This window comes from Streptomyces galbus, from assembly GCF_005280195.1.
Lineage (GTDB): Bacteria > Actinomycetota > Actinomycetes > Streptomycetales > Streptomycetaceae > Streptomyces > Streptomyces galbus.
Genome location: NZ_SZPR01000012.1, coordinates 113,435 through 227,070, shown reverse-complemented (window position 1 = coordinate 227,070; position 113,636 = coordinate 113,435). Strand labels below are relative to the sequence as shown.

Annotated in this window: 102 protein-coding genes, 2 tRNA genes, 2 pseudogenes and 2 riboswitches (1 of these 108 cut by a window edge); of the genes and pseudogenes, 39 read left to right on the top strand and 67 right to left on the bottom strand. The window is 73.8% G+C overall.

The features are described from left to right. Positions 1-45: 45 nt before the first annotated feature. Entirely contained in the window at positions 46-1,476 is a 1,431-nt protein-coding gene (locus E4U92_RS14020) for a S8/S53 family peptidase (protein WP_137300705.1), read from the bottom strand. Between the two features lie 258 nt (positions 1,477-1,734). On the opposite strand from E4U92_RS14020, the gene E4U92_RS14015 reads away from it, so the two are divergent. Further along, positions 1,735-4,338 carry a CHAT domain-containing protein gene (locus tag E4U92_RS14015; protein ID WP_137300704.1) on the top strand — a complete coding sequence of 868 codons (2,604 nt, stop codon included), beginning with the start codon at positions 1,735-1,737 and terminating at the stop codon, positions 4,336-4,338. A gap of 129 nt (positions 4,339-4,467) precedes the next feature. Next, entirely contained in the window at positions 4,468-5,553 is a 1,086-nt protein-coding gene (gene absR1, locus E4U92_RS14010) for a beta-glucuronidase AbsR1 (RefSeq protein WP_137300703.1), read from the top strand. A 99-nt stretch (positions 5,554-5,652) separates the two neighbouring features. Here the strand turns inward: absR1 and E4U92_RS14005 are convergent, their stop codons facing one another. The 8 genes from E4U92_RS14005 to E4U92_RS37025 form a co-directional block, all read right to left on the bottom strand. Beyond that, complete coding sequence (locus E4U92_RS14005; RefSeq protein ID WP_137300702.1) at positions 5,653-7,026, bottom strand: NtaA/DmoA family FMN-dependent monooxygenase; 1,374 nt, start codon at positions 7,024-7,026, stop codon at positions 5,653-5,655. A gap of 22 nt (positions 7,027-7,048) precedes the next feature. Continuing rightward, on the bottom strand, positions 7,049-8,278 hold the full coding sequence (locus tag E4U92_RS14000; protein WP_137300701.1) for an LLM class flavin-dependent oxidoreductase: 1,230 nt from the start codon (positions 8,276-8,278) through the stop codon (positions 7,049-7,051). A 164-nt stretch (positions 8,279-8,442) separates the two neighbouring features. Further along, positions 8,443-9,258, bottom strand: a complete 816-nt coding sequence (locus E4U92_RS13995) for a GNAT family N-acetyltransferase (RefSeq protein ID WP_137300700.1) — start codon at positions 9,256-9,258, stop codon at positions 8,443-8,445. A gap of 45 nt (positions 9,259-9,303) precedes the next feature. Beyond that, positions 9,304-10,323 carry a transporter substrate-binding domain-containing protein gene (locus E4U92_RS13990; RefSeq protein WP_137300699.1) on the bottom strand — a complete coding sequence of 340 codons (1,020 nt, stop codon included), beginning with the start codon at positions 10,321-10,323 and terminating at the stop codon, positions 9,304-9,306. Positions 10,324-10,422: 99 nt separating this feature from the next. After that, positions 10,423-11,208, bottom strand: a complete 786-nt coding sequence (locus E4U92_RS13985) for an amino acid ABC transporter ATP-binding protein (protein ID WP_137300698.1) — start codon at positions 11,206-11,208, stop codon at positions 10,423-10,425. Next, the gene (locus E4U92_RS13980; protein ID WP_137300697.1) at positions 11,205-12,182 is read right to left on the bottom strand and encodes an amino acid ABC transporter permease; all 978 of its coding nucleotides are present in this window, start codon (positions 12,180-12,182) and stop codon (positions 11,205-11,207) included. Before E4U92_RS13980 ends, E4U92_RS13985 begins: the two co-directional genes overlap by 4 nt. Before the next feature lie 416 nt (positions 12,183-12,598). Next, positions 12,599-12,709, bottom strand: a riboswitch (SAM riboswitch). Between the two features lie 67 nt (positions 12,710-12,776). Then, positions 12,777-13,676 carry a glutathione S-transferase C-terminal domain-containing protein gene (locus E4U92_RS13975; protein WP_137300696.1) on the bottom strand — a complete coding sequence of 300 codons (900 nt, stop codon included), beginning with the start codon at positions 13,674-13,676 and terminating at the stop codon, positions 12,777-12,779. Between the two features lie 409 nt (positions 13,677-14,085). After that, positions 14,086-14,220, bottom strand: coding sequence for a putative leader peptide (locus E4U92_RS37025; protein WP_268253512.1), 135 nt, complete (start codon positions 14,218-14,220; stop codon positions 14,086-14,088). A gap of 207 nt (positions 14,221-14,427) precedes the next feature. Here E4U92_RS37025 and E4U92_RS13970 point away from each other — a divergent pair, with 207 nt between their 5' ends. Beyond that, the gene (locus tag E4U92_RS13970; protein ID WP_137300695.1) at positions 14,428-15,138 is read left to right on the top strand and encodes an SDR family oxidoreductase; all 711 of its coding nucleotides are present in this window, start codon (positions 14,428-14,430) and stop codon (positions 15,136-15,138) included. A 52-nt stretch (positions 15,139-15,190) separates the two neighbouring features. Here E4U92_RS13970 and E4U92_RS13965 read toward each other — a convergent pair whose 3' ends face one another. After that, entirely contained in the window at positions 15,191-16,648 is a 1,458-nt protein-coding gene (locus tag E4U92_RS13965) for an MFS transporter (protein WP_229862017.1), read from the bottom strand. Positions 16,649-17,347: 699 nt separating this feature from the next. On the opposite strand from E4U92_RS13965, the gene E4U92_RS13960 reads away from it, so the two are divergent. The 5 genes from E4U92_RS13960 (at position 17,348) to E4U92_RS13940 (ending at position 23,197) form a co-directional block, all read left to right on the top strand. Next, complete coding sequence (locus E4U92_RS13960; protein WP_137300694.1) at positions 17,348-18,424, top strand: LLM class flavin-dependent oxidoreductase; 1,077 nt, start codon at positions 17,348-17,350, stop codon at positions 18,422-18,424. A gap of 398 nt (positions 18,425-18,822) precedes the next feature. Then, complete coding sequence (locus E4U92_RS13955) at positions 18,823-19,923, top strand: LLM class flavin-dependent oxidoreductase (RefSeq protein WP_137300693.1); 1,101 nt, start codon at positions 18,823-18,825, stop codon at positions 19,921-19,923. Further along, complete coding sequence (locus E4U92_RS13950) at positions 19,920-21,320, top strand: NtaA/DmoA family FMN-dependent monooxygenase (protein ID WP_137300692.1); 1,401 nt, start codon at positions 19,920-19,922, stop codon at positions 21,318-21,320. Before E4U92_RS13955 ends, E4U92_RS13950 begins: the two co-directional genes overlap by 4 nt. A gap of 5 nt (positions 21,321-21,325) precedes the next feature. Further along, positions 21,326-22,252 (top strand): LLM class F420-dependent oxidoreductase, encoded by a 927-nt coding sequence (locus E4U92_RS13945; RefSeq protein WP_137300691.1) that lies wholly within the window; start codon positions 21,326-21,328, stop codon positions 22,250-22,252. A 120-nt stretch (positions 22,253-22,372) separates the two neighbouring features. Further along, positions 22,373-23,197: a DUF1684 domain-containing protein gene (locus tag E4U92_RS13940; RefSeq protein WP_137300690.1), complete on the top strand. Its 825-nt coding sequence runs from the start codon at positions 22,373-22,375 to the stop codon at positions 23,195-23,197. A 155-nt stretch (positions 23,198-23,352) separates the two neighbouring features. On the opposite strand, the gene E4U92_RS13935 is transcribed toward E4U92_RS13940, so the two are convergent. Further along, a complete protein-coding gene (locus tag E4U92_RS13935) occupies positions 23,353-24,849 on the bottom strand; it encodes an MFS transporter (RefSeq protein WP_229862015.1) in 1,497 nt (498 codons plus the stop codon). Between the two features lie 200 nt (positions 24,850-25,049). On the opposite strand from E4U92_RS13935, the gene E4U92_RS13930 reads away from it, so the two are divergent. Further along, positions 25,050-25,628: a TetR/AcrR family transcriptional regulator gene (locus tag E4U92_RS13930; RefSeq protein ID WP_137300689.1), complete on the top strand. Its 579-nt coding sequence runs from the start codon at positions 25,050-25,052 to the stop codon at positions 25,626-25,628. Positions 25,629-25,659: 31 nt separating this feature from the next. Here E4U92_RS13930 and E4U92_RS13925 read toward each other — a convergent pair whose 3' ends face one another. Continuing rightward, entirely contained in the window at positions 25,660-26,691 is a 1,032-nt protein-coding gene (locus E4U92_RS13925; protein ID WP_137300688.1) for a LacI family DNA-binding transcriptional regulator, read from the bottom strand. Positions 26,692-26,882: 191 nt separating this feature from the next. Between E4U92_RS13925 and E4U92_RS13920 the strand changes: the two genes are divergently transcribed. The 3 genes from E4U92_RS13920 (at position 26,883) to E4U92_RS13910 (ending at position 29,978) form a co-directional block, all read left to right on the top strand. Further along, positions 26,883-28,049 carry a phytanoyl-CoA dioxygenase family protein gene (locus tag E4U92_RS13920; RefSeq protein WP_137300687.1) on the top strand — a complete coding sequence of 389 codons (1,167 nt, stop codon included), beginning with the start codon at positions 26,883-26,885 and terminating at the stop codon, positions 28,047-28,049. 68 nt (positions 28,050-28,117) lie between these two features. Further along, positions 28,118-28,894, top strand: coding sequence for an SDR family oxidoreductase (locus E4U92_RS13915; protein WP_137300686.1), 777 nt, complete (start codon positions 28,118-28,120; stop codon positions 28,892-28,894). Between the two features lie 79 nt (positions 28,895-28,973). Then, complete coding sequence (locus tag E4U92_RS13910; protein ID WP_137300685.1) at positions 28,974-29,978, top strand: Gfo/Idh/MocA family protein; 1,005 nt, start codon at positions 28,974-28,976, stop codon at positions 29,976-29,978. A gap of 33 nt (positions 29,979-30,011) precedes the next feature. On the opposite strand, the gene E4U92_RS13905 is transcribed toward E4U92_RS13910, so the two are convergent. From E4U92_RS13905 to E4U92_RS13890, 4 genes are all read right to left on the bottom strand, one after another. Beyond that, positions 30,012-31,268, bottom strand: coding sequence for a serine hydrolase domain-containing protein (locus E4U92_RS13905; RefSeq protein ID WP_137300684.1), 1,257 nt, complete (start codon positions 31,266-31,268; stop codon positions 30,012-30,014). Positions 31,269-31,490: 222 nt separating this feature from the next. Then, the gene (locus E4U92_RS13900; protein WP_137300683.1) at positions 31,491-32,402 is read right to left on the bottom strand and encodes an ATP-binding cassette domain-containing protein; all 912 of its coding nucleotides are present in this window, start codon (positions 32,400-32,402) and stop codon (positions 31,491-31,493) included. A gap of 5 nt (positions 32,403-32,407) precedes the next feature. Beyond that, positions 32,408-33,484 carry an ABC transporter permease gene (locus tag E4U92_RS13895; protein WP_137300682.1) on the bottom strand — a complete coding sequence of 359 codons (1,077 nt, stop codon included), beginning with the start codon at positions 33,482-33,484 and terminating at the stop codon, positions 32,408-32,410. Further along, on the bottom strand, positions 33,484-34,503 hold the full coding sequence (locus tag E4U92_RS13890) for a sugar ABC transporter substrate-binding protein (protein ID WP_137300681.1): 1,020 nt from the start codon (positions 34,501-34,503) through the stop codon (positions 33,484-33,486). The genes E4U92_RS13895 and E4U92_RS13890 overlap by 1 nt, the downstream gene beginning before the upstream one ends. A gap of 299 nt (positions 34,504-34,802) precedes the next feature. On the opposite strand from E4U92_RS13890, the pseudogene E4U92_RS13885 reads away from it, so the two are divergent. Beyond that, a pseudogene (locus E4U92_RS13885) lies at positions 34,803-35,299 on the top strand (UTRA domain-containing protein). Here E4U92_RS13885 and E4U92_RS13880 read toward each other — a convergent pair. From E4U92_RS13880 to E4U92_RS37240, 6 genes and pseudogenes are all read right to left on the bottom strand, one after another. Continuing rightward, positions 35,296-36,057, bottom strand: a complete 762-nt coding sequence (locus E4U92_RS13880; protein WP_137301101.1) for an SDR family NAD(P)-dependent oxidoreductase — start codon at positions 36,055-36,057, stop codon at positions 35,296-35,298. The pseudogene E4U92_RS13885 and the gene E4U92_RS13880 overlap by 4 nt on opposite strands. Before the next feature lie 2 nt (positions 36,058-36,059). After that, positions 36,060-37,238 carry an acyl-CoA dehydrogenase family protein gene (locus E4U92_RS13875; protein WP_137300680.1) on the bottom strand — a complete coding sequence of 393 codons (1,179 nt, stop codon included), beginning with the start codon at positions 37,236-37,238 and terminating at the stop codon, positions 36,060-36,062. A gap of 99 nt (positions 37,239-37,337) precedes the next feature. After that, on the bottom strand, positions 37,338-37,910 hold the full coding sequence (locus E4U92_RS13870) for a TetR/AcrR family transcriptional regulator (protein WP_137300679.1): 573 nt from the start codon (positions 37,908-37,910) through the stop codon (positions 37,338-37,340). 620 nt (positions 37,911-38,530) lie between these two features. Continuing rightward, positions 38,531-39,169 (bottom strand): annotated as a pseudogene (locus E4U92_RS13865) (aminoglycoside phosphotransferase family protein). 58 nt (positions 39,170-39,227) lie between these two features. Further along, positions 39,228-39,560, bottom strand: a complete 333-nt coding sequence (locus E4U92_RS13860) for a MerR family transcriptional regulator (RefSeq protein ID WP_137300678.1) — start codon at positions 39,558-39,560, stop codon at positions 39,228-39,230. 865 nt (positions 39,561-40,425) lie between these two features. After that, a complete protein-coding gene (locus tag E4U92_RS37240) occupies positions 40,426-40,635 on the bottom strand; it encodes an STAS domain-containing protein (protein ID WP_373311463.1) in 210 nt (69 codons plus the stop codon). A 142-nt stretch (positions 40,636-40,777) separates the two neighbouring features. On the opposite strand from E4U92_RS37240, the gene E4U92_RS13850 reads away from it, so the two are divergent. Then, positions 40,778-41,218 carry an ATP-binding protein gene (locus E4U92_RS13850; RefSeq protein ID WP_168725110.1) on the top strand — a complete coding sequence of 147 codons (441 nt, stop codon included), beginning with the start codon at positions 40,778-40,780 and terminating at the stop codon, positions 41,216-41,218. Between the two features lie 245 nt (positions 41,219-41,463). Here E4U92_RS13850 and E4U92_RS13840 read toward each other — a convergent pair whose 3' ends face one another. Beyond that, the gene (locus E4U92_RS13840; protein ID WP_137300675.1) at positions 41,464-42,216 is read right to left on the bottom strand and encodes a helix-turn-helix transcriptional regulator; all 753 of its coding nucleotides are present in this window, start codon (positions 42,214-42,216) and stop codon (positions 41,464-41,466) included. 130 nt (positions 42,217-42,346) lie between these two features. Between E4U92_RS13840 and E4U92_RS13835 the strand changes: the two genes are divergently transcribed. The 3 genes from E4U92_RS13835 to folE all read left to right on the top strand — a co-directional run bounded on the left by E4U92_RS13835 (position 42,347) and on the right by folE (position 44,111). Continuing rightward, complete coding sequence (locus tag E4U92_RS13835) at positions 42,347-42,925, top strand: DUF2231 domain-containing protein (protein WP_137300674.1); 579 nt, start codon at positions 42,347-42,349, stop codon at positions 42,923-42,925. 72 nt (positions 42,926-42,997) lie between these two features. Next, on the top strand, positions 42,998-43,453 hold the full coding sequence (locus tag E4U92_RS13830; RefSeq protein WP_137300673.1) for a hypothetical protein: 456 nt from the start codon (positions 42,998-43,000) through the stop codon (positions 43,451-43,453). Between the two features lies 1 nt (position 43,454). Beyond that, positions 43,455-44,111, top strand: a complete 657-nt coding sequence (gene folE, locus E4U92_RS13825; protein ID WP_137300672.1) for a GTP cyclohydrolase I FolE — start codon at positions 43,455-43,457, stop codon at positions 44,109-44,111. A 210-nt stretch (positions 44,112-44,321) separates the two neighbouring features. Here the strand turns inward: folE and E4U92_RS13820 are convergent, their stop codons facing one another. Further along, positions 44,322-45,527: a PP2C family protein-serine/threonine phosphatase gene (locus E4U92_RS13820; protein WP_229862012.1), complete on the bottom strand. Its 1,206-nt coding sequence runs from the start codon at positions 45,525-45,527 to the stop codon at positions 44,322-44,324. A 239-nt stretch (positions 45,528-45,766) separates the two neighbouring features. On the opposite strand from E4U92_RS13820, the gene E4U92_RS35885 reads away from it, so the two are divergent. Beyond that, on the top strand, positions 45,767-45,931 hold the full coding sequence (locus E4U92_RS35885; RefSeq protein WP_168725109.1) for an isochorismatase family protein: 165 nt from the start codon (positions 45,767-45,769) through the stop codon (positions 45,929-45,931). 323 nt (positions 45,932-46,254) lie between these two features. On the opposite strand, the gene E4U92_RS13810 is transcribed toward E4U92_RS35885, so the two are convergent. Continuing rightward, complete coding sequence (locus E4U92_RS13810; protein ID WP_174863846.1) at positions 46,255-47,766, bottom strand: glycoside hydrolase family 43 protein; 1,512 nt, start codon at positions 47,764-47,766, stop codon at positions 46,255-46,257. Positions 47,767-47,944: 178 nt separating this feature from the next. On the opposite strand from E4U92_RS13810, the gene E4U92_RS13805 reads away from it, so the two are divergent. Both E4U92_RS13805 and E4U92_RS13800 read left to right on the top strand, forming a co-directional pair. Beyond that, complete coding sequence (locus E4U92_RS13805; protein WP_137300670.1) at positions 47,945-50,560, top strand: SpoIIE family protein phosphatase; 2,616 nt, start codon at positions 47,945-47,947, stop codon at positions 50,558-50,560. A gap of 68 nt (positions 50,561-50,628) precedes the next feature. Next, the gene (locus tag E4U92_RS13800; protein ID WP_137300669.1) at positions 50,629-51,339 is read left to right on the top strand and encodes an SDR family NAD(P)-dependent oxidoreductase; all 711 of its coding nucleotides are present in this window, start codon (positions 50,629-50,631) and stop codon (positions 51,337-51,339) included. A gap of 79 nt (positions 51,340-51,418) precedes the next feature. On the opposite strand, the gene E4U92_RS13795 is transcribed toward E4U92_RS13800, so the two are convergent. Further along, positions 51,419-51,492, bottom strand: a tRNA-Pro gene (locus E4U92_RS13795). A gap of 99 nt (positions 51,493-51,591) precedes the next feature. On the opposite strand from E4U92_RS13795, the gene E4U92_RS13790 reads away from it, so the two are divergent. Both E4U92_RS13790 and cobF read left to right on the top strand, forming a co-directional pair. Next, positions 51,592-52,101 (top strand): DUF309 domain-containing protein, encoded by a 510-nt coding sequence (locus E4U92_RS13790; protein ID WP_137300668.1) that lies wholly within the window; start codon positions 51,592-51,594, stop codon positions 52,099-52,101. Positions 52,102-52,188: 87 nt separating this feature from the next. Further along, positions 52,189-52,962, top strand: coding sequence for a precorrin-6A synthase (deacetylating) (cobF, locus tag E4U92_RS13785; RefSeq protein WP_137300667.1), 774 nt, complete (start codon positions 52,189-52,191; stop codon positions 52,960-52,962). Between the two features lie 24 nt (positions 52,963-52,986). Here cobF and E4U92_RS13780 read toward each other — a convergent pair whose 3' ends face one another. Then, a complete protein-coding gene (locus E4U92_RS13780) occupies positions 52,987-53,733 on the bottom strand; it encodes a cobalt-precorrin-6A reductase (protein WP_137300666.1) in 747 nt (248 codons plus the stop codon). Between the two features lie 182 nt (positions 53,734-53,915). Between E4U92_RS13780 and E4U92_RS13775 the strand changes: the two genes are divergently transcribed. Both E4U92_RS13775 and E4U92_RS13770 read left to right on the top strand, forming a co-directional pair. Then, positions 53,916-54,812, top strand: a complete 897-nt coding sequence (locus tag E4U92_RS13775; protein ID WP_137300665.1) for a methylenetetrahydrofolate reductase — start codon at positions 53,916-53,918, stop codon at positions 54,810-54,812. Positions 54,813-54,847: 35 nt separating this feature from the next. Next, entirely contained in the window at positions 54,848-55,678 is an 831-nt protein-coding gene (locus tag E4U92_RS13770) for a phosphotransferase (RefSeq protein WP_137300664.1), read from the top strand. A 14-nt stretch (positions 55,679-55,692) separates the two neighbouring features. On the opposite strand, the gene E4U92_RS13765 is transcribed toward E4U92_RS13770, so the two are convergent. Beyond that, positions 55,693-56,466, bottom strand: a complete 774-nt coding sequence (locus tag E4U92_RS13765; RefSeq protein WP_137300663.1) for a sulfite exporter TauE/SafE family protein — start codon at positions 56,464-56,466, stop codon at positions 55,693-55,695. A 137-nt stretch (positions 56,467-56,603) separates the two neighbouring features. Next, entirely contained in the window at positions 56,604-57,791 is a 1,188-nt protein-coding gene (locus E4U92_RS13760; protein ID WP_137300662.1) for a thiolase family protein, read from the bottom strand. A 184-nt stretch (positions 57,792-57,975) separates the two neighbouring features. Here E4U92_RS13760 and E4U92_RS13755 point away from each other — a divergent pair, with 184 nt between their 5' ends. Beyond that, complete coding sequence (locus E4U92_RS13755) at positions 57,976-58,245, top strand: WhiB family transcriptional regulator (RefSeq protein WP_137300661.1); 270 nt, start codon at positions 57,976-57,978, stop codon at positions 58,243-58,245. A gap of 39 nt (positions 58,246-58,284) precedes the next feature. On the opposite strand, the gene E4U92_RS13750 is transcribed toward E4U92_RS13755, so the two are convergent. Next, the gene (locus tag E4U92_RS13750) at positions 58,285-58,482 is read right to left on the bottom strand and encodes a hypothetical protein (protein ID WP_137300660.1); all 198 of its coding nucleotides are present in this window, start codon (positions 58,480-58,482) and stop codon (positions 58,285-58,287) included. Then, a complete protein-coding gene (locus E4U92_RS13745) occupies positions 58,479-59,372 on the bottom strand; it encodes a Cof-type HAD-IIB family hydrolase (protein ID WP_137300659.1) in 894 nt (297 codons plus the stop codon). The genes E4U92_RS13750 and E4U92_RS13745 overlap by 4 nt, the downstream gene beginning before the upstream one ends. 253 nt (positions 59,373-59,625) lie before the next feature. Here E4U92_RS13745 and E4U92_RS13740 point away from each other — a divergent pair, with 253 nt between their 5' ends. The 7 genes from E4U92_RS13740 to E4U92_RS13710 all read left to right on the top strand — a co-directional run bounded on the left by E4U92_RS13740 (position 59,626) and on the right by E4U92_RS13710 (position 70,518). Further along, positions 59,626-61,029 (top strand): type I glutamate--ammonia ligase, encoded by a 1,404-nt coding sequence (locus E4U92_RS13740; protein ID WP_137300658.1) that lies wholly within the window; start codon positions 59,626-59,628, stop codon positions 61,027-61,029. A 1-nt stretch (position 61,030) separates the two neighbouring features. After that, complete coding sequence (locus E4U92_RS13735) at positions 61,031-62,170, top strand: amidohydrolase family protein (protein ID WP_137300657.1); 1,140 nt, start codon at positions 61,031-61,033, stop codon at positions 62,168-62,170. Positions 62,171-62,194: 24 nt separating this feature from the next. Further along, positions 62,195-62,719 carry an NUDIX hydrolase family protein gene (locus E4U92_RS13730; RefSeq protein WP_137301097.1) on the top strand — a complete coding sequence of 175 codons (525 nt, stop codon included), beginning with the start codon at positions 62,195-62,197 and terminating at the stop codon, positions 62,717-62,719. 230 nt (positions 62,720-62,949) lie between these two features. After that, entirely contained in the window at positions 62,950-63,873 is a 924-nt protein-coding gene (locus tag E4U92_RS13725; protein WP_137300656.1) for an AraC-like ligand-binding domain-containing protein, read from the top strand. 130 nt (positions 63,874-64,003) lie between these two features. Beyond that, on the top strand, positions 64,004-64,951 hold the full coding sequence (locus tag E4U92_RS13720; RefSeq protein WP_137300655.1) for an AEC family transporter: 948 nt from the start codon (positions 64,004-64,006) through the stop codon (positions 64,949-64,951). A gap of 343 nt (positions 64,952-65,294) precedes the next feature. After that, on the top strand, positions 65,295-68,147 hold the full coding sequence (locus E4U92_RS13715) for a lectin (protein ID WP_137300654.1): 2,853 nt from the start codon (positions 65,295-65,297) through the stop codon (positions 68,145-68,147). Positions 68,148-68,349: 202 nt separating this feature from the next. Next, on the top strand, positions 68,350-70,518 hold the full coding sequence (locus E4U92_RS13710) for a SpoIIE family protein phosphatase (protein WP_137300653.1): 2,169 nt from the start codon (positions 68,350-68,352) through the stop codon (positions 70,516-70,518). A gap of 15 nt (positions 70,519-70,533) precedes the next feature. Here E4U92_RS13710 and E4U92_RS13705 read toward each other — a convergent pair whose 3' ends face one another. Further along, positions 70,534-71,721 (bottom strand): beta-ketoacyl-[acyl-carrier-protein] synthase family protein, encoded by a 1,188-nt coding sequence (locus E4U92_RS13705; RefSeq protein ID WP_137300652.1) that lies wholly within the window; start codon positions 71,719-71,721, stop codon positions 70,534-70,536. Positions 71,722-72,197: 476 nt separating this feature from the next. Here E4U92_RS13705 and E4U92_RS13700 point away from each other — a divergent pair, with 476 nt between their 5' ends. Beyond that, positions 72,198-72,680, top strand: coding sequence for a nuclear transport factor 2 family protein (locus E4U92_RS13700; protein WP_137300651.1), 483 nt, complete (start codon positions 72,198-72,200; stop codon positions 72,678-72,680). 48 nt (positions 72,681-72,728) lie between these two features. Here the strand turns inward: E4U92_RS13700 and E4U92_RS13695 are convergent, their stop codons facing one another. Then, positions 72,729-73,463 carry an SDR family oxidoreductase gene (locus E4U92_RS13695; RefSeq protein WP_137300650.1) on the bottom strand — a complete coding sequence of 245 codons (735 nt, stop codon included), beginning with the start codon at positions 73,461-73,463 and terminating at the stop codon, positions 72,729-72,731. 150 nt (positions 73,464-73,613) lie between these two features. Between E4U92_RS13695 and E4U92_RS13690 the strand changes: the two genes are divergently transcribed. Continuing rightward, the gene (locus tag E4U92_RS13690; RefSeq protein ID WP_137300649.1) at positions 73,614-74,468 is read left to right on the top strand and encodes a helix-turn-helix transcriptional regulator; all 855 of its coding nucleotides are present in this window, start codon (positions 73,614-73,616) and stop codon (positions 74,466-74,468) included. A 93-nt stretch (positions 74,469-74,561) separates the two neighbouring features. Here E4U92_RS13690 and E4U92_RS13685 read toward each other — a convergent pair. Further along, a tRNA-Pro gene (locus E4U92_RS13685) sits at positions 74,562-74,635 on the bottom strand. 134 nt (positions 74,636-74,769) lie between these two features. Here E4U92_RS13685 and E4U92_RS13680 point away from each other — a divergent pair. Both E4U92_RS13680 and E4U92_RS13675 read left to right on the top strand, forming a co-directional pair. After that, positions 74,770-75,477: a thiamine pyrophosphate-dependent enzyme gene (locus tag E4U92_RS13680; RefSeq protein WP_137300648.1), complete on the top strand. Its 708-nt coding sequence runs from the start codon at positions 74,770-74,772 to the stop codon at positions 75,475-75,477. An 80-nt stretch (positions 75,478-75,557) separates the two neighbouring features. Then, positions 75,558-76,490, top strand: a complete 933-nt coding sequence (locus E4U92_RS13675; protein WP_137300647.1) for a transketolase family protein — start codon at positions 75,558-75,560, stop codon at positions 76,488-76,490. Positions 76,491-76,596: 106 nt separating this feature from the next. On the opposite strand, the gene E4U92_RS13670 is transcribed toward E4U92_RS13675, so the two are convergent. The 12 genes from E4U92_RS13670 to E4U92_RS13615 all read right to left on the bottom strand — a co-directional run bounded on the left by E4U92_RS13670 (position 76,597) and on the right by E4U92_RS13615 (position 87,253). Continuing rightward, positions 76,597-76,956 (bottom strand): MmcQ/YjbR family DNA-binding protein, encoded by a 360-nt coding sequence (locus E4U92_RS13670; RefSeq protein WP_168725108.1) that lies wholly within the window; start codon positions 76,954-76,956, stop codon positions 76,597-76,599. 30 nt (positions 76,957-76,986) lie between these two features. Further along, on the bottom strand, positions 76,987-77,514 hold the full coding sequence (locus E4U92_RS13665) for a GNAT family N-acetyltransferase (protein WP_137300645.1): 528 nt from the start codon (positions 77,512-77,514) through the stop codon (positions 76,987-76,989). Continuing rightward, positions 77,511-78,128: a helix-turn-helix domain-containing protein gene (locus tag E4U92_RS13660; RefSeq protein WP_137300644.1), complete on the bottom strand. Its 618-nt coding sequence runs from the start codon at positions 78,126-78,128 to the stop codon at positions 77,511-77,513. Before E4U92_RS13660 ends, E4U92_RS13665 begins: the two co-directional genes overlap by 4 nt. 35 nt (positions 78,129-78,163) lie before the next feature. Beyond that, complete coding sequence (locus tag E4U92_RS13655) at positions 78,164-79,087, bottom strand: LysR family transcriptional regulator (protein ID WP_137300643.1); 924 nt, start codon at positions 79,085-79,087, stop codon at positions 78,164-78,166. A 37-nt stretch (positions 79,088-79,124) separates the two neighbouring features. Then, entirely contained in the window at positions 79,125-80,318 is a 1,194-nt protein-coding gene (locus E4U92_RS13650; RefSeq protein ID WP_137300642.1) for a glycine C-acetyltransferase, read from the bottom strand. 69 nt (positions 80,319-80,387) lie between these two features. Continuing rightward, a complete protein-coding gene (gene tdh, locus E4U92_RS13645; RefSeq protein WP_137300641.1) occupies positions 80,388-81,416 on the bottom strand; it encodes an L-threonine 3-dehydrogenase in 1,029 nt (342 codons plus the stop codon). A 240-nt stretch (positions 81,417-81,656) separates the two neighbouring features. Then, positions 81,657-82,220, bottom strand: a complete 564-nt coding sequence (locus E4U92_RS13640) for a GAF domain-containing protein (protein WP_137300640.1) — start codon at positions 82,218-82,220, stop codon at positions 81,657-81,659. Positions 82,221-82,280: 60 nt separating this feature from the next. Continuing rightward, entirely contained in the window at positions 82,281-82,907 is a 627-nt protein-coding gene (locus tag E4U92_RS13635; RefSeq protein ID WP_137300639.1) for a GTP-binding protein, read from the bottom strand. Further along, positions 82,885-83,256: a DUF742 domain-containing protein gene (locus tag E4U92_RS13630; protein WP_137300638.1), complete on the bottom strand. Its 372-nt coding sequence runs from the start codon at positions 83,254-83,256 to the stop codon at positions 82,885-82,887. The genes E4U92_RS13635 and E4U92_RS13630 overlap by 23 nt, the downstream gene beginning before the upstream one ends. Positions 83,257-83,258: 2 nt before the next feature. Further along, the gene (locus E4U92_RS13625) at positions 83,259-83,693 is read right to left on the bottom strand and encodes a roadblock/LC7 domain-containing protein (RefSeq protein WP_137300637.1); all 435 of its coding nucleotides are present in this window, start codon (positions 83,691-83,693) and stop codon (positions 83,259-83,261) included. A gap of 56 nt (positions 83,694-83,749) precedes the next feature. Further along, a complete protein-coding gene (locus E4U92_RS13620) occupies positions 83,750-85,702 on the bottom strand; it encodes a sensor histidine kinase (protein WP_137300636.1) in 1,953 nt (650 codons plus the stop codon). A gap of 360 nt (positions 85,703-86,062) precedes the next feature. After that, a complete protein-coding gene (locus E4U92_RS13615) occupies positions 86,063-87,253 on the bottom strand; it encodes an MBL fold metallo-hydrolase (RefSeq protein ID WP_137300635.1) in 1,191 nt (396 codons plus the stop codon). Positions 87,254-87,434: 181 nt separating this feature from the next. Between E4U92_RS13615 and E4U92_RS13610 the strand changes: the two genes are divergently transcribed. After that, positions 87,435-88,613 (top strand): Glu/Leu/Phe/Val dehydrogenase dimerization domain-containing protein, encoded by a 1,179-nt coding sequence (locus E4U92_RS13610; RefSeq protein WP_137300634.1) that lies wholly within the window; start codon positions 87,435-87,437, stop codon positions 88,611-88,613. 62 nt (positions 88,614-88,675) lie between these two features. Further along, a complete protein-coding gene (locus E4U92_RS13605) occupies positions 88,676-89,296 on the top strand; it encodes a TetR/AcrR family transcriptional regulator (RefSeq protein ID WP_137300633.1) in 621 nt (206 codons plus the stop codon). Positions 89,297-89,364: 68 nt separating this feature from the next. On the opposite strand, the gene E4U92_RS13600 is transcribed toward E4U92_RS13605, so the two are convergent. The 3 genes from E4U92_RS13600 to E4U92_RS13590 form a co-directional block, all read right to left on the bottom strand. Continuing rightward, positions 89,365-90,150, bottom strand: a complete 786-nt coding sequence (locus E4U92_RS13600) for an SGNH/GDSL hydrolase family protein (RefSeq protein ID WP_137301096.1) — start codon at positions 90,148-90,150, stop codon at positions 89,365-89,367. Between the two features lie 243 nt (positions 90,151-90,393). Continuing rightward, on the bottom strand, positions 90,394-91,296 hold the full coding sequence (locus E4U92_RS13595) for a M23 family metallopeptidase (protein ID WP_137300632.1): 903 nt from the start codon (positions 91,294-91,296) through the stop codon (positions 90,394-90,396). Between the two features lie 4 nt (positions 91,297-91,300). Further along, positions 91,301-91,459, bottom strand: a riboswitch (cyclic di-AMP (ydaO/yuaA leader). Positions 91,460-91,764: 305 nt separating this feature from the next. Beyond that, the gene (locus tag E4U92_RS13590; protein WP_137300631.1) at positions 91,765-93,849 is read right to left on the bottom strand and encodes an alpha-galactosidase; all 2,085 of its coding nucleotides are present in this window, start codon (positions 93,847-93,849) and stop codon (positions 91,765-91,767) included. Positions 93,850-94,049: 200 nt separating this feature from the next. On the opposite strand from E4U92_RS13590, the gene E4U92_RS13585 reads away from it, so the two are divergent. Then, positions 94,050-94,847, top strand: a complete 798-nt coding sequence (locus E4U92_RS13585; protein ID WP_137300630.1) for a tyrosine-protein phosphatase — start codon at positions 94,050-94,052, stop codon at positions 94,845-94,847. Between the two features lie 32 nt (positions 94,848-94,879). On the opposite strand, the gene E4U92_RS13580 is transcribed toward E4U92_RS13585, so the two are convergent. The 18 genes from E4U92_RS13580 to E4U92_RS13495 form a co-directional block, all read right to left on the bottom strand. Beyond that, positions 94,880-95,014 (bottom strand): DUF6126 family protein, encoded by a 135-nt coding sequence (locus tag E4U92_RS13580; protein ID WP_137300629.1) that lies wholly within the window; start codon positions 95,012-95,014, stop codon positions 94,880-94,882. Further along, on the bottom strand, positions 95,011-95,625 hold the full coding sequence (locus E4U92_RS13575) for a helix-turn-helix domain-containing protein (protein WP_137300628.1): 615 nt from the start codon (positions 95,623-95,625) through the stop codon (positions 95,011-95,013). Before E4U92_RS13575 ends, E4U92_RS13580 begins: the two co-directional genes overlap by 4 nt. 69 nt (positions 95,626-95,694) lie before the next feature. Next, positions 95,695-97,128 (bottom strand): aspartate aminotransferase family protein, encoded by a 1,434-nt coding sequence (locus tag E4U92_RS13570; protein WP_137300627.1) that lies wholly within the window; start codon positions 97,126-97,128, stop codon positions 95,695-95,697. Next, positions 97,125-99,095 carry a 1-deoxy-D-xylulose-5-phosphate synthase gene (gene dxs, locus E4U92_RS13565; protein ID WP_137300626.1) on the bottom strand — a complete coding sequence of 657 codons (1,971 nt, stop codon included), beginning with the start codon at positions 99,093-99,095 and terminating at the stop codon, positions 97,125-97,127. The genes E4U92_RS13570 and dxs overlap by 4 nt, the downstream gene beginning before the upstream one ends. Before the next feature lie 210 nt (positions 99,096-99,305). Then, complete coding sequence (gene hpnH / locus E4U92_RS13560; RefSeq protein WP_137300625.1) at positions 99,306-100,328, bottom strand: adenosyl-hopene transferase HpnH; 1,023 nt, start codon at positions 100,326-100,328, stop codon at positions 99,306-99,308. Between the two features lie 5 nt (positions 100,329-100,333). Then, a complete protein-coding gene (locus E4U92_RS13555) occupies positions 100,334-100,978 on the bottom strand; it encodes a phosphorylase family protein (protein ID WP_137300624.1) in 645 nt (214 codons plus the stop codon). After that, positions 100,978-103,023, bottom strand: coding sequence for a squalene--hopene cyclase (gene shc, locus E4U92_RS13550; RefSeq protein ID WP_137300623.1), 2,046 nt, complete (start codon positions 103,021-103,023; stop codon positions 100,978-100,980). Before shc ends, E4U92_RS13555 begins: the two co-directional genes overlap by 1 nt. A 122-nt stretch (positions 103,024-103,145) precedes the next feature. Further along, on the bottom strand, positions 103,146-104,273 hold the full coding sequence (locus E4U92_RS13545) for a polyprenyl synthetase family protein (protein WP_137300622.1): 1,128 nt from the start codon (positions 104,271-104,273) through the stop codon (positions 103,146-103,148). Continuing rightward, the gene (gene hpnE / locus E4U92_RS13540; RefSeq protein WP_229862011.1) at positions 104,270-105,727 is read right to left on the bottom strand and encodes a hydroxysqualene dehydroxylase HpnE; all 1,458 of its coding nucleotides are present in this window, start codon (positions 105,725-105,727) and stop codon (positions 104,270-104,272) included. The genes E4U92_RS13545 and hpnE overlap by 4 nt, the downstream gene beginning before the upstream one ends. 148 nt (positions 105,728-105,875) lie before the next feature. Beyond that, positions 105,876-106,841 carry a presqualene diphosphate synthase HpnD gene (hpnD, locus tag E4U92_RS13535; RefSeq protein ID WP_137300621.1) on the bottom strand — a complete coding sequence of 322 codons (966 nt, stop codon included), beginning with the start codon at positions 106,839-106,841 and terminating at the stop codon, positions 105,876-105,878. Continuing rightward, positions 106,838-107,737 (bottom strand): squalene synthase HpnC, encoded by a 900-nt coding sequence (hpnC, locus tag E4U92_RS13530; protein WP_137300620.1) that lies wholly within the window; start codon positions 107,735-107,737, stop codon positions 106,838-106,840. The genes hpnD and hpnC overlap by 4 nt, the downstream gene beginning before the upstream one ends. A 370-nt stretch (positions 107,738-108,107) precedes the next feature. Continuing rightward, positions 108,108-108,869, bottom strand: coding sequence for an ABC transporter ATP-binding protein (locus E4U92_RS13525; protein ID WP_137301094.1), 762 nt, complete (start codon positions 108,867-108,869; stop codon positions 108,108-108,110). Between the two features lie 124 nt (positions 108,870-108,993). Then, positions 108,994-109,920, bottom strand: coding sequence for an ABC transporter permease (locus tag E4U92_RS13520; protein WP_137300619.1), 927 nt, complete (start codon positions 109,918-109,920; stop codon positions 108,994-108,996). Positions 109,921-109,965: 45 nt separating this feature from the next. Beyond that, positions 109,966-110,853, bottom strand: a complete 888-nt coding sequence (locus tag E4U92_RS13515; RefSeq protein WP_137300618.1) for a glycosyltransferase family 2 protein — start codon at positions 110,851-110,853, stop codon at positions 109,966-109,968. Positions 110,854-110,858: 5 nt separating this feature from the next. Further along, complete coding sequence (locus E4U92_RS13510; RefSeq protein ID WP_137300617.1) at positions 110,859-111,638, bottom strand: CDP-alcohol phosphatidyltransferase family protein; 780 nt, start codon at positions 111,636-111,638, stop codon at positions 110,859-110,861. Then, positions 111,616-112,677, bottom strand: a complete 1,062-nt coding sequence (locus tag E4U92_RS13505) for an iron-containing alcohol dehydrogenase family protein (protein ID WP_137300616.1) — start codon at positions 112,675-112,677, stop codon at positions 111,616-111,618. The genes E4U92_RS13510 and E4U92_RS13505 overlap by 23 nt, the downstream gene beginning before the upstream one ends. Next, on the bottom strand, positions 112,665-113,417 hold the full coding sequence (locus tag E4U92_RS13500; protein ID WP_137300615.1) for a phosphocholine cytidylyltransferase family protein: 753 nt from the start codon (positions 113,415-113,417) through the stop codon (positions 112,665-112,667). The genes E4U92_RS13505 and E4U92_RS13500 overlap by 13 nt, the downstream gene beginning before the upstream one ends. After that, positions 113,414-113,636, bottom strand: partial view of a DUF5941 domain-containing protein gene (locus E4U92_RS13495; protein ID WP_137300614.1) — the end only. Its footprint extends 1,622 nt past the window's final position; 223 of the gene's 1,845 nt are visible here — the last part of the coding sequence; its start codon lies beyond the right edge, outside the window — the gene reads right to left on this strand; its stop codon occupies positions 113,414-113,416. The genes E4U92_RS13500 and E4U92_RS13495 overlap by 4 nt, the downstream gene beginning before the upstream one ends.

Sequence of the window (113,636 nt, the reverse complement as noted above, 5' to 3'; positions counted from 1 at the left end):
TGTACGGCCTGTCATCGTACGCCGTGGGCGGGGCCACGTCGGTCCTCACAGGGTCTGCACGGGCCGCACGACCGGCACCGGACGCCACGTGGGCGGCCGCAGCGCCTGTACGTGCGCCCCGCGCACCTCGGCGAACTCGGCGCAGGACTTGAGCAGTTGACGGGCGGCCTCCCGGGGGTCGCGCTCCTTGTGCGCCGTCATCCAGGAGGCGACGAGGCCGGCGGCCACGGGCGTCGCGAAGGAGGTGCCGCTCCAGGAGGCGAAGCCGTCGAACGTCACCCGGTCCGGCTCGCCCGTGGTGTCGCCGTCGCTCAACGCGCCGGTGTGGCGCGGGGACTGGCAGGTGCAGGTGTACGTGAAGCCGTAGCGGCAGGCGTCGTACGTCGAGTGCTGGTAGACGTACGGCACGGGCGCGTCGAAGCCGGTGAGGGCGCTGACGAGGCGCTCCCCGGGGGCGTAGACGCGCACCCAGGGGCCGTGGTTGGAGAAGCAGGCGCCGAACTCGCCGTCGCCGCGCAGCGCGCCGACCGACAGGACGGCGTCGGCGTACTCGGGCAGAGCGGCGTACGCGGCGGGCCAGAACGGTGTGGCGCTGGCGTTGTTGCCGGCGGCGGCCACCAGCAGGGTGCCGCGGTCGTTGAGTTCGCGCATGAAGGCGTCCAGGCCCAGCAGGCCGTCCACGCGCCCGTTGGAGGTGCCGGCGGAGAGGCTGAGGATGTCCGGCCAGCCGCCCTGCTCGACGGCGTCGAAGAGCTTGTCGCCGAATTCCGACTCCAGGATCGCCCCGGCGTCGTTGAGGGTGCCGCGGACGGTGACGTCCGTGTCGGGGGCGACGGCGGTGACGATGCCGGCGATGAAGGTGCCGTGGCCGACGTACTGCTGGAGCACGCCGTCGTCGTCCCGCTCGCGGGCCTGGAGGTCGCCGTCGGTGTGGGCCAACAGCGGGTAGGAGCGGTAGTCGTGGGTCAGGCCGGTGTCGACCACCAGCACCTTCACCGCGCCGTCCGGGTCGTGGGCGCCCTCGGCGGCCGCGGGGTTGGGCCCCTCGGTGCGCGGGGCGGGCACGGGCTCGTCGCCCGGGCAGGCGTTGACCGCGATGGACACCACGTGGTTGCGGCTGACCAGGCGCCGGCCGGAGCGGCCCTCGGCCTGGCGCAGGGCGCGCAGCGCGCCCGCGACGGTGTGGTCGCCGCGCCGGTCGGTCTCGCCCGGGTCGCCGACCTGGATGCGGGTGATGCCGGAGCGGTTGGTCTCGGGGCCGGCGCGCCGCACGTGGTCGGCGACCAGCTCGGGGGCCTCGGTGAAGTGCGAGCGCACCGTGTCCTCCACCAGCGCGGCCTCCTCGCCGTCACGGGCGAGCACCACGCCCCGCTCGTAGATGAACTCGGCGGAGTCGTCCGGCCCCAGCGCCAGCGGGACACCCGGCAGCGCGCGCTGGATGTGGTCGAACTGCTCGTGGAATCGCTGTGGTGCCATCGCGTGGTCCTCCCCCTGAGGCGGCCGTCGACCAGTAGAGCCGCCGTCCCGCCGTTTGATACAGGTGGTGCGACGGTACGGCGGGGTGGTGCGGTTCCCGGCCCGCGCCCCGACCACCGTCCGGAACGCCCGCCGCGGGCCCGTGAGGTCGCACGAACCGGTGCGGATCGGGCCCGCACCGTGGAGATCCGGCACGAACCGGTAGAGATCCGGAGCGAACCGGTGTGACTGCCTCCGCAGGCCGATACCATCCGTGGAGTGACAGCGGGAAACGACCCGGTGGCCGAACTGCTGCCGATGGTGTTCGCCGCCCCCAACGAGGCTCTCGCGCGGGCGCGGACCCTGCTCGACTCCGCCCCGCCCCCGTCGCACGCCTCCGTGGCCCACCAGGTGATCGGGATCTGGCAGCGCGACTGGGGCGACCTGCGCCTGGCCCTGGAGCACCTGCGGCGGGCCCGCGACCTGGCGGCGCGGGCCGAGTCCGCCGAACGGGAGGCGGACGTCCTGGCCACCCTCGGCGTGGCCCTGGTGCACGCGGGCCGCACCCGGCAGGGCCTGGCCGCGTTCGAGCAGGGCGTGCGGCGCGGCAGCGGTCACACCCGCGCACGCGTGCTGTACCGGCGGGCCTACGTCTGGTGGGTGCTGGGCCACCACCGCGAAGCCCTGGAGGACGTGCGGCGCGCGATCCCCGTGCTGCGGCAGACCGGTGACGTCATCTGGACGGCGCGGGCCCTCACCCTGCGCGCCACGGTGCACCTGGCGCTCGGCGCGGTGGAGCGGGCCGACGCCGACTTCACCGCGGCCGAGGCGCTGTGGGACACCACCGGCCAGGAGCACGACAAGGCCGACGCGGTGGAGAGCCGGGGCCTGGCCGCGTTCCGCGCCGGGGACATCCCGGCGGCGCTGCGGCTGCTGGACGAGGCCGGGGAGCGGTACGCCAAGCTGGGCACGCCGACGTTCATGCTGAACATCCGGCGCTGCGAGGTGCTGATGGCCGCGGGCCTCGCGCCCGAGGCACTGGCCGAGGCGGACACGGCGATCGCCGTGCTCGACGGGATCGGCGGGCAGTCCACGCGCAAGGCGGAGCTGCTGCTGGCGGCCGCGCGGGCGGCCCGGCTGGCGGGCGACCCGGGCACCGCCATCGCGCGCGCGGCGGTGGCCGTCCGGCTGTTCTCGGGGCAGCGGCGCGGCTGGTGGGAGGCGCACGCCCGGCTGGTGCTCATCGAGGCGCGGTTCGCGTCCGGGCGGGGCTACGGGCGGCTGGTCGCGGACGCGGCCCGGGTCGCCGAGCGGCTGGAGTCGTCCGGGGCGCCGGCCGCGCCCGAGGCGTGGCTGCTGGCGGGGCGGATCGCCCTGCACCTGGACTGGACGGAGGACGCCGAGCGCTACCTGCGGGTGGCCGCGCGCAGCCGGCGCAGCGGGCCGCCGCTGGCCCGGATCACCGGCTGGGCCGCGCAGGCGCTGCGGGCCCGGGCCGCCGGGTCCGGGCGCGGTGTGCTCGAGGCGTGCCGGCGCGGCCTCGCCGTCCTGGACGACCACCGGATGACGCTCGGCGCCTCGGAGCTGCGCGCCCGGGCCACCGCGCAGGGCGCCGAACTGGCCGCGCTGGCCCAGGCGGTGAGCCTCGCCGGGGGCGGGCCGCGGCGGCTGCTGGAGTGGAGCGAGCGCTGGCGGGCGACCGTGCTGACGGCACCGCCGACCCGGCCGCCCGCCGACCCGGTGCTGCAGAGCGGGCTGACCGCCTTCCGTGAGATCGCCGCCCGCGCGGAGGAGGCCCGCCGCGACGGCCGGCCGGTCCCCGCGCTGGAGCGCGAACAGCGGCGCCTGGAGCGGGAGGTCCGCTCGCGGACCCTGCACATGCGCGGCGACGCGCCGGGCGGCGGGTACCGCTTCGACGTCGCCGGGCTGCTGGAACGGCTCGGCGACGGGCGGCTGGTGGCGCTCGCCGTGCTGGACGGGCGGGTGCAGGTGCTGCTGTGCGGCGGCGGACGGGTGCGCCGGTTCGCGGGCGGGCAGGTGGACCGCGCGGAGCGGGAGGCCGAGCACGTGCAGGCCACGCTGCGGCGGCTCGCCCACCCCCGGGCGGAGAACCGGCTGCCGCTGGTAGAGGCGATGGGCCGCCGTCTGGAGGAGGTGCTGCTGGGCCCGGCGGCCCGCCACCTCGGTTCCGGGCCGGTCGTGGTGGTGCCGCCGGCCCGGCTGCACAGCGTGCCCTGGTCGCTGCTGCCGTCGCTGCGCGAGCGGGTCGTCAGCGTGTCGCCGTCCGCCGGCAGTTGGCTGCGCGCGCGGGAGACCGAGCCGCCGGCCGGCGGACGGCACGTCCTGGTGCGCGGGCCCGGCCTGGCGACCGGCGGCGCGGAGGTCCCGGAGGTCGCCGACCGGTACGGCCGGGCCACGGTGCTGGAGGACGCCGACGCGCGCGTGCCGCGCGTGCTGGAGGAACTCGACGGCGCGGCCCTGGCGCACATCGCCGCGCACGGCGACTTCCGGGCCGACAGCCCGCTGTTCTCCTCGCTGCGCATGGTGGACGGCCCGCTGATCGTGCACGACTTCGAGCGCCTGGCCCGCAGCCCGTACCGGATCATCCTGTCCAGCTGCGACACCGCCCGGCTCGCCTCGGTCGGCGCGGACGAACTCCTCGGCCTGGTCACCGCGCTGCTGCCGCTCGGCACGGCGGGCGTCGTCGCCAGCAGCGCCCCGGTGAACGACGAGGCGGTGGTCCCGCTCATGCTCGCCCTGCACAAGGGACTCGGCGACGGGCTGTCGCTCGCGGAGGCCCTGCGCGACGCGCGCGCGGCGGTGCCGTCGGACGCCACGCACCAGGCGACCGGGTGGGCGTTCACGGCGTTCGGCGCGGCGTGAGCGGAGCCGGGCAGGCGCACTCGGGACGTCACGTGGTCCTGTATCAGACAGGGGCCGGCGGACTCTCCCTGTCGTGACGACTTACGCACCCGTCCCGAAGAGCCCTCTCGAGCGGCCGGGGCCGGCCGCATGACCGCCCGCTACTGCTCCCTCGCCCAGGTGCCCGGCCCGGCCGTCGCGCCGGGGCTGGCCGCCGAACGGCTGGGCGCGTTCCTCGGCGGGCGCCGGATGTGGGTCAACGGCACGGTCCTGCACTACTGCTTCTTCGACGGGGACGACGACGGATCGGTCATCGCGGTGCCGGGCTCCGGGCGGACCCGGTGGGTGTCGTGGGTGGGCGGCGAGGAGCAGCGGGACGTGGTGCGCGACGCCTTCCGCGAGTGGCGGGAGCTGGGCATCGGGCTGGAGTTCCGCGAGGTCGCCGACCGGTCGGAGGCGGAGCTGCGCATCGGCTTCCAGCAGGGGGGCGGGTCCTGGTCGGCGATCGGCCGGGACGCGCTGCCGGCCGGCCGGGGCGAGCGCACCATGAACTTCGGCTGGGACCTCACGGCACCCGGCGAGCGGGCCACGGCCCTGCACGAGATCGGGCACGTGCTGGGCATGCGCCACGAGCACCAGAGCCCCTACGCCGGGATCCACTGGGACGACGAGGCGGTGTACGCGGATCTCGCGGGCCCGCCGAACCACTGGAGCCGGGAGCGCACCGACGCCAACGTCCTGCGCAAGCTGGACGCGGCCGAGGTCAACGGGTCGGTGTGGGACCCGCAGTCGGTGATGCAGTTCCCCTTCGACCCGGGGCTGATCCTGGAGCCGGAGCAGTTCCGCGGGGGTGTGCGTCCGCCGGGCGGACTGTCGCCGCTGGACAAGGAGTTCGTGCTGCGCTGGTACCCGCCGCTGCCGCCGGGGGAACCGCCGGCGCTGGTGCCGTTCCGTTCGGTGCCGCTGTCCCTGGGGCCGGGCGAGCAGGCGGACTTCACCGTGGAGCCGCCCGAGACGCGCGCGTACACCGTCGGCACGTTCGGGGAGGGCGACTGCGTCGTCGTGGTCTTCGAGGAGCGGGACGGGGAGCCCCGGTTCCTCGCCGGCCACGACGACGCGGGCACCCCGGACAACGCCACGCTCCGGATGCGGCTCGTCAAGGGCCGCCGCTATGTCGTCCGCGTGCGCCTGTACTCCGGCTGGGGTTCGGGCGAGACCGCCGTCATGTGCTGGTGACGGCCCGCGCGACCGGGACCACTGTCCGGGGGGTAGGGGCCGGGGTCTGTCGCCTTCGGGGGAGGGGACAGGCCCCGGCCCGCGCCGTGTGCGGGGCCGCTAGGAGGCGGCGCGGTGCTCGCGGGTCTCGTCGGGGTGGGCGAGGCCGAGGTGGTCGCGCAGGGTGGTGCCCTCGTAGTCGGTGCGGAAGACGCCCTGTTCCTGCAGGAGCGGCACGACCTTGTCGGCGAACTCGTCCAGGCCGGTCGGGGTGATGTGCGGGACCAGGATGAAGCCGTCGGAGGCGTCGGCCTGCACGTACTCGTTGAGGGTCTTGGCGATCGTGGACGGGGAGCCGACGAAGTTCTGCCGGTTGCCGGTGTGGATGACCAGGTCGCGGATGGACCAGTTGTTCGCCGCGGCCAGCTCGCGCCACTCGCGGGCGGTGGCCAGCGGGTCGCGGTACATCCGCACCTGGGCCCGGCCGCGGGCGATGTGGTCGGTGTCGACGTCCGGGTCGACGTCGGGCAGCGGGCCCTCGGGGTCGTAGCCGGACAGGTCACGGTTCCAGACGAACTCCAGGTGCTTGAGCGCGGTGGCTCCGCTAACCTGCTGGCGGCGCACCTCGCGGGCCAGCTCCTCCGCCTCGGCGTCGGTGTCGGCGAGGGCGAAGGTGGCCGCGGGCAGGATGAGCAACTGGTCCGGGCGGCGGCCGTACTTGGCGAGGCGGGACTTGACGTCCGTGTAGAACGCCTGGCCCGCCTCCAGGGTGCCGTAGCGGCTGAAGATGGCGTCGGCCTCGGCGGCGGCGAACTCGCGGCCCTCGTCGGAGTCGCCGGCCTGGAAGATGACCGGGCGGCCCTGGGGCGAGCGGGGCACGTTGAACCGGCCGTGGATGTCGAAGTGCTTGCCGTGGTGGACGAAGGCGCCGGCCTGCGCGTCGCGCAGGAAGGTGCCGGTGGCCTGGTCGGCGACGATCTCGTCGCCCTGCCAGGAGTCGAACAGCTCGTGGGCGGTGGCCAGGAACTCCTTGGCCCGGGAGTAGCGCTCGTCCTGCGGCAGGAAGCCGCCGCGGCGGAAGTTCTCGCCGGTGAACGCGTCCCAGGAGGTGACGACGTTCCAGGCGGAGCGGCCGTCGGAGAGGTGGTCGAGGCTGGCGAACTGGCGGGCCACCTCGTAGGGCTCGTTGAAGGTGGAGTTGATGGTGCCGGTCAGGCCGAGGCGGTCGGTGACGGCGGCGAGTGCGGCGAGGACGGTGAAGGTGTCGGGGCGGCCGACCACGTCCAGGTCGTAGATCCGGCCGCCCTGTTCGCGCAGGCGCAGGCCCTCGGCGAGGAACAGGAAGTCGAACTTGGCGCGTTCGGCGGTCCGCGCGAAGTGCACGAAGGAGTCGAACGCGATGTGGCTCCCGGCGCGCGGGTCGCTCCAGACGGTGGTGTTGTTGACGCCGGGGAAGTGGGCGGCCAGGTGGATCTGCTTCAGCGGCTTGCTCATGGTCCGTGGTCCTCCGGCCGGTTCAGGCTGCGGCGTAGCGGTTGGCGGGGCGGGCGAGGCCGAGCAGGCCGCGCAGGGTGTCGGCCTCGTAGGCGCGGCGGAAGGCGCCGCGGCGCTGGAGTTCGGGCACCAGGCCGCGGGTGATCGCGGGCAGGTCGTGCCCGGCGACGGCGGGGCGCAGCCGGAAGCCGGTGAGACCGGCCGACTGCAACTCCTGCAGCTGGTCAGCGAGTTGTGCCGGGGTGCCGGTGAAGACCAGGGCGTCGCTGGTGTACGGCTCCCCGGCGAGCGCGTCGAGGCGCTCGCGGCGGGCGCGGGCGGCGCCGGGGTCGTCGTCGAGGAAGACCACCAGGTCGCCGAAGACGTGCAGCGGCTCGGCGGAGCGGCCGGCGGCGTCCTGCTCGGCGCGGATCTCGGCGACGATCGCGCGGGCCTGGCCGGCGTCGTGCGGGGTGACGTAGCCGACGTCGGCGGCGCGGGCCACCAGCCGGTACGGGACCGTGGCGTGGGCGAGGGCGGTGACCAGAGGCTGGCCCTGCGGCGGGCGGGGCGTGATGGAGGGGCCCTTGACGCTGAAGTGGCGGCCCTGGAAGTCGATGTAGTGCAGCTTGTCGCGGTCGATGAACCGGCCGGTGGCCACGTCGCGGATCTCCGCGTCGTCCTCCCAGCTGTCCCACAGGCGGCGCACGACCTCGACGTGGTCGGCGGCCTCGTCGAAGAGCTCGCTCACCACCGGGGGGAGCGGGGGGTCGTAGGAGTCGATGCGCTCGAGGGTGCGGCGGCCGAAGTGCGCGGCCTCGTTGGGCCGGGCGGTGATCTGCACGCGCAGGCCGGCGCGGCCGGTGCTCACGTAGTCGAGCGTGGCGATGGCCTTGGAGATGTGGAAGGGCTCGGTGTGGGTGGCCACCACGGTCGGCACCAGGCCGATGTGGCGGGTGAGGGGGGCGACGCGGGAGGCGACGAGGACGGCGTCGAGCCGGCCGCGCACCTGGTCGGTGCGCTCGTCGGGGTCCAGGAAGTGGGAGGACTGGGGGCCGAGGCCGTCCTCCAGGGTGACGAAGTCGAGCAGTCCGTGCTCGGCCTCGGTGACGAGGTCGGCCCAGTAGCGGGCGGTGAACAGGTCACGGGGGCGGGCGACCGGCTCGCGCCAGGAGGCGGGGTGCCAGCCGGTGCCGTCGAGGGCGACGGCGAGGTGCAGGGCGGAGGCGGGACGCTCGGAAGCGGTCGCGGGGTTCGCGGAGGAGGGGGACACGTCAGTGCCTTCCTGGAGGTCCGTACGGGGTCGCCGGGCCGCGTGCGGGCTCGGGGCGGCGGCGGGCGACGGGGCGGGGGAAGTCGAGTGCGGTCAGGGGCGACAGCGGGCGCCGGGGGCGCGGTGCGGCCGGGTGGGCGGGGGCACGGTGTGCGGGACGGCGGTCATGCCGTCACCTCCGTCCTCGGGGCGCCGGGACCGTCCGGCGCGGCCTCGCCGGTCGCGTCGTAGGGTGCAACAGCCGTGCGGACGGCGGGTGTTCCCGGGGTGCGCAGGACGACGATCCGCGAGCCGCGGCGCAGCGCGAAGCCGAGGGACCGGTAGAGGCGGATGGCCGGGGTGTTGTCGGCGGCGGCGTGCAGGAAGGGCACGTCGCCGCGGGCGCGGATGCCGGCGGCGACGGCGCGGATCAGCCGGGTGGTCAGGCCCCTCCCCCGGTGCTCGGGGTCGGTGCACACCGCGCTGATCTCCGTCCAGCCGGGCAGCCGCAGCCTCTCCCCGGCCAGGGCGACCAGCCGGCCGTGGTGCCGGATGCCGAGGTAGGTGCCGAGTTCCACGGTCCGGCGCAGGAACGGGCCGGGCCGGGTGCGGGCGACCAGGTCGAGGATGTCGGGGACGTCGGCGGGGCCGAGCCGTACCGCCTCGGGCGCGGGTTCGGCGCGCAGGGCGGTGCCGACGAGCTGGACGCCGCGGCCGGTGCCGACGACCTCCCAGCCGTCGGGCACGTCGTCGACGGGCTTGACCCGTACGGTGGTTCCCGGCCCGGCGAGCGCGTGCAGGTCGGCCCACGCGGCCGGGTCCGCGGGATCGGCGAGGGCGGCGAAGGCGTAGACGTCGGCCGGGTAGCGGGCGGCCCGGCCCAGGCGCTCGGCGAGGGAGGCGTGGGGGCCGGTGAGGGCCGCCCAGACGGCGTTGTCGAGGGGGTGCGGGCCGGTCACAGGGAGGGCTCCGCCTCCGCGGAGGTCGGTCGGCTGGTCCACGGGGGCGGAGTTCCTCTCTCGGCTCGGGTGGGTCGGGGATGCGGGTCAGGCGTTGTCGAGCGGCAGCCCGGGCGGGTTGACCTCCGACTTGGTGACCGCGTCGTTGGAGAGGTTCCAGGCGGTGAGCCACTTGGCGTACTGGCCGTTGTCGATCAGGTGGTTGATCGCGTCGGAGAGCGGCTTGGCGAGGCCGCTGCCCTTCTTGGCCGTCGCGGCGATCAGGCCCTGGAGCGTGGCGCCGGCGCCGGAGAACTGGCCCGCGAGGCGGGTCGGGCTGGGCGTGCTCGCGCTCTGGGTGACGTGGTAGGAGAGGTTGGGGCTGGGCCCGAAGTAGGCGTCGATCTTGCCGCTGTTGAGGGCCAGGTAGGTGCTGTTGGAGTCCTGGAAGTACTTGACGGTGAGCTTCTTGCCCTCCTTCTCCAGCTTGCCCTTCCACTCCAGCAGGATCCGCTCCTGGTTGGTGCCGGCGCCGACCGACACCGTCCGGCCGGCCAGGGCCCGGTAGTCGCCGTCGAACGTCCACGAGGACTTCTTCAGCGTCTCGAAGGCGAGGTCGTCCTTGCGGTAGGAGGCGAACTCGTACTTCTGCTTGCGCTCCTCGGTGTCGGTGATGTTGGAGAAACCGACGTCCACCTTGCCGCTGTCGATGCCGACGAAGAGGTTCTCCCAGGTGAAGCGCTTGACCTCGGGTTCGAGACCGAGGACGGCGGCGACCAGGCGGGCCAGGTCCACCTCGGAGCCGGTGAGGGTCTTCTGGTCGCTGCCGGTGAAGCCGAGCGGCGGGGCCCCGGCCGGGAGGGTGCCCGAGCCGATCACCAGCTTGCCGCTCCTGCGGACGTCGGCGGGCAGTTCGGCGCTGATGGACTTGACCTCGGAGACCTTCAGGGTGGCCTCCTTCGCGGCGCCGTTGGACAGTCTGCCCACGGTGACCGTGCCGGCGGCGCCGGTCGTGGTGGCGGCGTCGCTGTCACCACCGCAGGCGGCGAGCCCGGTGGCGAGGGTGGCGACCGCGGTCGCCGCGGTGATGCCGCGTATCAGGCTGCGTCGGGTGAAGTGGCGGGGCATGGCTGTTCCTTGTCGTTGCACGGTGCGAGGAGAGAGATACGGAAAGTGACGAGGGGCGAGGTGGAGGAGGTGGTGCGGGGGCGGGCGGCGGCAGGGGGGTCAGAGGACCTTGCTGAGGAAGTCCCTGGTCCGCTCGTGCCGGGGGTGGTCGAGGACCTCGGAGGGCGGCCCCTGCTCGACGATGCGGCCGCCGTCCATGAAGACGACCCGGTCGGCGACCTCGCGGGCGAAGCCGATCTCGTGCGTGACGATCAGCAGGGTGGTGCCGCTGGTCGCCAGGTCCTTGATGACCGCGAGGACCTCGCCGACGAGTTCGGGGTCGAGGGCGGAGGTCGGCTCGTCGAAGAGGATGACTCCCGGCCGCAGGGCGAGGGCGCGGGCGATGGCCACGCGCTGCTGCTGGCCGCCCGACAACTGGCGTGGGTAGGCGGCGGCCTTGTCGGCGAGCCCGACCCGGGCGAGGAGGTCGCGGGCCAGGGCGTCGGCCTCGGGCCGGCTCAGCCTGCCGGTCGCCACGGGCGCGGCGGCCACGTTGTCCAGGACCGTCAGGTGCGGGAAGAGGTTGAAGTTCTGGAAGACGAACCCGATCCGGCTGCGCTGGGCCAGGATGGCGCGCTCGCTCAGCTCCTTGAGCCGGTCGCCGTTGCGGCGGACGCCGATCGGCTCGCCGTCGAGGCTGACGTAGCCGACCTCGGGCTTCTCCAGGTGGTTGACGACCCGCAGCAGCGTGGACTTGCCGGAGCCGGACGGGCCGAGGATGACGGTGACCTCGCCCGGCCGTACGGTCAGGTCGATCCCGTTGAGCACCCGGTGGGCGCCGTACCACTTGTGCACGTCGTGCACCTCGACGGCCGCGGCCGTCCGGTCGAGGGTCCCGGTGGTCATACGGCGGCCTCCCTGCGGATGCGGTCCCGCACGTCGGTGAGGCCGGCGCGCAGCCTCTGCAGCGGGGTCGGCGGCAGGGTGCGCGTGGCGCCCCGGGCGTAGTACCGCTCGACGTAGAACTGGATGACGGAGACGACGCTGGTGAGGATCAGGTACCAGACGGTGACCACCAGCAGCAGCGGCACGATGTCGCCGGGGTAGGTGGAGCCCATCGACTGCGCCGTGCCGAACAGGTCGAGCAGCGACACGTAGAAGACCAGCGAGCTGCTCTTGATCAGGTTGATGAGCTGGTTGACGTAGTTCGGGGTGATGGAGCGCAGCGCCTGCGGGAAGACGATCCTGCGGAACTGGTAGCCCTTCGGCAGGCCGAGGGCGGCGGCCGCCTCGTGCTGGCCCTGGTCGACGGAGAGGATGCCGCCGCGGACGACCTCCGCTGCGTACGCCGACTCGTGCAGGCTCAGGCCGACGACGGCGATGGCCATGTCGGTGGCGAGCCGGGACTCGTCGAAGCGGACGAACGCGGGTCCGAAGGGGACGCCGATGCTCAACGTCTGGTACAGGGCGCTGAAGTTGTAGAGGAACAGCAGCACCACGATGAGCGGGACGGAGCGCAGCGCCCACACGTAGGTCCAGCTCACCGCGCGCAGCACCGGGCTGCCGGAGAGCCGGGCCAGGGCGAACACGATGCCGCCGAGCAGGCCGAGGACCGCGCTCCAGGCGGTGACCTCGAGGGTGATCAGCAGTCCGTCGAGGATGGTGGGGCGCAGGAACCAGTAGCCGAACCGGTCCCACTGGTAGAAGGGGTTGGTGACCAGGCCGTGCACGAACTGGGCGGCGAGGACGAGGACCACGGCGGTGGCGATCCAGCGCCCGGGGCGGCGCAGCGGCTGGACGCGCTGCGCGGACACGGGTCTTGACGGTGTGTCGGTGGGTGGCGCCGTGACGAGGGACACGGCGGCCGGGGATTCGCTCATGGAGGGGCTCCGGCGGGAGTCGGACACCCCGGTCGGGAGTTCACCGTGGACGGTCGGGGCGCGCCGGCCGTGCGGCGGGGACCGCTCGGACGGCGCGGCGGGGACGCGGCGCACGGTGGGGTGAGGCGACCGGGGCGGGGCGGACAACGGCACACCGCTCGGGCGGTGTTCGTCGGGTACGCGGCTCGGGGGTGGTGTCAGCCCCGACAGCGGGCGCGGCCCGGTGCGGTACACAGTGCGCTGCTGACCCGGAGCAGATCGACGGCGCGGTCGGCCACGAGCGGGGCGGGCTGGTCGGCGGACGGCCGTACGCAGCCCCGGGAGCGGCGGGGGGCCGTCCTGTCGGCTGCGTACATCGTGGTCACCGTCTCTGTTCCGGCCCCCCGGCGAGGGGGCTGTCCCGGCCCCGTGCGGGGCTCTCGCGCTTACCGAATCCGTCGTCCGGTCCGGTCGTCACCTGGGGCACCCCACCGCGGTGCGAGGGTTGCCGGTCAGCAAGCCAGGGCTTGTCGCTGACGCTCTTGACCGTTCTGGGCCGTAAGTTAAGACAGTCCCCGCCCGTGATGTCAACGCCGGTCCACGGGTTGGACCGGCTCAGGGGCGTTCGACCTGCGGCCGGGCGCGGTCGGCGTCCAGGGCGAGGGCCGCCCAGTCCAGGATCTGGACGGCGGCGCCGGCGGCCTCCAGGCCCCGGCAGCGGGCCTGGTGGCGGCGCGCGATGCCGTCGAGGTCGAGGTGCCGGCCGAAGGCAGGGTGCGCGGTGAGACGGCGCGCGTACGCCCACAGGGCGGGGTGCCCGGCGACGCGGCGCACGGCCGAGGCGTCCAGGTGGTGGCGGTGCACGGTGTCGAGCTGGACCAGGGTCACCCACAACTCGACGTCGGCCGCCGTGATCTGATCGCCGATCAGGTGCGGCTGCGCGGCGAGGCCGCGCTCCAGCACACCGAGCGTGTCGAGCAGGGTGTCCAGGGCTTCGGCTCGTTCCGCCGGGCCGGCGTCGGCCGATCCGGCGCGCTGCGCGGCCTGTTCGACGCCCTGGGCGCACATCCGCTGCACGGCCTCGATCTCGGACTCGGCGCCGCACGGGTACAGCGACGGCCGGCCGCCCCCGAAGTGCCGGGCCAGGTCCCGGGCGATGTCGGGGCCGTGGGTGGAGACGATCCGCCCGGACCAGTCGTCGCTGAGCACGGGGCCGAGGGCGGGCCCGGTGTAGTGGTGTGCGCTGGCCTCGTAGAGCGGGCGCAGCGCGGAGTGGCCGCCGTCGGGACAGTCGGGGACGGCGGGCAGGAACGTCACGGGACAGGCCCTGTCGAGGCCGAGCAGGCTGTGCGTGACGGCGATGCGCAGCCCGTCGGGGTCGGCGGGCGACAGGTGCAGGCGGTAGCGGCGCGGCACGGCGTAGTGGCCGCTGCGCGCGTCGCGGCCGATGCGCCCGCGGAAGGCGGGGCCGGGCCGGTCGGACGGGTGGTGGGCGGCCAGTGGCGTGACGGACATGTCTCTCCCCGGAGGCGGGCGCGACGCGAGGTGCGCGCGGTGGAGGCGGCTGCGGACGGCTACGGCGACTGCGGACGGCTTCGGCGGCAGGGCCGGCGGCCACGGGTGGCGGACGGCTGTCGGTGGCGGGACGGCACGTGGGCGGCGGGACGCCGACTCGGGACGGCCCCGGACGGCACTGGCGCGGGGCACGGACGCCCGGTTGGCGCGGCGGGTGGCGGGGGCGGCCGGGGAGGGCGGCCGGGGACCCGGGCGTGCGGCGCTCCGCGGGCGGGCCTGGGACGGTGCGCCGCGGGTGCGGTCCCCGGCCGGCGTCGTCGTCCGGACGCACGGCGGGCCTCACGGGCACGCGCCTCGGACCGCCGTCGGGCGGCACGGCCCGCTCAGGGCGCGGCCGGCCGGCCCCGGGTCAGTCCAGGGCGGCGCCGATGGCGCTGCACACGCGCTGCAGGTCGATGTGGCGGCGGGAGGTGAGCAGGGGTGACGACCACGTCGTGCGGCCGGTTCGGCTCGCCCGGGTGGTGTCCGGCTCCGCGTGGCCCATGTTTCCCTACCTGTTCACTAGGATTCCCGCCTTCGAGTGTCGATCCGCCTCCAGGCCCCGTCAAGGGGTCGTCCACCAGCTGGTTGTAGGGCACCTCTCCGCGCGGGCCGCGCCCACGCCTCCGCGCGGCCGGGCGTGCCTGGTCCTGTCACCCCCAGGAACAGGGGGGTACTGCCTGGGAACGCCGTCCGGCGCGAGGCTGGACGCATGACGACCACACTGATCACCGGAGCGAACAAGGGTCTCGGCTTCGAGACCGCCCGCCGGCTCGTCGCCGCGGGCCACACCGTCTACGTCGGCAGCCGGGACGCCGGGCGCGGCCGGGCCGCCGCCGAACGGCTGGGCGCGCGGGCCGTGCTGCTGGACGTCACCGACGACGCGTCGGTGGCCGCCGCCGCCAAGACCGTCGAGGCCGAGAGCGGCGGCCTGGACGTCCTCGTGAACAACGCCGGCATCGAGGAGCGGGGCGAGGGCCACGCGTTCGTCGGCCCGGCCGAGCTCACCCCCGACACCCTGCGGACCGTGCTGGAGACGAACGTCGTCGGCGTGGTCCGGGTGACCCGCGCCTTCCTGCCGCTGCTGCGCCGGTCCGCGGCGCCGGTCGTGGTGAACGTCAGCAGCGGTCTCGCCTCGCTGACCCGGGTCACCACCGAGGGCGACCCGGCGTTCGCCTACCCGGGCGTGGCCTACCCGGCGTCGAAGGCGGCGGTGAACATGATCACCGTCCAGTACGCGAAGGCGTTCCCCGAGCTGCGCGTCAACGCCGTGGAGCCGGGTTTCACCGCGACCGACCTCAACGGGCACGCGGGCACCCAGACCGTCGAGGAGGGCGCCGAGGTCATCGTCCGCATGGCCCTGCTGGGCCCGGACGGTCCGACCGGTACGTACGTCGACGTGAACGGCCCGCTGCCCTGGTGACGAACGGGATGAGCGGGACGGACCGGATGAAGGCGGCGAGCGCGCGCACGCGTCACGTCAGCTCCGTGGACCGGGGTGCCGGCGTCGCCGTCACCCCGGCCGGGGCGGGCGGGGCGGTCGTGCGGCGCAGCAGCGACAGCACCAGGGCCACGGCCAGCAGTCCCGCGCACAGGCACGAGGCGAGCGCGTAACCGGCCCGGGGGTGACCGGTTCCCGGGGGCCCCGAGGCCGCGTGCAGGTAGACGGCCGGGGCGGCGCTGAGGCAGACGGCCGCCGCGATGCGCTGGGCCATCTGGAGGATGCCGCCGCCCACCCCGGCGGCCTGCGGCGGGGCGTGCTGGAGCACCTGCGCCTGGTTGGGCGAGACGGTGAGCCCGCCGGCCACGCCCGACAGCAGCTGCGTCCCGGCCAGCGCCACGAGCAGCGCCGCCGTCGGCGCGCGCAGCGCGACCGCCGCCGCGGCCAGGGCGGCGCCGATGCCCAGGGTCAGGCCGACCGCCACCGTGCGGGGACCGATGCGCCGGACCAGCCGCCAGGCGAGGGCCGAGGACAGCCCCATGCCGACCGCGCCGGGCAGCGTCACCGCCGAGGTGAGCAGGGCGGACAGGCCCAGCCCGTCCTGGAGGAAGACGGTGAGCACGAGGAACCCGGCCAGGGAGGAGCCGAACTGGGCCATGGCGACGGCCGTGCCGAGCAGGTACGGCTTCGACGAGGTGAGCGCCGGGTGCACCAGGGGCCGGCGGCCCCGCCGTACCCGGGTGCGCTGCTGCACGGCGAACAGGGCCGCCAGCGCGCCCGCCCCGGCGCCCCAGGCCAGCGCCGCTCCCCCGCCGTCCGGGGTGCGGATGAAGGGCACCATGAGGGTGAGGGTGAGGGCGCACAGCAGGGCGAGGCCGAGGACGTCGAGCCGGGCGGTGCGTGCGGTGCGCCGGGGCGGGGGCAGCCTGCGGGCGGCGAGGGCGAGGGTGAGCGCCGCGCACGGCGCGCTCAGCAGCAGGCAGCAGCGCCAGCCCGCGCCGGGGCCGAGTCCGGCGACCAGCACGCCGCCGAGGGGCGGGCCCAGCGCCGTGACGACGCCGCCGGTCAGCGCGTAGAGGCCGAGCGCGCGACCGCGGGCCGGCCCGTGGAAGACGTCCTGGAGGGTGCCGATCACCTGGGCGTTGACGAGTCCGGCGGCGGCGCCCTGGACCAGCCGGGCCCCGATCACGGTCCCCGGTCCCGCGCCGGTCGCCGCCGTCACCCCGGCCAGCAGGAACGCCGCCATCCCGGCCAGGAACAGGTGCTTGCGCCCGTGCAGGTCGCCGAGGCTGCCCCCGGGCACGAGGGCCAGGCCGAAGGCGAGGGAGTACCCGGCCACGATCCACTGCACGTCCGCCCCGGACGCCCCGAGCGACGGGCGCATGCTAGGGACGGCGATGGTCAGGACGGCCTGGTCGAGCAGCGTGGTCGCCCCGGCGGCCAGGCACACCGGCAGCACGCGTCGGGCGGCGCCGTCCTCCCCGGGGAGCATCTACGGCCGCCGGTTGCGGGCGGGCGCGGGACCGACGGCGGCGGCGTGCGGGGCAGCGGGCAGGGGCGGCATGGAAAGTTCCTTCGGACCGGCGGATGGCTCGACGGCGCGCGCTGCGGGGCGTGTCGGCGAGGCCGGACAGCGTGCGGGAGAGGGGACGCGGGGAAACGGCGGGGAGCGGTGACGGGAGGAGCGCGGGCCGTCGGACGGGGTCAGCGACAGACCTGGTCGAACTGGTCGGCACGGCGGCTCACCCAGAACGGGTCGAGCGGCGCCGCGAGGGCCGGACCGGTGATCGCCATGGGCGGATCAAAGCACACCCGGGAAGGTGCGTCCACCACGCATCTCGGGGTGCGGGACCCGCGCGCCCCGCACGCCTCCCCCGCCGGGGGCGCGTTGACGCCCGCGACCGGCCGTGTTTGCATCGACCCATGCCGCGCCCGTCGCTGACCTGCCGACGCTGCGTCGACCTGGTCCGGGTCGCCGCCGCGCTCTGTCGCGCCACCGGTCACTGACCACCCCGCGACCCGCACAGGGGACCCGCGCGGCCGGCGCCGACACCTGACGCGCCGTCACGCTTCGTTCAGCGCACCCCCGTTGTGCCTCTTCCCCGCCCCCGGGGGCCATCCCCGACCCGGCGCGCCCGGTCCGCCGCCGGTCCGCGCGCCGGGGCCGCCACTCCGTGAGGACGAACGCCGTATGAGCACACCCCGGATCACCTCCCTGGCCTTCCTGACACCGGGCAACTTCGCCGACGACGACCCGTACACCGGCCTGGAGGAGACGCTCCGGCTGTTCGCGTACGGGGAGCGGCTCGGCTACGACGGTGCCTGGATCCGCCAGCGCCACCTGGAGCACGGCGTCGGCTCGGCCGCCGTGTTCCTCGCCGCGGCCGGTCAGCGCACCGCGCGGATCGAGCTGGGCACCGCGGTCATCCCCATCGGGTACGAGAACCCGTTCCGTCTGGCCGAGGACCTGGCCCTGGCCGACGTCCTGTCCCGCGGCCGGCTGCAGGCCGGGTTCAGCACCGGCATGCCGCACGCCGAGCTCCTCGGCGACGTCGTGCACGACGGCGACTGGCGCTCCCTGGACCTGTCGTACGGCAGGATCGCCCGCGTCGTCGACCACCTGCGCGGCGACTACCTCGGCGGCCCGGACACGGTGATCCACTCGCCCGGCAACGTCCAGCGGCCCCGGCTCCAGCCCCACGCCGAAGGGCTCGTGGACCGGGTCTGGCACGGCGCGAGCAGCCTGCGCTCGGCCCGCTGGGCCGGCGAGCACGGACTGAACCTGCTCACCGGCAACATCGTCGCCGGCGAGGACAGCGACGACTTCGCCACCGCCCAGGCGGCGCTGCTGGACACCTACCGGGGCGCGCTGGGCGACGGGCGGCCCCCGACCCGGGTGGCGCTGGGCCGGGTCATCGTGCCGACCGACGGCGCCGACGCCCCTACCCGGGCTCGCTACCGCGCCTACGCCGCGAGCCGCCACGAGCGCACCCTCGCGCCGCAGGGGCCGCGCCGCACGCTGTTCGCCCCGGACCTGGTGGGCACCGCCGAGCAGATCCTGGAGCGGCTGGCCGCGGACCCCGTGGTCGGCACGGTGTCCGAGCTGCGGCTGGAGCTGCCGTACGAGTTCCGGCAGGCCGACTACGAGCAGATCCTGCACGACGTGCGCCACCTGATCGCACCGGAACTCGGCTGGCGGCCCGCCGCGGAGGGCATGCCCGGACCCCGGGCGCCCTTGACATCCGCCGGGGCCGAGCACGTACGTTGAAGTACGTTGAAACCACAAGTTTCTGGCGGGTGGAGGCCCTCGATGGACGTACCTGGCGCGGCACCTCGGGGTGCGTGCACGGGTGCGCGGCTGATCACCCGGCGGCACGTCGACTACTGCCGCACCTCGTCCGCCGTCTGTCCTTCCGCCCGGGGCTGACCGCGTGCGCGTGACGCGCCACGCCCGGCCTGCCGCGTCCGCGTCCGGCACCTGACGCCTGACGCCTGTCGCACCGTCGCCTGAGGCCTGGCGCCTTCAGCTTCTCCCAGCTCCCCCCGTCACGTCCGTCCGCCGCCGGCCCGTCCCGTCGCCCCGGCCGGCCGGGCGTCCCGTCGTGGCCCCGTACCGCCGAGTCCCCGCCCGCACCGGCGTGACTCGTGTCCCCGGAAGGAACCGCCTTGTCCGGACCCGCCCTGCACCTCGCCGTCGAGCTCGACGGCGACGGCGCCCACCCCGCGGCCTGGCGCCGCGCCGCCCACTCGCCCGACCAGTTGCTCACCCCGCGCCGCGTGGCCCGCGTCGCCGCCGTCGCGGAGAACGCCGGGTTCACCCTGATCACCCTCGACGACGGCGTGCTGCCGCCCGGGAGTTCCCCGGACCCGGTGGGCCGGATCGGCGCGGTCGAACGCGCCGCGTTCGTCGCCGCGTCCACCAGCACCATCGGGATCGCGCCGGTCGTCCCGGTGACGTACGCCGAACCCTTCCACGTCTCCAGCCAGTTGGCGTCCCTGGACCACATCTCCGCCGGGCGCGCCGGGTGGGTCGTGACGGAGGAGGAACTGCTCGGGGCGGCGCGCGCCTGGGGGCGTGAGCCGGTCGACGGCGCCGAGGCGCGGGCCCGGGAGTCGCGCGACGGGGTCACGGTGGCGCGGGCCCTGTGGGACTCCTGGGAGGACGACGCGGTGGTGCGGTCGGTGGCCACCAGCCGCTACCTCGACCGGGACCGCCTGCACTACGTCGACTTCACCGGGGAGACCTACGCCGTGAAGGGCCCGGCGATCGTGCCGCGCCCGCCGCAGGGCCAGCTCGTCGTCCTGGGCCGCCCGGAGCGGGTGCCCGCCGGCCTGCTCGACGTCGCCCTCGTCGGGGGCCGCGACGTCGCCGGGGTCGCCACGGCCGCCGCGGGCGCGGGCACGCCCCGGGTCTTCGCCGAGGTCGAGGTGGCGCTGGACACGCCGGACGCGACCGGGGCCGAGCGGGTGGCGGACCTGGAGCGGCACGCGCCGTGGACCGACCGGGGCCGGCTGCGGCACGTCGGACCGGCCGAGCAACTCGTTTCCCTGCTGGCCGAGTTGAGCCGCCATGTCGACGGCGTACGGCTGCGGCCGCTGGTGCTCGACGAGGACCTGCCCGTGCTGTCCCGTCTCGTCCTGCCAGCCCTGTCCGAGCGGCGCCTCGTCGCCCGCCCGTTGCCCGGCACGTCCCTGCGCTCGACCCTCGGTCTGGAGCGCCCCGCCAACCGCTTCGCCGCCCCGGCCGCCCTGGAGGAAGCCCGATGACCCGCACCGACCCCCTCGACGTCCCCCGGCCGGACGCCCGGCTGCACTTCGGGGTGTTCTTCCAGGGCGTGAACCACTGGACGGTCTGGTCCGCCCCGGAGAGCGGCTCCCAGATCGACCCCGCCTCCTTCCGCCGTGTGGCGCAGACCGCCGAACGCGGCCTGTTCGACGCGTTCTTCCTCGGTGAGGGGCTGCGGCTGCGCGAGGTCGACGGCCGCATCCACGACCTCGACGTGGCCGGCCGCCCGGACGCCGTCACCCAGCTCGCCGCGCTGGCCGCGGTCACCCGGCGCATCGGGCTGGTCTCCACCTCCAACTCCACCTACAACGAGCCCGCCGACCTCGCCCGCCGCCTGTCCGGCCTCGACCTGCTCTCCGAGGGGCGCGCCGGGTGGAACGTGGTGACCACGGACAACGCCTGGACCGGTGCCAACTTCCGCCGCGGCGGCTACCTCGACCACGCCGACCGCTACCGGCGCGCCGAGGAGTTCCTGACGGTGGCCCGCGCGCTGTGGGACGGCTGGGAGGACGGCGCGGTCGCCGGTTCCGCGGGCGCGCCCGCCTGGTCGCGGCCGGGCGCCGTGCACCGGGTCCGCCACCGCGGCCCGCAGTTCGACGTCGACCTCGCCCCGACCCTGCCGCGCAGTCCCCAGGGGCACCCGGTGATCTTCCAGGCCGGCGACTCGGGTGACGGACGGGACTTCGCCGCCCGCAACGCGGACGTCATCTTCTCCGCCCACGGCGGCGACTTCGACGACGCGCTGGCGTTCGCCGAGGACATCCGGCGCCGGCTGCGGGCGGTCGGCAGACCCGAGGACGACCTGCGCATCCTCCCCGGCACCGAGATCATCATCGGTGCCACCGAGGAGGAGGCGGAGGAGAAGAAGCGCTGGGTGCGCCTGCAGCAGGTCACGCCTGCCACGGCGTTGGGCATCGCGGGGCTGCTGTGGGGTATCGACCTGTCCGACCGGGACGCCGACGGGCCGCTGCCGAAGGAGGACCCGGTCGTCACCGAGAACGACGGCTCGTTCGGCTCCCGGCGCGTCGCCGACCCGCGCCAGGTCGTGGACCGGTGGCGGGCCGAGGCGCAGGCGCACGGCTGGTCGCTGCGCGAGACGGTGATCGCCCTGGGCCCGCAGCGCGGACACGTGGGCACCCCCTCGGGGCTGGCCGACAAGTTCGCCCACTACGCGCGGCACGGCGCCGTCGACGGCTTCAACATCACGCCGTACCTCATCCCCGAGGGACTGGACGACATCGTCGACCTGCTCGTCCCGGAGCTGCAGGAACGCGGCGTGTACCGCACCGGGTACACCGGCACCACGCTGCGCGAGCACCTCGGCCTGCGCGAGCCCCTCACCCACCGGTCGGCGGCCGACCGGCGTCAGGCCGGGTGAGCGGCGTGACGGTGGGAGTGGCGCTCAACGCGGCCGACGCGCCCAACCAGGTCGACGCCACGGTGGAGTTGGCCAGGGAGGCGGCGGCCGCCGGACTGCGGTCGGCCTGGTTCGGCCAGACCTTCGGGGCGGACTCGCCCCAGCTGGCGGCCCTGGTGGGGCGCGAGGTGCCCGGGCTGCACGTGGGCACCTCCGCGATCCCGGTCTTCGGCCGTCATCCCCTGCTGGTCTCCAGCCAGGCGCAGACCGCGCAGGCGGCGACCCACGGCCGCTACCACCTCGGGCTGGCCCTGGGCACCAAGCCGCTCACGGAGACCGGCTTCGGCTTGCCCTACGAACGCCCCATCGCCCGGCTGCGCGAGTTCCTCACCGCCCTGCGGCAGTTGACCGAGCACGGCACGGCCGACTTCCAGGGCGAACTGCTCACCGCCCGCACCCCGCTGCCGGCGCGGGTGCCGGGGGCCGAGGGCGGGGTACCGCTGCTGGTCGCCGCGATGGGCCCGCAGGCGCTGCGGGCCAGCGGTGAACTGGCCGACGGCATCCTGCCGTACCTGGCGGGGCCGCGCGCCCTGGCCGACCACATCGTGCCCGCGCTGACCCGGGCGGCCGAGGCGGCGGGCCGCCCCGCGCCCCGGGTCGTGGCGCTGGTGTTCGGCGTGGTCACGGACGACGCGGACGCGGTGCGCGCCGAGGCCCTGGAACGCCTGGCGTTCTACGAGCAGTTCCCGTCCTACGCCCGGGTCATCGAGCTGTCGGGCGCACGCCGGGCCGCCGACGTCGCCGTGATCGGCGACGAGCGGACCGTCGAGGCCGAGGTACGGCGGTACCGCGACGCCGGTGCCACCGAGGTCGTGTTCGCGGGCACCGAGACCGCGGGCGACGCGGCCCGCCGGCGCACCTGGGACCTCCTGGGCGACCTGGCCGCCCGCTGACCACACCGGCCGGCCGCATGCCCGTCACGGCACGGACCGGGAAGCGGGGCGCGCCCTGAAGGGTGTCCCGCCCGACACACCTGGCGCGGGGCCGCGGCCCCGCCCGACGAAGGAGAACGCATGACCACCGAGGCGACCACGACCGACCTGCACGCCTTCACCGAGACCTGGCTGGAGTGGTACCGCGCCCAGGAGGCCCGGCTCGCCGCGCCGCACGGCTTCCTGGCGATCACCAGCCTGCACTGGCTGGACGAGCGCCCGCAGCGCTTCCCGGACGCGCCCGGTGCGTGGCACACCGGCCCCGAGGGGGTCGTCGTCCGGCTCGACGAGGGGGAGGAGCTGGTCGTCGACGGAACGCCCGTGCACGGCGAGCACCGCTTCGGTGTGCTGCCCGAGCGCGGCGGTGTCGACGCGGTCTGGGGCGACGCCGTCATCGAGGTCGCCCGGCGCGGCGGCAACGACATCGTGCGGCCCCGTCACCCGGACGCGCCGCTGCGCACGGCGTTCACCGGGACGCCCGCCTACGCCCCCGACCCGCGCTGGGTGGTGACGGGCCGCTACGTCCCGTTCGACACGCCCCGGCCCACCACGGTGGGCGCCGCGGTCGAGGGTCTGGAGCACGTGTACGAGGCCCCGGGGCGGGTCGAGTTCGAGTGGGAGGGGCGCCCGCTGTCCCTGACGGCGTTCCCGGGGCAGGGCGAGGGCCGGCTGTCGGTGCTGTTCACCGACGCGACCTCCGGGGTGACCACCTACGCGGCCAACCGGTCGCTGGCCCTCGACCCGCCCGCCGCCGACGGCACGGTGGTCCTGGACTTCAACCGCGCCGCGAACCTGCCGTGCGCGTACACGGACCTGGCCACCTGCCCGCTGCCCCCGGCGGAGAACCGCCTGCCGGTGGCGATCGAGGCCGGCCAGAAGATCCCGCGGGAGCGCGGCGGGGTCTGACCGCGCGGCGGGGCCTGATGCGGCAGGTCCCGACGTGGACGGCAGGGGGCTCCCCGTTCCTCACGCGTGGTGAGGGACGGGGAGCCCCCTTCGTGCACGGGCGGAACCTGCGGGCCGTACGGGCGCACGGCGGCCCGCCCGGTGGCGCGGCGGGGTCAGCCGCGGGGCGCGGGGCCCACCGGCGCACCGGGCTCCACCGGCTGCAACGACTGCACCGGCTCGGCCGGTCGGGGCGCGGCGGGCCCGGAGCCGGCACGCGGCGCCTTCCCGGCCGGGCCGCCGGCGGCCCGGCGCACCGGGACCAGCAGCGCGGCCAGCGCCGCGGCCAGGCACAGCACGGCGAGCAGGGTGAAGCCGTGGGTGTAGCCGGACTCGTACGGCAGGCCCGAGGGCTGGAGCCGGCCGGTGACCAGGACGCCGGTCACCGCGGCGCCGATGGAGCCGCCGATGGTGCGGATGTTGGCGTTCATGCCGGTCGCGGCGCCGGTCTGCTCGGCCGGGACGCTGCCCACGACGAGGTTGGCCATCGAGGCGAAGGCCAGGCCGATGCCGAAGCCGAACAGGCCCGCCACGACGGCGATCTGCCACTGCGTGTCGTGCCACAGGGCGAGGAAGGCGAGGGCGACCGCGCCGAACGCGGCGCCGGAGACCAGCAACGTCTTGGCGCCGAGCCGGGGTTCGAGGCGACCGCTGAGCACGCCGGAGACGAACATCGCGACGAGCATCGGCAGCATGAGCAGCCCGGAGGCGGTGACACTGGCGCCGAAGCCGTAGCCCGCGGCCGACGGCGTCTGCACGAAGCCCGGCAGGAACGACCAGATGGCGTACATGCCGGCGCCGAACAGCAGCGCGGCGAGGTTGGTGGTCCACACGGCGGGCAGCCGCATCACGCGCAGGTCGATCAGCGGGGTGCGCGAGCGGGCCTCGCCGGTCAGCCACAGCGCGAACAGGACGGCGGAGAGGGCGAACAGGCCGACGACACGGGCCGAGCCCCAGCCCCAGACGCCCGCCTGGCTCAGCGGCAGCAGCAGGGCGACCAGCCAGCCCGAGAGCAGCACGGCGCCGAGCCAGTTGACCCGGCCGCCGGTGCGGCGCGGGGACTCGGGGACGTAGCGGACGGCGATCAGGGTGGCGGCGGCCACGATGGCGACCGGTATCCAGAACAGCCAGCGGTAGTCGAGCGCGGACACGATGGGCCCGGCGGCCACCATGCCGACACCGCCGCCGGCGGCGATCACGGCGGACAGGTTGCTGATGCTGCCGGGGACGCGGGAGGGCGCGAACTCGTCCCGGATGATGCCGAAGGACAGCGGGAACAGGGCGCCGCCGATGCCCTGGACGACACGGGCGACGATGAGGACGCCGATGCTCGGCGCGAGCGCGGCGAGCAGACAGCCGGCCAGGACGGCGAGCAGCACCGCGACGAGGGTGCGCTTCTTGCCGATGAGGTCGCCGACCCGGCCGAGGATCGGGGTGAAGACCGAGGCGGACAGCAGGTAGGCCGTCATCACCCAGGTCGCGGTGGACTGCGAGGTGTGCAGGGCGTGCTGGACGGTCGGCAGGGCCGGCGCGATCAGCGACTGGAGCATGGAGAACACGCCGGCACCGGTCGCGAGGACCGCGAAGGTGAGGCGGGTGGAGGTGCGGGGCATGAGGGGCCTCTCCGGACGCGCGGGAGGCCGCGCAGGACGCGCCGGCCCTCCCGCACTGCTAAAGTGGAGGTACCCCTCCACTCTAGCGGAGGCACCCCTCCGGTTCAACTCGTATCGGAGGACCCCCTCCGTTTCGCCCGCAGATCGCCGCCCGTCCAGAGAACCCGTACCCTCCGTAGACCCCGCCCCTGGGAGGCACCGTGACGACCCCGTCGTTCCCCGTCAGCGCGATCGTCGCGGCGCAGCGCCCCCACCGCAAGGACGCCGCCCGCAACTTCGACGCGCTGCTCGCCGCCGCCCGCGAGGCGTTCGCGGAGAACGGCGCGGACGCCTCCCTGGAGGACATCGCCCGGCGCGCGGGCGTCGGCATCGGCACCCTGTACCGCAACTTCCCGACCCGCCGCGCCCTCTTCGAGAGCGTCTACGCCGACGAGGTCGACGCCCTGTGCCAGGCGGCCCTGGAGGTCGCCGACCGGGAGCCCTGGGAGGCCCTGACCGCCTGGCTCGACCGGTTCGCGGGCTACATGGTGACCAAGCGCGCGGTGCGCGAGGCCCTGGAGGGCGAGTCGGAGATCCTCGGCGTGTGCCGGGACTCGATGTACGCGGCGGGCGGCCCGCTCTTCGAGCGCGCCCAGCAGGCCGGGGAGGCGCGCCCCGACATGGACTTCGGTGACCTGCTGCGCATGGTCGCCGGCATCAGCGCCACCCACTTCACCGACGACGAGCAGCGCGACCGCGTCCTCGCCATCGCCCTGGACGGTGTCCGCACCCGGCGCTGAGCCCCGAGGCACGGCCGACCGCGCGGGCCGCTCAGGCGGGAGCCGCCGTCGGCATGTTGTACGGCGTGACCACCTGGATCGCGGAGGGCAGCGTCGGCCCGGCCGGCGGCAGCGCGCCGTGGGCGCGCATCACGAGGCGGCACGCCTGCCGCAGGTCCTGGCGCAGGTCGTGGTGGAGCACCGCGGACAGCCGGTGCTCGCGCAGCAGCCGGGTGTTGTCGTGGTCGAGGTCGTGCGCGACGAACACCGCGCACGCGCGGCCCACGTCCGCGAAGGCGCGCAGGGTGGCGATGTTGCCGCCGCCGATGGAGTAGACGGCGCGGATCTCCGGGTCGCGGGCGAGGGCGGCCCGTACGAGGTCGTACTGGGTGGCGTCCAGGCCCTGCCCCTCGGTGATCTCGACCAGGGCGCGCTCGGGGTGCCGCGCGCGCATCACCGCGCGGAAGCCCATCTCGCGCTCCTCCTCGTTGCGGAAGAAGCCGCTGCTGAGGCTGATCAGCACGTGGCCGGGCCGGTCGCCGAGCCACTGCCCCATGAGGTAGGCGGCGGTGGCCCCGGCGGCGCGGTCGTCGATCCCGACGTAGCCCACGCGGGCGCTCGCCGGCAGGTCGGTGACCAGCGTGACGACGGGGATGCCGGCCGCCGCCAGCCGGCCGACGGCGGCGGTCACCTCGGGCACGTCCGGGGCCTTGAGGATCACGCCCTGCGAGCCGCGCCGGGCGATCCGGTCCAGGATGCGCACCAGTTCCGCCGCCTGCGCGGTCTCGCGGAAGTGGAAGCGCGAGCGCAGCACCGCCGGGTGCAGCGACGGCAGTTCGGCCTCCAGGGCGGCGCGCACGGCGGTCGAGAACCGCTCCGGCGCCTGCATCACGATGTCGACCATGAACGTACGGCCCACCAGCCGCACCTGCGTGCGCTGCCGGTCGAGGTCGGCGATGGCCCGGTGCACCTCCTGGGCGGTGGAGGCGCGGACCCCTCCCCGGCCGTTGAGGACGCGGTCCACGGTGGCCTCGCTCAGACCCGCCTGACGTGCGATCTCGCGGAGGGGGAAGGGGTGACCCACGGCGGGCTCCTCGCAGGTGTGGTCCGTCGGCTTGAGGGGTTTTTGATGGACTGCTGACGGTTGTTCGAGGGGTTTGTACTGACAAGAATGACAGAGCCGCACGGCCCGTCACCGCGCCGCCCCCCGCGACGCGACCGCCGGCCGTGACCGCGGCCCTCCCCGTTCCGCCCCCCCCGACCGGAAGGACGACGATGTCCCGAGCCCCCGGCGCCCGGCTGTCCCGGCAGGACTGCTCCCTCGACGCCTTCCGCGCGCTGGTCGAGCGCACCACCGACCCCGCCGACTACCCGCACGCCGAGTCCGCCGAGCACGGCGTGCTCGTCTACGACAGCGGGCGGCTGCGGGCCGCCGGCCCCGGGGCGGTCTCCGCCGAGCTGGTGCGGGCGCTGTCCGACGGCCCCGGCGTCGTGGTCGTCCGGGGCGCCTTCCCCGACCCGGTCGTGGTGGACCGGATGTCGGCGGTCTTCGACGCGCTGATCGCGGACCAGCACGCCTCCGGCGCCACGGCCGGCGACCACTTCGCGAGGCCGGGCGCCAACGACCGCGTGTGGAACGCCCTGGAGAAGACGGCCCTGTACGACGCCGAGACGTTCGCCGACTACTACGCCAACGACGTCCTGGCGCTGGTCTGCACGGCCTGGCTCGGCCCGGGCTACCAGGTCACCTCACAGGTCAACGTCGTCAACCCGGGCGGTGCGGCCCAGACCGCCCACCGCGACTACCACCTGGGGTTCCTCTCGGACGAGGCCGCGGCCGCCTACCCGGCGCACGTGCACCGCCTCTCCCCCGTGCTGACCCTCCAGGGTGCGGTGGCCCACGGCGACATGCCGCCGGAGTCGGGCCCCACCCTGTACCTGCCCCACTCCCAGCGCTACGAGCCCGGTTACCTCGCCTGGCGGCTGCCCGAGTTCCAGGAGTACTTCGACGCGCACCGCGTCCAGCTCCCGCTGGCCAAGGGCGACGCCGCCTTCTTCAACCCGGCCGTCTTCCACGCCGCGGGCGGCAACGTCACCGCCGACGTACGGCGCACGGCCAACCTGCTCCAGGTGTCCTCGGCGTTCGGGCGGGCCATGGAGAGCGTCGACCGGGAGGCCGTCTGCAACGCCGTGTACCCGGTGCTGCTCAAGCGCGCCGACGAGGGCGCGGACCCGGCCTGGCTGGAGCGGGTCGTCGCCGCCTGCGCGGAGGGCTACCCCTTCCCCACCAACCTGGACAGCGACCCGCCCGTCGAGGGACTGGCCCCGCCGTCCCAGGCCGACACCGTACGGCGGGCCCTCGAGGAGCGCTGGACGCCCGACGTCCTGCGGGACGCGCTGCGCGCGGGAGCGCGGCGCCGCGAGAGCCGGCCGACGGGCTGAGGGCCGGGAACGCCGGGCCGGCACCGAGCGCACGGCCCGCACGGGACGCACAGGAGGCAGGGACACGGATGGGACTTCTCGACGACAAGGTCGTCCTGGTCAACGGCGGCAGCCAGGGCGTGGGGGCCGCGATCGCCCGGGCCGCGGTCCGCGAGGGCGCGGCCGTCGCCGTCAGCGGACGCCGGCCGGAGCCCGGCGAGGCGCTGGCGGCCGAGCTGACGGCGGCGGGCGGCAGGGCGATGTACGTACGGGCCGATCTCGCCGACGCCGGGCAGGCGAAGGCCGCCGTGGCCCGGGTGACCGGGGCCCACGGCCGGATCGACTGCCTGGTGAACTCGGCGGGGCTGACCGCACGGGGCACCCTGCTGGACACCACGCCCGAGCTGTTCGACCAGCACGTGGCGGTCAACCTCAAGGGGCCGTTCTTCGCGATGCAGGCGGCGGTGGCGGACATGGTCGCCCGCGGGGCCCCGGGCACGATCGTCAACATCATCACCTCGTCGGCGCACGGCGGCCAGCCCTTCCTCGCGCCGTACGTCGCCGCCAAGGCCGGGCTGGCCGGCCTGACCCGCAACGCCGCCCACGCCCACCGCTGGGACCGCGTGCGGATCAACGGCCTGAACATCGGCTGGACGGCGACCGAGGGCGAGGACGCCACCCAGCGGGCGTTCCACGGCGCGGGCGACGACTGGCGCGAGCGGGCCGCGGCCGGGCTGCCGATGGGCAGGCTGGGCCGGCCGGACGAGATCGCCGACTTCGTGGTGTTCCTGCTGTCCGACCGGTCGGGCGTGGTCACCGGTTCGGTGATCGACTGGGACCAGAACGTCCTGGGCGGCCTCGACTAGCGGCCTCGACCAGCCCGTCCCTGCCGGGCCGGGCCCCCCCTGCCGGACCCCGTTCACCCCGCACCCAGGAGCCGCACCCATGCGCATCGGAATCCTCGGCCTCGGCCGCATCGGCGCCTTCCACGCCGAGACCCTCTCCGGACTCGACGCCGTCGACTCGCTCGTCGTCGCCGACCCGTTCGCGGACGCCGCCAAGGCCGCCGCCGAACGGTTCGGCGCCGAGGTCGCGGACTCCCCCGAGGCCCTGCTGGCCGCCGGGGTGGACGGCATCGTCGTCGCGGCGGCCACGGACGCCCACCCGGCCCTGATCCGCGCCGGCGTCGAGGCCGGCGTCCCCGTCTTCTGCGAGAAGCCCGTCGCCCGGACCATGGGCGAGGGCGTCGAGGTGCTGCGGGCCGTGCGGGACGCGGACGTGCCGATCCAGATCGGCTACAACCGCCGCTTCGACGCGGGCTTCGTCGCCGCCCGGGCCGCCGTGCGCGGGGGTGAACTCGGCACGCTGCACACGGTGCGGTCCACCACGCTCGACCCGGCGCCGCCGCCCGCGGCCTACGTGGCCGCCTCGGGGGGCATCTTCCGGGACTGCTCGGTGCACGACTTCGACATCATCCGCTGGGTCACCGGCCGCGAGGTCACCGAGGTGTACGCCGTCGGCGGCAACCGGGGCGCGGACTTCATCCGGGAGGCGGGCGACGCCGACACCACCGGCGCGGTCCTCACCCTCGACGACGGCACCCTCGCGGTGGTGTCCAACTCCCGCCACAACGGCCGGGGCTACGACGTGCGCATGGAGATCCACGGCTTCCGGGACTCCATCGCGGTGGGCCTGGAGGACAAGCTGCCGCTGCGTTCGGTCGAGCCCGGCGTGACCTTCCCGGCGGGCACCCCGCACGACTTCTTCATGGACCGCTTCACCGCGGCGTACCGGGCCGAACTCACCGCGTTCACCGAGGTGGTGGCCGGCACCCGGCTCTCCCCGTGCACGATCGAGGACGCGCTGGAGGCGGGCTGGATCGCGGAGGCGTGCACGCTGTCGCTGCACGAGCACCGGCCGGTGACGCTCGCGGAGGTGCGCGGCGGCTGACGAGCCGGCAGCTGCGGTGGCCGGTACGGCCCGTCAATGGGCCGCCGGTTCCGCCGGCAGATCGAACACGTGGCCGGGCGAGATGATCCGGGTGATCGCGTCGCCGAACACGGTGCTGGGCTCCTGGTTCTTGTAGTTGATGTCGGTGTTCAGCATGACCACCAAGGTGGCCTGCGCCGACGGCAGGTAGATGGTCAGCGACTCGTAGCCGGGCAGTGAGCCGTTGTGGCCGATCCACCCCTGGACGTCGAAGATCCCGAGGCCGTACCCGGCGCCGGGGATGGACGTCGGGGGTGTGGTGAGCCGCTGCTTCTGCGTGGCGGCGCTGACCATCCGGTCACCGTCGGGGAGTTGGCCGGTGGCGACGGTGCGCGCCCACACCCGCAGGTCCTGGAGCTGGGAGATCATCGCGCCGGCCGCCCAGGCCCAGGAGGGGTTCCAGTCGGCGGTGTCCTCGACCTGGCCGGTCGCGGTCTGGTTCGTGTAGCCCTGCGCGTGCGGATCGGGGAACTCGGTGCCGACCGGGAAGGACGTGTGGTCCAGTCCGGCGGGCTGCAGGATGTGGTCGTGGATGTAGCCGGCGAGCTGCTGCCCGGACATCTTCTCGACCACCAGGCCGAGCAGGATCAGGTTGGTGTTGGAGTAGTAGAACTTCTGGCCCGGCGGGAAGAGCACCGGGTGCTTGAAGGCGTAGTCGAGCAGTTCCTGCGGGCTGAAGTGGCGTTGCGGGTCGGACGTGAGGGCCTTGAAGAAGGCTTCGTCCTGCGAGTAGTTGAACAGCCCGCTGCGCATCCCGGCGAGCTGGCGCAGGGTGATCTTGTCGCCGTTGGGGACGCCCTCGATGTACTTGCCGATGGTGTCGTCCAGGCCGACCTTGCCCTGGTCGACGAGTTGCAGCAGCGCCGTGACGGTGAACGTCTTGGTCTCGCTGCCGATGCGCAGGTACAGGTCGGGCGTCATCGGGCGGCCGGTGTTCTTGTCGGCGACCCCGAAGGACTTCACGTACTCGCCCTTGTCGGGGGTCCAGACGCCGACGGTGACGCCGGGGACGTCCGCCTCCTTCATCACCTGCTGGACCGCGTCGTCGAGCTGCCGCTGCACGGCGGGGGTCAGTTCGACGACGCCCCCGGACGGGGTCGGGGACGGGGAGGGTGAGGACCGGCCGGCCGCGGCGAGGGACGCCGGCGGGGACTGGGGCACCGCGGTGGCCTGGGCGAGGGGCACCACCAGCGCTCCCACCGCGGCGGCGACGACGATCCCCCTGCGCAGTCGTACGGACGCAGGCGACATGGGTGCACTCCCCTGGATGGACGCGTGAGGACCGGTCCCGCGTCGTCGTGGAGGGCGGCGGGACAGAAGGCGGCGAAGCGCCGGACGATTCCCGTACCGACCAGCATAGGAGCGCCCCCGCGCGCCGTCCTGTCGAGAGCGTGCCGGGGCCCGGGGGTGCTCTGCGCCGCCAGCCGTGGCCGCGGCCGGGGCGGTGCCCCGTACCGCGGCCCCCGGCTGCTGTCAGGCGGTCCTCCGGGAGGTGTTCGCCGCGGGCGCGCCGAGGTCCGCCTCCTCGGGGAGCCCTTCCACGTCGACGCCGCGGACCTGGGCCAACTCATGTTTGAGCGCGGCGAGTTCGGCGCCCCCGGCCATGTGGTTGGTCAGTTCCTCCAGGCTGACGTCGCTGCGCGCGGCGGACAGTTCCAGGGTGCCCAGGCGCAGGACGCTGAAGTGGTCGCCGACCATGTAGGCGTGGTGCGGGTTGTGGGTGATGAAGATGACGCCGAGGCCGCGGTCGCGGGCGGCGGCGATGTACTTCAGGACCACACCGGACTGCTTGACGCCGAGGGCGGCGGTGGGCTCGTCGAGGATGAGCACGCGGGCGCCGAAGTAGACGGCGCGGGCGATGGCGACGCTCTGCCGCTGGCCGCCGGAGAGGGTGCCGATGGGCTGTTCCAGGTCGTCGAGGACGATGCCCATGTTGCGCAGTTCCTCGTCGGCGGTCTGCTTCATCCGGGCGATGTCGAGGCGCCGTACGGGCCAGGGGCCCTTGGTCATCTCCGAGCCGAGGAAGAAGTTGCGCCACACCGGCATGAGCGGCACGGTCGCCAGGTCCTGGTAGACGGTGGCGATGCCGCGGTCGAGGGCCTCGCGCGGGGTGCTGAAGCGCACGGGCTCGCCGTCGACGAGGAACTCGCCCTCGGTGTGCTGGTGCAGCCCGGAAACGATCTTGATGAGCGTGGACTTGCCGGCGCCGTTGTCGCCGAGCACGCACGTCACCCGGCCCGGGTACACCGTCAGGTCGACGCCGTGCAGGGCGCGGATGTTGCCGTAGGACTTGCCCGCGCCGCGCAGTTCGACCAGGGCGCCGTCGGCGCTGCCGGGCACGCTGTCGTCGGCGAGGATCGCGCCGTGTGTGTCGTCGTTCGTCATCGCGGTCACCTCCGGGTCGCCGTGCGCTGGACCCACAGATTGATCAGGACGGCGCCGAGCAGCATCACGCCGAGGAACGCCTTGAACCAGTCGGGGTTCCAGCCGGCGAAGACGATGCCCTGGTTCACCATGCCGAACATGAAGGCGCCGAAGACCGGGCCGATGGCCGAGCCGGCGCCGCCGGTGAGCAGACAGCCGCCGATGACGGCCGCGGCGATGTAGATCAGCTCCTGGCCGACGCCCTCGCCGGACTGGACGGTGTTGAAGGAGAACAGGTTGTGCATGCCGACGAACCAGGCGCCGAAGCCCACGGTCATGAACAGCGTGATCTTGGTGAAGGTCACCGGGACGCCGACGGCGCGGGCGCTCTCCTTGTTGCCGCCGACCGCGAAGATCCAGTTGCCGTACTTGGTGCGCAGCAGCACCCACGTGGCGAGGGCGGCGAAGACGAGCCACCACACCACCGTGATCTTCACCTGGACCCCGCCGACGTCGAAGGAGGAGGCGAAGACCTTCCTGGCCTGGTCGAAGCCGTCCATGTCGCTGATGTCGTCGGTGGCGACGTTGCCGGTGACGAGCTTGGTCACCGCGAGGTTGACGCCCTGCAGGATCAGGAACGTGCCCAGGGTGACCAGGAAGCTCGGCAGTCCCGTCCTGATCACCATCCAGCCGTTGAACCAGCCGATGGCGAGGGACAGCAGGAGCGCCACGAGGACGCCGGTCCACACGTTCACCGTGAGCTGGAAGCTGAGCATGCTGGCGGTGAGCGCGGAGGTGATGACGGCGACGCCGGCCGAGAGGTCGAACTCGCCGCCGATCATCAGCAGGGCCACGGGCAGCGCCATGATGCCGATGGTGGACGACTGGTAGAGGACGGTGGCCATGGAGCTGCCCTGGCGCAGGGTCGGGGCAGCGATCAGGAAGAAGATCAGCACCGCCACGGCGCCCAGGAACACCCCGACCTCGGGGCGGGCCAACAGGCGCAGGGCGAGCGGGCGTCGTGCGGTCCGGCCGTCCTTCTCCCGGGGGCCGGGGGCCGGCGGTGTGCCCACCGCCGGCCCTGCCTGCTGGGTCATGCTCATCACCGGGTGCCCTTCGCGGCGAAGCCGGCGACCGAGTCGACGTTGGACTTGTCGACGAAGGCCGGGCCGGTCAGCACCGGCTGCTCACCGCCGCCCATGTAGTTGCCGTTGTTCTTGTAGAGCCACAGCGAGTCGATCGCCAGGTAGCCCTGGAGGTAGGGCTGCTGGTCGACGGCGAACTCGATGGTGCCCTTGGAGATCGCGCCGGTGAGGCTCTTGTTGAGGTCGAAGGTGGCGACCTTCGCCTTGCTGCCGGCGTCCGACACCGACTGCACCGCGGTCAGCGCGATGGGGGCGCCGAGCGCGATCACGTGGTCGAGGGAGGGGTTCTGCTTGAGCTTGGCGGTGATCGTCGACTTCACCGAGGGCATGTCGGTGCCGTTGACGTACAGGGTCTCCAGCGTGCCGGAGAAGGTCTTCTTCACGCCGTCGCAGCGCTGGGTCAGGCCGACGTTGCCCTGCTCCTGGATGACACAGACGGCCTTCTTGGCGCCCACCGAGTTCAGCTTGTTGCCGAGCGCCTCGCCGGCCACCGTCTCGTCCTGGCCGAAGAACTCCAGCAGGCCGAGCTTCTTCCAGTCGCTCACGCCGGAGTTCAGGCCGACGACCGGGATGCCCGCCGCCTTGGCCTTGCCGGCGACGCTCTTGAGGGCGTCCGGCTTGGCGAGCGTGACCGCGATGCCGTCGACCTTCTGGTCGATCGCGTTCTGCACGAGGTTGGCCTGGTTGCCGGCGTTGGGGTCGGCCGAGTAGACGAGCTTGATGTTGTCCTTGGCCGCTGCGGCCTCGGCGCCCTTGCGGACGATGTCCCAGAACGTGTCGCCGGGCGACTGGTGGGTCACCAGGGCCACGGTCATCCGGGGGGTGCCTGCCTTGCCCGCGGAGGCGTCGGCGTCTCCCTCCTCGGCCTTCTTGCCGCCGGAGCTGCTGGAGCAGCCGGCGAGGGTCAGGGCCACCGCCGCGGCCATGGCCACGACCGGGGCGGTTCTGCGGGAGCGGGAGGGAGAAGAGCGGTCCATCTTCCTGCACCTCACTGTGCGGTGGGGAAACTGCGGATTCGGGAGAGGATCGCGAGGATCCGGGACCCGGCGCGGTGCGCTGTTGGGACGGAATCCAATTCCCTGACGCGCCCCCTGTCAATACTTTGTTAAGACATCATTGCAGACCAAGGTCAGAATGTAAGTACAAACCATGGACAGTCCTGGTCGGCGGGGCCTACACCTGAGGGGCCGGGTCCCGCAGCCGCGACGCGCGGATGATCTCTACCCCCGGCGCACGCACGTACCCCTCACCACTCCCGTCCGAGGAGGTGCCACCGATGCCGAGGACCGGTGACCGCGCGCGTACCCTGCCGGGCTCCGCGGTCGACGCCCTGCGCTTCACCCTGGACCGCGGCAGCCCGGTCCCGCTCTGCCACCAGCTCGCCCGGCAGCTCGAGACGGCGATCGAGCACGGGGCGCTGACCCCGGGCGACCTCCTGGGCAACGAGATCGACCTGTCGGCACGGCCGGGCCTGGGTAGCTGGAGTCGACCGGCCTGTACCGCATGATGCGGGCCAGGGGCATCACCCTGCACAGCGCCCGGCAGACGATCGGGGCCCGCTCCGCCACGGGCGAGGAGGCCGCCCGCCTCGACGAGGCCGAGGGGGCGGCCCTGCTGACCATGCGGCGCACGGCGTACGACGACACCGGGCGGGCGGTCGAGTACGGCACGCACGTCTACCGCGCGTCCCGGTACGCCTTCGACTTCCGGCTGCTGGTCCGGCCGTTACGACGGGACCGGCAGCCGGCAGCCGGGGCGCCGGGCGATCCCTAGCGGGGCGCCATGCGCAGGGCGCCGTCCATGCGGACGGTCTCGCCGTTGAGGTAGTCGTGGCCGACGATCGCGAGGGCCAGCTCGGCGTACTCCTCGGGCCGGGCGAACCGGTGCGGGAAGGGCACGCCCTGGGCGAGCGAGGTGCGGAACTCCTCGGAGACCGTGGCCATCATCGGGGTGTCCACGATGCCCGGGGCGATGGTGCACACCCGGATGCCGTACTGCGCGAGGTCGCGCGCGGCCGGCAGGGTCAGGCCGACGACGCCGCCCTTGGAGGAGGCGTAGGCGGCCTGGCCGATCTGGCCGTCGTAGGCGGCGATGGAGGCGGTGTTGACGACGACGCCGCGCTGCCCGTGCTCGTCGACCGGCTCGGTCCGCGCGATGGCCTCGGCGGCGAGCGTCATGACGTTGAAGGTGCCGATCAGGTTGATCTGGATCACCTTCGCGTACAGCGCGAGGTCGTGCGGGCCCTTCTTGCCGAGGATGCGCATGGACGGGCCGATGCCCGCGCAGTTGACGACCGTGCGCAGCGGGACGCCCGCGCCGGCCGCGGCGGCGACGGCGGTGCGCACCTGCTCGGGGTCGGTGACGTCGGCGGCCAGGTAGGTGACGCCGGCCACCTCGGGGGCCCCGTCCACGGCGTCCTTCAGGTCCAGGGCGAAGACCCGCGCGCCGCGCTCGGCGAGGGCCTTCGCGGTGGCCGCGCCCAGGCCGGACGCACCGCCGGTGACGAGGGCGGCGGTGTTGTCGAGCTGCATCATCACTCCTTGCCGAGGACGGTGAGCACACCGCCCTCGCTCCGGTCCAGCGCACGAGAGATGATCATGCGCTGGATCTGGTTGGTTCCTTCGAAGATCTGCATGACCTTGGCCTCGCGCATGTAGCGCTCGACGGGGAAGTCGCGCGTGTAGCCGTACCCGCCGAGCACCTGCACCGCGTCCGTGGTCACCTTCATCGCGTTGTCGGTCGCCACGAGTTTGGCGATCGACGCCTCGCGCGTGAAGGGCAGCCCCTGGTCCTTCAGCCGTGCGGCGGCCAGCGCGATGGCGCGGCTGGACTCGACGGCGGCGCCCATGTCGGCGAGGACGAAGGCCAGGCCCTGGTGCTCGATGATCGGCTTGCCGAAGGTCTCGCGCTCGCGGGCGTAGCGCACGGCGTGGTCCAGGGCGCCCTGGGCGAGGCCGGTGGCCACGGCGGAGATGCCGAGCCGGCCGCAGTCCAGCGAGGCCAGCGCGATCTTCAGCCCCTCGCCCTCCTGGCCGATGCGCCGCTCCACGGGCACCCGGACGCCGTCCAGCCGCATGGTGGCGGTGGCGGAACCGGTCAGGCCCATCTTGCGCTCGGGCGGGTCGGCGCTCAGGCCGGGCGTGCCGGCCGGGACGAGGAAGCAGGACACGCCACGGGTGCGGTCCTCGGAGGTGCGGGCCATCACCGTGTAGAAGTCGGCGTGCCCGCCGTGCGTGGTCCACGCCTTGGCGCCGTCGAGGACGTAGTGGTCGCCGTCGCGCACCGCGCGCGTGCGCATCGCGGCCGGGTCGGAGCCGGCGTGCGGCTCGGACAGGCAGTAGGCGCCGAGGAGCTCGCCGCCCAGCATGTCGGGCAGCCACTGGGCCTGCTGCTCGGGGGTGCCGAAGCGGGACAGCGGGAAGCACGACAGCGCGTGCACCGAGACACCGACGGCGACGCTGGACCAGACCGCGGCGATCTCCTCCAGCACCTGGAGGTAGACCTCGTACGGCTGGCCCGCCCCGCCGTGCTCCTCGGCGAAGGGCAGACCGAGCAGCCCGCTGCGGCCGAGCGTGCGGAAGACGTCCCGGGGGAACGTCTCGTCGGCCTCCGCCTCGGCGACCCGGGGTGCGAGTTCCTTGGCGGCGAGGATGCGCGTGAGCTGGATGAGCTCGACGGCTTCCTCGGTCGGCAGGGCACGAGTGGCAGGCATGGTGACCTCCACGGAACGATACTGAAAGGAGTACGACAGTATCATTCAGCGTACGGCAAGGGGGCGTGACGCAGTAGCCCGCTCCAGCCGGATTCCAGGTCAGGACGAGACGGCGTGCACGATCAGCGAGGCGAGCTGCTCGTACGCCTCGGCGTCGCTCAGCCCGGTGCGCGCCTTCAGCTCGCCCTGCTGGATCTGCCGCATGGTGGCCGCGGCGACCTCGCCCACGAAGGCGGTGTGCACGTCCCGGAAGGCGCCGTCCGAGACGCCGTCGGCGATGAGCTGCCGCACCCGTTCGGCCGCCATCCGGGTGTTGGCCTCGTACACCTCGCGCGCGGGCGGGAAGTCCGCCACGTCGTCGAGGAAGCGGCGCGAGAGGGGCCGGAGCTGCTCGGCGACGGCGGTCAGGTAGGCCCGTACCCGGTCGGAGGGGTCGGCGGTCTGGGCGACCCGCTTCTCCACCGCCTCCGTGGCCCCCCGGAAGTAGTGCTTGACCGCCTCCACGACGAGGCCCTGCTTGCTGCGGGCGAGCTGGTACAGGGTCGTCTTGGAGCAGCGCAGCCGTTCGGCGAGGTCGTCGAGGGTGAGGTCGGAGAAGCCCTGGGCCGTCAGCAGCGCCACGAGTCGTTCCAGCAGGTCGGCCTGGCGGGCGGTACGGCGGGTGGGCGACATGCGCCCAGCCTATCCGCGCCCGGGCGCACCGCGGATCGTGGCCCCGGCGGCCCCTGGGGAGTTTCTTCCGGATCATCGGGACCCCTGGCTCGGCAAGTTGCCGCGCGTGATAGCAGCGTGGCCGGTGGGACCGACACCGTCAACGGCAACCTCGCCGGCCTCCCCCTCGGCTCCGATCGAGCCGTTGCTGCCGGACCCGGACCCTCGGCGGGGTGGGCGATGGCAGGCTGCGGAGGACGCTGCGGGAGGCGAGCGGTTCTCTGCCGGATACGGCGATGGATGCGGTGGCCCGTCACATCCCATGAAGGGATACGTGACATACCCCTGCCTCAGGTCAGGCTTGGACCGCCCGGAGAGCATTGACCCCCGGGCCGCCGGTGACTGGCATCCCCTCGACCCGGGAAACCGGTCGTCGTTCGATCGGACGAGCCGGGATCTGCCGACGCCTCTGGCCGGAGCAGTCCGGCGACCCGGCAGCAAGGGATCGAGGCACTGACGAGTCCGCCACTCTGCCAGCCCGCACCGCCTCCGCACGGACATCGGCATCGGGCAAGTGCCGCGGTTCGGTGAGCGTGGGACGGGGACGCAACCCCTCTGCTCAGGCGTCTGTTCCCAGCGACCTACGCGTAGCGCTCGAACAGAGCGTGGAGGTACTCCTCGAGTCTGCTGCTCAGAAGGGCGGGGTCCAGGTCAGCGCGGCCGAGTTCGCGCCAGGGTACGGCGACCTTCTCCGAGTCCGGGGCGAATGCCAGGGCATCGATGACCCGCCAGTACAGGTACGCCGCACACGGCTCGGCGAGGCGTCCGCCCGCGGCGAGGTACCGGTCCGCGAAGGTCATTCATAGCGAGACCCCGTGGAGCAGAGCCAGAGCCGTCGAGCAGTGGGCCACATCGAGGTCGGCCGGTCCCCACGAGGTCTCCACCCAGTCGACCACACCGCTGATACGGACGTCGTCCCCCTCGCCCTCGAAGAGGACGTTGCCCGGATGGAAGTCCCGGTGCAGGAAACAAGGCCGCAAAGCGGGCGGTTCGCGCCGGATGACGTCGACGGCCCGCTGCCACAGCTCGGGCCGCGCCGTGTTCTGCGGCGCGGCCGCAGCCCCCTCCACCCGGCCTTCCAGGCCGTTGGCGGCAGTCAGCCGGCCTGTTGTTACGGGAGGCGCATCGATCGCCGGGATACGCGAGGTTCGGGGCGGGTTGCCCGGCCCGGGCTGAGGCTTCTGCCCATGGAGCGGCGGCTCAGTGCCTTCGGCGATCATGCGCTCATGTTCTTGGAGGGCGGATGTGTGGGGGCGGCGCGGCATCGCGGACCGCGTGTCAGGTGGCGGCTGCGTGCGGGGCCGCTTTGCGGCGGTATTCGGCGTTGATGCGCTGGGCTTCCTCGAGCTGGTCCTCGAGGACGATGATGCGGCAGGCGGCCTCGATCGGGGTTCCCTGGTCGACGAGTTCCCGGGCGCGGGCGGCGATGCGCAGCTGGTAGCGGGAGTAGCGGCGGTGTCCGCCTGCGGATCGCAAGGGGGTGATGAGGCGGTGGTCGCCGAGGGCGCGCAGGAAGCCCTGCGTGGTGCCGAGCATGTCGGCGGCCCTGCCCATGGTGTAGGCGGGGTAGTCGTCGTCGTCGAGACGGCTGTACGAGTCGTCTGCTGTCATCGAACCTCTCTGAAACGCGTGGAGGGCCCTGGCGCCGTACGGCGCCAGGGCCCGAAGGAACTGCTACACCATCTGCCGGCCCTGTTGATGCGCCGGCCTTCTGTCACCGCACGCCCGGTCGAGATGCTGCCGGGAGTGCTGGGATCGCGGTTGCTCGACCGGAGACCACCTCACTATCGATGTCCTGCGGTACCCGGGCTCAGGACTTCCGCCCGGGCGATCCTGATGGCGCCCAATTCCTCCGTTCATTCCCTCAATTGCTGGTACTGCTGGTGATGCGACCTGCTCCGTGGCCTGTCACAGCGCCACTCTTCGGCAGCCGGTCCCGTAGCCCGTCCTGCGTCTGCGGCTCAGAACCCCACTGCCGAACCTCCCGGTGCGCGCGTCCGCAGCCGACGCCTTCACCGAGGTACCGCTCACTGACTGCACTGCTGCGTACTGCGAACTTCACTTGCGGGTACTGCCACTGCGGTACTGCTCACGGCGGCCCCTGATCACTGCGGGCCACCCGGTCCAGTCGTCAGTCCCGTCACCGTCCTACAACCCTGGCTCCGGAACTCCACCACCGCACCGCCCTGCGAACTGCAACTACGCACTGCTTCCTGGCAGTTCATGTCTGCCAGGCCCTTCTGTCTCTCTGAGCTACGAAAGAAACCGTAACCACTCCATTATCGAATGTCTACTTCAGCCAACACAGATTTTCTGTGTGCGGCGTGAAGTAGGCGACCTCGAGCAGTGACAGGGGGACAGATGGAGTCCGCCCAGCAGGGGAAGGCCGAGTGGGCCACCGGGAGACCGGACGGCGCACGCGTGAGGCGTCGCGGTCGCGTTGACCCGGGCGACCCCGACCAGTCCTTAAGGGATCTCATGGCTGTCCACCCCTGCAGGGACCCTGGGCTGTCACCGAAGTCGAAAGAGAGTCCGTGCCGGTGGTCCTCAACAGGCGCAGCACAGTGGCCCCGCGGCAGACCAGGCGGAGTGTGATCGATCGGTCCTCGGCTTCCAGACGGACACGCGGGAGGAGGTTCGGGCCGCTGGAGTCGCAGAACGTCAGACCGCTGGGGTCGAGGACCACCAGGCAGGGCAGCGGATCCACACGCAGCGCGCTGAACAGGGCGGATCCGAGTTCACCGCCCCCGGGTGACAGCCAGCCCTTGAGGGGTACACGTACTTGGCAGTGATCACACGTTCCGGACGAGATGGGTGAGGAGACGCCGGTGAGCGACTATCCCTTCATCGACGCTCCTCTGCCCGCCAGGCCGGATGTCGTGCTGCACCGGCGTGCCGACTACGACGACGTCCCCGACAGCATCGCGGTCGCCCGCGATCTGACCCATGACTTCCTGGCGGACATCTCCCGCCGCACCGGCATGCTGTCGGACCGGACCGCCGGCGACGTCATGCTTGTCGTCAGTGAGCTGATCACCAACGCCACACGTCACGACGACGGCCCCCGGCTGCTCGACCTCACCTGCACCAAGCATGAAGTGGAGGTGACCGTCTGGGACACCAGCGCTCAGCTCCCCACACGCCTGCCCCGCGACCCCCGCCGCATCGGCGGCCACGGCATCGAGATTGTGACAGCCCTGTGTTCACGGTTCCAAGCAGAACGTGTACCAGGCGGCAAACGCGTCCACGCCTGCATCCCCCTGGCATGACCCTGGTCGCACTAGCCGGTGTCGGTGCGCCCCGAACAGGCATCACCCCGTCGCGGACGGAGCAGGGACAAGGGTGTTCACGGGCGTCCAGCGCGACGGTGACGACAGCACGGCCAAGGTCATAGGGAGCGAGTACCTGCTGCTGGCCGAGGACCGGGAGGCGGTGACGGCGCGCCTGACCGACCCCCGCATACGGCTGGTGACGCCGGGCGAACGCACCCCCGTCCCTGCTGGCCGCTGTGGCGTCAGCGATCCGCCGGTGTCTGGTCGGCACGGCCGGGGTCGCTCGGGCAGAGCCGCACGCAGCATTCGCCGGACTCGGGGGCCAGAACGGCCTGAAGCCCGTTGGCGTTGAGGCCGGTGAGGCAGCCGCTCAGAAACGCCTGGTTCATGCCGCACACGAGCTCGGGGGCCTTCGCGGCCAGCGGGTGGAAGGGGCAGTTGCGCAGCCGGAGCAGGGTGGAGGTTTCCCGGACGGGCTCGTAGCCGTACTCCTCCAGCAGGCCCTCGCAGGCGGTCAGCCCGCGCTCGGGGCCCAGGCGTCCGGGGCGGGTTTCCTGCCGTGCGGCTTCGCCCAGCCGGCGGCCGCGTGCTTCGGCGGCCCGCAGGGCCGACTGTGTGGCGTTCTCGTCGGCCTCTTCGGTCAGGACGGCGTCAAGGAGAAGGTCCGCGAGGAGTTCGTGGCGCCGGTCGGGGATGCTCACGGTGATCTGAGCGTCGGTGGGCTCGTAGACCTTCGGCCGCCTGCCCACCTTGCGGATCCCGCCAGGCGTCTCGTAGCGGGCACGCAGCAGGCCCGCGTCGACGAGTTTGTCGAGGTGGAAGGCGGCGAGCTTGCTGGATATGCCGACGCTGGCGGCGGCCTCGTCGCGAGTCACGGCACGGCCCGCCCGGCGGATGAAGGCGAACATGCGCCGGCGCGAGTCCTCGCTCAGGACGCTGACGGAGTCTATGGCGCTGCCGGACCTGTCGGCCCGTGCTGTCTGATCGGAAGCCACCGGACCACAGTAACTCCCAACCTCATGGGCACAAAGACTTCACTCGAGCCGGTGACCTGTCCGTCTTGACGACACGCCCTCAATAAGACCAAGATTTATTGGTGAAACTAGAGAGAGGAGGAGACGTGTCATGACCGATGATTTCGCGACCCAGGCGAACAGCACCGGCGACCTACAGATGCAGGCGAAGCGACCGGTCAGCGCCTCACTTGCCGGCCCGTACGGCCACCCGTTCCACCCCATCCTGGTCACGGTGCCGATCGGCGCCTGGGTGACCAGCCTGGTGTTCGACATCGCGTCCCACGTGGTCGACCGGCCGGGGTTCCTGACCCAGGGCTCGCAGTGGCTGATCGCGGTCGGAGTGATCGGCGCCCTGCTGGCCGCCACGGTCGGCTTCCTCGACATGTTCGGGATCCCGACCAGAACCCCGGCCTTCCGTACCGCCCTGGTCCACATGACGCTGAACCTGCTGGTCACCGCCGCCTACGCCATCAACTTCCTGTGGCGCCACGGCACTTACACCGACGGCGGGAGTGTCGGCACGGGCAGGCTCGCCCTCTCCGCGGTCAGCCTCGCTGTCCTGGGCGTCTCAGGATTCCTCGGCGGCAAGCTCGCCTACCGCTACGGCGTCCGCGTCGCCGACGAGAACACCCAAGCCGAGGGATACACACCCGGCACCCGCGCACCGAGCGCCAGCCCCAGCGCCTGACCCCGCAAACCCTGTACTCGGCGCCGGCGCGGTCCGGCCGCCCTCGACCTGACGACATTCGGGAGTTTCCTCATGGACATCGCCGCACTGATCACTTGGGTGATCACCGCTCTGGGCGGGTTCTACATGCTCGGCACCTGGATCCAGCGCGGCGGAATCCGCCAGCAGCAGTCCGGCACCAGCCGCCTGCCCGCGCCCGTCATCTTCGGCCACTTCGCCCTGGCCGCGATCGGACTCGTGGTGTGGATCATCTACGTCATCGCCGACAAGGGCGCCCTGGCCTGGACCTCCTTCGGCCTGCTCCTGCCGGTCGCCCTGCTGGGATTCGTGATGCTGGCCCGCTGGATCCCCGTCTACCGCGACCGCGCCACCGCCGGAGCACCGGCCGCAGCAGCGGCCCCCGCAACCGACGCAGCCGTCCCCGCCGAACGTCACTTCCCCCTCGGCGTCGTCCTGGCCCACGGCCTGTTCGCCGTCGTCACCCTCGTCCTGGTCCTGCTCACCGCGCTCGGTGTCGGAGGCAGCTGACATGACCGAGCACCCGCACCAGGCCACCGCCCGAACAGACCTGCACGGTGACCGGGACACAGCACCGGCACGACCTGCCCTGCGAGTCGTCCACGAACCCGCAGGGATCGACCTCGCCGCGGCGGAAGCCGCGGCCGGCCAGTTCCTCACCGCGCTCGGCATCCCCACCACCTCCGAGAGCCTGCGCGGCACACCAGGCCGGATGGCCCGCGCGTACGCCGAACTGTTCAGCCCCCGCCCCTTCGACCTGACCACCTTCCCCAACGACGAGGGCTACGACGAACTCGTCCTGGCACGCCGCATACCCGTCCGGTCAGTGTGCGAGCACCACCTGCTGCCGTTCACCGGCACCGCCCACGTCGGCTACCTGCCCGGCGCCCGCATCCTGGGCCTGTCCAAACTCGCCCGCATCGTCGAACACTTCGCCTGCCGCCCCCAGGTCCAGGAACGCCTGACCAAGCAGATCGCCGACTGGCTGCAAACCCACCTGGAACCCAAAGGCGTCGGCGTGGTCATCGAAGCCGAACACGCCTGCATGAGCCTGCGCGGCGTCCAGGCCACCGGCTCCACCACCATGACCTCGACCCTCCTCGGCCTGCTCCGCTCCGACGCCCGGTCCCGCAGCGAGTTCCTCGCCCTGACCGGCGCCACCCCGTAACCCCGGGGGCCGGGCCGCGAACCGACCCCGGCGATGTCAGCCGCCATTGCACCGGGGCGTCGGGTTCACGTTCGTCACCAGGTTTCCAGCCGGGTGTTCTCCCGCTTCACCTGCGGACGCGTCCCCGCCACGTGCTGCACCTCGTCGGCGTCGACAGCCTCATCGCGGTCCGGCCCACCCTGAGCCCTCACGACACCGCGGAGAAGATGCTCATGCAGCACCGGCGTTCGCGCGGCGGCTTCCGCCGAGGGGGCCGTGCCAGTCCAGGCACAGGACGGTGGCGTCGTCTGCGGGCTGCCGGCCGTCGTAGGCGTCGGCGACCGCGCCGACCAGGGTACGCACGACTTCTCGGGGATGCTCGGCGGCGGTGTCGTGGAGGAGGGCGCGCAGGTCGACCGTCCGCGCTTCGCGTTCCTGCATGCCGTCGGTGTGGAGCAGGAGCCGGTCGCCCGGGCGCAGATCCAAGTCCTGAACCTGGTAGGCGCCCTGCCAGGCCACGCCGAAGGGCAGGTTCACCTCCAGGCGCAGTTCCTCGACCGTGCCGTCGCGCAGCCGCAGCGGCCACGGGTGGCCCGCGTTGACGAGCTGCGCGCTGCGGCCGTCCAGGGCGATGCGCACCAGCTGGCCGGTGGCGAAGGTCCGCTGTCCGTGTGCGACGAGGGCCTGGTGGGTCTGGCGGGCCTGTTCGGCGAGGTCCACCCCGGCGCGGCGGGCGCCGCGGGAGGCGTTGACCAGAAGGGTGGCCATGAGAGAGGCGTTCACGTCGTGGCCCATGGCGTCGGTGACGGACAGGTGCAGCGTGTGCTGGTCGAGGGAGTAGTCGTAGGTGTCGCCGGCGATGTCCGAGGCCGGGACCAGGGCGCCGGCGAGGTCGAACTCGGGCGCCTCGCACGCGGCAGCGGAGGGCAGGAGCTGGCGCTGGATCTCCGCGGCGAGGCTGACCGTGGTGGTGCGGTTGCCCCAGTGGTAGAGGTCGGTGAAGCGGCGGTCGGTGACGATGATGTACGCCAGTGCGTGCGCGGCCTCCTCGACCTGCTCCAGCACGTCGTCGGTGACGTCGGTCAGGAACAGCTCCAGCACCCCGATGGCGTCGCCCCGGTTGGTGACAGGGGCCAGGACCCGCAGCCCGCGCTCGGGACCGTCGTGCGGCGCCCTCACCAGTTGCTGGGTACGCAGGACCTCGTCGTAGACGCTGCTGTCGGTCAGAGGGACCTGATCGGCGCCGCGCTCGTCGCTGGTGGCCGCCTTGTCGCTGACCCGCAGCAGGCGCCGGCCGACGACGTCGACGAACAGGAACGACACGTACCGCGCTGCGAAGCGCTCGCGCAGGTTGCGCGCCACGATGTCCAGCGAGCGCACCGGCGCGGCCTCCTCCGCCGCCGCCAGCACATCCGCCAGACCGATCCGGTCCCGCACTCCGAGCCTCCGAACTGTGAACGTCGCTTCCACCGGCACGGCCTACACCGCCGTTACAGCCCCTGCCTCGCCGCTCGTGCGCGGACGCGAAGCGCCGGTCACGTCTCTTTACCCCGGACATGAGCCCGCATCCGTTCCCGGCACCCGCAGCGGGCAGACAGCAGCGGGTAGGCCGCTCGCCGGCCGTAGGCCAGCACTCGCCTGCCCAGCGTGCGGACCGCGCCGGACAGGCTCGCGGGATGCCGGACACCGCACTGCTCGTCATCGACATGCAGAGTGCCTTGTTGAGCGACGCCCATGACGTCGAGACCTGCCTGCGCAGGGTCGCCCACCTCACCGGGCAGGCTCGCTCCGCCGGCGTGCCGATCATCTACCTGCGACAACGTGCCGCGCCGTCGAGTTGAGCAACGTGCCCCGATGAGCGGGCGGGATCGCCGTCCGCGCCTCTCCGCCGGACAGGCCTAGTCGGCCGCCTGCGCTCTCCTCGGTACCGCCCGCCACAGGCGGCGCTCCCGTGACGCGAGTGGGCGCGCGGCGGATGCACCAGGTCGTGTGCGGTTCGGGCTGAACAGGTGAGTGCTGAACGACGGGGTGCCGAGTAGGGGCGGGATTCCTAGGTCGTGTCCGACTTTGCGGACACGACCTAGGGACCGGGTGCACAGGTGCGACCGGCTCCGCCGCTCGACCGCCCCCAGCATTGAGCCCTCTCCGGGCGTTGCCGCACCGGTCAGCCGTCGAGCGGCTCGTAGTCGAACCAGTCGACGTGCAGGGAGCCGGTCGCGGCGTACACGCCGAGGACGCGGCCGGTGAAGCCGCCGGCGACCTCCGTGGACAGGTAGCGGCCGTCGAGGGAGGCCAGTGCGGCGAAGGTGCCGTCGGGCTCCTCCACGCCGAGCGTGACGGTGTCGGGACCGGTGCGCGGGTCGGTGAGGTCGCGGGAGGCGGCCACCTCCACGCGCAGCACCACGGGTCCGGGCGGTACGGGCCGGGTGGCCACCACCGTGCCGAGCGGGCCGATGCGGGCCCGCACCCGCACCTCGCCGGACGTGGCCTCGACGGCGTAGTGGTGCCGTTCGTCGAGGCGTACGGCCAGGCCGCCGTCGCCCTCCGCGACGTCGACCAGCACGCGGGCCCGGCAGGACAGGTGCTGCTGGCGGCGGCCGACGAAGGTCACGTCGGTGGCGTCGAGCGAGGCCCCGCGGGCCCGCAGGGTGAGCCACCCGGGCCGTTCCCCGGTCGTACAGACCTCCGGTGGGCGGTGCCGCAGCGAGACCCAGTGCGGGGCCAGCACGTGCCCGTCGAAGTCGTCCCGGACGGGGAGGGCGGGGCCCGGCCGCAGGGGCCACGGGGGCGCGGGCGCCGCCGACGCCACCTCGCCGACGACCGGCCAGCCGTCCACCCAGTCGACGGGCGCCAGGAACGTCTCCCGGCCGAGGACGTGCCAGCCGGGGGTGCCGCCGCCCGGGCGCACCCCGAGCAGCACCATCCACCAGGAGCCGTCCGGTCCCTGCACCAGGTCGGCGTGGCCGGTGTTCTGGACGGGGTGGTCCGTGCCGCGGTGGGTGAGGACCGGGTTGGCCGGGCACGGCTCGAACGGGCCGTCGGGGGTGCGGGCGCGGGCCACGGAGACGCCGTGGCCGCGCTCGGTGCCGCCCTCCGCGATCAGCAGGTACCAGTGGTCGCCGATCCGGTACAGGTGCGGCGCCTCCGGGGCCTTGGCGCCGGGGCTGCCGGACCAGATGCGGCGGTGGGGTCCGAGCGTGCGGCCGGTGTGCGGGTCGAGGCGGACCTGTCCCACGCCGGCGACGGTGCACCAGCAGGTGCCGTCGTCGTCCCAGGCGAGGTCCGGATCGATGCCGGGAACACCGGGCAGCGGGACCGGGTCGGACCACGGGCCCGCCGGGTCGGTGGCGGTGACCAGCAGGTTGCCGCCACCGCTCACATTCGTCACGACCAGCCAGAAGCGCCCGTCGTGGTGGCGCAGCGTCGGCGCGTAGACGCCGCCGGAGGAGGGCGAGTCCAGCGGCAGCCGCAGTTGCCCGGGCCGGTCGAGGACGTTGCCGATCTGCGTCCAGTGCACCAGGTCCCGGCTGTGCAGGAGGGGCACGCCCGGGAAGTACTCGAAGCTGGAACAGGCGAGGTAGTAGTCCTCCCCGACCCGGCAGACGCTCGGATCGGGGAAGAAGCCGGGGATCACGGGGTTGGTGATGGTGGCGCCCGTCTCGGGCCTGCTCGACACCCTGATCGAGTCCTCTCGCTGGTCGGCACGCTCCCTGTCCGGCACCAGGGTCCGTGGGCGGCGCGGGCCTTGGCAAGATCGCGTCACCGGGTTTCGTCCCCCGGCCGGCCCTGCACCGGGCAGCCGGTCCCCGTACCGGCGAGTTAGATCCGCGCCGCACAGCGGGATGGATAGCGTCATGGATCGTTCCCGCCCGCCCGGTGTCCTCCTCGAGTGCTTCCCGCCGCACGCGCGCAGCGTGCCGCTGGCCCGCCGGTTCGTGCGGTCGGCGTTGCGCGGTGCCGCGCCGGAGGTGGTGGACACCGCCGAGCTGCTGACCAGCGAGCTGGTGACCAACGCGGTGCTGCACGCGCGTACCGAGGTCGAGGTGCGCGTCTGGTCGCACGAGGGACACGTACGGGTGCGCGTCGACGACAGCCGGCCGGACCGCCCGCTCGTGCCGCGGGAACCGCGGCCGTACGCCGGTGCCGGACGGGGTCTCGCCGTGGTCGAGGAACTGGCGTCCAGCCACGGCGCCCACCCCGGGGAGGACCGCAAGACGGTCTGGTTCGAGCTGTGGCCCCAGGCCCCGGCGCCGCCGACGTCCGGGTGGGACTCCGCGCCGGTGCAGGGCCGGACCGCGACCGTGAGGCTGGTCGACGTGCCCCGGGTGCTGTTCCGGGCGGCGCAGCAGCACGCGGACGAGATGCTGCGCGAGCTGACCCTCACCACCGACGCCGAGGACCGCACCGGGGTGTCGCCTGCCGAGCTGCTGGCGGCCGGCGACGTGGCCGGCGTGATCAACGCGTGCACGACGTTCGCGCTGGAGGAGACGGTGACCGGCGGCGCCACGGTGACCCTGGACGTGGCGTTCCCGTCGGACGTCGCACCGGCCGTGGAGACCCTGCGGCACGTGCTCGAACACGGTGACGCGGCCGCGCAGCTCGGGACCCTACTGACCCTCCCGGCCCCGCCGCACGTGCGGGGCCACCACCAGTGGGTGCTCGACGAACTGGTCACCCAGCTCGCCGGGGGCCCGCCCACCGCGTGGACCCTGCTGCCCGGTGTGCCGGACGCGGCCTCCGTCGAACTGGCGCCGTGGGACGCCGGCGAGGTGGAGGGCAGCGGTGTCCCGACGGTCGCCGCCGACGACGCCGGCCGCATCATCGCGGTGAGCGCCACTCTGGCCGACCTGCTCGGCTGGCGGACCGACGAGCTGATCGGCCGGCCGCTGACGGTGCTGATCCCCGAGCACCTGCGCGAACGCCATCGGGCCGGGTTCACCGCGCTCCAGCTCACCGGCCGTTCCCGGATCATGGGCCGCTCCATCCCGCTGCCGGCGCTGCACCGCGACGGCAGCCTGGTCCCCGTGCGCCTGCACGTGCAGAGCCAGGAAGCGGTGGACGGCCGCACGGTGCACGTCGGCCAGTTCATGCCCCGGGCCACGGCTCCCGGGGAGGAGCGGCCGGTGTCCCGTCCCTTGCCCGGGCCGCCGACGCGGCCCCCCACCGGCCTGGCCGCGGCGCCGCGGGCCGCCGGTGCGCAGGCGGAGCGGGACTGGGAGCGGCTGAGCCTGCTGGCCGACACCACCAGCGCGCTGTCGAGCACGCTCGACCTGCCCGAGGGGCTCCGCCGGGTGTGCCACGTCCTCACCCAGCGGATGGCCGACTGGTGCGTGGTCGACCTGCTCGACGAGTACGGGGACGCCGAACGGGTCTGCGTCGTCCACCGGGAGCCGCAGGCCCTCGGCGCCGGGGTGGACCTCGGCCGGCTGCCCCCGGTGTCCGAGAACGCCCGGGGGCCACTGGCCCGGGTGCTGAACGGCGCAGGTCCGCTTCTGATCACCGACGTCCCCCCGCCGGAGCAGGCGGAGAGCGCCCTGGACGCCCGGCAGCTCGAGCTGTTCCAGCAGCTCGGCGCCGGCAGCACGATCATGGCCCCGCTGCGCGGCCGCCGGGAGGTGCTGGGCGCCCTGATCGTCGTACGGACCGGCCACGACGACCCGTTCACCGAGCAGGACGCGCTCCTCGTCGCCGACCTCGTCCAGGGCATCTCGCTGAGCGTCGACAACGCCCGCCTGCACCAGCACACCCGCACCGCGGCCGAGCGCCTCCAGCGCTCCCTGCTGCCCCGCCTCCCGCACATCCCGTCGATGGAGATCACCGCCCGTTACGCCCCGTCCAGCACGACCGCCCAGGTCGGCGGCGACTGGTTCGACGCCTTCACGCTGCCGGACGGCGACACGGCCCTGGTCATCGGGGACGTGTCCGGGCACGACCTGAACGCCGCCGTGACGATGAGCCAGTTGCGCAACATGCTCCGCGGCATCGCCGTCGACCTCCAGGACCGGCCCGCGGAGGTGCTCGGCCGCCTCGACCTCGCCACCCTCACCCTCTACCCGCACTCCACCGCGACCTGCGCCTACGCCGTCGTCACGGGCCCCCGCGACGGCCCCTGGGAGGTGCACCACTCCTCCGCCGGACACCTCCCCCTGCTGCTGACCTGCCCGGACGGCGACACCCGCTACCTGGACACCGCCTCCGGGCTCCTCATCGGCGTGGACAGCGGCTTCCCGAGGCCCACCGCCCGCGACGTCCTGCCGGCCCACGCCACCCTCCTGATGTTCACGGACGGTCTGATCGAACGGCCGGGGGAATCCCTCAGCGACTCCATGACCCGGCTGCGCCGGCACACCGCGGCCCTCGCCCGGGCACCCCTCGACGTCTTCTGCGACGAGCTGATCCTCGGGCTCGGCGCCGGGAGCACCGACGACATCGCCCTCCTGGCCCTGCGTCCCACGCCCTCGGATCCCTGAGGCCCCGACGCAGGAACACCAGTACGCTGACGTCCCGCCCTCACCCGCGGGAGAACGGACCTGACGACATGGCGCTGATCCTGGTCACCGGAGCCTCGACCGGCCTCGGCCGCGACACGGCGGAGGCACTGGCGGGCGAGGGACACGACGTCGTCGTCCACGTCCGCAACCGGGCCCGGCTCGACGGCACGGACCCAGGCCGGTGGACGGGCGTGGTCGTCGGGGACCTCTCCGTGCCGGACGAGATCGAGGACGTCGCCCGCCAGGCCGCCGCGTTCGGCCGCTTCGACGCCGTCGTCCACAACGCCGGGGTGCTGAGCGGCCCCGAGACGGTCACCGTCAACACGGTCGCGCCGTACGTGCTGACCGCCCGGCTGGAGAAGCCCTCCCGGCTGATCCACCTCAGCAGCGGCATGCACCGCTCCGGCTCCACCGACCTGCGGGGGCTGACGACGGGGACGGCCTCCTACAGCGACACCAAGTTGTGGGTCACCGCCCTGTCGCAGGCGTGCGCGTCCCGCTGGCCGGGGACGGCCAGCCACGCGGTGGACCCCGGCTGGGTGCCCACCCGCATGGGCGGCGCGGGGGCACCGGACGACCTGGTGGCCGGGCACCGCACCCAGGTCCGGCTGGCCACCGACCCGGACGTGACCCCCGCGACCGGCGGCTACTGGTACCACGAGCGGACCCAGGCCCCCCATCCGGCGGCCCTCGACGGGGAGTTCCAGGAGCGCCTGCTCCGGGCGCTGGAGCAGCACACGGGCGTGCCGCTCGGCTGAGCCCGACGCGGCCCGGGAACCGGGCCGACATGCAGAAAGGGCCCCCACGGGCTGCTGCCCGCGAAGACCCTTCGCACCGTCGGGACGACAGGATTTGAACCTGCGACCCCTTGACCCCCAGTCAAGTGCGCTACCAAGCTGCGCCACGTCCCGGTGCGCTGCCGCGGCCGGAGCCGCGTGATCGCGCGTACAGAACTCTACCCCACACCGGGCGGTGCGCCGAAAAGGGCCGCCCGGCGGGACAATCGCCGTATGAGCGGCACGAGGGAGACGGACGGCGACGCGCGCGACCGGGACGAGGAGGGCCGGGCGCGCAACGCGCGGCCCCGGGACGGGCTGGGGCGGCCCCTGCCCTACGGCGCGCCCGGGGTGGCGCGGCAGCCGGAGGGGGTCGTGCGCACCCCGGACGAGACGGTGGCCGAGGCGCAGGAACTGCTGGCGGCGGGCAGGCCCTTCCACGCGCACGAGGTCTTCGAGGACGCCTGGAAGGCGGGCCCGCAGGAGGAGCGGGCCCTGTGGCGCGGCCTCGCGCAGCTCGCGGTGGGCCTCACGCACGCGGCCCGCGGCAACCGGACCGGCGGGGCCCGGCTGCTGCGCCGGGGTGCCGGGGCGGCCGAGGAGTGGGCGGCGAAGGGCGGGAAGACGCGTCCGCACGGGATCGACCTGCCCGGCGTGATCGCCTGGGCGCGGGCCCTGGCCGACGGGGTCGAACGCACCGACGCCCCCGTGGACGCCCGGGCCCACGCACCCCGCCTGCGCTGACCCGCCCCTGCCCGGCAGCCCGTGCGTCTCCCGCGCGCGTGCGGGACCGGTGCGGTCACTGTCAGTGCCGTACGGCAGACTCGGTGCGTGCGAACCATTCATGTCATCGGCATCGGCGCGGGCGACCCGGACCAGCTCACCCTGCAGGCCGTCAGGGCGCTGCGCGACACGGACGTGTTCTTCGTCCTGGACAAGGGCGAGGTGAAGAGCGACCTCACGCAGGTGCGCCGAGACATGCTCGCGACGCACGTGCCGGAGGGCACCTACCGGGTGGTGGAGGCCCGTGACCCGGAGCGCGACCGCGCCGCGGGCGGCTCGGCGTACTCCCCGGCCGTCGGGGACTGGCGCAGCGCCCGCGCGGACATCTACGAGCGGCTGATGTCCGAGGAGCTGGGCGAGGAGGAGACCGGCGCGTTCCTGGTGTGGGGCGACCCGGCGCTGTACGACAGCACCATCGGCATCCTGGAGGAGGTCCGGGAGCGCGGCACGGTGGACTTCGCCTATGACGTCGTCCCGGGCATCAGCAGTGTCTCGGCGCTGGTCGCCCGGCACCGCACGGGGCTGAACCGCGTGGCGCGGCCGGTGCAGATCACCACCGGGCGGCGGCTCGCGGAGGGCTTCCCGCAGGGCGTGGACGACGTGGTGGTGATGCTGGACGCCCACCAGACGTTCCGGCAGTACGCCGACCAGGACATGGACATCTACTGGGGGGCGTACATCGGCACGCCCGACGAGATCCTGGTCGCCGGTCCGCTCGCCGAGGCCGCGCCCCGGATCGAGCGGCTGCGCGCGGGGGCCCGGGAGCGCAAGGGCTGGATCATGGACACCTACCTGCTGCGCCGGCACCCGGAACGCCCGTAGGGGCACCCGCCCCGCGCGGTCCGGTCACGGCGCGGCGAGGCCCAGTCGCGCCAGGACGCCGGCCACGTCCGGTACGGCGGTCACGCCGTCCGGGAGGGCGGGGCGGCGGACGACCACGACGGGCAGGCCCAGCGTGCGGGCGGCGGTCAGCTTGGGGGAGGTGGCCGCTCCCCCGCTGTCCTTGGTGACCAGGACGTCCACGCGGTGGCCGCGCAGCAGGGTCAGTTCGTCGGCGAGCGTGAAGGGGCCGCGGGCGAGGACGAGCCGGGTGTCCGGGGGCATCGGCGGCTCGGGCGGCTCGACCGAGCGGACGACGAAGTGCACGTCCGTGACGTGGGCGAAGGCGGCGAGGCCCAGGCGTCCCGTGGTCAGGAACGCGCGGCGGCCCAGGGACGGCAGCAGGGCGGCCGCGGCCTCCAGGGAGGGGACGTCGTGCCAGCGGTCGCCGGGTGCGGTCGACCAGCCGGGCCGGCGCAGCACCACCAGCGGGCGTCCGGTGGTCTCGGCGGCGCGGGCCGCGTTCGCCGTGATGCCGGCGGCGAAGGGGTGCGTGGCGTCCACGACGGCGGTCACCTCCCGGTCGCGGATCCACGCGGCCAGTCCCTCGGCCCCGCCGAAACCGCCGGTCCGCACCTCCCCGTCGAGCGCCCCCGGCCGGGACACCCGGCCCGCCAGCGAGGTGGTGACGCGGACACCGGGGCGGGCCGCGAGGACGGCGGCCAGCTCACGCGCCTCGGTGGTGCCGCCGAGGATCAGGACGTGCGGGGACATGCGCCGAGCCTAGGGGGTGGCGTCCGGACCACCCGGGGCGGTGGGGGTGGCCCGCGTCACCGGCGGCGGGGGAAGGGCCGTGCGCGGCTGCTTGTTAGCCTGTGCGCCGGACCGGTTCGGCAGCGAGAACATCGCGGTCACGGCCGCACGGACACGACACGAGGGACGGGAAGCGCACACCGATGGACGTCGTCGCCCCTCTCCCCCGCCCGGCCGCCGGTGACCTGCTGGACGGCTTCTCCCTGGAGATGACCGGCAAGGACGTGGCCGCCCTGGAGGCGGCCCGGCCCGCGATCCCGGACGGCACCCGCGTCAACGTCACCTTCCTCGGCACCGAGGACACCGAGCTGCGCCTGGCCGCCGTGCGGGCCGTGCGGCGGCTCGGGCTGGTGCCCGTACCGCACCTGTCCGCGCGCCGGCTGCGCTCCCGCGCGGAACTCGACGCGTTCCTGTCCGCCCTGCGGGACGCCGACGCGGCCGACCACGTCTTCGTCGTCGGCGGCGACCCGTCCGTCCCGCTCGGCCCGTACGACGACGCGCTCGCCGTCCTGCGCTCGGGGCTGCTGCAGGAGTACGGCGTACGGCACGTCGGGGTGAGCGGCTACCCGGAGGGCCACCCGGCGATCAGCGAGCCGGTGCTGTGGTCGGCGATCGAGGAGAAGGCCGCCGTCCTGCGCGAGGAGGGCCTCACCGGCAGCGTGATCACCCAGTTCGGCTTCGACACCGAGCCGGTGCTCGCCTGGGTGGAGGCGGCCCGCGACCGGGGCGTGGACCTGCCGGTGCGGGTCGGCGTGCCGGGCCCGGCGGGGATACGGCGGCTGCTGCGGTACGCGGCGCGCTTCGGCGTCGGCACCAGCGCGGGCATCGCCAAGAAGTACGGTTTCTCGCTCACCAACCTGATGGGCACGGCCGGCCCGGACCGGTTCGTGCGGGCGCTGGCCGAGCGGCACGACCCCGGCCGCCACGGCGAACTGGGCCTGCACTTCTACACCTTCGGCGGGATAGGCGCCACGTCCGACTGGGCCGCCGCCTTCCGCACCGGCACCCACGTCCCCGCACCGGCCCCTGCGAGCGCCTGAGGCGCGGGGCGTCCCGAGAGGAAGGGCGGTCGGGCATGGAGGCTGCGGAGGGACAGCGCGCGGTGGCCGCGGCCCGCGCGGCCGCCGTCTCGTGCGGGCTCGCGGTCGAGGACGCGGTCGTCCTGCACGACTCGAACAAGCTCACGCTGCGGCTGCTGCCGTGCGACGTCCTGGCCCGGGTGGCACCCGAGGCGCAGCAGGTCGCCCGGTTCGAGGTCGAACTCGCCGGGCGGCTCGCGGCGTCGGGGTGCCCGGTCGCCGTGCCCGACCCGCGGGTGGGGCCGCGGGTCCTGGGCCGGGACGGCTTCGTGGTCACGCTGTGGACGTACTACGCGCCCGTGGCGCGGGACGGGGTCGCGCCGGCCGACTACGCCCACGCGCTGGAACGGCTGCACGCCGGAATGCGCACGCTCGACGTGCCGGTGCCGCACTTCACGGACCGGGTCGCGCAGGCGCAGCGCCTCGTGGCGGACCGCGACCGTACCCCGGCGCTCGCCGACGCCGACCGGGCGCTGCTCGCCGGCACGCTGCGCGACCTGCGGCGCACGATCGTGGGACACGGCGGCGCCGAGCAGCTGCTGCACGGCGAACCGCACCCGGGCAACCTGCTCGCCACCGGCGACGGGCCCCGGTTCGTCGACCTGGAGACGTGTTGCCGCGGGCCGGTCGCGTTCGACGTCGCGCACGCGCCCGAGGAGGTCGGCGCGCACTACGGCGGGCTCGACCGGCGACTGCTGGGCGCCTGCCGGACCCTGGTCCTGGCCATGGTCACAGCATGGCGCTGGGACCGCGACGACGAGTTCCCCGACGGGCACCGCATGGCCCGGGAGTGGCTGGGCCGCATCCGCGACGCCCGTGCGGGCTGACCTGCCGACGGGCCTCAGCGCAGCAGCAGTTGCAGTCCGCCCACCACCGTGGCGGCGATGACCAGTTGCTCGAAGAGCCGCTGGTTGATGCGGTGCACCGCCCACTTGCCGAGGAGCGCGCCGGGGACGACGAACAGCACGAGCGCGGCGTCCAGGAGGAGCGAGCGGCCGTCGATGAGGCCGAGCCCCGCGCTGAAGGGGACCTTGGAGACGTTGACGATGAGGAAGAAGAACGCGGACGTGCCGAGGAAGCCGAGTTTCCGGAAGCCCGCCGACAGCAGGTACAGCGACATCACCGGGCCGCCCGCGTTGGCGACCATGGTGGTGAAGCCGCCCAGGACGCCGTAGGAGCGGGCCTTGACGCGGCCGGCGCGGGTGACCACCGCGTCGGGGTCGTCGGTCTGCTCGGCCGAGCGGCGCCGCCGGACGGTCACGCCCGCCATCAGCAGCAGGATCGCGCCGATCGAGGTCCGCACGACCGCGTCGTCGGCCCACACCAGGAACAGCGTGCCGATCACCACGCCGGCCGCGACCGCGGGGAACAGCCGCCACAGCGTGGGCCAGTGGGCGTGCCGGCGGTAGGTGAGGACGGCGAGGACGTCGCCGGCGATCAGCACCGGCAGCAGGACGCCCGTGGAGGCGCGGGCGGGCAGCACGGCCGCGAAGATCGCGAGGCTGACCGTGTTGGCGCCGCTGACGGCGGTCTTGGAGAAGCCGACGAGCAGCGCCGCGAAGGCCAGGGCGGCGAACTCCCAGCCGGTGATGTGCCACGAGGAGATGATGTTCATGCGGGCACCGATGCTATGCGCACGCATCTGCCGGGGTCAGTCCCGTCTCGCCCAGTGACCCCTCACCGGCCGGGGGCCCGGGTGGGAGTACCGGGCCGAGCCGCCCGCCCCCGGGCGTCCGGACAGGGACGGTCAGGTCAGTGCCGCTCGACCAGCACCGCGCTGCCCTGGCCCACGCCCACGCACATCGTCGCCAGGCCGCGTTCCGCTCCCGTGCGGCGCATGCGGTGCAGGAGGGTGGTGAGGATGCGGGCGCCGGAGCAGCCGAGGGGGTGGCCGAGGGCGATCGCGCCGCCGGTCGGGTTGACCAGGTCGGGGTCGACGCCCAGTTCGTCGACGCAGGCGAGTGCCTGCGCGGCGAACGCCTCGTTGAACTCGGCCTCCTGGAGGTCGTCGACGCCCCACCCGGCGCGGGCGAGCGCCTTGCGGGTCGCCGGGACCGGCCCGATGCCCATGACGTCGGGGTGGACGCCGGCGGAGGCGCCGGCCACGTAGCGGCCCAGCGACTCCAGGCCCAGGTCGTTCAGCGCCTCCTCGCTCACCAGGAGCAGGCCGGCGGCACCGTCGTTCATCGGCGAGGCGTTGCCCGCGGTGACGGTGCCGCCCTTGCGGAACACGGGCTTGAGGGACGCCAGTTTCTCGTACGAGGTGTCCTCGCGGATGCCCTCGTCGGCGTCGACGACGACGCCGTCGGGGCGCTCGACGGGCAGGAGTTCGTCGTCGAAGTGGCCGTTCTTGCGGGCCTCGGCGGCGAGGCGGTGGCTGCGCAGGGCGAACTCGTCCTGCCGCTCGCGCGAGACGCCGTAGCGCTCGGCGACCTCCTCGGCGGTCTCGCCCATGGCCAGCAGGCCGTGCAGGTCCTTCATCGCCGGGTTGACCAGCCGCCAGCCGAGCCGGGTGTCGACGGTCTCGACGCGGTGCGGGAGCGCCTCGTCGGGGCGGGCGAGCACGAACGGGGCGCGGCTCATCGACTCGCTGCCGCCCGCGAGGACGATGTCCGCCTCGCCCGCGGCGATGGTGCGGGCCGCGGTGGTGACCGCCTCCAATCCTGAGGCGCACAGCCGGTTCACCGTGGCGCCCGGCACGGACTCCGGCAGTCCCGCGAGCAGGGCGGCCATGCGGGCGACGTTGCGGTTGTCCTCGCCCGCCTGGTTGGCGGCACCCCAGTACACGTCGTCGATGCGGGCGGGGTCGAGCGCGGGGACGTCGGCGACGAGGGCGCGGATCACGCCCGCGGCCAGGTCGTCGGGCCGCACGGACGACAGGGCTCCGCGCAGCCTGCCGATGGGGGTGCGGCGGGCGGCCGCGAAGTGGACGGGACGCACGACAGGACTCCTACCGACGGTGCCCGGCCCGAGGGCCGGCCGTGATTAATTAGCGCTGCTAGTTTCGGACTATAGACCGCCGGCGGGCGCGCTGGGAAGATCCCGCGGTGCCGCGCCCGCGCGCCCGCCGGAACCCTGGCCGCGGATGTGTTTGCACCGGTTCGGCCGGGACACCCGCGCCCGCATGATGTGGTTGACCGAAGCCGCCTGCGTGGGCGAGGACCCCGAGTTGTTCTTCCCCGTGGGCTCGACCGGACCGGCTCTGGAGGACGTGGCCGCCGCCAAGCGCGTCTGCGCCCGGTGCCCGGTGATCGCCGACTGCCTGGCCTACGCCCTGGGCAGCGGGCAGACGTCGGGCGTCTGGGGCGGCACCGACGAGGCGGAGCGCGCCGACCTGCTGCGCGCGGCCGGCGGTCGCCAAAGCCGCGCCGCGGCGCGGAGAGCCGCTGCCTGACGCGCTGTCGGGCGCGGCCGGCGTGCCCGTCGCCCGCTGTCAGCCCGCCCACCGGGCCAGCGCCGCCGACACCAGCGTGCGTATGCCCGGCAGCAGGACCGACGGGTCGGGGGCGAACAGGGGGCTGTGGTCGGCGGGCACGTGGTCCAGCCTGGTCAGCAGGTCCTCGCCGGGCGCGCCGCCCAGACCGTCGGTCAGGTCGCGGGTGAGGCGGGCGACGGCGGCCGGGGCGCTCACGCGGCGTCCGTCCCGCCGTCGGCCAGGGGCAGGTCCAGGACCCGGGCGAGGGTGCGCAGGACGCCGTTGTCGTTGTTGGACGGCGCGAGGTGCCGGGCCCGGCGGATCACCTCGGGGTGCGCGTTGGCCATGGCGAAGGACCAGTCGGCGGCGTCCAGCATCTCCAGGTCGTTGAGGTAGTCGCCGAACACCATGGTCTGGGCGGGGGTGATGCCCAGGTCGCGCTGGAGGCGGCGCAGGGCGGCGCCCTTGTTCGCGGTGCGGTTCATCACGTCCACCCAGTGCTCGCCGGAGACGACGACCTGGTGGGTGTCCGCGAACGGCGCGAGCGCCGGGGCCGTGGTCCGCTCGGCGGAGCCGAAGTCGAACAGGGCCACCTTGATGACGTCGTCGTCCACGGCGGTGACGTCCTCGACGATCTCGTGGCGCAGGTAGTAGCGGCGGACCTCGGCCAGGAAGGGCTCGTCGGACCGCTCGACGTACGCCGACCGCTTGCCGCACACGACGGCGCCCACGTCGACGCCGCCGGCCGTGAGGCCGCGTACGGCCCGCACCACGTCGGCCGCGACGGCCCGGTCCATCGGGTCGGAGCTGAGCTCCTCGCCGTCGCGCACCACGTAGGTGCCGTTCTCCGCGATGAACACCATGCCGTCGGCGACCTCGGCGAACTCCCGCTCCAGGGTGGCGTACTGCCGTCCGCTCGCCGGGCTGAACAGCACCCCGCGCTCCCGCAGCCGCGCCAGCGCGTCCCACAGCCCGGCGGGGACGCGCTTGTCGTCGTCCAGCAGCGTGCCGTCCATGTCCGTGACCACCAGCCGGATGTCGGCGGGCGGCGCCGCGCAGGGCGTGGGCTCGGTCAGGGCGTTCAGGGGCGAGGAGGAGTAGGGCATGTCCTGCCTTCTGTGCGGGGGCGGCACGGGCACGCGCGAGGCGGGCGCGGAGCTTCGGTACGGCCCGCGAGGGGCCCTCGCCACCCTACCGGGGCGGCTTTCGGCCTCGAGGGGCGCCGGGGAGTGGCCGCCCCCCTCCCCCTGACCACCCGCCTCGCCCGATTTCCCGGACATGCCGATCATCCGGGGGCACAATGGGCCGCGTGACCGGCGGGAACCCGGTGGACGGGAGCCCGGAAGGGGGCGCGTGCCCATGACCACCCTGGCCGATCCGGTGCCCGGCGGGCGCCCCGGCGACGTCGAGCGGGCGACCGCGCTGAGCGGGGAGCTGTCCGGGCGGGGCGTGCACGGGATCGTGCTGGCCTACGTCGACACCGCCGGCGTGGGCCGGGTGAAGACGGTGCCGACCGCGAAGCTGGCGTCGGCCGCGGCGTGGGGCGTCGGGATGTCCCCGGTGTTCGACACCTTCCTGGCCGACGACCGCAGCGTCACCACGGACGTGCTCGGCGGCCCGGACGGGGACCTGCGGCTCTACCCGGACCTCGACCGGCTGACGGTGCTGGCCGCGCAGCCGGGCTGGGCGTGGGCACCCGTCGACCGGATCGCGCAGGACGGCACCGCGCACCCCGGCTGCGGGCGGACGTTCCTGCGCCGGACCGTCGCCCGGGCCGCGGACCTGCACGGGCTCACCGTCCGGGCGGCCCTGGAGATCGAGTGGTCGGTGGGCCTGGACACGGCACCCGAGGGCGAGTTCGTGCCGGCCACGACCGGCCCGGCGTACGGCGCGGCCCGGCAGGTCGAGCTGAGCGACTGCCTCGCCGACCTGCTCGCCGCGTGCGCGGCCCAGGGCGTGGACGTCGACCAGGTGCACCCCGAGTACGCGGCCGGACAGTTCGAGATGTCGGTGGGGGCGCTGGACCCGGTGGCGGCGGCGGACCGCAGCGTGCTGGTGCGCCAGACGATCCGGGCGGTGGCCCGCCGCCACGGCCTGCGCGTGTCGTTCTCGCCCGCGGTGTCCGCGCGCGGGGTCGGCAACGGCGGCCACGTCCACCTGTCGGCCTGGCGCGACGGCCGCAACCTGCACACGGGCGGCGACCGCCGGCACGGCCTGACGGCGGGCGGGGAGGCGTTCGCGGCCGGGATCCTGGGCCGGCTGCCCGCGCTGACGGCCGTCACGGCGCCCAGCCCGGCGAGCTACCTGCGCCTGAAGCCGTCGCAGTGGGCGGGGGTGTTCACCGCGTGGGGCCTGGAGACCCGCGAAACGGCGGTCCGCCTGGTCCCGGGGACCGCGGGCCACCGCGAGGAACAGGCCAACCTGGAGGTCAAACCGGTGGACCTGGCCGCCAACCCGTACCTGGCCCTCGGCTGTCTGATCGCCGCGGGACTCGACGGAGTCGGGTCCGGCGCACGGCTCCCGGAGGAGACGACCGGCGACCCGGTGCTGCTCGACGCGGCGCGCGCGGCGGAGCGCGGCGTGCGCAGGCTGCCGGCCTCGCTGGACGAGGCCGTGACCGCGTTCCGCGGCGACGAAGTGCTGCGGAACGCGCTCGGCCCGGTCCTCGCGGACGCGGTGAGCGCCGTGCGGGAGGGCGAGGCGGCCGGCGTGGCGGGGCTGGACGACGAGCGGGTGGCGGCGGCCTACCGCTGGCGGTACTGACGTGGGCGCCCCCGAGGGACCGGTCCACGAGGCGCTGGCCGCCCTGGAGTTGGTCGACCACCACTGCCACGGCGTGGCCGCCGGCGACCTCGACGGGCCGGGGTTCGAGTCGCTGCTCACCGAGGGCGACCGGTGGCCCGGCCTGTCCCCCTTCGACACACCCGCCGGGGTGGCCGTCCGCCGCCACTGCGCGCCCCTGCTCGACCTGCCGCGCCACGCGCCGCGCGAGGACTACGTCGCCCGGCGCGCGGCGCTCGGCGCCCGGGAGGTCGACCGGCGCTTCCTGACGGCCGCCCGCACCGGCGTCTTCTGCGTCGACACCGGGTACGCGCCGCTCCCGCTGACCCCGCCCGCCGCTCTCGCCCGGGCGGGGGGCGGCACCGCCCACGAGGTCGTACGGCTGGAGGGGGTGGCGGAGACGGTGGCCGCGCGGGGCGTGGACGCCGGGGCGTACGCCGACGCGTTCCGCGCGGCCGCGCTGGACTCGGTGCGCCGCCCCGGCGTGGTCGGGGTGAAGTCGGTGGCCGCCTACCGCACCGGCTTCGGCCTCGACCCGGCCCGCCCCTCGGACGCCGAGGTCACGCGCGCGGCCCGGACCTGGCTGGCGCGCGGCGGCCGACTCGACGACCCGGTCCTCGTCCGTCACCTGCTGTGGACCGCCGTGGACCTGGGCCTGCCCCTGCAGCTGCACACCGGCTTCGGCGACGCCGACCTGCGGCTGCACCGGGCCGACCCCAGCCTGCTCACCGACTGGCTGCACGCGATCGCCGGCAGCGTCCCGGTACTGCTGCTGCACTGCTGGCCCTACCAGCGCCGGGCCGCCTACCTGGCCGCGGTGTTCGAGCACGTGTACCTGGACGTCGGGCTCACCCTGCACCACGTGGGCCCGGCACGGGCGCGGGCGGTGCTGGAGGAGGCACTGGAGATCACACCGTTCCGCAAACTGCTGTACAGCTCCGACGCCTACGGTGTGGCCGAGTTCTACCACCTCGGCGCGCTGGCGTTCCGCCGCGGACTGGGCGACCTGCTCCAGGACCGCGTGGACACCGACGAACTGCACCTGTCCGACGCGCTGCGGCTCGCGCGCTGGGCGGGAGCGGACAATGCCCGCCGGGTCTACCGGCTCCCTTCCGGACACTGAAAGTATGATCAAGCAATGTCTGACATGACCGAGACCACACCCGGTTGGCTGGGCCAGGACGAGCTGGAACTGGCCCGCGCCCGCATGCCGATCCTGTACGTCGAGGCCGTGCCCGTGCGCGTCGACGAGAGCGGCGAAGTCACCAGCATCGGGCTGCTGTTGCGCATCGGCCCGGACGGGACGGTCAGCCGCACGCTGGTCTCCGGCCGGGTCCTGCACCACGAGCGGGTCCGCGACGCCCTGCTGCGCCACCTGGAGAAGGACCTCGGCCCGGTCGCGCTGCCCCGGGTCCCCACCTCCCTGCAGCCGTTCACGGTGGCCGAATACTTCCCCACGGTCGGCATCACCCCGTACCACGACCCGCGCCAGCACGCGGTGTCGCTGGCGTACATCGTGCCGGTGACCGGTGACTGCCGGCCCCGGCAGGACGCGCTGGACCTGGTCTGGTTCAGCCCGCACGAGGCGGCCTCACCCGAGGTGCAGAGCGAGATGCCGGGCGGCCACGGCTTCCTGCTCCGCCAGGCCCTGGCCCACGTGGGCCTCGGCTGACACCGGGGGGCCCGGCTTCCGAGGTGCCGTCGGGGCGGGCGTCCAACGACGCGCGCCCTGACGGCGACCGGTGCCCTCACCCGGGCCCGGGAAACAAGAAAGGCAAAGAGGGGTCACCCGCTCTTTGCCACTCTCAACTTATAGCGCGCTCGGGGGCTTGCCGCAAGACCCCCGTCCTCGCGCAGAATTCCCCCGCCATCGCACATGCACGCAGCTCGGGGGTGTACGGCATGACGCAGCGCACGGGTTCCGGTTCACCAGCAACCAAGTCCTTCGAGGCATTCACCTCGGCCCGGTGCGCACCGCTGCAGGTGGTCGGTCCGGACCCGCGGGAGTGCGGAGCGGTGGTCGACCAGGCCGCCGTCGGCCCGCTCGTCGTCGTCCGGATCCGGGCCACCGCGGCGACGGTGACGCGGGACAGCAGCCGCATCACGTCCAGCGGCATGGAATGGCTGCACGTCAATCTGGTCCATCGCGGCCTGGTCACCGCGATCCAGGACGACCGCACCACCACCGTGCGGCCGGGCGAGCTGTTCACGTGCGACAGCACGCGGCCGTACCGGCTCGTCGGCGCCGTCCCCAGTGACTTCACGGTGCTGTGCGTTCCCCGGGCGGTCCTCGGCAGGCACGGGGACACCATCGGCCGGCGTACCGCGCTGTCCGTCCCCGCCCAGGGCGCGATCGGCAGGCTCCTGGACCAGGCACTGTCCGCCGTCGACGCGGACCTCCCCCGGGACGGTGCGGCACGCATGCACCTCGCCGACGCCCTCACCGCACTCCTGCTCGGGGCGTTCGCCGACACCACGTGCGCACGCCCTCCCGTCGCGAGCGACCTCGTCGAGCGCATCCGCGCTTACGTGCTGGCCCACCTGGACGACCCGCGGCTGAACGCGGAACGCACCGCACGCCGGCACAACATCTCCGTACGACACCTGCATGCGCTCTTCAAGGAGAGCGACCTCACCTTCGCCGCCTGGGTCCGGCACGAACGCCTGCGCCGGATCCGGCGAGATCTCCTCGACCCCGCCTTCGCGGACGTCTCCACGGCGGCCGTCGCGGCACGATGGGGCGTGCACGACACCAAGCACCTCGGCAGGGCGCTGAGGAGCGAGTTCGGCGAAACCGTGAGCGACCTGCGCCGGCCGCGGCCCTGACATCACGACGTGGGCGGCGACCGGGCCGTCCGGACACTGGTCAGCGGTCGGCGGTCACCGGCGCCTCGTCATGAGCGCACGGCAGGGAACGGGGCCCCTCCACGGGCGCCATGACAGCAAGGGCACATGCATGGGAGCGGTCGAGGCGCTGGAAAAGCTCACGCCGGTGATGCTTGCCTTCGGGTGCGGGGCCGTCCTCGCGCGACGGAAGGTGGTGCCGGCCGAGAGCTCCAAGGTCTTCGCGGACTACGCCTTCCTCTTCGCGGTCCCGTGCTACCTGTTCGGCAACATCTACTCCAGCGATCTCGGCGCTCTGTTCAAGTGGCGGGCGATCACCGGGTACGCGACGGCGGCGGGTCTCGCGGTGGTCGTCGTCGGCGCGCTGGCATGGGCCTGCGGCATCCGCGAGCCGCGCGGCATCGCGCTGCGCGTCATGGCGGCCGTCCAGGTGAACACGGCCTATTTCGCCGTCCCCGTCTTCATCATGCTGTTCGGGAACGCGGCACCGATCTTCCCCGTGCTCCTCTTCCAGGTGTGCGTGCTGTCCCTCGTCGTCATCGCGGTGATGGAACTGGGGCGGGCGGACCGCACCCGCAGCCGGAGCCGGCAGCTCGGAGCGGCCGTGGGCGCCTCCCTGCTGACGCCGCTGGTCATCGCCTGCAACGGGGGCGTCCTGCTCAACCTGCTGTCCGTGCCGCTGCCGCGGACCGTCCTGGACAGCTTCGCCTTCGTCGGCGGCAGCGCCTCCCCGGTGGCGCTGTTCGCCCTCGGACTGCACCTGGGCGGGGCGGGGCCGTCGATACGGGGCACCACCCTGGAAGAGGGGGGCATCATCGCCTTCAAGTGCGTGGTCTTCCCCCTGCTGGCGTTCGCCGTGGCCCGGTACGGCTTCGGGGTGCACGGCGACTGGCTGCGCTATCTGGTCCTCATCGCGGCGATGCCGACCCCGCAGAACCTGTTCATCTTCGCGCAGCGCTACGACGTGGGCATCGACATGTCCGCCGCCCTCGTGATCAAGAGCTCGGTCGCGGCACTGATCCTGCTGCCCTTGCTCGTGCAATGGGCCCACCGGGCCTGACGCCCTCCCCCACACCCTCCGCAGACCGGCAGGCCCACTGCCGCGACTCCGCTTCCCCGGGCCTGACTTCACTGGTCGCGCCGCAACGTGCCGGCCGCGTCGGGGACCCGCGCCCACTATTGACGTGAACCTGCAAACCGCCCTACCGTCCCGGGGAAGCACGCGCCCTGCCCCGGCATCTCCGACCGCCCCGCCGTGCGCCGAACACACCACGCTCCGCCCTCCCGGCATCCGGTTCACGCGATCGGTAGACAACGTTGTCAGAGCCCCCCGCACAGTCCTGTCCCGCACGCTGCCCGCCGGTCCCGCACCAGGTGGGCACGAGCACAAGGAGCAGACGGACATGAGACCCACCTCCCGTCCACCCGCGGCCCTGGGCATCGGGCTGCTGGCGGCCACCGCTTGCGCCGCGACCTTCCTCGTCGCGCCCGCCGCGGCGGCGGCATCCGCCTCCGCGGCCCTGGTGACCGCCCCCGCCACGCTCGTCGACCCGTTCATCGGGACGTCGAACGAGGCCAACGACTTCCCCGGCGCCGACGTGCCGTTCGGCATGGTGCAGTGGAGCCCCGACACCCCCTCGCGGCCCCCGGGCGGCGGGTACGAGTACAACGACAAGTCGATCACCGGCTTCAGCCTGACCCACATCGCGGGCCCGGGCTGCGGCGCCGCCGGCGACGTCCCGGTGCTCCCGACCGTCGGCGCCGTCAGCACCTCGGCGGCCGACAGCTTCTCGCACGCCGCCGAGACCGCCTCCGCCGGTACGTACAAGGTGGCGCTGGACAACAAGGTCACCACCGAGCTGACCGCCACGAAGCGCAGCGGCATGGCACGCTTCACGTTTCCCTCGACCACCCAGGCCAACCTCGTCTTCAAGCTGACGGGCAGCCAGAACGGCGCGAGCAGCACCCAGTTCACCGTGGTCTCGCCCACCGAGGTGAGCGGGCAGGTCACCAGCGGGCACTTCTGCGGCGCGGGCAACACGTACACCGTCTACTTCGACATGGTCTTCGACCAGCCGTTCAAGAGCAGCGGCACTCCCGCGGCCACGTCCACCCTGCGCCGGCCGGCCGTCCACGGCGCCGGCCGGACCGCCGTGGAGAGGCCCGACAGGCCGGTGCTGCACGGCGGTCCGGCCCCCGCTTCCGGCAGGGCCTCCACCTCCGCCGCCGTGGTGGGACCCGCCCGGGCCGCCGCCCAGAACGGGTACGTGACGTTCGACGCGACCGCCCACCCGACCGTGCAGGCCAAGGTCGGCATCAGCTACGTCTCCGTCGCCAACGCCTCCGCCAACCGGGCCGCGGAGAACGCGGGCTGGGACTTCGACGCCACCCGTGCGGCCGCCCAGAACGCGTGGAACGCGGAGCTCGGCAAGATCCAGATCGGTGGCGGCACGGCGGCTCACCAGCGGATGTTCTACACGGCGCTGTACCACTCGCTGCTGCACCCGAACATCGTCAGCGACACCAACGGGCAGTACGCGGGGTTCGACGGCCGCACGCACACCGTCGACCCCGGTCACCAGGCCGTCTACGGCAACTACTCCGGGTGGGACATCTACCGCTCCCAGGCGCAACTGGAGGCGCTGGTCGACCCGCAGGTGGCCTCCGACACGGCGCAGTCGATGCTCGACGACTACCGCCAGACCGGTCTCTTCCCCAAGTGGTCGGAGTACAACGGCGAGTCGTACGTCATGGTGGGTGACCCCGCCGCCGCCGTCGTCGCCGACTACTACGCCTTCGGCGCCCGGCAGTTCGACACCGCCGAGACGCTCCGGGGCCTGGTGGCCCAGGCGTCGAAGGCCAACAACGACCGGCCGGGCCTGAACTACTTGAACTCCCCCGGCTACATGCCGCACGACGGCAGCTACGGCTGCTGCAACTTCTACGGGCCGGTCGCCACCACGCTGGAGTACGACACCGCCGACTTCGCCCTGTCCGCGCTGGCCGGCTCCCTCGGTGACAGCGCCGACCAGAAGACGTACGCCGCCCGGGCGCAGGACTGGCGCAACGTGCTCAACCCCGCCTCCGGGTTCGTGGAACCCCGCAACGCCAACGGGTCCTGGACGGGCGGGTTCGACCCCACCAGCGGTACGGACATGGTCGAGGGCGACTCGTGGATCTACACCGGCATGATCCCGTTCGACGTGGCCGGGCTCGCCCGGGCCAAGGGCGGGAACACCGTCATGAACCACTACCTCGACACCGTGCTGCGCAGCTTCACCGGTGACAAGGGCTACGCGTGGGTGGGCAACGAGCCCAGCATCGAACTGCCGTGGGAGTACGACTACACCGGGGCGCCGTACAAGACGCAGGGCACGGTCCGGGCCATCCAGAACCAGATCTGGTCCGACACCCCGAGCGGGCTCGCCGACGGCAACGACGACCTCGGCGCGATGAGCGCCTGGTACGTGTGGTCCGCGCTCGGCATGTTCCCGCAGACCCCGGGCACGGCCGACCTCGCCCTCGGGTCCCCGGTCTTCCCGCAGGCGGTCGTCACCCTGCCCTCGGGCAGGACGCTGACCGTCAACGGCACCGGAGCCGCGGACGACGCGCCCTACGTCCAGTCGGCCACGTTCGACGGGGACGCCTGGAACAACGCCTACGCGCCCGCCACGGCCCTCACCTCCGGCGGCACCCTCACCTTCACGCTGGGCACCGCGCCCGACACCGGGTGGGCCTCCGCCGCCTCCGCCGCCCCGCCCTCCTACTCCGGTGGCGTCGCGGCCCCGGCTTCACCGCGGGTGGGACCGGTCACGTCCGGCGTGACCGGCGGCAGCGGGAAGCTCTGTGTCGACGTCGCCGACTCGGGCACCGGGGACGGCACGCACATCCAGACCTGGGGCTGCAACCAGACCTACGCCCAGGACCTGACGATCGCCCCCGACGGCACACTCCGGGTGCTCGGCAAGTGCGTGGACGTCAGCAACAGCGGTACCGCCGACGGCACGCCGGTCCAGCTCTACCGCTGCAACGGCACCGGCGCACAGCGGTGGACCTCGGGCACGGCCGGCTCCCTCGTGAACCCGCAGTCCGGCAAGTGCCTGGACGTCCCGAACTCCGCCACGTCCGGCGGTACCCAGTTGCAGATCTACACCTGCAACGGCACGGGCGCGCAGAACTGGACGCTCCCGGCCGCCCCGGCCGCGGCCGGACCCGGGGGGAGGACCGCACCGGCCGCTCACACGCTGCGCCGCTGACCCGCCGGGACCGGGTGCGGGGCCTCGCCCGGCGGGCCGATGAACGGCACGGGTCCGTCGGCGCGGCGGGCGAGGCACGCAGGTGTGGGCGAAGCGACCGCCGGTGTTATTGAATGAGGTGTGCGGTCAGGGATCTCGGGGCCCCGTCGCACGGGACCGAGTACGGCCCCGGCGCTGCGCCGGGGACTGCCGAGAGAGCCGTATGGACTCCACACCCTCCTCTTCGTCGTCTTCCGCGTTCGGCCTGGTCAGCAGCGCCCTCGGCCGCTACCTCCCGCGCGGCGGGACGGCAGCGGCCGCCGGCGCTGGTGCCGGTGACGCGCAAGGGGAGGACGGCACGCACCGGTCCGTCCCGGACGACCTGGCGGCCGGCCAGCAGGAGCAGATCCTCGGCGCGCTCAACCTGGACCGCGACCTGGTCATCACCCGCTGCAACCTGGACGCGCCGGTGTTCGACGGCCTGGACGCCGCGGCGGGCAAGCCCTTCGTCGACCTGTTGCCGGAGGGGGACGTACCGACGGTCACCCGGCGGCTGCGGCAGGTCGCGGACAGCGGTGAGGCGCACGTCGCCCGCATCCAGCGGCTGCGCCGCACCGACGGGTCGGAGCTGGTCGTCTCGATGAGCATCCTGCCCGCCGCGGCGCCCGAGGAGGGCCTGACCGTCTCCGTGATCGCCATGGCCAGGAGGCTGCACCTGTACGCCGCCGAGACGGCCATCGGCACCTCGCTGGACATCGGCGAGACCGCGCAGTCGCTGGCGCAGTCCCTGCTGGCCTGGGGAGACGTGGCCGCCGTCGACCTGGACTTCGCGGTCTGGACGGGCGAGAGGGTCGCCGGGCAGCCGCAGGGGCGCATCCGGCTGCGGCGGGCGGCCCTGGTGCCGGACCGGGCGTGGCCCGAGGGGTACGTGACCCCGGGCGACGATCTGCCCGGTGACGCCGGCCGCCTGCTGGCGCAGGCCGTGCTCCGGGGCGACACCCCGCGGACCGTCGTGATCCCCGACCGGGAGGCGGTCGAGCGCGCCCTCGGCAGTCCCCGGGCCGTACGCGCCCTGGTGCCGGGTGACCGGTCGGCCGGCGTCGCCTGCATCCCGCTGGTCCTGGACAGCGCGCCGAGCGTGGTCCTGGGCGTGGCGGAGGTCTGGCGGCGCTCGGACAGCCCCTTCCGCGACAGCGAGCTGTTCGACCTGCAGGAGCTGGTGGCGCGCACCGCCCACCACATCGACCTGGCCCGGCAGCACCAGCGCGAGCACACCCAGGTGCTGGCCCTGCAGCGCCGGCTGCTGCCCCGCACCGGCGGGGACACCGTCGAGATCGCCAGCGTCTACCAGCCCGCGACCCCCGACAGCGCGGGCGTCGGCGGCGACTGGGTGAACAGCTTCCCGCTCCCGGACGGCCGCACCGCGCTGGTGGTCGGTGACGTCGTCGGGCACGGTCTGGGAGCCGCGGCGACCATGGGCCAGCTCAGCATGGAGGCCCGCGCCCTGCTGTCCGCGGGGCTGGCGCCCGACGAGGTGCTGGAGCGCCTGGACGAGACCGTGACGATGCTGGACGACACCGAGTCCGGGCTGACGGCCGGCTACAGCGCCCTCGGGTCGACCTGCTGCATCGCCCTGTACGACCCGGTCAGCCACCAGGTGACCCTGTCCAGCGCCGGCCACCTCCCGCCGGTCCTGGTCTCACCGGACGGGCACGCGGGCCCGCTCTCCGTCCGCCCGCACCCCGGCCTGGGCGCCGAGTTCGCGCTGCGCGAACCGTACGACGTGCACACCTTCGACGCACCCCCGGGCTCGGTGCTCGCCCTGTACACCGACGGCCTGGTGGAGGACCCGGCCGTGCCGATCGACGAGGGGATCGCCGAGCTGGCACGCGCCGTGTCCACGGTGCACCCCTGGGACGGCCTGCAGCAGGCGGCCCGCCACGTCGTCGCCGCCCTGGCCCCCGTGCCCCAGCGCGACGACGTGACCCTGCTGCTGGCCCGCATGATCGGCTACCGGAACGAGGACACCGCGACCTGGCGGCTGCCCGCCCGCTACGACGCCCCGGCCCGGGCGCGTGTCCAGGTGGCGGCGCTGCTGCGGCGGTGGCAGATCAGGGACCACACCCGGGACAACGTGCTGCTGCTGGTCAGCGAGCTGGTCACGAACGCGGTGCGCTTCGCGGCCGGGCCCATCACGGTGCGGCTGATCAGGACCGGGCACGGCCTGCTGTGCGAGGTCGGCGACACCGGCAACGGCAGGCCGCGGCTGCGCCGCGGCCACCTGTTCGACGACGGCGGGCGTGGCCTGCGCATCCTGCACAAGCTCACCACCCGGTGGGGGGTGCGGTGGACGGACACCGGGAAGGTGGTCTGGGCGGAGGTCGCGAGATGACCGGGCCGCCGTGCCCTACAGCCACTCCCCGTCCAGGGCGGTGGCGGTGAGGCCCGGCGCCGCCGCGTACAGCACGGCCCGGTTCCCGGGCTTCTGCAGCCCGGCGTCGTGCGCCCGCCGCAGGATGTCGAACACGGCGGCGCCGCCGCGGTTGCCGCTGGTGTAGCTGTCCCGGCTGTAGTCCAGCAGCCCCGACGGCCACGACTCGGGCATCGTCTGCTCCATGTACTCCAGCACCCGCGTCCCTCCGGGGTGCGCGAGCAGCACGTCGGGGTGCCACGCGCCGGGGTGGTCCTGGTAGCGGACGCGCAGCCACTCCCACATGGCGGTGACCGTCTCCTGCACGGCACGCGGCCCCCGCCGGTCCATCACGAAGTGGGTGCCGTCCGCCCGCGTCTCCAGCCGGTGCAGGTCCTGGGTGCCGGGCAGGGTGTGGTGCCAGGCGGCGTCCAGCCGCAGCACCGACTCGCGCCGCCGGCGTCCGGTGACCACCGCGGCCACCGCGGTGTCCGCGAACAGCAGCCGGACGATCAGGGACTCGAGGGTGTCGTCGGCGGGCTGGTAGGTCGTGCTCAGCGCCTCGGCGATGACGACCAGGACCACCCGGTCGGGGTCGGCGGCCACCAGATCCGCGGCCAGCGCCAGGGAGCGGGTGCCCGCGATACAGGCCCACTGGGTGGCCGGCAGCAGCAGCACGTCGTCGCGGAGCGGGAGCCGGTTGGCCAGGGCCACGTCCAGACCGGGCAGCGCCGGGGTGGTGGAGTGGCTGGTGATGAGGCAGTCGACGTCCGAGGCGTCGAGGCCGGCGGTCTGCAGGGCCCCGCGGGCCGCGCGCTCCCCGTACGACTGCACGGCCTCCCAGGCCGGCGCGGTGCGCTCCTGCACGGTCTGCGGGGCGGGGACGGTCTCCAGGGCGGCGATCACGCGGTCCACGTCCTGCCGGCTGAACCCCTCGCGGGCCAGCGCCTGTTGGGCCGGCTCGACGCCGACACCCCGCAGCCCGTTGCCGCTGCCGGGGGCGACGGCCGTCTCCAGGGGCAGCATCCAGCCACGGCTGTCGATGCCCGTGCCGGCCGCGATGCCATCGATCCGCGGGGCCCACGCCGCGTGCGGGTGGCGGTCGCGGACCTCCGCCACGATCTGACTGGTCTTCACGGTGTGCTCGCCGTGTATGACGGCAGGAGGACAGAGGTAAGCGGCCATGGTGCGGCACCTTCCCGGAGGGATGGGGGCGAACGGTCGAACGGGCGACGGGGGGACGTCGCGAGTGCTGTGCTCTGGGTCACCGTCGGAGCGGGTGCCCAAAACGGGCCCCATGGGCTCCACTTCGGGAGCGGGCAACCACGACGAGCATGACCCATAAAGGGACATTTGCGCTGTGATGCACACAACTCGCTTGCCCTTCGAGAGGCGTGACACGGCACACACCCCGTGACACGGCACATGTCCCGTGGACCCGGTCGCCCGGTGCCCACCTGACACCCCGTCGCCCCGCACTCCGGGCGGCGGGCCGGCGGGTGGGCGCTCGGGTGACCGCAGGCCGGGCGCGACAGGGTGCGGGACACCCAGGCGGCAGCCGTCCTGGAGAGGGGTGCCGGCGGCGCGGCAACCTGACGTCACCACACGCCGCCCGGCCCCCCGGCCGCCGCGTCCGGCAACCGAGAAGGGACCCGCCCGACATGACCGACAGCATCCCCGCCGACACCCACGACCGCCTCCTCGCCCGCCTCGGCGAGCTGGAGGACCAGCACGTCCTGCGCACCCTGATGCTCCGGGCGTGGCGCGCCCTGGACCTCAAGGACTGGGACACCTGGATCAGTTGCTGGTCCGAGGACGCGGTGTTCGAGTTCGAGCCGTGGGGCACCCTGCGCGGCCGGGAGACCATTCACGAGCGCGTGCGGGAGGCCGAGAACGGATATCCCGCGATGCAGCACCACATCCTCAACCTGCACTTCGAGGTGACGGGCGACCGGGCGCGGGGGTACGGCTACATGTGGTTCCTCGCCGTCCAGCACGCCGATCGGCCCGACGACCACTTCGCCATGGGCGGCCCGTACGCCTGGCGCTACCGGCGCGGCGCCGACGGGTGGCTCCTCACCGAACAGCGGCTCGGGGTGAGCTGGACCGAAGGGCAGGACGAGTCGATGGTGCCCCGGCACTGACCTCCGCCCACGGGAGGGGCGGGGGCGCCCCTCCCGTGACGCGCCTCCCTACTGTGCGCTGGCGGCCGGGCGCACCACGAGTTCGTTCACGTCCACCTCGGCGGGCTGGGAGACGGCGAAGGCGATGGCGTCGGCGATCGCGGACGCCGGTACCGCCACCGAGCGGTAGGTCTTCATGTCCTCGCGCGCCCGCGGGTCGGAGATGGAGTCGGCGAGCTCGGACTCGGTGACGCCCGGGGAGACCACGGTGACCCGGATGTCCCCGGCCGACTCCTGGCGCAGCCCCTCGGACAGGGCGCGCACGGCGAACTTGGTGGCGCAGTAGACGGCAGCCGTGGGCACCACCTCGTACGCGCCGACCGAGGCGACGTTCACGATGTGGCCGCCGCCCTGCTCCCGCATGACCGGCAGGGCGGCCGCGATGCCGTGCAGCACCCCGCGGACGTTCACGTCGAGCATCCGGTCCCACTCGTCCACCCTCAGCTCCGACAGGGGCGAGAGCGGCATCACGCCGGCGTTGTTGACCATCACGTCCACCCGCCCCCAGCGCTCGACCGCGGCCGACACGAAGGCCCGTACGTCGGCCGCGTCGGTGACGTCGAGCCGCCGGAAGCCGGCGGTGCCCCCGTCGGCGGCGATCCGCGCGGCCAGCTTCTCCAGGCGCTCGGTGCGGCGCGCGCCCAAGAGCACCCGGTGGCCGTCGGCGGCCAGGCGCAGAGCCGTGGCCTCACCGATCCCGCTGCTGGCGCCGGTCACCAGGACGACCTTGGTGGTCTGCGTCATGACGATGTCCTTCCGGTAGAGGGAGGGTTCCGCGGTCGGCTGACCGCGCCACCGAGTCTGTGCGCGGCGGCCGGCGCCGGACCAGGACGGCCGTCGCCTGGGTACGGCACACCCAGGCAGCGGGACGGACGGCCGCTTAGCCTGTGGTGCATGGACGAGAACCACTTGGGGGCCTTCCTGCGCGCCCGCCGGGCCGGCCTCACGCCACGGGACGTGGACATGGTCAGCCACGGGACGCGCAGGGTCGCCGGACTGCGCCGGGAGGAGGTCGCGGTCCTCGCCGGGGTGAACGCCGACTACTACACCCGCCTCGAACAGGGCCGCGAACGCAACCCCTCCCCCCAGGTCCTGGACGCCCTCGCCCGTGCCCTGCGGCTGGACGGCGACGCGCGCACGCACCTGTTCCGCCTGGCCGGCGGCGCACCCGGTGCGGAACGCTCCGTCCACACCGCGGCCGGGGTGAGCCCGGCGCTGCGCCAGTTGATGGACGGCTACCCGCACACCCCGGCGTTCGTCCTGGGCCGCACCCTGGACGTCCTCGCCACCAACGCCCTGGCCGACGCGCTCTTCACCCCGTTCGACCCGGCCGACAACCGGGCCCGCATGATCTTCCTGGACCCCGCGGGCCGGCACTTCTACGCGGACTGGGAGCGGGCGGCCCAGGCCGCCGTGGCCAATCTGCGCGAGGGCGCCGGCCTCGACCCGGACAGCCCGCAGCTGCGTCGGCTGGTCGCCGAACTGACCGGGCAGAGCACGGAGTTCCACCGCCTGTGGAGCGCCCACGGCGTGCGCGGCAAGAGCCGGGACGCCAAGAACCTGAACCACCCCGAGGTGGGCCCGCTCGCCCTCACCTACCAGGCCTTCGACGTGCGCGACGCCCCGGGACAGCAACTCGTCATCTACCACGCCGAACCGGGCAGCCCGAGCGCCCGCGCCCTCGGCCTCCTCGGCTCCCTGCACGCCACCCGCCGCCGCACGGAGGCCGGACCGCCCGGCTGCTCGTAGTGCGCCGGATGCGGCGGGAGGAGCCGGGACCGCGTCCGGCACGAAAAAGTCCGGCGGGCCTGTCGTTGTCGACAGGCCCGCCGGACCACACCGTCGGGACGACAGGATTTGAACCTGCGACCCCTTGACCCCCAGTCAAGTGCGCTACCAAGCTGCGCCACGTCCCGGTGCCGTCTGACCTGGGGTTTCCCCTGGCCGAACGCGCAGGGAAACAATACCGCACTCGGGTAGGTGGTCGCGCACCCGTTTCGGTCGCGCCGCACTTGACCTCAAGTTTGGTCGAGGTTGCACGATCGTCCGCATGACGATCACCGAGGAACGCCGTCAGGCGTACAGCTACGCGGACCTGCCGGGCCTCATGGGCAGGATGACCGGCGACGAGAAGCACGGTCCCGCCGCCACCTCCACGCTCGACGTGCTCTGGGTGCTCCACGACCGGGTGCTGCGCGTCGCTCCCGAGCGGGTGGACGACCCCGGCCGCGACCGGTTCCTGCTGTCGAAGGGCCACGGCCCGATGGCCTACTACGCGGTCCTGGCCGCGAAGGGCTTCGTACCGGCCGCCTGGCTCCCGGACTTCGGCTCCTACGACTCGCCCCTCGGCCACCACCCGGATCGCACCCTGGTGCCGGGCGTGGAGATCGGCAGCGGCTCCCTCGGGCACGGCCTGCCGATCGCGGTGGGCACGGCGCTGGGGCTGCGCGCCCAGGGGCTCACCGGCCCCGCGGTGTGGGTGCTCGTCGGCGACGCGGAGCTGGACGAGGGCAGCAACCACGAGGCGATCGCCTTCGCCGGCCCGGCCGGCCTGGAGCGGCTGCACACCGTCGTCGTCGACAACTCCTCGGCCACGTACGCCCGGCCGGGCGGCATCGTGGCGCGCTTCGAGGCCGCGGGGTGGTCGACGGCGACCGTCGACGGCCGCGACCACGAGGCCCTGCACGCCGCCTTCACCGCCCCGCACCCGGGCCGCCCGCACGCCGTCGTGGCCCGCGTGGAGCCCAAGTCCGACTGACGACACCGCTCCCGCCGCCCCCGCTCCCTCCGCCCCTGCTTCCTCCGCCCCTGCTTCCTCCCTCCTGAGAGGCACCCGCCATGGACACCATGCGTGACCGCTTCGCCCCCGCCGTCTCCCGGATGCTCGACGAGGACCCCCGGGTCGCCGTCGTCGTCGCCGAGATCGGCGCCGCCGCCCTCGACGCGGTACGGGCCCGCCACCCCGACCGCGTGATCAACGTGGGCATCCGCGAGCAACTGCTGATCGGCACCGGCGCGGGGCTGGCGCTCACCGGGATGCGGCCCGTCGTGCACACGTTCGCCAGCTTCCTCGTCGAGCGGCCCTTCGAGCAGGTCAAGCTCGACCTCGGGCACCAGGGCGTGGGCGCGGTGCTGGTCAGCGCCGCCGCGTCCTTCGACTGGCCGGCCGGCGGCTTCACCCACATGGCGCCCGGGGACGTGGCCCTGCTGGACACGCTCGACGGCTGGACCGTGCACGTGCCGGGCCATCCGGACGAGGCCGATACCCTGCTGCGGCACGCGGTGCGGCCCGGCGACATCACCGCCGACGACAAGGTGTACGTACGGCTGTCGGTACAGGCGAACAGGACGGCGCTGCCCGTGGACGGGGAGCGGTTCCTGGTGGTGCGCGAGGGCCGCTGCGGGGTGGTGCTCGCCGTCGGGCCGATGCTCGACGCGGTGCTCGCGGCGACCGAGGGCCTCGACGTCACGGTGCTGTACGCGACGACCGTCCGTCCCTTCGACGCCGCCGCCCTGCGCTGGTCCGCCGAGCACGCCACCGCGGACGTCGTACTGGTGGAGCCCTACCTCGCGGGCACCTCGACGGCCGCCGCGAACGACGCCCTCGCCGACGTGCCCCACCGGGTGCTGGGCCTCGGCGTGGGCCGCCGGGAACTCCGGCGGTACGGCACCGTGGAGGAGCACGTCGCGGCGCACGGGCTGGACGCGCGGTCGCTGCGGGAGCGGATCGGCGCGTTCCTCGCCGGGGGCCGGGTGCCGGTGGCCGGCTGATGCGGCCGGCCGCCGTGGCCGGCCCGGTGGCACGGAATCCCGGCTTCGGCACGGGCACCCGTCCGGTGCCCGGCCCGGCCCGTCGCCCGGGGAGGTGCCGGCCGGGTCAGCGCCCTTCGGTCACGCCCAGCCCCGGGTACGCCTCCAGCAGCCGCTGCGGTGCCGCCTGCCGCCAGGAGTCGGCGAGGATGTCGCGCAGCTCCGCCTCGTCGTCGAGCGCCGCCAGCCGGACCCGCACCCACGCGAACTGGGCCTCGTGGCCGGCGATCCAGAACTTCTCCGGCTCGGCGAGCGCCAGTTCGTCGCGCTCCTCCTTGGGACAGCGCACGGCGAGGGAGGTCTCGTCCTCGGGCAGCGTGGCGAACATCTTGCCCGCCACCCGGAACGTGGGCATGTTCCAGGCGGTCTTCTCCGTCGTGTCCGGCAGGGACAGGGCGATACGGCGTACGTCTTCGGCGTCCGGCATGTGCCGCACCGTAGCCCCTGCCACTGACACTCACCCGTCGGCGCCCACCAGGCGCTTGTAGTACAGGGTGGTCGGCCGCAGCTCCCCGTCCGGGGCGGCCGCGTAGTCGGGGATCACCCCGGCCCGCGTCCAGCCCGCCCCCGAGTACAGGTGCTCGGCCGGGCTGCCGGTCTCGGTGTCCAGGTGGAGCAGGGTGAGCCCGTCCGCGGCGGCGGCCTCCTCGGCCACGGCCAGCAGCCGGCGTCCGAGGCCCCGGCCCCGGGCCTCCCGGTGGACCATCAGCTTGACCAGCTCCGCCCGGTGGCGGCTGTTGGGCTTGTCCGGCAGGGCGAGGCTCACCGTGCCCACGACGCGGTCCCCGTCGTACGCGGCCCACACCGCGAGCCGCCCGTCCGCCACCGCGGCGGCGCGCTCCGTCCACCAGGCCGCGGCCCCGTCGCGGTCGAGCGGCGCGAGGAAGCCGACCGAGGCGCCGCCGGCCACCGTGTCGGCCAGCAGGTCGGCCAACGCGCCCACGGCGGACCGCAGTCGGTCGCCGTCCAGCCGGGTCACCCTCACGGCAGCACCACCGCCAGCACGTAGCGGGCCTCGGTGTCCCCGAGGCAGCGGAAGCGCGTCGGCCCCCACACCCGCAGCCGCAGGCAGTCCCCGGCGTCGAGGCGGTGGTCGGTGGTGTCGGCGGTGACGGCGAGCGCCCCGTCCAGCACCCAGATGTGCTGCTCGAGCCCGGCCACGGGCGGCCGGTCGTAGGCGATGTCGGCGCCGGGGGCCAGCCGCCCCTCGACGAGTTCCCCGCGCAGCGCCGGGTGCGGCGGCGACACCGACCGGCGTACGAAACCGGAGGCGCGGTCCGCCCAGACCCGCTGCTCGGCGGCCCTCAGCACCGGCACCGGCGCGCAGGCGGCCTCGACCTCGCCCAGCAGCCGCGACATGGTGCGCCCGTACACGTGGCACAGGCGGTTCAGCAGGGCGGCGGTCGGACTGGTCTCGCCCCGCTCGGCCCGCGACAGGGTGGACCGGCTGACACCGCTGCGCTCGGCCAGCTCCCCCAGCGTCCAGCCGCGTTCGGCCCGCAGCTCGGCGAGCCGGGCGGCGAGGCGGGTGTCGACGGCGTCGGGGTCCGGGCCGTCGTCCGGGTGCGGCTCGTCGGTCGTGAGCTCCTCGCTTCTCATGTTCGGGAATCTATCCCTGATATGAGACAGCGGTGTTAACGGAAGCTCTCCGCGCGCTCCCTGCCCGCCGCCTCGCCGAGCGCGTCCAGCACCGGGCGGATCAGGGGGTGGTCCTCCGCGCCGCGGCGCACGGCGGCGAAGACGCGGCGGGTCGGGGCCACGCCGTCCACCGGGCGCACGACGACGCCGGTGAGGTCCATGCCGCGCAGGGCCGAGCGCGGGACGAGGGCCACGCCGGCGTCCGCCGAGGCGAGGGCGACGACGGCGCGGAAGTCGTCCGAGGAGTGCTCCAGGCGGGGCTGGAAGCCGGCGTGCTCGCAGGCCAGGACGACGACGTCGTGGCAGGGGTTGCCGGGGTAGGGCCCGATCCAGGTGTCCTTCGCCAGGTCGGCGAGGGGCACCTCGGCCAGGTCGGCCAGCCGGTGGCGCACCGGGACGACCGCGTCGAAGGGCTCGGCGTAGAGCGGGACGTGCGCGAGGCGCGGGTCGTCGGCCGGGGGCGCCCCGCGGTACTCGACGGCCACTGCCACGTCGACCTGGCGGTCCAGGACCATCAACAGGCTGGCGTCGCCCTCGGCGTCCTGGACCCGGATGCGGATGCCCGGGGCGGTCCCGGCGAGACGGGCTACCGCCGGGGCCACGACCAGGGCGATGCCGGTCGCGAAGGCGGCGACGGTGACGGTGCCGGCCTGGCCCGAGCTGTAGGCGGCCAGCTCGGCCTCTGCTCGCTCCAGTTGGGCGAGGACGGCGTTGGTGTGGCTGAGCAGGATCTCCCCGGCCGGGGTGAGGCGTACGCCCTTGGCGCCGCGCTCGACCAGGCGGTGGCCGGTCTCCTGCTCCAGGGCCGCGAGCTGCTGGGAGACCGCGGAGGGGGTGAGGTACAGCGCGGCGGCAGCCGCGGTCACCGTGCGGTGGTCGGCCACCGCACGGAGGATGTGGAGCCGCCGCGCTTCGATCATGCGATCGATTGTCTCAAATGCCCCCGTGTGCTCCCGCTCAGCCCTTCAGCGCGGCCCGGGCCGCGACGAAGGCGTCCACGGCGCGGTTCACGTCGTCCGTGGAGTGCGCGGCGGACAGCTGGACGCGGATGCGGGCCTGGCCCTGCGGGACGACCGGGTAGGAGAACCCGATGACGTAGACGCCGCGCTCCAGGAGCAGCTCGGCCAGGCGGCCCGCCTCGGCCGCGTCGCCGATCATCACCGGGGCGATGGCGTGGTCGCCGGGGAGGACCTCGAAGCCCTCCTCGGTCATCCGGCGGCGGAACAGGGCGGTGTTCTCGCGCAGCCGGACCCGCAGGTCGTCGGCGGACTCCAGCAGGTCGAGGACCTTCAGCGAGGCAGCCGCGATGACCGGGGCGAGGGTGTTGGAGAACAGGTACGGCCGGGAGCGCTGGCGCAGCAGGGCGACGATCTCCGCGCGGGCGGCGACGTAGCCGCCGGAGGCCCCGCCGAGCGCCTTGCCGAGGGTGCCGGTGATGATGTCGACGCGGTCCATCACGCCGTGCAGCTCGGGGGTGCCGCGGCCGCCGGGGCCGACGAAGCCGACGGCGTGCGAGTCGTCGACCATGACCATCGCGTCGTAGCGGTCGGCCAGGTCGCAGATCTCGCGCAGCGGCGCCACGTAGCCGTCCATGGAGAACACACCGTCGGTGACGATCAGCTTGCGGCGGGCCCCGGCCGCCTCCTTGAGCTGGCGCTCCAGGTCCTCGAGGTCGCGGTTGGCATAGCGGAAGCGGCGGGCCTTGGACAGCCGGATGCCGTCGATGATCGACGCGTGGTTGAGGGCGTCGGAGATCACCGCGTCCTCCGGGCCCAGCAGGGTCTCGAAGACACCGCCGTTGGCGTCGAAGCAGGAGGAGTACAGGATCGTGTCCTCCTGGCCGAGGAACGCCGACAGGCGCGCCTCCAGCTCCTTGTGCACCTCCTGCGTACCGCAGATGAAGCGCACGGACGCCATGCCGTAGCCCCAGCGGTCGAGCGCCTCGTGGGCGGCGGCGACCACCTCGGGGTGGTCGGCCAGGCCGAGGTAGTTGTTGGCGCAGAAGTTGAGGACCTCACCGGGGCGGCCGCCCGCGGTGACGCTGACGGTGGCGGACTGGGGGGTGCCGATCACCCGCTCCGGCTTGTGCAGCCCGGCGGCGCGGATCTCGTCGAGGGTGGCGCGCAGGTCGTCGCGCACGGTGTCGAACATGGGGACTCCAAAGAAGTGCGTCAGGGCCGGCGAACCGGACCACGGTCATCAGGGCCTGTCCGACAGGTCCTACGCCGTCCAGTCGAGGATGATCTTGCCGCCCGTGCCGCCGGCCGCGTCGGCGAACGCCGCCTCGAAGTCGCGGTAGTCGTAGCGGCCGGTGATCACAGGGGCCAGGTCGAGGCCGCCCTCGAGGAGGACCGACATCGCGTACCAGGTCTCGAACATCTCGCGCCCGTAGATCCCCTTGAGGGTGATCATGGAGGTGACGATCCGGGCCCAGTCGACCGGGAACTCCTGCGCCGGCAGGCCCAGCATGGCGATCCGGCCGCCGTGCGTCATGTTGGCGATCATGTCGCGCAGGGCCTCGGGCCGGCCGGACATCTCCAGGCCGACGTCGAATCCCTCGCGCAGCCCGAGGGCGCGCTGGCCGTCGGCGATCGAGGAGCCGGCGACGTTCAGGGCCAGGCTGACGCCGATCTTGCGGGCCAGCTCCAGGCGCTCCTCGCTGACGTCGGTGATGACGACGTGGCGGGCGCCCGCGTGCCGGGCCACGGCGGCGGCCATCAGGCCGATCGGTCCGGCGCCGGTGATCAGGACGTCCTCGCCGACCAGCGGGAAGGACAGCGCGGTGTGCACGGCGTTGCCGAACGGGTCGAAGATCGCGGCCACGTCGAGGTCCACGGGGACGCGGTGCACCCACACGTTGGACGCGGGCAGGGCGACGTACTCGGCGAACGCGCCGTCGCGGCCGACGCCGAGGCCGACGGTGGCCCGGCACAGGTGGCGGCGCCCGGCCAGGCAGTTGCGGCACTTGCCGCACACCAGGTGGCCCTCGCCGCTGACCCGGTCGCCGACGGCGATGTCGGTGACGTCCCGCCCGGTCTCCACGACCTCGCCGACGAACTCGTGCCCGACCACGAGCGGGGTACTGATCGCCTGCTGCGCCCAGCCGTCCCAGGACCGGATGTGCAGGTCGGTGCCGCAGATGCCGGTGCGCAGCACCTTGATCAGCACGTCACCGGGGCCGGTCCGCGGCTCCGGGACGTCCGTGAGCCAGAGCCCGGGCTCCGCCTTCTCCTTGACCAGCGCCTTCACGCGACGGCTCCTGTGGTGAGGTCCCGGGCGCGCGGGCAGGCCGAAGGAGCCCGCAGCCGGGGAGAGGGGTGGATTCGACGAGCAATCTGCCGTACGTCCCCCACCGCGGTCCATCGAGGTTTTCTTAAGCGGCGCCACAGCTCCGCTTCACACCCGCCGCGGAACGCCGGCCGGCCGCGGCGCCGGCGCCGCCCCACGGCCGGTCGCGCACAGCGGCGCCGTCGCCCCGGTGGCCCCGCGCTACAGCGGAGACCCGTTCCGCGCGCCGGCCTCGATGCGGGCCACCAGGTCGGCGGCCGCGGCCTTGATGGTCTCCAGCCCGGCCTTCCCCCAGGGGCGCGGCGCGAGATCAGCGGCGCCGACCGTGCCCAACACCATGCCCGTGCTGTCGGCGAGCGGCGCGCCCAGGTAGGAGCGGACGCCGTACTCGTCGACGATCGGGTTGCCCGCGAAGCGCGGGAAGTCGGCCACGTCGTCCAGGACGAGCGCCCGGCGCCGCACGACGACGTGCGGGCAGTAGCCGTAGTCGCGCGGCAGGTGGCGTCCCAGCTCGGGCCTGCCCGCGCGTGCGGCGCCGGGGCCGACGTGCAGCCCCGCGAAGAACTGCCCTTCCTCGCCGATGAAGTTGACCATCGCGTAGGGGGCGCCGGTGAGTCGGGCGACGCGGTCGGCGAAGGCGTCCAGGGCCGGCTCGGGGCGTCCGCCGAGGCCGAGCCGGCGCAGCCGGGCGGTGCGGGCGGGGGCCTGTCGGTCCTGCGGGGTGAGCAGCAGCCGGCCGGCCGGGCGGGGCGGCTCGTAGCTCATGGCCGGGCTCCCTCGGTGCGGTCGTACGTCATGTGCGGCTCCAGGGGCGGGGGTCACGGGTCACCGGCGCGCGCCGCGGGTCGGCTCGGGCACCACGGGCGCGTGGGCGAGCAGGTGCCGGACGAGGGTGAGGAGGGTCTGTACGCCGGACGCGGAGATCCGGGCGTCGCAGCGCACCACGGGGATCGCCGGGTCGAGGTCGAGCGCGGCGCGCACCTCGTCGGGGCCGTAGCGGTGCGCCCCGTCGAACTCGTTGACGGCGACGACGAATCCGAGTCCGCGCTCCTCGAAGAAGTCGACGGCGGCGAAGCACTCCTCCAGGCGCCGGGTGTCGGCGAGGACGACCGCGCCGAGCGCCCCCTCGGACAACTCGTCCCACATGAACCAGAACCGCTCCTGGCCGGGCGTGCCGAACAGGTACAGCACGTGCCGGGGGTCGAGGGTGATGCGGCCGAAGTCCATGGCGACGGTCGTCTCGACCTTGTGCTCGATGCCGTCGAGGTTGTCGGTGGCCGCGCCGACCGTGGTGAGCAGCTCCTCCGTGCTGAGCGGCGCGATCTCGCTGACGGCGCCGACGAAGGTGGTCTTGCCGACGCCGAACCCGCCCGCGACGAGGATCTTCAGCGCGGTGGGGAACGGATCGGGGCCGTCGTGGCCCGCGTGGTCAGAGCTGTCGTCGTAGTCCATCGAGCACTGCCTCCAGTAGGGCCCGGTCGGTGGGGTTGTGCTGGTACTCGGGGGGCTTGGTGGTCAGGGCCCCGCAGTCGACGAGGTCCGACAGGAGCACCTTGGTGACCACCGCCGGCAGCTTGAGGTGGGCGGCCACCTCGGCGACCGGGACCGGTGAGCGGCACAGGTCGAGGGCCTGCGCGTGCTCCGGTCCCAGGTGGCCGGGCGGGGTGGTGCCGGTGGTCCGCACCTGGGACAGCAGGTCGAGGGCCACGCTGGGCCGGGTCCGGCCGTTGCTGACCGTGAAGGGGCGCACCAGCCGGCCGGCCGCCTCGTCGAGCCAGGGGCCGTCCCCGGCCGCCGCCACGCTCAAGACCTCATCACCGGGGGTTCGACGGCGTGCCGGCGGGGCTCGGTCGCCAGGTAGGGGCGCACGCTCTTGACGAGCATCGCCATCTCGTAGCCGAGCACGGCCGCGTCGGCCTCGCGGCCGGCCAGCACGGCCAGGCAGGTGCCGGAGCCGGCGGTGGTGACGAACAGCAGGGTCGAGTCGAGTTCGACGACGACCTGCCGGACGTCCCCGCCGTCGCCGAAGCGGACGCCGGCGCTGCGGCCCAGGGAGTACAGCCCGGAGGCCAGGGCGGCCATGTGGTCGGCGCTGTCGGGATCGAGGCCGTGGACGGACTTCACGAGGCCGTCGCAGCTCAGGAGCACCGCGCTGGCCGTGTGCGGTACGCGCTGCACGAGGCCGCCCAACAGCCAGTCGAGGTCGGATACGTGGCCGGTCGGCGCGTCGCTCGCCATGGTGGATCGACTCCTTGGGGTACGTGGGTCCGCGGGGGCGCTGGGGGGTGGGGTGGTCATCCGGCGGACGCGCTCCCGTCGTGCCGGGGGGTGGGGTGGTCGGGTCCGGGCGCGGCCGGGACGCCGCGCACGCCGTACGCCTCGACGGGGGCGGCCGTGTGCGCCGGGTACGCCTCGGACAGCGGGGCGGGGGCCGGCCCCGGGGAGCCGGGCTCCAGGTTCTGCCGTGACTCGGCGAGGCCGATCCCGCGCTGGAAGGCGGCCATCAGACCGGGGTCGGGCCCGGGATGTTCACCGTCCTGGCGGGGCAGCGGGCCGCCGCGGAGCTGCGGCGCGATGTGCTCCTGGGCGCGGCGGCGCGGGAGTTGGGGCCGCCCCATGGTGCCGCGCACCGCGCCGGTGCGGGCGACGGGCGCCTGCCCGGCCGTCACGCCGGGGGTGTGCCGGTCGTCCGCGCGGACCCCGGGCAGGGCGTCGGCGGGCGTGGGCCGGGCCCGGTGTGCGCCGCGGACGGGCAGGGGCGCGGGCCGCGTGTGCGGGTCCGCCGGGGCGGCCGGCCCGTCGTGCCCGCCGGCCGGGTCCGTCGCCGGGAGGGGTACGAGGCCGGCCTGGGCGCCGGTCGGGTCGTGGACCGGCGTCGGGACCGGTGCGGTGGCGGGCGGTGCGGGGGTGGCCAGGTGGAGGGCGCCGGCCGGGTCCTGTGCCGGGTACGCGGGCGGCGGTACGGGCCCCTGCGCCACGCTTCCCTGCACCGTGGCCGCCTGTGTCCCGACTCCTTGTGCCACGGGGGGCGCCATGCCGGGTGTCTGCCCCAACAGGGCCTCGGGGACGACGAGTACGGCCTGGACGCCGCCGTAGATGTTGTTCTGCAGGCGGACCCGGATGCCGTGGCGGCGGGCGAGCTGGGAGACGACGAACAGCCCGATGCGGCCGTCGGCGAGCAGGCGGCCCACGTTGACCTGGTCGGGGTCGGCGAGCAGGGCGTTCATCCGCTGCTGCTCGTCGACGGGCATGCCGAGGCCGCGGTCCTCGACCTCGACGGCGAGCCCGGAGGTGACGAGGTTGGCCCGCAGCAGGACCTGGGTGTGGGGCGCGGAGAACACCGTGGCGTTCTCGACGAGTTCGGCGAGCAGGTGGATGACGTCGGCGACGGCGTGCCCGCGCAGTTCGCCGTCGACCGGCGGCACCAGCTTGACCCGGGAGTACTGCTCGACCTCGGCGATGGCGGAGCGCAGCACCTCGGTCATGGAGACCGGGTTGCTCCACTGGCGCCGCGAGACGGCGCCACCGAGCACGGCGAGGTTCTCGGCGTGGCGGCGGATGCGGGTGGCCAGGTGGTCGACGTGGAAGAGCCCCTTGAGCAGGTCGGGGTCCTCGATCTCGTTCTCGAGCTCGTCGAGGAGGGAGATCTCGCGGTGCACCAGCGACTGGAGCCGCCGGGCGAGGTTGACGAACACCTCGAGCTTCTGTTCGCTCCCGGCCTGGCTGGAGAGCTGCGCGGCCCGTACGACGGCGGCGACGGCCCCGTCGTGGGCGCTCGCCAGGTCGGCGGCGAGGGCGTCGAACTCGTCGCCGTCGGCGGGCGGCCGGCCGCGGGTGGTACGCCGGGGCGGGGTGTCACCGCGGCGCAGCGCCTCGACGAGCGCGTGGAGGTCGGCCTCGCGGCGCGCGCTGTGCCGGCGCAGGGCGGTGATGCGGTCGCCCATGGAGCGGGCGGTGCGGTCGGCGGCGACGGCCGCGATGAGGATGCCCGCGAGGCTCACGCCGACCGCGCAGCCGAGCACCGCCCACAGGGTGGGCCCGCCCTGCGGCCGGCCGGCGCGCAGGGCGACCAGCACGGCGGCTCCTGCGGCGAGGGCGACCGCTACGGGCGGGAACACGGCGAGCCGCATCAACTGGGGCCGTATGTGTGTCTCGGCCGGCGCGGGGGCGGGGCGGGCGGCCGGTCGCCCGTGCCGCCCGCCCTCGCGGCGGTCTGCGCGGGCGGCCGGTGCGCGGAGGTGAGACATCGGTGTCCTCGTACTGGTCCGTCGGGCCCGGTCCCCGCGCGTGGGGCGCGAGCCGGGTGTGCGGCTTCGTGGTGCCGGGCCGACAGGACCGCGCAACACGGTCCCGTGTGGTCCGACGGACACTGACAGTAGTCGCGGACGCCTCATGTGCGGCGGGCAGTCGACAAAGTCCCCCGCCCGGCGTCCCGCTCTGGTATGAGGCCTCGAACGGGCAATCGAGCACCCTGCGGCGCCCCCTCCGCCGGGCGCGACCGGGCCGTGCGAGGGTGTCCGCGAGGAGTCAGGACACCCCAGCCCGTCACTCAGCGTATCGGTCTTGGCCTTCGCTCGGGCCGGGGGTGCCGGGGGACGGCAGGACGCTCAGCGCTCTCCGGCGAGGTCGAGCCCCTCGCGTGCCCCGGAGGCGGACCCCCGCCGCTGCGCGCGGTCCCACGACCGCACCACGGGCGCCGAGACCCCGCGCCACCACGCCTCCGCCGGCACCTTCCCGGCCGGCTCGAACGGCTCGCCCGGCCGCGGCAGGGCCACCGCCTGCCCGGCGGCCTCGGCGGCGTCCTTGGTCCACTCCCCCGGCTCGGCCCACGCGTGCGGGGCGAGGTTGAACGTGCCCCAGTGGATCGGCAGCAGGACGCCGGAGGGCTCCCCGCCCTGGAGGTCGAGGTGGGCGCGCAGACCCTCCTCGGGAGTCATGTGGATGTCGGGCCAGAACTCGCTGTACGCCCCGATCTGGATCATGGTCGCGTCGAAGGTGCCGTGCGCGGCGCCGATCTCCTTGAAGCCGTCGAAGGAGCCGGTGTCACCGCTGTGGTAGATCCGGTGCTCCTCGCCGGCGACGACCCAGGACGCCCACAGCGTGTGCTGGGTGTTGCGCAGGCCGCGGCCGCAGAAGTGGCGGGCCGGCGTCGCGGTCAGGGTCAGACCGCCGACCTCGGTTGCCTCGTGCCAGTCCAGCTCCCGCAGCCGGTCCGCGGACACGCCCCAGCGCTCCAGGTGGGCACCGACGCCGAGCGGCACGGCGAACAGGGTGTCGGTGCCGGCCAGTGCCTTGATCGTGGGCCGGTCCAGGTGGTCGTAGTGGTCGTGGGAGATCACGACCACGTCCACCTCGCCCAGGGCGGCGAGCGGCACCGGGACCGGGTGCAGGCGCCGGGGCCCGGCGAACGGGAACGGCGAGCAGCGCTCGCCCCAGACCGGGTCGAACAGCACGCGCTGACCGTCGATCTCCGCCAGCACGCTCGAGTGGCCCATCCAGGTCAGCCGCAGCCCGGTGACGGGCGGCTTCGCCAGGTCCGCGACGGTGGTCGGGTGCACCGGGACCGTGCCCGAGGGGGCGCGGCGGGGCCGGGTGTCCCGGTCGAAGAAGACCTTGGCGAGGTCGAGGGCCGAGCCCGAGGGGCGGGTGCGCGCCGGACCACCGGGGTTCTGGAAGACACCGTCCTCGAAGTGGGGGGATCTGCGGATGCGCGCCAGGCGCTCACCGCTCGGGTCCGCGCCGAAGGCCTCGGGCACCAACGCGCGGAGCCCGGGGCTCAGGGAACGGAAACCGGCCACGGTACCTCCAGTGGATCGCTGAGGGTTCCCATTATGGTCCGCCCCCACGACAGCACCGGCCCGCGTCCGTGCGGAGCCGGTCGGCCGGCCCGTCCGGCCGGCGGCGGTGCGTTGACAGGAGGTCCCCGGGCTCCCGACACTGACTTGCCGTTCAGTAACGCTCTCGGGTCCAGGAGTTCTGATGACCGCCCCGCACCTGTCCCTCACCTGGACCGACCACGTCACCGGCCGCCAGGGCTTCCTGGTGGTCGACCGGCTCGTGCGGGGCGTGTGCAGCGGGGGGCTGCGGATGCGGGACGGCTGCACGGCGGCGGAGGTGGCTGGGCTCGCCCGCGGCATGAGCATGAAGGAGGCGCTGCACTACGACCCCGACGCCCGCTACGTCCCCCTGGGCGGCGCCAAGGGCGGCATCGACTGCGACCCGCGGGACCCGGCCGCGTACGGGCTGCTGGTGCGCTACCTGCGCGCGGTGCGGCCGTACGTCGAGAGCTGCTGGACGACCGGTGAGGACCTGGGGCTGAGCCAGGACCTGGTCGACCGGGCGGCCGCCGAGGCGGGGCTGGTGTCGTCGATCCAGGCCGTCTACCCGCTGCTGCCGGACGAGGCGGCGGCCCGGGCCCGGCTCGCGGACGCCTTCGCCGTCGAGGTGGACGGGCTCGGGCTGGACGAGCTGGTCGGGGGCTGCGGGGTCGCCGAGTCGGTGCTGACCGCCCTGGACCGGGCCGGGGTGCCGTACGCGGGGACGCGCGTCGCGCTGCAGGGGCTCGGCACGATGGGCGGGGCGACGGCGCGGTTCCTCACGCGCGCGGGGCTGTCGGTGGTGGCCGTCGCGGACGTCAAGGGCACCCTCGCCAACCCGGCGGGCCTGGACGTGGAGGCGCTGCTCGCGGCGCGCGACGGACACGGCACCGTGGACCGCGCCGCGCTGCGGCCCGGGGACCGCGAACTGCCGGGCGGAGCGTGGCTGTCGGCCGACGCCGAGGTGCTCGTCCCGGCGGCCGTCTCCTGGGCGGTCGACCCCGGCAACCAGGAGCAGGTGCGGGCCCGCTGGATCGCGGAGGCGGCCAACATGCCGGTGGTGCCGCGGGCGGAGGAGCTGCTGCACGCGCGCGGGGTGACGGTACTGCCGGACGTGGTCGTCAACTCCGGCACCAACGCCTGGTGGTGGTGGACGCTGTTCGGCGACATCGGCCCCGACGCGGACGGGGCGTTCGCGCACGTCCGGCGGTCGATGCGGACACTGGTGGAGCGCGTGCTGTCCCGCGCGGACGCCGACGGCACGACGCCCCGGGCGGCCGCGCACGCCCTGGCCGAGGACCGGCTCGCGGCGATCGCGGAGCGTTTCCCGCCCCACCGGTGACGTGCCGCGGCGTCGGCCCACGGGCGGGAGGGAAGATCAGCGGCGCTGTGTAGGGTGACGGCGTGGCGAGGGTCCGGTTGAGCGTGGCCGAGCGGCGCGGGGAGTTGCTGCGGGCGGCCATCGAGCAGATCGAGCAGCGGGGTGTGGCGGCGGTCAGGATCGCCGACGTGGCCTCGGCGCTCGGCGTGAGCAACGCGCTGGTGCTCTACCACTTCTCGACCAAGGAGAAGCTGGTCGCCGCCGCCTTCGCCCGGGCCGCCGAGGACGACCTCGCCCACCTGCGCCGGCTGCTCGGGCGGCGCACCACGGCGCTGCGCCGGCTGCGGGCGGCGGTGCGCTGGTACGCCCCGACGGGCCCCGCCAAGGGCTGGCGGCTGTGGATCGAGGGCTGGGCGGTGTCGCTGCGCGAGCCCGCGCTGCGCGAGGTGGCCCGGGACCTGGACCGGGCGTGGAAGGCGGCGCTCGCCGAGGTGGTCGCCGAGGGCGTGGCGGCGGGCGAGTTCACCTGCCCCGACCCGGCCGCGACGGCGCTGAGGCTGACGGCGCTGCTCGACGGCTTCGCCGTCCAGCTCACGTCCTACGGCGGCACGGTGTCGCGGGCCCGGGCGCAGGAGTGGGTCGAGGAGGCGCTGGCCCGCGAACTCGGGCTCGCCGGGGCGGCCGTGGAGGCTCGGCAGGGCTGAACGGCCCGGAACGCGTGGCGCTCCCCGGCGGAGCGGGCCACGCGTCCGCGGGCCGTGCCGTGCGGCCCTCAGGCCACCTTGGTGATGCGCGTCCTGATGTCGTCCGGGGACAGCGCGCCCTTGGCGGTCACGTGGTCGCCCGAGGACTCGCCGCGCAGCCGGCGCCCGATCCAGGGCACCAGGTACTCGCGCGCCCAGTGCACGTCGTCGCGGCGGACCTCGAAGGTGCCGCGCGGCGGCAGCGGCGGCCAGGGCTGTTCCGGGTCGGCCGGCACCGGCAGGCCGAGGGCCTGGCCGGCGCGCAGCGCCACGCGCGTGTGGCCCTCCGGGGACAGGTGCAGCCGGTCGTGGTCCCAGGCCCGGCGGTCCCGCACGGACCGCAGCGACCACAGGTCGAGCACCGGACAGCCGTAGCGGTCGGCGACGGCGCGGACGTGTCCGTTGTAGGTGGCGATCTTGCCGCGCAGGTGCCGGAGCACCGGGACGCCACGGGTGTCGAAGCCGGTGGTCACGAGGACGGTGCCGGCCGCGGCGGTCAGGGTCGCGATCGCGCGCTCGAACCGCTCGGCGACCTCGTCGGGGTCGGTGCCCGGGCGGATGATGTCGTTGCCGCCCGCGCAGAACGACACCAGGTCGGGCGCGAGCCGGACCGCCTGCGGGACCTGGTCGGCCACGATCTGGTCGAGCAGCTTCCCGCGCACGGCGAGGTTGGTGTAGGTGAAGTCGCCTTCGGGCCGCCGGTCGGCGAGGAGCACCGCGAGCCGGTCGGCCCAGCCGACGAACGCGCCGTCGGGGCCGGGGTCGCCCACGCCCTCGGTGAAGCTGTCGCCCACCGCCACGTACGACCCGATCACTGATCTGCTGTCACTCTTCGAATCGTCTGCCACGTCAGGTCATGATCCTCCTTCGAATGTGACCTACGCGACCGTAGGCGGGGGTTGACGGGCGGTGAGATAAGACACCCCTAAAGAGTTTGCCAACAGGGGAATAAGAGCGCGGGGCGGAAAGCTGCGTTTCCCGGCCCGGACACACCGAAGGCCGGACCCAGGGGATGGGGCCCGGCCTTCGGTGGCGTGGGGGGTGCTGCGACGCGGGGGTCAGCCGACGGTGACGCCGTGCGCGCGCAGGTAGGCGACCGGGTCCACGTCGGAGCCGTAGTCCGGCGTGGTGCGGATCTCGAAGTGCAGGTGCGGGCCGGTCACGTTGCCGGTGGCACCGGACAGGCCTATCTGCTGGCCCTCGGTCACGGTCTGGCCGGCCGAGACGGAGAGCTGCGAGAGGTGGGCGTACTGGGCGTAGTAGCCGTCGTTGAGCTTGATGACGACCTGGTTGCCGTACGCGCCGCCCCAGCCGGCCGAGACGACGGTGCCCGCGGCGACGGCCTTGAGGGAGGTGCCGGTCGGGACGACGAAGTCGACACCGGTGTGGTAGCCGCTGGACCACATGCTGCCGGCCGTGTGGTAGGCGGTGCCGATGGTGGCGCCGGCGACCGGGAGGGTGTAGCCGGAGGAGGAGCCGGTGCTCTCGGCGGCCTGGGTGGCCGTCTTCTGCTCGGCCGGCTTCTCGGCCGGGGCCGAGGACTTGGCCGCGGAGGACTTCGGGGCGGAGGACTTGGACCCGGTCGAGGTGCCGGTCGCGGCCTTCTTGCCGAGCGACAGCTTCAGACCCGGGTGGATCAGCGACGGGTTGCCGCCGATGGCCTCGCGGTTGTCCTGGTACAGCTTCTTCCAGCCGCCGGGGACGTGCTGCTCGGCGGCGATCTTCGACAGGTAGTCGCCGGCCCGGACCGTGTAGGTCGTGCGGGCGGCGGACTTCTCGTGCGCGTCGGCCTGCTGCGGCGCGGCGGAGACCGACTGCGCGGCCGACTGGGCCGGAGCGGCGTGGGCGCCGGCGGCCCCCATCAGCGGGAGGGCGAGCGCGGCGCCGCCGGTTCCGGCGACGGCGAGGGAACGGGTGAAACGCTGGACCTTGGGACGGCGGTGCTTACCCTTCGCGGGCATGGCGAATTCCTCTCCGGCGCCTACGAGGTGAGCTGTCGGGTGCGGACTGGAGATGTCCGGCCGTGTGCGGGCACACGGCTTTACCCCGAGCCGTTCCGGGAACCGGAACAGGCGGTGTACCTGTGGGTCCCCCGCTCCTGCCGTGCACGGGTGGGTGTGCGGACCCCGGACGGCGGCAGGATTAGGCGTCCGTCCGGATTGGTGTGGAACGTAAGCGACCCGGACGCGGCGAAACAAGCGGTGGTTCCACGGAACGGGCATTTCCCTTGATCCCTTTCCGGAATTCACCGTCACCCAGCGTCCACGGAAAGACCCTTTTCCCCGTCAATTCCCGCGCGGAATCCCAGCATTACGTGAACATGACGGACAACGCACCGTCACGGATATGACGATGCTCACGCGACGCCGCGCCACCTCTCCCCATTTCACAGCGAGTTGACATGAAGGCCGTCAATACGGACAGAACGCTCAGACGCGACGCAGGCGAACAACCGCGGCATCCAGGTCACCGCGCAGCCCGGTCGGCAGTCCGTGGTGCAGCAGCACCGCACCCCGGTGGATCTCGCCCGTTTCGCGGCATTCGTACGCCGCGGTCGGGTCGAGCCCGCGCAGCCGCACCGCCGGCACCGGCTCGCCGTACCGCTGGGCCTCCAGCCAGGCCAGCACCACCGTCTCGTCGCCGCGGACGTACTGCACGGCGCTCGGACCGCCCTGCGCGAGGCCCGGGGGCCGCAGCCGGTAGAGGTCGCCGTGCTGCACCACGGGCCGGATCTCCTTGTACAGGGCGACCCATCCGGCGGCCTCGGCCAGCTCCTCCTCGCTCCAGGCGGTGAGATCGCCGCCGACCCCGAGCACGCCGGCCATGGCGCTGACGAAGCGGAAGCGCAAGGTGCTGACGCGGCCGTTGAGCTGCGTGTTCGGGCTGTCGGTGACCCACGCGGCCATGACCCGCGCGGGGTGGAGCTGGCTGAAGCCGTGCTGGATGGCGAGCCGGTCCAGCGGGTCGGTGTTGTCGGAGGTCCACACCTGGTCCGTACGGCTCAGCATCCCCAGGTCGATGCGCCCGCCGCCGCCCGAGCAGGACTCGAAGGCCACGTGCGGGTGGGCCGCGCGCAGCCGGTCCAGCAGGGCGTACAGCGCGTGGACGTGGTCGACCCACAGGCGCTGCGGGTACGGGTCGCCCGGCCAGCCCGCGTCGGTGAAGCAGCGGTTGAAGTCCCACTTGACGTAGTCGATCGGGGCGTCGGACAGCAGCGCGTCGAGCCGCTGCCAGAGGTACTCCTGGACGTCCTCGCGGGCCAGGTTGAGCACCAGTTGGTTGCGCAGCTCCGTGCGCGTCCGGCCCGTCTGGTACTGCACCCAGTCGGGGTGCGCCCGGTACAGGTCGCTGTCCGGGTTGACCATCTCGGGCTCGACCCAGATGCCGAACCGCATCCCGAAGTCGTGCACCCGGTCGGCGAGCGGCCTGAGCCCGGAGGGGAAGCGGTCGGGGTTGGGCGTCCAGTCGCCGAGCCCGGCCCGGTCGCTGGTGCGCGCCCCGAACCAGCCGTCGTCCACCACGAACAGCTCCACGCCCATCGCCGCGGCCCGGCGGGCCAGGGCGAGCTGCTGCTCCTCGGAGATGTCGAAGGTGGTGGCCTCCCAGGAGTTGAACAGCACGGGCCGGTCCCGGTCGGCGTCGGGGATCACGTACGCGCGCTGGTACGCGTGCCAGGCGCGGCTCGCGCCGCCGTGGCCGGCGTCGGTCCACAGACCGGCGAAGACGGGCGTGGTGAAGCTCCCGCCGGGCGCGAGGCGCAGCAGGCCGGAGTCGTCGTGTCCGGCGCCGCCGGTGACCTGCACGCGCGCGTCGGGCAGTTGGGCGACGGCGATCCGCCAGGAGCCCGACCAGCCGAGCGCGCAGCCGTACACCTCGCCGCTCTCCTCCGTGGCGTCGGTGTCCAGCGCGACCCACGGCAGGTGCTGGTGGCCGGTGTGGCCGCGGCGGCTGCCGATCACCTTCTCGCCGTAGGTGAGCGGGGAGCGCACCAGCCGGGACTCGGCGGCCCACCGGCCGTGGAGCTGGGACAGCCGCCAGCCCTCGCGGTGGGGCAGGGTCCAGGTGGCGGAGTCGGCGCGCAGCAGCTCCAGGGGCGTCCCGCCCTCGTTGGCGAGGGTCGCCCAGCGCTCCACGACGTCGTCGCGCATGCGGTAGTGCAGCGTCACGGCCAGCCCGCCGTCACGGAAGCGCAGCCGCAGCTCGCCGTCCCCTGCGACGGTGTGGCCCTCGAAGCGCCACTCGGTGCCGCGGCGCACGTCATCGCGCACGGACAGGGCGGGCCGCACGAAGCGCGGGCCGCCCTCGACGGGGTACTCCTCGCGGCCGTCGAGGGGCGACTCGAAGGGCCAGTACGCCTCAGGCGGCGCGGCGGCCAGGGCCTCGGCGTCGGCCGGGGCGATGCGCGGGCCCCAGTGGAGGTTGACGAGCGTGTCGTCCTCCGTGACGTGGAGCGCGTAGCTGCTCGTGGGCCCCGACAGGAGCCAGGTGCGGCCGGCGGCGACGGTCTCGGGCATCAAACCCCCACTGAATCCAACAGGTGCGATCAAGTTCCGACATCATCGGGGGTGACGGGCGGTCCGGCAATGCCTGTGGACGACTCTTCCCCCAGGTTGGACGGACCGTTGCCCGAGGTATCCATGTCGTAGGGTCGGGGGACGTCCCGCCGACCACACCACGAGCCGCGTGGGCGGAGACCGACCGGGAGGGAGCCCCCGTGACGCAGCAGATACCGTCGACCGAGCCCGAACTGGCCGGCGTGCGCAACTTCCGTGACGTGGGGGGCCTGCCCACCGTGGACGGCCGGCGGGTGCGCCACGGCGTGCTGTTCCGCAGCGGCCACCTCGCGCACGCGACCGCCGAGGACGCCGCGTTCCTGTCCTCGCTGGGGCTGCACACGGTCTTCGACTTCCGCAACGCGGCCGACCAGAAGCTGGAGGGCCCGGACGTCGAGCTGCCGGGCGTGCGCAACGTGAACCTGCCGCTGTCCGACCCGGCGGACGGCGCGGAGTTCTGGAAGCTGGTCCGCGACGGCGACATCGAGCAGTTGCGCGCCCTCCTCGCGGACGGCAGGGCGGCGGACCGGATGATCGCCTCGTACCGCTCGATCATCCGGCAGCGCACCGCCGAGCACGCGCGCGTGCTGCACGCGCTGGCGGACGACAGCGTCCCGGCCCTGATGCACTGTGCGGCCGGCAAGGACCGGGCCGGGCTGTCCGTCGCGGTGACGCTGCTCGCGCTCGACGTGGAGCGCGACGCCATCCTCGCCGACTACCTGGAGTCCAACGCCAAGCACCGGCGCTACCGGGTGAAGCGCAGCGGCACCGCCGGCTCCGCGTACTCCCCGGAGGTGATGGAGCTGCTCAGCCCCCTGTTCGACGCCCGCGCCGAGTACCTGACGGCGGCGTTCGAGACGATCGAGGAGACCTGGGGCGGGGTGGACGCCTACCTGGAGCAGGGGCTGGGACTCACCCCGCGGACCCGCGACCGGCTGCGGGAGCGGCTGCTCGACTGAGCCGGCGCTCCCGGTGCCGCCGGGGCGTCGGCCTACTGGCTGGCGCCCACCTCGAACAGCAGCCAGATGAAGGCGGCGAGGACGTGTCCCACCGCGATGTAGATGATCAGCCGGATCCACAGGGAGCGGGGGAACCGCTCCTCGCGGCTGTCCTGGCGTTCGGTCATGGCGTCTCTCCGGGGGTGGGGCCCAGGCACAGCGTGGCCGTGGGGCTCTGCAGCAGGGTGTGGACGAACAGCAGGTCGACCCCGTCGGGGTCCTCGGCGGCCAGGCGGTGCGGGGTGAGCGAGTCGAAGTGGGCCCCGTCACCGGGTCCGAGCAGGTGGGCGGTGTCGCCCAGGCGCAGGCGCAGGCGCCCGCGCAGGACGTGCAGCCACTCCTCCCCCGGGTGCACCCGCACGATGTCGCCCTGGGAGCCGTACGGGACGTGCACGCGCAGGGCCTGCATCGCCCGTCCGGCCGCACCGGCCTGCCAGTACGTCCAGCCGCCCGCCCGGGTCGGCTCCCTGTCGCCGGCGCGCACGACGGCGTCCCGGTCGGCGACCGACTCGTCGAGGAGTTCCGCGACCGTCGTACCGTAGATGCGGGCGAGCGCCAGCAGCATCGGCAGCGACGGCTGGCGCTGCCCGGTCTCCAGACGGGACAGATGGGCCGGCGACAGCCCGGCGGAACGGGCCGCGGCCTCCAGGGTGAGACCCGTGCGGCGGCGCAGGGCCCGAAGCTGCGGGGCCACGGCCGTCAGGTCGTCCGCCCCGGACGGGGACTCGGGCGTGCTCATCCGTCCATTCAGCCCGCTTCTTGCCTCTGGGGCAAATTTTTTGCCCCAGAGGCAAATCCGGGCGGGCGGTCAGCGGTGGGCCACCGCCTGTTTGATCAGCGTCCTGCCGAAGTCCCACATCAGCCCGCCCCCGGTGTGGGCGTCGTCCATCACGTCGGTGAAGGCCTCGACGAACCGGTCGGCGTCCTGGTCCGTGATGACCAGCGGCGGGATCAGCTTGATCACCTCCAGGTGGTCGCCGGAGACCTGGGTGAGGATGCGGTGGCGCTGGAGCAGCGGCACCACGACCATCTGCGCGAACAGGCCCTTGCGGGCGGCCTGGAGCATCGCCCAGCGGCTGCGCAGCTTCAGCGAGGCGGGCCGGCCGAACTCGATGCCGATCATCAGGCCCCGCCCGCGCACGTCGGCCAGCAGCTCGTACTCATCGGTCAGCGCGGTGAGCCGTGACTTCAGCCGCTCTCCCACCGCGCGCGCGTGGGCGACGACCTGCTCGTTCTCCATGACGGCCAGCACGGCCAGCCCGGCCGCCATGGCCTGCGCGTTGGAGCCGAAGCTCGCCGAGTGGACCAGCACCCGGTCCATGGACGAGTAGACCTTCTTGAAGATCCAGTCCCGGCCCAGCGTGGCACCGACGGGCACGTACCCGCCGGACAGCGCCTTGGCCACGCACACCAGGTCCGGCTCGACGCCCTCCTCGTGCTGGTAGGCGTAGAAGTCGCCGGTGCGGCCCAGGCCGGTCTGCACCTCGTCGGCGATCAGCAGCGCCTTGTGGCGGTGCAGCAGCTCCTGTGCGGCGCGCAGGTAGCCGGGCGGGGCCTCGTGGACGCCCTTGCCCTGGATCGGCTCGACGATCAGGGCGGCCACGTCGCCCTTGCGCAGCTCGCGCGCGAGGGCGTCGAGGTCGCCGAGCGGTACGGCGGTGTCGGGCAGCAGCGGCGCGAAGCCGTCGCGGAAGCCGGACTCGCCGTTGACCGACAGGGAACCCGTGGTCAGGCCGTGGAAGGCGTGCTCGCAGTAGAGCACGCGCGGCCTGCCGGTGGCGTAGCGGGCGAACTTCAGCGCGGTCTCCACCGCCTCCGTGCCGCTGTTGCCGAAGAACACGCGGTCCAGGTGCGGGCTGTGCGTCAGCAGCTTCTCGGCGAGCAGGCCGGGCAGCGGCTGGCAGTCGAACCGGGTGAGGTCGGCGAGGCTCAGGTCGAGGACGTCGTGCAGCGCCCTGCGGACGACCGGGTGGTGGCGGCCGAGGCCCATCACGCCGAAGCCGGCGAGCATGTCGAGGTGGTCGTGGCCCTCGGCGTCGAAGAAGTGGGCTCCCTCGGCGCGCTCGTAGACCTTGTCGAAGCCGATGGTGTGCAGCATGCGCGGGAGCTGCGGGTTGAGGTACTTGCTGTGCAGTGCGTAGCGTTCGGCTCCGCGTTCGGCCAGCAGCGCGCCGAGGTCGAATCCCCCGGGCGCCGCCGACGGCGACGAGGAGGACGGGGACGCGGATTCCGCGGTGGTCATGCGTGGGTCTCCTTGGAGGGCTTCGCGTCGGCGGCGGGCTGCTGCGCCGGGGGGTGTGCGAGGGGGGCGCGGGCCGGGGGCGCGCCGTCGGTCCCGTCGGCCCGCAGGGCCAGGCTCGCGCTGATCCGTCCCGCGATCTCGACCGGGGTGAGCCCGATGTCGGCGAGCACCTCGCCGCGCTTGGCGTGGGCGAGGAACTGCTCGGGGATGCCGAACCGCCGTACGGGGACGTCGACCTCGGCGTCGCCCAGGGCCAGCGCGACCGCCGAACCCACACCCGCCGCGCGGCTGTTGTCCTCCACGACGGCCACCAGGCGGTGCTCGGCGGCGAGGTGGGGCAGGGCCGGGTCGACGGGCTTGACCCAGCGCGGGTCGACGACGGTGCAGCCGATGCCCCGGGCCCGGAGCAGATCGGCGGCCTGCAGGCACACCGGCGCCATCACACCGACCGCGACCAGCAGCACCTCGGGCCGTTCGGCGCGGTGCAGCACGTCCAGGCCGCCGACCCGGTCCAGCGCCGGGACCGCGGGGCCCACCGACTCCTTGGGGAAGCGCACCAGCGTCGGCGCGTCGTCCACGGCGACCGCCTCCCGGAGCTGGAGCCGCAACTGGTCGGCGTCGCGCGGCGCGGCGATCCGCAGGCCCGGCACGACCTGCAGCACCGACATGTCCCACATGCCGTTGTGCGAGGGCCCGTCGACGCCGGTGACCCCGGCCCGGTCGAGGACGAAGGTCACGCCGCAGCGGTGCAGCGCCACGTCCATCAGCAGTTGGTCGAAGGCACGGTTGAGGAACGTGGCGTACACGGCGACGACGGGGTGCAGCCCGCCGGTGGCCAGCCCGGCCGCGCTGACGGTGGCGTGCTGCTCGGCGATGCCGACGTCCCACACGCGGTCGGGGAACCGTGCGGCGAAGGGGCCGAGGCCGACCGGGTGGAGCATCGCGGCGGTCAGGGCGACCACGTCGTCCCGCTCCTCGGCGATGCGCACGATCTCCTCGCCGAACACCGAGGTCCAGGACGGTCCGGCGGCCGGGGTGAGGGGCTCGCAGGTGCGCGGGTCCATCGCGCCGACGGTGTGGAAGTGGTCCTCCTCGTGGGCGAGGGCGGGCTCGTAGCCGCGGCCCTTCTCGGTGAGGCAGTGGACCAGCACGGGGCCGTGGAAGCGCTTGGCGCGGCGCAGCGCCGACTCCACCGCCCCGATGTCGTGCCCGTCGATGGGCCCGACGTACTTCAGGCCCAGGTCCTCGAACATGCCCTGCGGCGCGAAGGCGTCCTTGAAGCCCTTCTTCGCGCCGTGCAGGGACTCGTAGACGGTGGCGCCGACGACCGGGGTGCGCAGCAGGACGTCCTTGCCCCAGGCGAGCACCTTCTCGTAGCCGTCGGTGGTGCGCAGCGTGGCGAGGTGGTCGGCGAGGCCGCCGATGGTGGGCGCGTAGGAGCGCTCGTTGTCGTTGACGACGATGATCAGCGGCCGGTCGCGGGCCGCCGCGATGTTGTTGAGCGCCTCCCAGGCCATGCCGCCGGTGAGCGCGCCGTCGCCGATGACCGCGACGACGTGTCCCTCCTCGCCGCGCACCTGACGGGCCTTGGCGAGGCCGTCGGCCCAGCCCAGCGCGGTGGAGGCGTGGCTGTTCTCGATGACGTCGTGCTCGGACTCCTCGCGGGAGGGGTAGCCGGACAGGCCGCCCTTGCCGCGCAGCTTGGAGAAGTCCTGACGGCCCGTCACCAGCTTGTGCACATAACTCTGGTGGCCGGTGTCCCACAGGATGCGGTCGGCCGGCGACGCGAAGACGCGGTGCAGGGCGAGGGTCAGCTCCACCACGCCGAGGTTGGGCCCGAGGTGACCCCCGGTCCTGGCCACGGCCTGCACCAGGAACTCCCTGATCTCCTCGGACAGTTCGCGCAGTTCCGTCTCGGACAGCGCCTTCAGGTCGCGTGGTTGCCGGATGCTCTCCAGAATCGTCACTCGGGCCCCCTTCGGTCCGTGCTGTTCAGCTCACGGTGACGGCCGGCTCCCCCGGGGCGACGCCGTCCTGTTCATCGACCGCGCCCACCGCCACCGGGGCCCCGCCGCCGACCGCCACCGGCCCGGCCCGGACACGCCGCGACACGCGCCGCTCGGCGATCGGCCGGGCCGGTACCTCGGGGACGCCCGAGGGAGACGGCGGTCATGCGCTCAGTCCCGGTTCCCGGAGACCGTCTCGCGCATGGCCCGCAGCGACTCCTTGAGCGAGCCCATGGTGGCGAGGACGGCGGTGGGCTCGTAGCCGCAGTGCGCCATGCAGTTGGCGCAGCGCGGGTCCTTGCCGCGGCCGTACTTGTCCCAGTCGGTCTTCTCGATCAGCTCGCGGTACGTCGGCACGTAGCCGTCGCTCATCAGGTAGCAGGGGCGCTGCCAGCCGAAGAGGGAGTAGTTGGGGATCGCCCAGGCGGTGCAGGGGAAGTCGACCTTGCCCTCGAGGAAGTCGAGGAACAGCGGGGAGTGGTTGAGCCGCCAGCGGCGCCGGTTGCCGCCGGAGAACGCCTTCTTGAACAGCTCCCGGGTCTGCTCCACGCCCAGGAAGTGCTCCTGGTCGGGCGCCTTCTCGTAGGCGTAGGCGGGCGAGATCATCATCTCGTCGACCTGGAGGTCGTCGTTGAGGAAGTTCAGCACCTCGATGATGGTCTGCGGGGTGTCCGTGTTGAAGAAGGTCGAGTTGGTGGTCACCCGGAACCCGCGCCGCTTGGCCTCCTTGATGGCCGCCACGGCCTCGTCGAACACGCCCTCCTTGGCCACCGACTCGTCGTGCCGCTCGCGCAGCCCGTCGATGTGCACGGCGAAGGCGAAATAGGGCGAGGGCGTGAACCTGTCCATCTTCTTGCGCAGCAGCATGGCGTTGGTGCAGAGGAAGACGTACTTCTTCTTCGCCACCAGCTGACGCACGATCTCATCGATCTGGGGGTGCATCAGGGGTTCGCCGCCGGCGATGGACACCATCGGCGCACCCGACTCCAGCACCGCTCCCACGGCCTGGGCGACCGGCATGCGCTGCTTGAGCACCCCGGCGGGGTGCTGGATCTTGCCGCAGCCCTCGCACTTGAGGTTGCAGGCGAAGAGCGGTTCGAGCTCCACGATCAGCGGGAACTTGTCGCGCTTGCGGAGCTTCTGTTCGGCAAGGTATGTAGCGACCTTGATGGACTGGCGCAGCGGCATGGCCATCGGGCTCACCTCCGGGGGAGCAGCACATTACGGTGCCATTCGAAAAAAGTAGGAAGCACGGATCGAAGGACGCGGAATGCCGATATTCCCCCGCGTACCGTGCCGATCCGGACGAGTTCATGTTCTGGAGCGTCCACGACCACACGGACGGCCGCAACCGGGCGCCCGCCGGCGCGCACCGCGCTCAGCAGCGTGGCCGCGGACTCCATGTCCACCGCGATCGCGCCGGTGGCCCGCAGCGCGGACCGCTCCGGGCCGCGCACCACGTGGTCGGAGCCGGTCAGGGGCCCGGTGTGGACGGTGCGGCCGGGCAGGGTGCGCGCGAGTTCCTTGACCAGCAGCTCGGTGCCGACGCAGGGGATCGTGCCGCGCGGGTCGCGGGTCTCCTCGGCGACCACGAGGTCACCGGGGTGCATGCCGGGGGCGAGGCCCGCGCAGAAGCCGGTGGCGAGCACCGCCGCCCCCTGGAGCGCCGGGTCGGCCAGGACCCGGGTGACGGACCGCTCGGCCGCCTTCGGTCCCATGCCGGTGCGCAGGACCGTGACGGGCCCGCCCGCCCCGTCGCGGTCGCCGGTGCGCAGGGCGAGGTGCTCGATGCCGAGCGCGCAGGCGATCAGCAGCGGCGGGACCGGGGCGGGCCGTACGCTCATCAGCCGGCCTCGGCCTCGGCGGCGGACGCCACGGGTTTCTGCGCGGTCCTCGGCTTGACGGCCTGGTTGGCGAACGGCTCCCCGTGGAGGTACCGGCCGAGCGCGGTGAGCGGGAAGACCTGCCGGTAGAGGTGGTAGTTGATGGAGAAGTCCCAGGGGAAGCCGGTGCCGGTGAAGTACGGCTCGTCCCAGCCGCCGTCCTCCCGCTGGGTGCGGGCCAGCCACTCGACGCCGCGCTCGACGGCCCGGGACTCCCGCTCCCCCGCGGCCAGCAGCGCGAGCAGGGCCCACGCGGTCTGCGAGGCGGTGGAGGCGCCCCGGCCGCTCCACCGGCCCGGGTCCTGGTAGGAGCGCAGGTCCTCGCCCCAGCCGCCGTCGTCGTTCTGCACCCGCTCCAGCCACGACACCGCGCGCCGGATCGCCGGGTGCTCGGTGGACAGTCCCGCCGCGGTCAGCGCGGGCACCACGGAACCGGTGCCGTAGACGTAGTTGACGCCCCAGCGCCCGAACCACGAGCCGTCGGGCTCCTGTTCGGCGAGCAGCCACTCGATGCCGCGCCGGGTGCGCGGGTCGTGGGCGTAGCCCTCCACGGCGAGCATCTCCACGACGTGCGCGGTGACGTCGGCCGAGGGCGGGTCGATGACCTCGCCGAAGTCGCAGAACGGCAGCCGGTTGGGGAAGGGGCTGGTGTTGTCGACGTCGAACGCGCCCCACGCGCCGTTCCTGGACTGCATGCCGAGGTTCCAGCGCACCCCGCGCGCGATCGCGTTCTCCACGCGCTCGGGGTCGTGGTGGCGCACCCGGCGCAGTGCCAGGACCACCTCGGCGGTGTCGTCCATGTCCGGGTAGTTGTCGTTGTGGAACTCGAACGCCCAGCCGCCCGGCGGGAGTTCGGGACGGCGCACGGACCAGTCGCCGGGCCGGACGACCTGTTCGCCGAGCATCCAGTCGGCGGCCTTGACCAGTTGCGGGTGGTCGGCGGGCAGGCCGGCGTCGGCGAGCGCGATGGTGGCCAGGCAGGTGTCCCACACCGGCGACTGGCACGCCTCGATCATCCGGGCGCCGTCCTCGCGCCACACGGCGTAGCGGTCGAGGGACTCCAGTCCGGCCCGCATCACGGGGTGTTCGAGGTCGTAGCCCAGCAGGTACAGCGCGATGACCGAGTACACCGCGGGCGGTTGGATGCCTCCCCAGCAGCCGTCGTTCTCCTGCCGCTCGATGATCCAGCGGGCGGCGGAGTTGAGCGCCGCCCTGCGCAGCCGGCGCACGGCGACCGACCGGTAGCCGCGCACGACCTTGTCGAGCCGCTGGAACACGCCGTCCCAGCTCGCCACGGGGGCCGGCGGCCGGGGCGGGTTGGGGTTCGCCGGGTCGGTGTGCAGCTCGTCCAGCGGGAAGGGCGCCGGGCGCACCGGGCGCTTGGCCGAGACGACGGTGAGCGGCACGATCGTCTGGCGGGCCCAGCAGCCGAAGTTGTAGATGCTGAGCGGGAACCACTTGGGGAAGTAGAGGAGTTCCGGCGGCAGTTCGGGCAGGTCCTCCCACTTCCACCAGCCGAACAGCGCGAGCCAGATGCGGGTGAAGACGCGGGCCGCCGCGATGCCGCCCCGCTCGCGGACCCAGGCGGACGCCCTGGCCATGTGGGGGGCGTCAGGGGTGTCGCCGGCCAGGCGCAGGGCGACGTAGGCCTCGACGGTGGCGGACAGGTCACCGGGGCCGCCGTAGAAGGTGGCCCAGGCGCCGTCCTCGCGCTGCTCCCCGCGGATGAAGAGGGCGGCGGCCCCCACCGTCGCCTCGTCCAGGATGCCGAGGAACTGGCGCAGCAGGAGGTCCTCGGCGTCCATGGTGACGTTCGTCTCGAGGTCCCCCTTCCACCAGCCCTCGTCGTCCTGCAGGGAGAGCAGGAAGTCGGTGGCGCGCCGCATGGCGCGTTCGGCGGTCCGGGGCACCCCGGCCGCCTCGGGAGTGGTGATGCGGGTGGTGTCGCTGGCCGAGGCAGCGCGGGGCGGGAGGGCCCCGGTGCTTCCGTCGGTCGTCGCTGTCATGGCTTCCCCTTCGTGCAGTCGTGCAAGTCGTGCTGCTGTGGGTCCGCCGTCGGCCGGTGCTGAGGGTCGGCGCCCAGGGGCACCGGCCGGCGACTACGCGAGGGTTATTCGACCGATAGTGATCATCTCTTTCGTACGACGACGAAGTCGGCGAGCGCCGTGAACCGGGCCCGGACCTCGCCGGGCATGTCGACGGCGTCGAGGGCTTCGATGGCGATGGTGTGCTGACGGCGTGCTTCCTGGGCGGTCCACTCGCGGCCGCCCGCCTCCTCGATGAGCCGGGCCCGGGCGGCGAACTCCTCCTCGGAGAAGGTCTCGAAGTCACTGCTCTTGGCGTCGGCGGCGAGGATGTCGCCGAGCTGCTCGGAGGCGTCGCCGCCCGCGGCGAGGGCGGCGACCACCGGCAGGGACTTCTTGCGCTGGCGCAGGTCGCTCCAGGTCTGCTTGCCCGTGGCCTCCGGGTCGCCCCAGATGCCGAGGAGGTCGTCGACCGCCTGGAAGGCCAGGCCGAGGTGGTAGCCGTACTTCTCCAGGGCGTCGGCGGTCGCGTCGTCGGCGCCGCCGAGCACCGCGCCGATGGAGCTGGCGCAGGCCAGCAGGGCGCCGGTCTTGTTGCCCTCCATCTCGAGGCACTCCTCGACGCTGACGCGGTCGCGGTGCTCGTAGGAGATGTCCTGGGCCTGGCCGTCGATCAGGGCGCGGGTGGCGCTGGTCAGCCGGCGGGTGGCGCGGCCGGCCTCGACGGTGCCGAGTTCCAGCAGCAGCTCGTTGGCGAGGGCGAACAGGGCGTCGCCGACCAGGATCGCCTGGGCGGGGCCGTGCACCTTCCACACGGTGTCCCGGTGGCGGCGCTGCTCGTCGCCGTCCATCAGGTCGTCGTGCAGCAGCGAGAAGTTGTGGACCAGCTCGACGGCGACCGCGCCGGGTACGCCCGTCTCCGGCCGGGCCCCGGTGACCTCGGCGGACAGCACGGCCAGGGCGGGGCGCACCGCCTTGCCCCCGTCGCCGTGCGCGGGGTTGCCCTGGGCGTCGATCCAGCCGAAGTGGTAGGCGGCGACCGTGTCCATGGGCGGCGCCAGGCGGTCGACGGCCGCCCGCAGCACCGGGGTGGCCAGGGTCCGGCCGCGCTCCAGCAGCGCGGACACGTCCACCGCGGCGGCAGTCGTGGCCGGGGGCACAGGGGGCACTGTTTCTCCTCTTGTTGCGGTGCCGGAGGTACGGGGGCGTGGCCCACGCAGATCGGCTGTCATGCGGCCTCCCCGAGGAACTCCGGGAGGCGGTCGCGGGACCGGCCCAGGGCGCCGAGGGCGGCGTCGGCCGCGCTCACGCCGCTGCGGACCGCACTCTCCATGGTCGCGGGCCACCCGGTGGCGGTCCACGCCCCGGCCAGGTACAGGCCGGGTGCCTTGGTGCGGGCGCCGGGCCTGAGCCGTCCGGCGCCGGGGGCGGGAGCGAACGTCGCGGTGCGCTCCCGGGTGACGAAGAAGTCCTTCACCCCGGCGCCGCGGGCCGCGGGCAGCAGCCGCTCCAGCTCGGGCAGGTAGCGCTCGCGCAGCACGGCCACGGGCGCGTCGATCTCGTCCTGTGCGGCCGACTGGGACACCGCGAGGTACTGGCCCTCGCGCAGCCCGGAGGCGTCGGTGCGGTCGAACACCCACTGCAGGGGGGTGCCGAGGGCCGCGAGGAAGGGCGCGGTGAGCACCTTGCGGTCGTAGACGACGTGCACGTTGAGGATGGGCGCGGTGCCGAGGGCGAGCAGTCGCTCGGGGGCGTCGAGGGCCCCGGCCGGCAGCAGGTCGTGCGTCTCGCGCTGGGGTACGGCGAGGACGACGGCGTCGGCGTGCAGCGTCTCGCCGGGAACCTGAACGCTCCAGCTCCCGTTCTCGTTCTGGGAGAGGGAGGTGACGCGTGTACGGACCTCGGTGCGCACGCCCGCGGAGTCGAGCGCCTTGCGGGCCAGCCGGTCGTGCAGGTCGCCCAGCGGCACGCGGGCCCAGCCGATGTCGGCCGCTCCCGGGTCGGACAGCAGACCGGTCTTGAACACCATCGCGGCGAGCGCGAGCGAGGCGTCGCCCGCGACCGCGTTGAGGGTGGCGACCCCGACCAGGTCCCACAGGGCCTCCACGGCGCGCGCGGACTGACCGTGGGCGGTGAGCCAGCTGCCGAAGTCCTGCGTGTCCAGCGCCGGATCGGTGAGGTCGAGGGCCTTCAGCGCGAGCGCGGCCCGGCCGACCCGGGCGCGTTCGGCGAGCGAGAGGTGCGGATAGGTGGCGAGGCCGCGCCCCAGGTGCAGGGGCACGGGCAGGGCGTCGCGCCGCAGCCTGCCGAGCCGTCGGCCCTCGGGCTTGGCGACGTCGACCACGGGCACGTCCAGGCGGTCCTGCAGCGGGGCCAGCGCGCTGCCCTCGATCCGGTCGAGGAACCACCGGTAGGCGGTGCAGCAGCGCAGGTAGACGTGCTGGCCGTTGTCGACGGTGAGGTCGCCGCGGCGGAACGAGAAGGCCAGGCCGCCGAGCCGGGGGCGGCCTTCGAGCAGGGTGACGCGCACGCCGGCGTCGGCGAGCGCCAGCGCGGCGGTGATGCCGGCGAGCCCGCCGCCGACCACCACGGCGTGGCGGCCGCTGGTGCCGTCGGCCGGGCCCTCGCGGCCCGCGCGCGCCGAGGCGCCGGCGATCGCCCCGGGCGACTGCGTGCCGTCGCTCATCGTGCGTCCTCCCCTGTCTGCCGGTCGTGCTGCCGACACCCTGCACGACCGGCCGATGTCCTCAGGGACGCCGCGCCGCGGCGCCGGGTTGCGTGCCGCGGCGCGCCGGTTCGATCACCCGGGCCCGGTGCGTCGCCCGGCGCGCCCATCAGATCCGCCTCCGGGTGGCCTGCCGGGCGGGCGAGCGGCGGGAGACGTGCCGGGTGTCCAGGCCGGACAGTCCGCGCACGGCGACGTAGGCCTTCTCCCGGCCGGGCAGCGAGACCCGGCCGCGCAGGACGGCCTCGGGGTCGCGTTCGATGCGGTCCAGCAGGCGACGGTAGATGCCGGCCATGGCGGCGACGCAGGCGCCGCTGCGCCGGTCGAGCAGGGGCAGCAGCCGGTAGCCCTCGGCGAACAGGGCGCGGGCGCGGCGCACCTCGAAGTGCACCAGGCCCGTGAAGTCGGCGCCCTCGGGCGGGGTGGGCCCGTCGAACCCGGCGGAGCAGCCGAACTTCGCGAGGTCGTCCGACGGCAGGTAGGTGCGTCCGCCCTCGGCGTCCTCGCGCACGTCGCGCAGGATGTTGGTGAGCTGCAGGGCCAGGCCCAGCGTGTCGGCGTACTCCGCGGCGCGCTCGGCGCCGCGCGCGCCGGTCTCGGTGCCGAACACGCCGAGGGAGAGCCGGCCGATGGCGCCGGCCACGCAGCGGCAGTAGACCTTCAGGTCGTCCCAGGTCTCGTAGGTCTCGCCGCGCACGTCCATCAGGACGCCGTCGATCAGCTCGTCCAGGCCGCCCAGCGGGATCGGGAAGGCGTCCGCGGCGTGGGTGAGGGCGACCGCGACGGGGTCGGTGTCGTCCTCCTCCACCTTGCCCGCGCGGATCCGGTCGAGCAGGGCCCGGGTGTCCTCCAGCCGGGCGACCTTGACGTCGGCGGGCAGCGCGCCGTCGCCGATGTCGTCGACGCGCCGGGAGAACGCGTACAGCGCGGACATCGCCCGGCGCTTGGGTGTGGGCAGCAGCCTGATGCCGTAGGCGAAGTTGCGGGCCTGCTGCCCGGTGACGGCTTCGCAGTAGCTGTAGGCGGCGAGTACCGGTGCGGACGCGGGTGGCGGAGACTCCACGGTCCGGATCACCCCTTTCCTCGCAGGGTCACGCCCACCTCGCGCAGCAGCCGGAGCTTGCCGGGCCTCGGCGGGCCGGGAAGGACGTCGTACTCGGCGGCGGCGATCGCGTGGATCGCCGCCCTCCCCCCCGCCACGAACCCCGCGAGCAGCAGTCTGAGCCTGCCGTTGACGCTACCCACCAGGGGGGCGCCCTCATTCAGGAGATCGCGGGCGCGTTGCGCCTCGTACGCGACCAGGGCGCGCACCGATGCGCTCGCGCCGGCCGTGGCGAGATCCGCCTCCTGGACGTGAAAACGCTTCATGTCCTCGGCGGGCAGGTAGATGCGGTCGCGGCCGAGGTCCTCGGCCACGTCCTGGAGGTGTTCGACGATCTGCAGCGCGGTGCAGATCGCGTCGGAGCGGCGCACGCGCTCGGGGGTCGAGGTGCCGGTGACGGCGAGCACGAGCCGGCCGACGGGGTTGGCGGACAGCTCGCAGTAGGCCAGCAGGTCGTCGTAGGTCTCGTAGCGGGAGACCACCTGGTCCTGGCGGTTGGCGGCGATCAGGCCGAGGAACGGCTCGGGGGTGAGCGAGCGGCGCCGGACGGTCGGCTGCAGGCGGCGCAGCAGGGGGTGGCGGGGGGTGCCGTCGAAGACGCGCCGCAGGTCGGCCTCGAACGCGTCCAGCAGGACCAGCCGGTCCCCGGCCCGGTCCGCCGGCACGCCGAGCAGCCGGGCGTCGGCGCCGCCGGGGGCGAGGTCGCCGTCGCCGATGTCGTCCACGAGGCGGGCGAAGCCGTAGACGGCCATGAGGTCGTCGCGCCAGTCGCGGGGCAGGAAGAAGGGGGCCACGGGGAAGTTCTCGTGCGCGGCCTTGTCGAGGGTGTCCCGCTCGGGGTCGCCGGTGCGCGTGGTGGGTCCCGTCACCGTGCGCTGCCCGGGGCAGGGACGGCGCGTGCTGTGTCGAGCCGGGGAGTCTCCGTAGCCATTGCCGTCACATCTCCCGTTCTACACCGCCGACCCAATACACACTATTTCGGACACGCCGCCCGGCCGCCCGCCGGGCGGACCGGTCCGAGGGTGTCGCGCGTTATCGCCCCACTTGCCGCCTTTCGGGACCGGTACAGCTTACGTTGTACAGCGCACAGACGATCGCGGGGGTGTCCCGCACATCACAACAACACACCGATTGGCGTCAAGATTCCTAAGGAACACAGGAGTTGACGCTTCCTTTGCAGACGCGGAGTCCGGCCGGGCAGTTCCGGCGGGGCTCCGGGCGTGTCGTGACCGGGCCCGGCTACCTGCCCGAGAACTTCTCGTAGGCGCGCAGGACCTCTTCGGTGGGGCCGTCCAGGCGCAGCTCGCCGCGCTCCAGCCACAGCACCCGGTTGCAGGTGTCACGGATGGACTGGTTGCTGTGGCTGACCAGGAACACCGTGCCGGCGTGCTCGCGCAGCTCGCGCACCCGGGCCTCGGAGCGGGCGCGGAACTTGGCGTCGCCGGTGGCCAGCGCCTCGTCGATCATCAGGACGTCGTGGTCCTTGGCGGCGGCGATGGAGAACCGCAAGCGGGCCTGCATGCCGGAGGAGTAGGTGCGCATCGGCAGGGAGATGAAGTCGCCCTTGTCGTTGATGCCGGAGAAGTCGACGATCTCCTGGTAGCGCTCCTTGATCTGCTCCCGGGACATGCCCATGGCCAGACCGCCCAGGACGACGTTGCGCTCCCCGGTCAGGTCGCCCATCAGGGCGGCGTTCACCCCGAGCAGGGACGGCTGGCCGTCGGTGTAGACCCGGCCGCGCTCGGGCGGCAGCAGGCCGGCGATGGCCCGCAGCAGGGTCGACTTGCCGGAGCCGTTCGAGCCGATCAGGCCGATGGCCTCGCCCCGGTGGGCGGTGAAGGACACCCCTCGCACCGCGTGCACCGTGCGCACGCCCCGCTCGGCGTCGCCCGCGCCCCGGCGCAGCATCCGGCTGAGCGCGGCGGTGGCGCCGCCCCGGCCCGACCCGGCGCCGTGCACGCGGTAGACGATGTGCACGTCGTCGACGACGACCGTCGGCACCCTCCCCGCGGTGTCGTCGAGGGCGCAGGCCGGGGCCCACGGGAGGCGCCGGCCCTCGGCGGCGTCCGCCGGGCCGGCGTCGGCGGCCGGCGCGGGAGCGGGTGCGGGTGCGGCCCGCGTCTCGTCAGCCACGGCCGTACTTCTCCTCGGCCTGCCAGAAGAACAGGAAGCCGCCGAGCGCGACGAACACCGCCCAGCCGCCCGCGACGGCCCAGGCGTGGTCGGGCAGGTTCTCGGCGCCGTACTCCTCGATGAGCGCGAAGCGCATGAGGTCCATGTACAGGGCGGCCGGGTTCCACTGCAGGACGTTCGCGATCCACTGCGGCTTGTCGGCGAGGAAGACCGGGATGGAGAACATCACGCCGGAGGCGTACATCCAGGTGCGCAGCACGAACGGCATGAGCTGCGCCAGGTCGGGGGTGTGCGCCCCGGCCCGCGCGACGATCATCGCCAGCCCGGAGTTGAAGCAGAACTGCAGGGCCAGCACCGCCGGGATCAGCGCCCACGACAGGTCCGGGTAGCTGCCGAAGCCGACGACCACCAGGAACAGCACGATCATCGAGTACAGCAGTTGCTGGAGCTGCTGGAGGCACAGCGACAGGGGCAGCGCGGCGCGCGGGAAGTGCAGTGCGCGCACCAGGCCCAGGTTGCCGGAGATCGCCCGCACCCCGGACATCACCGAGCTCTGCGTGAAGGTGAACACGAAGACCCCGGTGACCAGGAAGGGAATGTAGACGTCCTTGGGCATGCCCCGGCCGGCCCCCAGGATCAGCCCGAAGACCATGAAGTACACGGCCGCGTTCAGCAGCGGTGTCGCCACCTGCCAGAGCTGGCCGAGCCGGGCCTGGCTGTACTGGGCGGCCAGCTTCGCCGAGGAGAAGGCCAGGACGAAGTGGCGCCGGTCCCAGAGCCGGCGCAGGTACGCGGGCACCGGGGGCCGGGCACCGCTGACGGACAGACCGTACTTCGAGGCCAGCTCCGCCGGGGCCAGGCCCGCGTCGGACGACGGGAGCACCCGTGGCGCACGGCCGTCGTGCGGTGTCTCACTCACAGCTGGAACCTTCGTCTCGCCGGGTACCCCGTGGGACGCAGCCTCTCAGATGACCGGGGGCCGGCCCAGCCGGGTCAGCCGCCAGACGGTCCGCCACTTCATGGGCCGGCGCGGGCCGCAGGACGTGGTCCAGCCCTCGCGGAAGCCGCCGAACCAGGCCTTCAGCGCCGGCCGGGACGGGCGGCGCAGCAGCGTGAGCAGCATCCAGACCCCGAGGTAGACGGGGACCAGCACGGCGGGCAGGTTGCGGCGGGCGAGCCAGACGCGGTTGCGGGCGACCATGCGGTGGTAGACCGCGTGCCGCGAGGGCGCGGTCGTCGGGTGGTACAGCACCATGTCGGACCGGTAGTCGATCATCCAGCCCGCGTCGAGGGCCCGCCATGCCAGATCGGTTTCCTCGTGCGCGTAGAAGAATGCGTCCGGCAGGGCGCCCACTTCCGCGAACACCTGGGTGCGCACCGCGTTGGCGCCGCCGAGGAAGGTGGTGACCCGGGAGGAGCGCATCGGGTCCGAGGCGCGCAGCCGCGGCACGTGCCGGCGCTGGGTGACCCCGGTGTCCGGGTCGGCGATGCGGAAGCTGACGATGCCCAGCCGGGGGTCCTCGGCGAACGCCTGGCGGCACAGCTCGGCGGTGTCGTGGTGCGCGAGCAGCCCGTCGTCGTCGAGGAACAGCAGGATGTCGACGTCCCGGCCGCTGGGCCCGAACGCCTCGATGCCCACGTTGCGTCCGCCGGGGATGCCGAGGTTCTCGGGCAGCTCGACGGTCCGCACGCCCTCGGGGACGTCGGGGACCGGCGAGCCGTTGCCGACCACGACCACCTGGACCGGGTCGCCGTCCTGCTTGGCGACCGAGTCCAGCAGCGCGCGCAGCTCCTCGGGGCGGTTGCCCATGGTGATGACGACCGCGCCGACCTTCAGGGAGGAGGAAGCCATCGCACTCACCGCAGTCTGCTCGACGCCAGGATGGACACCAGGTGCAGCAGGGTCTGCACCAGCGCGATCCCGGCGAGCACGGCGGTGCCGAGCCGGGTGAAGAACAGGTCGCCGCGGGCCGCGTCGGCGATCGCGAGGACCAGGATCAGCAGGGACGCCTCGATGCCGAGGACCAGCCGGTGGAACTTCAGCGCGGCGGCGGCCCGGCGGGCCAGCGCCATGCCGGAGGAGCGCATCTCGGCGGCGGCCTCCTGCACCGGTGGCCTGCCGGTCTGGTGCCGGGCGACGCCGACCAGGTCGGTCTCCGCCTTGATCAGGATGGCGCCGAGCGCGGCCAGGGTGCCGAGGAACGCCCACAGCCAGTCGATGCGCCCGCTGCCCCACAGGTCGGCGGCGCGCAGCCCGAGGCCGACCAGCACGGCCGCGTCGGTCAGGTAGGCGCCGACCCGGTCGAGGTAGACGCCGCCGAGCGAGTACTGCTTCTTCCAGCGGGCGATCTCGCCGTCGACGCAGTCCAGCAGCAGGTAGAGCTGGACCATCACCACGCCGAGCACCGCGCCCGCGATCCCCGGCACCAGCAGGGCCGGGGCCGCGAGCACGCCGCACACGGTCATCAGGTACGTGAGCTGGTTGGGTGTGACCCTGGTGTTCACCAGGTAGCGGTCGACCCGCAGGGACACCTCACGCATGTAGAGGCGTCCCATCCAGTGCTCGCCGCTGCGCCGGTCCTTCACCCCGGCGGGGTGGACGACCGGACGGAGTTCAGCTACCGATGGCCTTGACATAGTCGGCGTAGACGTCCTTGATCTGTTCGGTTTTCAGGTCGAGGTGTTCGAGGATCGTGAAGCGGCCCGGCCGTGTCTCGGGGGCGTAGGCCACGACCCGGACGAACTCCTCGGTCGTGAAACCGATCTCGTCCGGCAGCACGGGCAGTCCGTGCCGGCGCAGCACCCCGGCCATGTGGGCCGACTCCTCGTGGGCTCCGCGCAGGTACATGGCGAACGCGGCGGCGAGGCCGCACTGTTCGCCGTGGGCCGCGGCGCGGCGCGGGTACAGCAGGTCGAACGCGTGGTTGATCTCGTGGCACGCGCCGGAGCAGGGGCGGGAGTCACCGGACACCGACATCGCGATGCCGCTGAGCACCAGCGCCTCGGCCAGCACCTGGAGGAAGTCGGTGTCGCCGACCCCGCCCGGGTGGCGCAGCACCGCCTCGCCCGCCTGCCGGGCGATCGCGGCGGCCAGGCCGTCGATCTTCTCGCCCTTGACGCGGTGGGCGAGCTCCCAGTCGGCGACCGCCGAGACGTTGGAGACGGCGTCGCCGATGCCGGCCCGCACGAAGCGGGCCGGGGCCTCGCGGATGACGTCGAGGTCGATGACGACCGCGATCGGGTTGGGCACGCCGTAGGAGCCGCGGCCCGCGTCGTTGTCGAGGGTGGCGACCGGCGAGCACAGGCCGTCGTGCGCGAGGTTCGTCGGCACGGCGACCAGGGGCAGGCCGAGGCGGGCGGCGGCGAACTTGGCGCAGTCGATGATCTTGCCGCCGCCGAGGCCCACCACCGCGTCGTAGTGGCCGGCCTTCATCTCGCCTGCCAGGCGCACCGCGTCGTCGAGGGTGCCGCCGCCGACCTCGTACCAGGTGGCGCCGGGCAGGGTGGGGGCGATCCGCTCGCGCAGCCGGGCGCCGGAGCCGCCGCTGACGGCGACCGCGAGGCGGCCGGAGTGCGAGATGCGCTCGTCGGCGAGCACGCAGCCCACGTCGTCGAGGGCGCCGGGGCGGATGTCGACGACGAGCGGGGAGGGGATCAGCCGGGTCAGTACTGGCACGCGATCTCCCGTCCCCGGGCGAGGTCGTCGTGGTTGTCGATCTCCACCCACGGCACGTCGCCGATCGGCGCGACGTCGATGCGGAAGCCGCGGTGGACGAGCTCCTGGTAGCCGTGCTCGTAGAACTGCTGGGGGTCGGTCTCCCAGACGGTCTTGAGCGCGTCGGCCAGTTCGGGGGCGGCGTCGCCCTCGATCAGGGTGACGCCGATGTACTCGCCGGTGGCCTCGGCGGGGTCCATCAGCTTGGTGATCCTCGTCATGCCCCTGGCCGGGTCGACGACGACCTTCATCTCCTCGTCCGCGAGGGACTTCACGGTGTCCAGGGCGAGGATGATCCGCTTGCCCTCGCCGCGGGCGGCGAGCAGGGTCTTCTCCACCGAGACCGGGTGCACGGTGTCGCCGTTGGCGAGGATCACGCCGTCCTTGAGGGCGTCACGGCCGCACCACAGGGAGTAGGCGTTGTTCCACTCCTCGGCCTTGTCGTTGTCGATCAGGGTCAGCCGCAGCCCGTACTTCTCCTCCAGCGCCGCCTTGCGCGCGTACACGGCCTCCTTGCGGTAGCCGACGATGACCGCCGCCTCCGTCAGGCCGACCTCGGCGAAGTTGGCGAGGGTCAGGTCGAGCACCGTGGGCTCGCCCTCTATGCCCGCGGGCCCCACCGGCACCAGCGCCTTGGGCAGGCTGTCGGTGTAGGGGCGCAGACGCCGTCCGGCGCCGGCCGCCAGCACGAGGCCGATCATGCGGGTTCTCCTTCATCGTGTACGGCCGGGGCGCCACCCTGGTGGGCGGCGACCCAGAAGCGGATGCTCTCGACGAGCACCACGAGGGCCACGGCCACGGCCAGGGCCGTGAGCGCGACCTTGAACTGCGCCGCGGTGAGCAGTGCGGCGAGGACGGTGACGAGCAGCGTCCGCCCCTCCTGCCCCCCGACGGCGCGCACCAGCCAGGCCGGCGGCGCT

Coding starts and splice junctions, on each gene's coding strand:
- E4U92_RS13980 (WP_137300697.1), bottom strand. CDS start 12,182: ATGAGCGAATCCCCGGCCGCCGTGTCCCTCGTCACGGCGCCACCCACC.
- E4U92_RS13715 (WP_137300654.1), top strand. CDS start 65,295: ATGAGACCCACCTCCCGTCCACCCGCGGCCCTGGGCATCGGGCTGCTG.
- E4U92_RS13510 (WP_137300617.1), bottom strand. CDS start 111,638: ATGTCAAGGCCATCGGTAGCTGAACTCCGTCCGGTCGTCCACCCCGCC.
- E4U92_RS13570 (WP_137300627.1), bottom strand. CDS start 97,128: ATGACCACCGCGGAATCCGCGTCCCCGTCCTCCTCGTCGCCGTCGGCG.
- E4U92_RS14020 (WP_137300705.1), bottom strand. CDS start 1,476: ATGGCACCACAGCGATTCCACGAGCAGTTCGACCACATCCAGCGCGCG.
- E4U92_RS13610 (WP_137300634.1), top strand. CDS start 87,435: ATGACCGCCCCGCACCTGTCCCTCACCTGGACCGACCACGTCACCGGC.
- hpnE (WP_229862011.1), bottom strand. CDS start 105,727: ATGAGCGACGGCACGCAGTCGCCCGGGGCGATCGCCGGCGCCTCGGCG.
- E4U92_RS13590 (WP_137300631.1), bottom strand. CDS start 93,849: ATGCCCGAGACCGTCGCCGCCGGCCGCACCTGGCTCCTGTCGGGGCCC.
- E4U92_RS13690 (WP_137300649.1), top strand. CDS start 73,614: ATGGACGAGAACCACTTGGGGGCCTTCCTGCGCGCCCGCCGGGCCGGC.
- E4U92_RS13595 (WP_137300632.1), bottom strand. CDS start 91,296: ATGCCCGCGAAGGGTAAGCACCGCCGTCCCAAGGTCCAGCGTTTCACC.
- E4U92_RS13705 (WP_137300652.1), bottom strand. CDS start 71,721: ATGGCCGCTTACCTCTGTCCTCCTGCCGTCATACACGGCGAGCACACC.
- E4U92_RS13700 (WP_137300651.1), top strand. CDS start 72,198: ATGACCGACAGCATCCCCGCCGACACCCACGACCGCCTCCTCGCCCGC.
- E4U92_RS13660 (WP_137300644.1), bottom strand. CDS start 78,128: ATGAGAAGCGAGGAGCTCACGACCGACGAGCCGCACCCGGACGACGGC.
- E4U92_RS13875 (WP_137300680.1), bottom strand. CDS start 37,238: ATGCCTGCCACTCGTGCCCTGCCGACCGAGGAAGCCGTCGAGCTCATC.
- E4U92_RS13880 (WP_137301101.1), bottom strand. CDS start 36,057: ATGCAGCTCGACAACACCGCCGCCCTCGTCACCGGCGGTGCGTCCGGC.
- E4U92_RS14005 (WP_137300702.1), bottom strand. CDS start 7,026: ATGAGCAAGCCGCTGAAGCAGATCCACCTGGCCGCCCACTTCCCCGGC.
- E4U92_RS13900 (WP_137300683.1), bottom strand. CDS start 32,402: ATGACGAACGACGACACACACGGCGCGATCCTCGCCGACGACAGCGTG.
- E4U92_RS13740 (WP_137300658.1), top strand. CDS start 59,626: ATGACCACCCTGGCCGATCCGGTGCCCGGCGGGCGCCCCGGCGACGTC.
- E4U92_RS13910 (WP_137300685.1), top strand. CDS start 28,974: ATGCGCATCGGAATCCTCGGCCTCGGCCGCATCGGCGCCTTCCACGCC.
- E4U92_RS13675 (WP_137300647.1), top strand. CDS start 75,558: ATGGACACCATGCGTGACCGCTTCGCCCCCGCCGTCTCCCGGATGCTC.
- E4U92_RS13655 (WP_137300643.1), bottom strand. CDS start 79,087: ATGATCGAAGCGCGGCGGCTCCACATCCTCCGTGCGGTGGCCGACCAC.
- shc (WP_137300623.1), bottom strand. CDS start 103,023: ATGACAGCGACGACCGACGGAAGCACCGGGGCCCTCCCGCCCCGCGCT.
- E4U92_RS13625 (WP_137300637.1), bottom strand. CDS start 83,693: ATGGCGAGCGACGCGCCGACCGGCCACGTATCCGACCTCGACTGGCTG.
- folE (WP_137300672.1), top strand. CDS start 43,455: ATGACCGAGCACCCGCACCAGGCCACCGCCCGAACAGACCTGCACGGT.
- absR1 (WP_137300703.1), top strand. CDS start 4,468: ATGACCGCCCGCTACTGCTCCCTCGCCCAGGTGCCCGGCCCGGCCGTC.
- E4U92_RS13745 (WP_137300659.1), bottom strand. CDS start 59,372: ATGCCCTACTCCTCCTCGCCCCTGAACGCCCTGACCGAGCCCACGCCC.
- E4U92_RS13960 (WP_137300694.1), top strand. CDS start 17,348: ATGAGCACACCCCGGATCACCTCCCTGGCCTTCCTGACACCGGGCAAC.
- E4U92_RS13835 (WP_137300674.1), top strand. CDS start 42,347: ATGACCGATGATTTCGCGACCCAGGCGAACAGCACCGGCGACCTACAG.
- E4U92_RS13780 (WP_137300666.1), bottom strand. CDS start 53,733: ATGTCCCCGCACGTCCTGATCCTCGGCGGCACCACCGAGGCGCGTGAG.
- E4U92_RS13580 (WP_137300629.1), bottom strand. CDS start 95,014: ATGACCGAACGCCAGGACAGCCGCGAGGAGCGGTTCCCCCGCTCCCTG.
- E4U92_RS13695 (WP_137300650.1), bottom strand. CDS start 73,463: ATGACGCAGACCACCAAGGTCGTCCTGGTGACCGGCGCCAGCAGCGGG.
- E4U92_RS13870 (WP_137300679.1), bottom strand. CDS start 37,910: ATGTCGCCCACCCGCCGTACCGCCCGCCAGGCCGACCTGCTGGAACGA.
- E4U92_RS13670 (WP_168725108.1), bottom strand. CDS start 76,956: ATGCCGGACGCCGAAGACGTACGCCGTATCGCCCTGTCCCTGCCGGAC.
- E4U92_RS13920 (WP_137300687.1), top strand. CDS start 26,883: ATGTCCCGAGCCCCCGGCGCCCGGCTGTCCCGGCAGGACTGCTCCCTC.
- E4U92_RS13575 (WP_137300628.1), bottom strand. CDS start 95,625: ATGAGCACGCCCGAGTCCCCGTCCGGGGCGGACGACCTGACGGCCGTG.
- E4U92_RS13635 (WP_137300639.1), bottom strand. CDS start 82,907: ATGGACTACGACGACAGCTCTGACCACGCGGGCCACGACGGCCCCGAT.
- E4U92_RS13890 (WP_137300681.1), bottom strand. CDS start 34,503: ATGGACCGCTCTTCTCCCTCCCGCTCCCGCAGAACCGCCCCGGTCGTG.
- E4U92_RS37025 (WP_268253512.1), bottom strand. CDS start 14,220: ATGGGCCACGCGGAGCCGGACACCACCCGGGCGAGCCGAACCGGCCGC.
- E4U92_RS13905 (WP_137300684.1), bottom strand. CDS start 31,268: ATGTCGCCTGCGTCCGTACGACTGCGCAGGGGGATCGTCGTCGCCGCC.
- E4U92_RS13620 (WP_137300636.1), bottom strand. CDS start 85,702: ATGTCTCACCTCCGCGCACCGGCCGCCCGCGCAGACCGCCGCGAGGGC.
- E4U92_RS13895 (WP_137300682.1), bottom strand. CDS start 33,484: ATGAGCATGACCCAGCAGGCAGGGCCGGCGGTGGGCACACCGCCGGCC.
- E4U92_RS13915 (WP_137300686.1), top strand. CDS start 28,118: ATGGGACTTCTCGACGACAAGGTCGTCCTGGTCAACGGCGGCAGCCAG.
- E4U92_RS13805 (WP_137300670.1), top strand. CDS start 47,945: ATGGATCGTTCCCGCCCGCCCGGTGTCCTCCTCGAGTGCTTCCCGCCG.
- E4U92_RS13965 (WP_229862017.1), bottom strand. CDS start 16,648: ATGCTCCCCGGGGAGGACGGCGCCGCCCGACGCGTGCTGCCGGTGTGC.
- E4U92_RS13515 (WP_137300618.1), bottom strand. CDS start 110,853: ATGGCTTCCTCCTCCCTGAAGGTCGGCGCGGTCGTCATCACCATGGGC.
- E4U92_RS13640 (WP_137300640.1), bottom strand. CDS start 82,220: ATGAGCTACGAGCCGCCCCGCCCGGCCGGCCGGCTGCTGCTCACCCCG.
- E4U92_RS13990 (WP_137300699.1), bottom strand. CDS start 10,323: ATGCCCCGCCACTTCACCCGACGCAGCCTGATACGCGGCATCACCGCG.
- E4U92_RS13975 (WP_137300696.1), bottom strand. CDS start 13,676: ATGTCCGTCACGCCACTGGCCGCCCACCACCCGTCCGACCGGCCCGGC.
- E4U92_RS13555 (WP_137300624.1), bottom strand. CDS start 100,978: ATGAGCGTACGGCCCGCCCCGGTCCCGCCGCTGCTGATCGCCTGCGCG.
- E4U92_RS13985 (WP_137300698.1), bottom strand. CDS start 11,208: ATGACCACCGGGACCCTCGACCGGACGGCCGCGGCCGTCGAGGTGCAC.
- E4U92_RS13940 (WP_137300690.1), top strand. CDS start 22,373: ATGACCACCGAGGCGACCACGACCGACCTGCACGCCTTCACCGAGACC.
- E4U92_RS13720 (WP_137300655.1), top strand. CDS start 64,004: ATGGGAGCGGTCGAGGCGCTGGAAAAGCTCACGCCGGTGATGCTTGCC.
- E4U92_RS13730 (WP_137301097.1), top strand. CDS start 62,195: ATGACCGAGACCACACCCGGTTGGCTGGGCCAGGACGAGCTGGAACTG.
- E4U92_RS13500 (WP_137300615.1), bottom strand. CDS start 113,417: ATGATCGGCCTCGTGCTGGCGGCCGGCGCCGGACGGCGTCTGCGCCCC.
- E4U92_RS13970 (WP_137300695.1), top strand. CDS start 14,428: ATGACGACCACACTGATCACCGGAGCGAACAAGGGTCTCGGCTTCGAG.
- E4U92_RS13935 (WP_229862015.1), bottom strand. CDS start 24,849: ATGCCCCGCACCTCCACCCGCCTCACCTTCGCGGTCCTCGCGACCGGT.
- E4U92_RS13830 (WP_137300673.1), top strand. CDS start 42,998: ATGGACATCGCCGCACTGATCACTTGGGTGATCACCGCTCTGGGCGGG.
- E4U92_RS13680 (WP_137300648.1), top strand. CDS start 74,770: ATGACGATCACCGAGGAACGCCGTCAGGCGTACAGCTACGCGGACCTG.
- E4U92_RS13650 (WP_137300642.1), bottom strand. CDS start 80,318: ATGTTCGACACCGTGCGCGACGACCTGCGCGCCACCCTCGACGAGATC.
- E4U92_RS13710 (WP_137300653.1), top strand. CDS start 68,350: ATGGACTCCACACCCTCCTCTTCGTCGTCTTCCGCGTTCGGCCTGGTC.
- E4U92_RS13775 (WP_137300665.1), top strand. CDS start 53,916: ATGGACGTCGTCGCCCCTCTCCCCCGCCCGGCCGCCGGTGACCTGCTG.
- E4U92_RS35885 (WP_168725109.1), top strand. CDS start 45,767: ATGCCGGACACCGCACTGCTCGTCATCGACATGCAGAGTGCCTTGTTG.
- E4U92_RS13860 (WP_137300678.1), bottom strand. CDS start 39,560: ATGACAGCAGACGACTCGTACAGCCGTCTCGACGACGACGACTACCCC.
- E4U92_RS13725 (WP_137300656.1), top strand. CDS start 62,950: ATGACGCAGCGCACGGGTTCCGGTTCACCAGCAACCAAGTCCTTCGAG.
- E4U92_RS13800 (WP_137300669.1), top strand. CDS start 50,629: ATGGCGCTGATCCTGGTCACCGGAGCCTCGACCGGCCTCGGCCGCGAC.
- E4U92_RS13545 (WP_137300622.1), bottom strand. CDS start 104,273: ATGACAGCCGATCTGCGTGGGCCACGCCCCCGTACCTCCGGCACCGCA.
- E4U92_RS13755 (WP_137300661.1), top strand. CDS start 57,976: ATGATGTGGTTGACCGAAGCCGCCTGCGTGGGCGAGGACCCCGAGTTG.
- E4U92_RS13770 (WP_137300664.1), top strand. CDS start 54,848: ATGGAGGCTGCGGAGGGACAGCGCGCGGTGGCCGCGGCCCGCGCGGCC.
- E4U92_RS13950 (WP_137300692.1), top strand. CDS start 19,920: ATGACCCGCACCGACCCCCTCGACGTCCCCCGGCCGGACGCCCGGCTG.
- E4U92_RS13790 (WP_137300668.1), top strand. CDS start 51,592: ATGAGCGGCACGAGGGAGACGGACGGCGACGCGCGCGACCGGGACGAG.
- E4U92_RS13765 (WP_137300663.1), bottom strand. CDS start 56,466: ATGAACATCATCTCCTCGTGGCACATCACCGGCTGGGAGTTCGCCGCC.
- hpnH (WP_137300625.1), bottom strand. CDS start 100,328: ATGGCCATGCCGCTGCGCCAGTCCATCAAGGTCGCTACATACCTTGCC.